The sequence below is a fragment of the Cellvibrio polysaccharolyticus genome, from assembly GCF_015182315.1.
In the GTDB taxonomy this organism is placed as follows: Bacteria; Pseudomonadota; Gammaproteobacteria; order Pseudomonadales; family Cellvibrionaceae; genus Cellvibrio; species Cellvibrio polysaccharolyticus.
Genome location: NZ_PRDL01000001.1, coordinates 1,496,844 through 1,612,186 on the forward strand (window position 1 = coordinate 1,496,844; position 115,343 = coordinate 1,612,186).

Here is a 115,343-nt window from a genome sequence, read left to right on the forward strand (position 1 = left end):
TGCAAGGTAATTTGTTCGCGAATGTAGCGAAACAGTTTGCGCGCATTGTTCGGCGCCTGATGGTTTTCCTGTTCCTGCTGCGCTGCTTTGATCAGGTGGCGCAAATGCTGAACATCCACGTCCTTGTAGCGGGTCACCAGGGTTTGAAAAACCTGCTTGTCGCCGTCAATCAATAAATCCCGGTAGCGCTCAATCTGATGTTGGCGGTGAATGTACTGGTCGCTGACGTTTTGCAGCTTATCGACTGCCGCCTGAATCTCTTCAAAATCTGCCGAGCGCATCAATTTGCCGATGTATTGCAATTGGCGACGACGCGCTTCGCGCAGCGGCATCTTGCGGGCTTCATGAATAGAACTGAGCAAATGTTCATCGAGCGGGACGGTGGCCAGTTGCTTGTCATTCATCTCAACCAGCTTCTCACCCAGCTCCTGCAGCGCCGTCATTTCACGCTTTACCTGGGACTTACTCTTGATGTAATCGTCCGGATTAATGTCGTCGTATTTATAAACCATAAATGTGCCGTAAAAAAATAGTGCTGTAAGAAAATCGCGATAATGCCTGTTGCATTCACCCGTGGGGTGAATCAGGCAAATAGAGAGGGTGTCGGGTTGGCCAACAGTCCCGGGTAAACAACGGATATGCACCGGTGTAATGGGTGCATTATAGCCATGTCGGCGTTATTTCGGGTGGGAGATTAACGGGGGAGACAACGACAATCGGGATTCAGCGCTAAAATCAGTCTTCTTCACCGAAGCGCTGTTCAATCAACTGACAGATAGCATCCATCGCTTTTTGCTCTTCCTTGCCTTCTGTCTGAATATCCAGCAGCGTGCCCTGGCCTGCCGCCAGTAGCATCAACGACATAATACTGGTGGCATCTGACCAGGCGCCGCTGTTGTCGGGTGAGTGAATGCGCACTCGCATAGCAGCATTAAACCGTGTCGCCGTACTGGTAAAACGGGCCGACGCCCGTGCATGCAGTCCGCGCTGGTTCACGATGGTGACAGTTTTATTCAGCATAATTGTCAGGCTTTCTTGTGTTTGAATATATCGCGATGCCTGACCTGAACATCGCTGAAGGTATGATCAAAATGTTTTTGCAGCCGCTCGCTCAAATAGACCGAGCGGTGCTGGCCACCGGTACAACCAATGGCAATGGTGATATAACTGCGGTTATTGGCCTGGTAGCGGGGTAACCAGCGGGTCAGATAGCGCTCGATATCATCGTACATCTCCTGAACCGCCGGTTGTTCTTCCAGAAAATCGATAACCTCGGCGTCTTTACCGGTTTGTGGCCGTAAATGCGCTTTCCAGTGTGGATTGGGCAGGCAGCGCATATCAAATACGATGTCGGCATTGACCGGCAAGCCGTGTTTGAAACCGAAGGATTCAAATAAAATCGCCATGGTAGATTCGTGGCGACCTACCACGCGCTCTTTAACCAGATCGCGCAGCTCATGCAAGTTCAGGTTGCTGGTATCCAGCACCTGATCCGCATTATCTCTCACCGGCTCCAGCAATCGCTGTTCTGTAGCGATGGCTTCGGCCAGATTGGTGTGTTTGTCACTCAGCGGATGTTTGCGCCGGGTTTCACTGAATCTTTGCACCAGCACATGGGGTTGCGCATCGAGAAAGAGCACCTGAAACGTCATGCCGGCGGTTTTCAGCGAGTCGATAACGTCGGGGAATTCCGTCAAATCTTGCCAGGCGTTGCGTACATCAATACCAATAGCAAAGCGCTGCTCATTATTTTGATGGGCCTGAATCTGGGCAATCAAGGGTGGCAGCAGGCTGATCGGTAAATTGTCTATGCAATTAAAGCCAACATCTTCCAGCACGTGCAAGGCAGTACTTTTTCCTGAACCTGACAGTCCGCTGACGATGACGAGATGCATAGTAAAATCCTGCTCGGCGTATTAAGGAAAGATCCGCTGAAATCCTGAAACGGCTCCGGTTATCCAGGGCGTGGCTCAGGATGAATAAAAAAAACGTTCAGGGCAAGCGGCAAATTCCGGTGCCGGTTAAATTATGAAACAGCCGCCTGAAAGAGAGCCTGATCACTGTCCGCCTGGCGCAAGGAATCACGAAAACCCGCGTCATTAAGCGAACGAGCCAGAGAGGATAGGGTATCAAGGTGTTCTGCATTAGCATTTTCCGGTACCAGCATAGCGAATAAAATATCCACTTTCTGGCCGTCAATTGCATCAAACTCAATAGGTTGTTTCAGAGTAATCAGGGCGCCTATCGCTTTACTGCCGCATTCCATGCGGCAATGCGGTAAGGCTATCCCGAAACCGATGCCGGTAGATCCCAGGCGTTCCCTGGCTATCAGCCGACGAAAAACTTCATCGGCATTAATAGAGGGTACGGCGCGTGCAATGGTATTGGCGAGAATTTCCAGGGTGCGTTTCTTGCTAACACCTTCAATAGCACACAGGGTGCGATCGGGCGTAATCAGTTCCGGGATTGTCATGGTTAACGATGGCTACGTAATTTTTCTTTGTGTTTAATCAGTTGGCGATCCAGTTTGTCCGCCAGTTTATCAATGGCCGCATACATATCCGCTTCTACGGCATCAGCAAATAAATCCTTACCGCTGACGTGCACCGTGGCTTCCGCTTTTTGATCGAGGTGATCAACCCCAAGGATGACATGCACAGAAGTAATTTTGTCGTGGTGGTTATCCAGCTTTTCCAGTTTGGTTTCTACGTACTGCTTAAGGGCTTCAGTGACTTCCAGGTGATGGCCATTAATCGTAATCTGCATGGATACTTCCTCTTTGTTGGCGATATCAATGGATTTTTCAATCCGTCTTTTTATCTGATTATTTACTCTTTTATTGGTTCGCATTGAACTTCAAATTTGAGAATAAATAACGTTTCCTGATCGGTGCGATTACATCAACGATTTCCGCTCGTTGGACGGCGGGATGTTTAACGACTCCCGGTATTTTGCAATAGTGCGACGGGCTACCTGAATTCCCTGCTCGGCCAGCAGGTCGGTGATTTTACTGTCGCTCAATGGTTTTTTCGCATTTTCGGCGCTGATCAGTTTTTTAATCAGTGCACGAATCGCGGTTGAAGAACACTCGCCACCACCTTCAGTGCTCACATGGCTGGAGAAAAAATACTTCAGCTCAAAAATGCCTTGCGGCGTGTGCATGAATTTTTGTGTGGTTACGCGTGAAATAGTGGACTCATGCATCTGCACAATTTCTGCGATGTCGTGCAGCACCAGCGGCTTCATGGCCTCGGCGCCGTATTCAAGAAAGCCGCGTTGTTTTTCAACAATACAGCTGGCAACTTTCAGCAGGGTTTCGTTGCGGCTCTGCAGGCTTTTTAAAAACCAGCGCGCCTCCTGAAGGTTGTCTTTCAAAAAAGTGTTGTCGCTACTGGAATCGGCGCGCTTGACCATAGAGGCATAGTTGGCGTTGATTCGCAGGCGAGGTGCGATATCCGGGTTCAGCTCGACGATCCAGCGGCCATCGCGTTTTTCAACAAACACGTCCGGTACTACATATTCGGTATCGCCACTGGCAATAATGTCACCAGGGCGGGGGTTCAACCCCTGGATGAGCAAAACTGCCTGGCCCAGTTCATTTTCCTTGAGCCGGGTTTTGCGCATCAGCTGGCGATAGTCGCGGCTGCCAAGCAGCGGCAAATAATTTTTGCAGATGGTTTTGGCGGCTTCGAGGAAGGGCGTATCCGTCGGGAATTGTTGCAGTTGCACCAGCAGGCATTCGGCAAGGTTCTGGCTGCAAACGCCGCAAGGGTCAAATTGTTGCAGGCGATGTTGAACGGCGACCACTTCGTCCAGTTCCAGCTCTTCCAGTTCGGCAGCCAGGCCTTCAAAAATATCGTCCAGAGAAACCGACAGCATGCCGCCAGGTTCAACGGCGTCGATAATGGCCAGCGCAATCAGATAATCGCGATCGGAAAATGGCGTGAGGTTCAGTTGCCACATCAGGTGGTCGTAGATGGAATCGACCGCAGCCCGACGGCTTTCGAAGTCGTTGTCATCATTTTCAAAGTTGCTGCTACCGGAGCTGGATGTCTGGTAAACGTCATCCCAGCTGGTATCTACCGGCAAGTCGGTAGGGATGGATTCATTCCATTCGCCCACGACATCACTTTCGGAAAAGCCATCGCTTTCATTGAAGCTGTCAGTTTCCCGGAAGTCACTGTCGTGATCAGAGAAGTTTTCGCTGCTGTCAGACGAAGAAGAGTGGGCATCACTCAGCGGGCGGTCACCCGGCAGGTCAGCGGCTATTTCAGCCTGGCGTGTGTAATCAAGGTCGTCTTTTTCGGCGGATTCAGGAGGGTTGTCGAAGCTGTCTTCCATCTCCAGCATCGGGTTGGAGTCGAGGGCTTCCTGTATCTCCTGTTGCAGATCCAGTGTGGAGAGCTGCAGCAGGCGAATGGCCTGTTGCAGCTGCGGAGTCATGGTCAGTTGTTGACCGAGCTTTAACTGGAGAGATTGCTTCATCGTTTAAAAAGCTGATCCTGCTTAGACGAGAACAGTGGTCGATGAAGTAGAGTTTAGACAGCCTTGATCTCGCAAGCAACAAGGCTAAGCAATGTTTGTGCCTTGTTGTGTGTTATTTGCAAAAGTCAAGGCCCTGGCGTCAAATAAATCTTCAATCAAAGGCGGAAATTCTCGCCCAGATACACCTCACGCACTTTGTTATTGGCCAAAACTGTCTCGGCAGTGCCTTCGGCGATAATGTGACCTTCACTGACGATATAGGCCGTTTCGCAGATATCGAGGGTTTCGCGCACATTGTGATCGGTAATCAATACCCCGATACCGCGATCTTTCAGGTGTCTTACGATTTGCTTGATGTCATTGACCGAGATGGGGTCAACCCCGGCAAAAGGTTCATCCAGCAAAATAAAGCGGGGCTCTGTGGCCAGGGCGCGGGCAATTTCCACCCGGCGGCGTTCGCCACCTGACAGTGCCATGCCGAGACTGTCCCGAATGTGAGTGATGTGAAATTCCTGCAGCAATGAGTCCAGTTTGGCCAGACGCTGCTTTCTGTCGAGATCGCTACGGGTTTCCAGAATTGCCATGATGTTGTCGGCTACCGACAGCTTTCGAAATACCGAAGCTTCCTGGGGTAAATAACCGATACCGGCGCGTGCACGACCATGGATGGGCAGGTGGGTTAAATCCTTGTCGTCGAGCAGTACGCGGCCGTTGTCGGCGGTAATCAACCCGGCAATCATATAAAAGCAGGTGGTTTTTCCTGCGCCGTTGGGGCCGAGCAGGCCTACAATCGTGCCGCTGCTGACAGACAGGGAGACATCAATAACGACCTTGCGCTTTTTGTAGCTTTTGGCAAGGTTACGAGCGTAAAGAGTAGCCATAAGTCCTGATCAGTTTTCCTGAATGGTTTGCGGTGGAATGATGATTTCAATGCGCTTGCGGTCTTCGCTCTCGCCGCCTGCAGCCTGCATAACCTCTTTGTTGAGGTCATAAACAATGCGGGTGCCGCTCATTGATGCACCATCCTGCTCCAGTGATGCATGTTCTTCCAGTGCCAGGCTCTGGCTGGACGGGGTGTAGGTAATGCTCTGCGCCCGGGCGCTGATGATGCCTTTGTCCGGTGTGGGCTGCTGTTGGTAGAGCGCCGGTACACCGCGTGCATTGATGGTGGAAATTCGCCGCTGCGGGTTGCCATCAAAGGTAGCGGTCACCTCGGTGGCTTCAATCCGCATCAGACCTTTGTCTTCCGTGGGTTGCAGCTGGTAGAGCACCGGTGAGCCTGTGGCGTGAATTTTGTCAATTTTCTGGGTTTCAGTATTGAAATGAAAAATGACGGTGTCGGCATTGATCGACATGCTGCCCTGGGAAAATTGCACGTCACCGGTATAGGTTGTAATGCCCTGTTTTTGATCCAGAGTGGCGCGCTCGGCCTCAATGCGGATTTCCTGCTCAATATCGGATGGCAGCGCATGAGCATGGGCGCCAATCAGGGCGCAGACCACAGCAAAAATAAAGGGGCCGGATTTACGGTGCATAAGTCCCTCGGACTTTGGATAGGAGTTCGATTCGATCTTCATTCAGCCAGGCTTGCATGCCAATGGTTTCAACGACGCCCTGAGGCGCGCGCATCTTAACAGCTTTGTCGGTTTCGGCGAATTGGTCCAGGGTGCGAATTGTCAGCAGGCTGGTGGTAACCAGAAAACTGCTGCTGTCGGCGTCCTGTTGCTCAATGCGGACATTGTTGGTGAGCGTGATCACACTGCCGTTGGCATCGCTGTGACCTTCCATGGCGCTGAGCCGCCAGGGTGTGGCATCTCTTTCTGAAAAGAAAAACATTTTTGGCTGGGTGAAGATGGTGTGATCGTCGGGGCCCGGTGCCTCGGGATTGATCTGAAAATGTTGTGCCGCGGGTGTGCTCATCCGCGAGATCAGTTTGCCATTCTGGTCAAAATCTTCGGTATCTATATCAATCATATAGGCGTGCGGAAAACGGACAACTTCTTCATTGACGGCTGGAGAAAGTAATTCCGTAGGTGATTTCTCACGCAGCACGAAAAACAGCAGGGTGGCCACTATCAGCGTAAGCCATGGCAGGGGAATGCGTAGCATGAATCAGTAAGTCCTGTTGCAGGTTATTCCGTGCCGGGTGAGTCGGGAAGATAATAGGACAGCGCCCGTTCAAAAGTGTTTTGCGCTTTCATAATCATATCGCAAGCGTCACGTACCGCGCCTTCGCCGCCCCGCAAATGACTTTGCCAGTGGGCGCGCTCGGCCACGCTGTGGTGTGCATTGGCCACGGTTAGCGCCAACCCTACCCGTGACATAACGGTCAGGTCCGGCCAGTCATCACCCATAAAAGCAATATTTTCGGGGGCTACCGGGGTTTCAAACAAGGTTTTGTCGGCAAACAGTTCCTGCAATGCATCCCATTTGTCTTCCCGGCCTTGCAGCAGAATTGTAATGCCCAGGTCACTGGCTCTGCGCCTGACCAGTTCACTTTTCCGGCCAGTGATGATACCAACCCGCACGCCGGATTTTTGCAGCATCTTGATGCCATGGCCATCCAGTGTGCAAAAAGTTTTCATTTCTTCGCCGTTGTTGCCGAAGTAGAGTTTGCCATCTGTCAGTACGCCATCGACATCAAGCATTAGCAGGCGAATCGCTTTGGCGCGTTGCTGAAGTAAATCACTCATTCTTTAATATTGCCGTTTGAAGTTAAATAATGCCGGCGCGCAGTATGTCGTTTATTTTGACCACTCCGATCAGCCGCTTTTGTTCGTTTACTACCAGCAGCACGTTAATTTTCTTCTGCTCCATCACCGCCAGCGCTTCAGCCGCCAGCGCGTTGGCGGCCACGGTGATCGGTTGCCGGTTCATGACATCGCCCACTACCGCGGTGTGGATATCGATACCGCGATCAATGCTGCGGCGCAGGTCGCCGTCGGTATAAACCCCCAGCAAGTCTGTGCTGTCATCGGCAACCGTTGTCATGCCAAAACCTTTTTCACTCATCACCATGAGGGTTTGCAGGAGCGGTGTGGTGGGTGAAACCCGGGGGATGGCGGTTTCGTCATGCATGATGTCGGCAACCCGTAACAGCAGTTTTCGACCCAGGGTGCCGCCCGGGTGGGAAAAGGCAAAATCTTCCGCGGTAAAACCCCGCGCTTCCAGCAAGGCAATAGCCAGTGCATCGCCCATCACCAGCGTTACGGTAGTGCTGGCGGTAGGTGCCAGCGCCAGGGGGCAAGCTTCACGTTCAACGCTGATATCCAGGCAGGCCTCGGCAAATTCACCTAGCGGTGAGCGAGGTTTGGCGGTGAGGGCGATAACCGGAATATTAAGGCGCTTTAATAAAGGTAGCAGAGTAACCAGTTCGTTGGAGTTACCGGAGTAGGAGATGGCGATGACCACGTCGGTTGATGTGATCATTCCCAAGTCGCCGTGGCTGGCTTCGCCGGGGTGTACAAAAAACGCCGGTGAACCGGTGCTGGCCAGGGTAGCTGCTATCTTTTTACCAATATGGCCCGATTTGCCCACGCCCATCACAATGGCGCGGCCCTTACAGTTCATCAGCATGGTGCAGGCTTTGACAAAGTGACTGTCAAAACGCGTGGCCAGTGTGGCCACAGCGGCGCTTTCGATGTTGAGGGTGCGGTGTGCCGAGCTGATGAAGTCAAATGAGGGCATGCGGAAGATCCGTAAAATGTCCGGCAAATCCAGCATTATAGCCCTATCCGGGAAGATCGCCCAAGGGGCTCACTGATTTGCCTGGCAACATCTGCTGCAAACTAATCCTGAAAGTTGCATTGAATTTAACGTTTGGCGCGTTACCGGAATGTTACAATTTGGCGCCCTATGGCTCTGTTTTGGCTCAGGTGCCTTGTTCCGAACGTGGTTGTTTCAAGCCCGGATTCTCTGGCCTTTGGCTCTGCCGGTCGGCGCGGTCATTTCAGGGCCGGGCACTTTATCGGGTGCGGTGTGTCCTAGTACACGCTGTGCAGTGCGTAATTTCACGGCATTGAAAGCCTTCGGCTTTGGGTGCGATTTATTGATAGCGATGGAAGAGGTACACGAATGAATATGGCAATGAAGCGTTTGTTGGGTGTAGTTGGCGGTTTGGCGCTGGTTTTTTCAGTAAGCGGTGCGTCCGCAGCGCCCAAAGATCCTCGTGTGCTGGTAGAGGAAGTAACCACCGAATTGTTCACCGTGGTAAAAGCCCATCCGGCAGACTCTGAAGCTTATTACACCGGTGTAGATAAGGTGCTGGATAAGGTGGTCGATTTTCGTTACATCGCCGCCGTCGTTATGGGGCGTGATGCCTGGGGCAAAGCAACCGCTGAGCAGAAAACCCGCTTTGCGGAAGTCTTCAAAAATGGCCTGGTTCGCTCTTATGCCAAGGGTATTGCCGGTTACGCAAACAGTGCCATTAAAGTAGTGGGTGTTGATCAGAATGCACAAAATGCCAAGCGGGCTGTGGTTCGGCAGGAAGTTGCCCATGAGGGTGCGGTACATCAGTTGTCCTACACCTTGCGTCAAGTGGGTGAAGATTGGCGTCTGATCAACGTGGTATTGAATGGGGTAAATCTCGGCCAGTCGTTCAGCAGCCAATTTACAGCGGCCTTGCGTAAGGAAGGCGGCGATATTGATAAAGTCATCAACAACTGGTTGTCCGAGGTCTGATCGCCAGCTTTTCTTTGCTTGATGCCCGTCTTTCCGGAATTCAGGGGTGCGCCGCAAGGCGCATTCCGGTAAGATTCCCGGCCAGTTTATTTCGTCATTTTCTGCTTTTTCCGAGAGCCATTTATGCAGTCCGAACAGATTCAGGCGCTGATCCAGCGCGCCATTCCCGATAGCCAGGTAGAAGTTGGCGTTCAGGGCAATCATATTAATCTTGTTGTTATCAGCTCCGCGTTTGCCGGTCTGTCTATTGTGAAAAAACAACAGCTGGTTTACGGCGCTCTGGCTGAGCAGTTTGCTGATGGCAGCATTCATGCGGTTGACTACATGAAGACCTTTACTCCGGAAGAGTGGCGGCAACAGCAGCAGTAACCCCGAGCTTCTCCCATTACCCGTATTGGTGGTTTTCGGCCTTAAGCCGCACTGCCGCAATCTCTTGTTATCGGACACTTGATGGACAAATTTATTATTACCGGTGGCGGCCCTTTGCAGGGAGAGCTGCGCATCTCCGGCTCAAAAAATGCCGCTTTGCCAATTCTCGCCGCCACCTTATTGGCCGATGGTATTGTTAGTCTGGGCAATGTTCCCCGTTTGAATGATATCTCGACCATGGTCGCCTTGCTCAAAACGCTGGGGCTGGCCATTGAAGTGGGTGATGAGGGCAAGGTAAGCGTTGATGCCTCTCATGTAACCTCTACCACGGCGCCTTATGATCTGGTGAAAACCATGCGCGCTTCGATTCTGGTGCTGGGACCATTGCTGGCTCGTTTTGGCGAAGCCAATGTTTCCTTTCCCGGTGGTTGTGCTATCGGCAGCCGCCCGGTTGATATTCACCTGCGTGGCCTTGAAGCCATGGGTGCGCACATCGAAATTGATGGCGGTTACATCCGCGCCAAAACCAATGGTCGCCTGAAAGGCGCACATATTTTGATGGATATCGTCACTGTGGGTGGCACCGAGAATTTGCTGATGGCGGCGGTGCTGGCAGAAGGGCGAACCATTCTGGAAAACGCTGCCCGTGAACCGGAAATTGTCGATTTGGCGCATATGCTGGTTGCGATGGGTGCGAAAATCGAAGGTATTGGCACCGCAACCTTGACCGTTGACGGCGTAACCTCGTTACGCGGTTGCGAATATGAAGTGATGCCTGACCGTATTGAAACCGGTACTTACCTGGTGGCCGCAGCAGCTACCCGTGGCAAAGTGCGTTTAACTGCCACCCGCGCTGATATTCTTGAAGCCGTGCTAATCAAGCTTGAAGAGGCTGGTGCTCATCTTGAAGTGGGTGACAACTGGATTGAGCTGGATATGCAGGGGCGTCGTCCGAAAGCGGTCAACATCCGTACCGCGCCTTACCCGGCTTTCCCTACCGACATGCAGTCCCAATTTATGGCGATGAACGCCGTTGCTGAGGGCACTGGTACGGTAACCGAAACCATTTTTGAAAACCGTCTGGTGCAAGTCAGTGAGCTGAACCGGATGGATGCGCACATTTTGCTGGAAGGTAATACCGCTATTGTAAAAGGTGTGGAGCGTTTGAAAGCCGCACCGGTAATGGCCTCCGATTTGCGTGCGTCGGCCAGTCTGGTTATTGCCGCGCTGGTGGCCGATGGCTCTACGCTGATTGACCGCATTTATCATATCGATCGCGGTTACGAGAGTATTGAGGCAAAATTCCATACGCTGGGCGCGGATATTCGTCGGGTTCGGCAATAATTTCGATGCAATGGATCAGACCATGAGTCAAGAGTTGACGATCGCGCTCACCAAAGGGCGCATTCTTGAAGAAACCCTGCCTTTACTGGCGGTAGCGGGTATTGAACCGCTGGAAGACATGAACAAAAGCCGCAAGCTGATTTTTGAAACCAATCAGCCGGATGTGCGTTTGCTGTTATTGCGCGGTGCCGATGTGACTACTTACGTACAATTTGGTGCGGCTGATATGGGGGTGTCCGGCAAGGACATGCTCATGGAGAACGGCGCCGAAGGTTTGTATGAACCGCTGGATTTGAAAATTGCCCGCTGCAAGTTAATGACCGCTGCTATCTGCAATCAACCGCCGGTACAGGGGCGTCTGCGCGTAGCCACCAAATATGTGAATATTGCTCGCCAATATTACGCATCTCGCGGGCAGCAGGCCGACATTATCAAACTCTATGGCGCAATGGAGTTGGCTCCAATCATGGCGCTGGCCGATGAAATTGTTGATATCGTCGATACCGGCAATACCTTGCGTGCCAACGGTCTTGAGCCGCGCGAGTTTATCGCCGATATCAGTTCCCGGCTTATCGTGAACAAAGCCTCCATGAAAATGAAGCACGTACCTATTCAGCGCATCATTGATGCCATTGAATCGGCAGTGAACTGAATCAATCATCCGCATAAGAAGTTTAAATGAGCTTTTTTCCGGGGTCGGCTTCATGATTGGATGAGTCAACCCTGGTTTGTCAGAGGAAATTATGTCGGTAATTACCCGTTTGGATGCAACGCAAAGCGACTTCGATGAGCGACTCGATGCTTTGCTGGCTTGGGAATCGGTCAGTGATGCCAATGTTGCGGGCGTCGTGAGTGATATTCTTCGCGAAGTAAAAGCGCGGGGCGACGATGCATTGGTGGAGTACACCAACCGTTTTGACCGCCGCCAGGTTGCTTCGGTGGATGAGCTGGTTATCAAACCCGAGCAATTGCACGCGGCTTTGCACAGTATTTCTGGCGAACAGCGCGATGCTTTGCAGGTGGCTGCCGAGCGAATTCGTCAATATCACCAGCATCAGCGACAGGAATCCTGGCAGTACACCGAGGCGGATGGCACCGTGTTGGGGCAGCAAATTACCGCCATGGAACGGGTAGGTTTGTATGTTCCGGGTGGCAAAGCTTCTTATCCTTCTTCGGTGTTGATGAATGCCATTCCTGCCAAAGTGGCCGGGGTTGAGCAGTTAACCATGGTAGTGCCGGCGCCGGATGGCGAGCTTAGCCCGATGGTATTGGCCGCTGCAGCCATTGCCGGTGTAGATCGCGTCATTACCATTGGTGGCGCCCAGGCGGTTGCCGCGCTGGCTTACGGCACTAACACTATTACTCGCGTCGACAAGATTGTCGGGCCGGGTAATATTTATGTGGCCACTGCCAAGCGCGCGGTGTTTGGTCAGGTTGCAATTGACATGATTGCCGGGCCGTCAGAAATTCTGGTGGTGTGTGATGGCAAGACTGATCCGGACTGGATCGCGATGGATTTGTTCAGTCAGGCGGAGCATGACGAGCAGGCGCAGGCCATTCTGGTCAGCCCTGATGAAGAATTTCTAAATAAGGTAGAGGCTGCTATCGAGCGACTGCTGCCTGGTTTGGAAAGAACTGCCATCGCTGCGACCTCGTTGAAAAACCGCGGTGCGCTGATCAAGGTTGCCAATATTGAGCAAGCGCTTGAGGTCAGTAACCGTATTGCGCCCGAGCATCTGGAGTTGTCGGTCGAAGACCCGCAAGCCTTGTTGCCAGCTGTTCGTCACGCCGGTGCTATCTTTATGGGGCGTTACACGCCCGAAGCGCTGGGTGATTATTGTGCAGGCCCCAATCACGTGTTGCCGACATCCGGCACCGCACGATTTTCTTCGCCGCTGGGTGTTTATGATTTTCAGAAGCGCAGTTCTATTATTCAGTGTTCGGCGCAAGGCGCATCTACGCTGGGTAAGGTTGCATCTGTGCTGGCACGCAGCGAAAGCCTTGAGGCTCACGCGCGCTCTGCGGAATATCGCATTATCGATTAGGAAAATTGATCCGCAAAATATAAAAAAGCCGCATTCAGTGCGGCTTTTTTTATGGTGAGGGCCCGGCGTGAATCAGGTTCTGGTTTTGCCGGATTCCCGCGTGCCAACAATCACATCGACTTCCAGCATTGTGTTGTAGCGAATCAGTTGTACTTTCAACGTATCGCCTGGTGGTGTATCGGCAATCAGGTTCAGTGCCTGGCGGCCATCGCCCACCGGTTGTTGGTTAAGGTGAGTTATCAAATCGCCCGGGCGAATGCCGGCAAGGTGGGCCGGGCCGCGCGGTTCAATATGTTCAACCCGCAACGCCGTACCGGTATTCAGGTTGTTGCGGGCAACAAATTCACTTTTGAAATACACAATGCTGCCAGTAAAGCCGAGGCTGCCGCGCACCACTTTGCCGTATTGGATAATGGAGTTAAGCGATTTCATGGCCATGTCGATAGGCACGGCAAAGCCAATCCCGATGGATGCACCGGTTTCATCCAGCACGGCGGTGTTGATGCCAATCAGATTGCCGTAAGCGTCAATCAGTGCGCCGCCCGAGTTGCCCGGGTTAATCGCGGCGTCGGTTTGAATAAAGTTTTCATAAAAACTGGTGCCAAGATTGTAGCGGCCGGTGGCGCTGACAATACCCTGGCTCACACTTTGGCCTACGCCATACGGGTTGCCGATGGCCAGCACTACATCGCCTACGCGCGCCCGTGACGGGTCGCCAAATGCAATGGCCGAAACGGCCTCCAGTGATATTTTAAGAACCGCGAGATCGGTTTCGTCGTCAATGCCTACGACTTGCGCATCGGTTTCCCTGCCGTCATTCAGCAATACCTGAATCTCGTCGGCACCTTCAATAATATGGTTGTTGGTAAGAATGTGCCCCTGGTCGTCAACAATAACGCCTGACCCCAGTGTGGATTGCATGCGCACTTGTTGCGGCGTATTGGCGTTGTTAAATAAATGACGATACAGCGGGTTGTCGGCCAGCGACTGGTTGCGGCGCTGCACGATTTTGGAGGTATAAATATTAACCACCGACGGCGCCGCCTTGCTTACCGCCTCGGAGTAGGAGACGGGAGCGCCAGGAATTGTGCGTGGTGAGGTGTTGTCAGTTGTGTCGGGACGTAGCTGCGGAAAAAGCAATAAGGCCAGTGTTGCGATCAATAACCCCGCAACCACCGGCCAACCGATAAACTGCAGCAAACGTTGCAGCGACATGAATTTTCTCCGACCTGTTGCCAGGTATTAGCAGTCAACAAGACGGCGGTGATGATCGTAAGTGCCCGACATTTTTCGTTACAAATGCATCAGGATTTATACTTGGTATCATCCGGATCGTATTCAGCTACACCATCGGCGGCAGGCGCTTTGATCTGATCGATGTCCTTGTCGTCATGATGGTAATCATGCAGGCCGTATTCTTCGCTCAGCGTGCCGCTGGAGCCGGCAGTCTTGGGTGCCCAGTCTCTCGGTGCTTCAAACTGTTGTTCATTGATATAGGATTTTTCGCCACCCAGCAAGTTGCCGTTGGCTGAATCCAGAATTTGTTTGCTGATGGCCGGCGTGGCCAGTTTCAGTGCGCTATTTGCCAGATGTTCGTGTACATCGCGATAGCTTTGCGTGAGGTTGTTAACCAGTTGTGAAGTTTGTGCAAAATGTTCTGCCACATCGCGCTGATAACTTTGCAATGTGCCTTCGGCGTCGTGCAGGCGCTGCTCAAGCTCCTGGCTGTATACCTGCGCTCTGAAAAGATACAGCAAAAATGCACCGAGACCACCCCCGACAATCAGGCTGATCAGGCAAGCAACAATAAGTGTACTGAATGAAACCACAAAACTCTCCTTAAGTGCTCGTTAAGCCTTAACTAAACGGAAAAATTCGAGCGAACCCCGCCATCATACTATAGCTGGTTTATGATGCGTTACGTCGTCTGCAAGTCGACAATTTTGTTCGCATAGCCTGCTGATATTGACGGGCAAGCTTCGGTATTTATAGAGAGAAAGGTTTTCACCTTTCAGATGAGCGCCTATTATACGGGCTTTTTTCGGATAGTAATCGGTGTGATTGGTTATCCTGAATGACTCGCGGGAGTGGGTGCCGGTTATGTTGCCTCTGACAGAGAAAGAACACACCTTTTTAATAGCTGGCCCGGCGGGTCAGATTGAGGTCAAGTGGCTGCGCCCTGACCCGGCGGGTATTTTCGCCAACAAGGCGTGGAGTGCAATTGTTTGTCATCCCAACCCGACCCGGGGCGGTGATATGAACAATAAAGTGGTAACCACTTTGCTGCGAACCTACCGTGATCTGGGTGTCCAGGTAGTCACATTCAATTTTCGCGGTGTTGGTAACAGCAGTGGCGAATTTGATCGTGGTGTTGGAGAGAAGGAAGATTTGCGCGCAGTGATTGCCTGGTGCCGCGCTCAATTGCAGCCTGCGGCTCTTTTGCTGGCCGGATTTTCGTTTGGGTCGTCTATTGCAGCTGCGGTGAGCCATACCTGTGACGATCTTATTCACCTGTTGCTGGTGGCGCCGCCAGTGGATCGCTATGTCTATGAAATAAATCATCGCTTCGCCGTGCCGGTGACTGTGGTTCAAGGGGGGCAGGATGAGCTGATCCCTGCGCAGCAGGTGCATGACTGGGCGGCAGGTTTGCAATCCCCGCTTCGGCTGGTGGCATACGAAAAGGCCGGGCATTTTTTTCATGGTTTTCTGACCGCTTTGAAGCGCGATGTCAGTGACGTGCTGGCCGAAACGCTGGCCTAACAAACAGTTTTCCAACGGGTGGTTTTAGTGAATTCCGGTGAAGTGACATCCCTGTCTCCGTTTGAGAGATATCAACAGGCCTTGCAGAGCCCTGATTTTCGCCATGATCCGGCGCAGGCCGAGGCAGTTGCCCATTTGCAACGGCTCTACGAAGAGCTGGTGGCTGCTTCAGCTGCTCGTGAGCCTTCGTTGCTTGGGCGTCTTTTGCGGCGCCAGATGGCCGTGCCGAATATTAAAGGTTTGTATTTTTGGGGTGGAGTAGGGCGCGGCAAAACCTGGTTGATGGACTGCTTCTACGAAAGTTTGCCGTTTCCGGAAAAAATGCGGGCGCACTTTCATCGCTTTATGCGGCGTATTCATGCTGAATTAAAACAGTTGGCGGGTCAGAAAAATCCTTTGGAGCTGGTGGCCGACACCATCGCCAAAGAGGCGCGGGTTATCTGTTTTGACGAATTTTTTGTCTCTGATATCACGGATGCGATGATTTTGGCAACGCTGCTGGACGCCTTGTTTCGCCGCGGAGTGGTATTGGTCACTACCTCCAATATTGTGCCGGATGGTCTTTACAAGGATGGCTTGCAGCGTGCACGATTCTTACCGGCCATTGAGTTGCTCAAACAGCAGACGGTTATTGTCAATGTGGATGGCGGTGTCGATTACCGGTTGCGCGCGCTGACTCAGGCGGCGCTTTATTATTCGCCTGCCGACGCTCAGGCAGAGGCCAGTTTGTCGCAGTGCTTCCATAATCTGGTGCCCAATGCCGCCAATATCCGCCATGACTGTGTGCTGGAGATTGAGGGCAGGCCCATACGGGCGAAGATGGAAGCTGATGGCGTTGTCTGGTTTGATTTTCCGGCGATTTGCGATGGCCCGCGATCGCAGAACGACTACATTGTGGTGTCCTGCGAATATCACAGCGTGCTGGTCAGTCATGTACCGGCAATGGGCCACAAGAATGAAGATATGGCGCGTCGCTTTATTAATATGGTTGACGAGTTTTATGACCGCCAGGTCAAGCTGATTCTGTCTGCTGACGTGCCTTTGGCAAATATTTACAGCGAAGGGCGGCTCTCTTTTGAGTTCCAGCGTACCGTCAGCCGCTTGCTGGAGATGCAAAGCCACGAGTATCTGGCCAGGCCGCACCGGCCCTGAACCTATATCTTTTTGGGTAGGTGGCTTGAAAGTTTTTTGGTGGTTGTGTAGTATTCGCGCTCTTTTTGGGTGGGTCACACCACATTAACAGGCAGGAATAACATGAAGACTTACGTTGCCAAACCGGAATCCGTCGTTCACGACTGGTTCGTTGTAGATGCGTCGGGTAAAACCCTCGGCCGTATCTCAGCAGAAATTGCTTCGCGCTTGCGTGGCAAACACAAGCCTGAATACACCCCGCACGTTGATACCGGCGATTATATCGTTGTAATCAATGCGGAAAAGGTGCGTGTCACTGGTAAAAAAACCACTGACAAAATTTACTATCACCACACCGGTTTTGTGGGCGGTATTAAATCTATCAGCTTTGAAAAGCTGATTCAGAAAGCACCTGAGCGTACCATCCAGATCGCCGTAAAAGGCATGTTGCCGAAAGGTCCTCTGGGTCGTGCGATGTTCAAGAAATTGAAAGTGTACGCAGGTAATGAGCATCCGCATGCTGCTCAGCAACCTCAAGTATTAGATATTTAAGGGGCTGAACATGTCTGCAACACAATTCTACGGCACAGGTCGCCGCAAGACCTCAACTGCTCGTGTGTTCATCACTGCAGGTACTGGCGTTATCACCGTAAATGATCGTCCTCTGGATGAGTATTTCGGTCGTCCGGTAGCGCGCATGGTTGTTCGCCAGGCGTTGGAAAACGTTGGTCTGGTTGACAAGTTCGACGTTAAAGTCACCGTAAGTGGTGGCGGCAGCTTCGGTCAGGCAGGCGCTATTCGTCACGGTCTGACCCGTGCACTGATGGATTACGACGAGTCTCTGCGTCCGTCTCTGCGTAAAGCCGGCTTTGTTACTCGCGACTCTCGTGAAGTTGAGCGTAAGAAAGTGGGTCTGCGTAAAGCACGTAAGAAGCCGCAGTTCTCCAAGCGTTAATGTCATTTTCCTTTCTGCTGTTGTGCAGGGAGGAATTTGCATGGAAACGCCCATGTTCTTCGAGAGCTTGGGCGTTTTTTTTTACCCGAAGTTTATAATCCATTATCTATTATGTGGATATTCTTGTAAGCGGCGCGTAATTTCTTTAAGATTGGCCGTTTTTCCAGTTAGTGCAAAACAATCAAAATCGTTGAAATTCAATGATTTACTAGCCGTCGGAAGCTGTTAGGGGAGAATCGTCATGAGTAATGACGTAGTAAATATTACACGCCGTCGGGTGCTGACTGCCGCTACCACTCTGGTAGGTGCAGTAGGTGCTGTTGGTGTGGCTGTTCCTTTTGTGGGTTCCTGGAACCCAAGCGCCAAAGCCAGAGCGGCAGGAGCTCCGGTAAAAGCCAATATCGGTAAGATTGAGCCAGGGCAGATGATCACTGTCGAATGGCGCGGAAAGCCGGTGTATATCGTTCGACGCACGCGTGAGGCTCTTGATGGCCTTGCAAAAACTGTTGATCTTGTTCGTGATCCGGAATCAACCACTCCCCAGCAACCCGATTATGCCAAAAACCAGTACCGTTCTATCAAGGACGAGTTTCTGATTCTGGTTGGTTTGTGTACCCACCTCGGTTGTGCGCCTATGTACCGTCCGGATGTGGGTGCTGTTGATCTCGGTGGCTCTGATTGGCAGGGCGGTTTCTTCTGTCCATGTCACGGTTCCAAATTCGATCTTGCCGGACGCGTATTCAAAGGCGTACCAGCTCCGATTAACCTTGAAGTGCCGAAACACATCTATGAAAGCGATAGTGTTGTAGTCATCGGCGAAGATCAGGGGGCGTAAAATGAATTGGTTAACAGGTCTCTGGAATTGGGTTGATGCCCGTCTTCCTGTGCAGCGCGCATGGGATACCCACATGGGTAAATATTACGCACCGAAGAACTTCAACTTCTGGTATTTCTTCGGTGTTCTGTCGCTGTTGGTATTGGTTAACCAGCTGGTTACCGGTATCTGGCTGACCATGAGCTACACTCCGACAGCTGAAGGCGCGTTCGCTTCAGTTGAATACATCATGCGTGATGTCGACTACGGCTGGTTGCTGCGTTACATGCACTCCACCGGTGCCTCTGCTTTCTTCGTCGTTGTTTACCTTCACATGTTCCGCGGCTTGCTGTACGGCTCTTACAAAGCGCCTCGCGAGCTGGTGTGGATTTTCGGTATGACCATTTATCTGGTGCTGATGGCAGAAGCCTTTATGGGCTACGTATTGCCATGGGGACAAATGTCCTATTGGGGCGCCCAGGTGATTGTTTCGCTGTTCGGTGCTATCCCGGTTGTCGGTGATGAACTGGTACAGTGGATTCGCGGTGACTATCTGATCTCCGGTATTACCCTGAACCGTTTCTTTGCTCTGCACGTAGTGGCCATGCCGATCGTGTTGCTGGCGCTGGTTGTGCTGCACTTGCTGGCACTGCACGAAGTGGGTTCCAACAACCCTGACGGTATCGAAATCAAAAAGAACAAAGATGAAAACGGCATCCCGCGTGATGGCGTACCTTTCCATCCGTTCTACACCGTGCATGACCTGGTGGGTATCAGCGTATTCCTGTTCGTATTCTGTTTCGTTATTTTCTTCATGCCGGAAATGGGCGGTTTCTTCCTGGAATACGCCAACTTCGAAGAAGCAAATAACCTGAAGACGCCTGAGCACATTGCGCCGGTATGGTACTTCACACCTTTCTACGCCATTTTGCGTGCTGTTAACTTTGATCTGGGCCCACTGGATTCCAAGTTCCTGGGCTTGATTGCGATGGGTGCTGCGATTGCGATTCTGTTCGTGTTGCCATGGCTCGACAAAAGCCCGGTTAAATCCATGCGTTACAAAGGCAACTTCAGCCGTATTGCGCTGCTGGTGTTTGCTGCTTCCTTCGTGATTCTGGGTTACCTCGGCGTGAAATCACCTACCGATGGCCGTACAATTCTGGCGCAAATCTGTACTGTGATTTACTTTGCCTACTTCATTGGCATGCCTTTCTGGACTGCGCGTGAAAAAACGCTGCCAGAACCAAAACGTGTACAAACCAAAGGCTTGCCGTTGTATATGACGCTGGGCGGGTTGGTGCTCTTCCTGGTGATGGTTATCCTGCCGATCAAAGCAGTAGGTGCAGAAGGTCATTTCAAGTGTGGTGCCATTGAGTGTGATGAAATGGTTCCGGATTTAACCAATCAGGAATCCTTGCAGCGCGGCGCCAAGTACTTTGTTAACTACTGCATGGGCTGTCACTCCGCACGTTTCTCACGTTACGAGCGCGTTGCTGATGACCTGGGTATCCCGCACGAGCTGATGACTGAAAACCTGATCTTTACCGATCAGCGTATCGGTGATCTGATGCAGATCAGTATGCGTCCTGCGCAGGCAAAAATGTGGTTCGGTGCTGCACCGCCTGATTTGAGCCTGGTTGCCCGTTCGCGTTCTCCGGAGTGGTTGTACACTTACCTGCGTAACTTCTACGAAGATCCGACCCGTCCGCTGGGCGTTAACAACCGGGTGTTTGCCAACGTAGGTATGCCGCACGTCATGATCGGTCTGCAAGGTCTGTTGCAGTGCGGTCCTGGTCCAAAACTGGCTCCGGGCGGCGGTGTTCTGCGTGATAACCTGGGTAACCCGGAAATTGACGAGCATTGCGGTGCACTGGTTCAGGGTTCTATCAAAGGCAGCATGAATACGGCGGAATTTGATCGTGCGGTATACGATCTGGTCAACTTCCTGGAGTATGTGGCTGAGCCTTACACGCTGGATCGTCAGCGCATTGGTATCTTCGTGCTGCTCTTCATTGGTATATTGTTCATCTTCACGTACCTGCTTAATCGCGAGTACTGGAAGGGTATTCATTAATCGTTGAATACTCGGAAACGGGCGGTTCTTACCGCCCGTTTTTGTTTGTGGCTTTCAGGGGTTAAAGATTTATGAATAACAAACGCTCTGCAATGACGCTTTATTCCGATAGCAATTCGCACGCCAGCCATCGGGTCCGGATTGTTCTGGCTGAAAAAGGCATTGCGGTCGATGTTATGGCGACATCACCTGAAAAATTGCCTGCCTTCCTGCTGGATTTAAACCCCTATAACACCCTGCCCATCTTGCTCGACCGTGACGATCTGGTTCTTTTTGAGCCGCGGGTGATTATGGAGTATCTTGATGAGCGTTTTCCGCATCCGCCGCTATTGCCGGTGTATCCGGTAGCGCGAGCGAAAAGCCGTTTGTGGATTTACCGTCTCGACAAGGAATGGGCGCCCTGGGTGGATACACTGCTGGGCAAATCGCCGCCTGCTGCGGTAGAAAAAGCGCGCAGTGAATTTAAAAGCAGCCTGGTTGCTGTTGCACCGGTATTTGCTGAAAAGCCGTTTTTTCTCAGCGACGAGTTCTCGTTGATGGATTGTTGTCTGGCGCCGATCTTGTGGCGTTTGCCGCTGATGGGCATAGAGCTGGAAAATAACGCGCACAACCGGCCATTGCTGGAGTATATGCAGCGGGTATTTGCCCGTGATACGTTTCAAGCCGGTTTGTCGGATGAAGAGCGTTTAATGCGCTCATAATGTTTTTTTATGAATTGATTAACCGGGCGCCTTTGGTGGTCCGGCTCGGGGTAATTTTTTATGTCCATGACTTCCAGTCGTCCTTATCTGGTTCGCGCACTTTATGAGTGGATTGTTGATAATGAAGTAACACCGCATATTCTGGTCGATGCGCATTACCCGGAAACCCACGTGCCACAACAGCACGTCAATAAAGATGGCCACATCATCCTGAATATTTCCCCCTCTGCCTTGCGGGATTTTTACATGGGGCCAGACTCCATCGCATTTAATGCCCGCTTTGGTGGTGTTCCCTTTGATCTGTTTATTCCTTACGGCGCGGTGCTGGGCATTTACGCCCGCGAAAATGGCCAGGGAATGATGTTTGAGGCTGAGCCGGCACCGAAGTCGCCATCCCCCAGCCCGGTTTCGCCGGCACCTGCGCCCGCTACGGTAACTGACATTGGCAGTGGCTCCAAACCGCGGAAGGGCGGCCTGCGAGTGATAAAGTAGCGCTGTGTTACCGGAATCAACAGGTGGTTTTCTGTTGATTCCGTAAAATTATTAACAGTGTTTTTTTAATTTCCTGCCTTGGGTTTTCATAACCTCTGCTTATTTGCCTCTTCTGGTCATAACAATACGATCTTTGTGGCACCTGAATAACTGACTGATACTTAAAGCGTTCCCTCATAAAAATCAGTTATCAGGAGCAAGACTATGGCCATGCTGCAACATACCGTGGGTGTGTTTATCAATCCTGACAAAGAATGGCAGCGCATTCGCGACGAGCGCCATTCTTACCTTCAAGTCTATCTGGTGCATACCCCCCTGTTGGCACTGATCCCGGTGATTGCGGCCTGGTTCGGCGTAACCCAGGTTGGCTGGAGTGTTGGCAGCGGCGGGGTGGTCAAGTTAACCTCTGAAAGTGCGCTCTGGTTGTGTATTGGTGCTTACTTTGCCCAGCTGGGTGTTATTTATGCGCTTGGCGAATACATTCACTGGATGTCGCGCAGCTTCGGGGTTTCCGGAGACAGGGCGCAGCGGCATTATGGCAGCATGGCGATGGCGGTTTATTCTGCCGCGCCGCTGATGGTTGCCGGATTGGCACTGGTTTATCCGCACTTATGGCTGGTCGCCAGTGTGTTTCTTATCGCCGGCGCCTACTCGGTTTATCTGGTTTATGAGGGCATCCCCATATTGATGAATATCCCCAAAGAACGGGGTTTTATCTATTCGAGTTCGGTAATCACCGTCGCTCTGGTGCTGGCCGTGGTGGTATTGGCGGGTACGGTTATTGTGTGGGGAATGGGGCTGGGGCCTATCTATACGCACTAATCCCGTTATCTGATACTCTGCAGCTACATGAAAAAAGCAGCCTTTGGGCTGCTTTTTTCATGTCTGTCACCCGGCGACCCTGTGTCCAGTCATGAAATTGTCATATTCTGTTTGTAACATAACCGTAAAAAAACGACACTTCGGGAATCTTTCACCGGCTGCGGTTTATCGAATGCTCCAACAGTTTTTGCGGGTTCTTATTTTATGCGGGTTTGCGGCTGGTTCATTTGCAGGGGCGCAGCCATCAGATTCGTCTGAATATCAGCCCGTGTCCGGGATTGGAGGCACCCTGAATAGCATGGGTTCCGACTCCCTGAATAATTTATTAATTCTCTGGAGCGAAGCCTTTCAGCGCTATTATCCGGCGGTCAATATACAGGTGCAGGGCACCGGTTCATCCATTGCACCCACCGCGTTGCTCGAAGGAACGGCCAATCTGGGGCCGATGAGTCGGGAAATGCGCGCCACTGAAAAAGAGATTTTTGCATCCCGCTATGGCTACTACCCAACGGCAATTCCTGTCGCTTTGGATGTGATTGCCGTTTATGTGCACAGGAACAACCCGCTGACAAAGTTAAGCATGACGCAGCTGGACGCCATTTTTTCGGTATCCCGCCGGTGTGGGCAAGCTGCTGATATTCGCTTCTGGGGTGATCTTGGTCTGGAAGGTTCCTGGGCAAAACGCGATTTTGAGCGTTACAGCCGACATACCGTCTCCGGCACTTACGGATTTTTCAAAAATACTGCACTCTGTGGTGGTGACTTTAAAGCGGATATCAATGAAATGCCGGGGTCTGCCTCGGTAGTGAATGGTGTTGCCGGTTCCATCAATGGCATTGGCTACGCCGGTATTGGATTCAAAAGTGCCGGGGTGAAGTCGCTGGCGATTGATGTAGCCGGGAAGGCACTGCTGCCCAACCGCGAAAACGCCCGGTCCGGCAGTTATCCGCTGGTGCGAACGCTCTATCTTTACGTGAATCGTCATCCCGATCATCCTTTATCGGCGTTGGAAACCGAATTTTTAAAACTGATCTTTTCACAGGAAGGTCAGGATATTATTGCGCAGGATGGTTATATTCCGTTGCCGTCAGAACAGCTGCAACAAGTGCGTCATACGCTTGGCTTTGCTGCGGAACATTAAATTCTCTGATGGATTTTATAGCGCGGTGTGGGTTGATAATTGAAGGTTCAGATCCTTTTATGCGGGTTAAACAAGCAACATCATGATGGACAGCCAATCGGAGCCGGCAGCTGCTTTACCCGATGCATCGCAGCGGGCGCGTTTGCGCCGTACCCGTTTATTGAGGGATATTCTGGCCCGCATCGGGGTTTCCCTCGCCGGGTTTGCGGTGATCGGTTCGCTGGCGCTGATTATTATCTACATGTTTTATCAGGCCGCTCCGGCTTTTCAGGCACCGGCGGTGACCGTTACCGCCCATACGGCAGCTCAGGCGGACGAGCCTGCCAGGTTGGCACTGCTTCAGCCGCGTCAATCAAGCCATGCATTGATCGTCAATGCGGCGGGTGAGGTCGATGTATTTGATCCTGTTTCGGCAAAAAAAATTCAGCAGCTGTCGTTATTGTCTGACGAGGCGCTATTAACCAGTGCGACTATGTCAGTAACAGCGGGTTCCTGGTTGGCGGCAGGGTTTGCAGATGGCTATATCCAATTGCTTCAGGTGATTCCTGCGCTGACCGCGCAACCTGGTACCACGCCGGTAAAAACGTTATTCCCGGACAAAAAAGGTTATTTGTTAGACCTGCAGGGCGCAGCGATTCATTCGCTGGCGGTGCGGGCGACCGGCGATCAACTGTTTGCGGTGGCCGCCACGCAGGACCACCGATTATTGTTGGCCGCGTTTGAACTCACCAAACAGCCCGACGAAAGTTTTACCGTCCAGGCCAGCCAGGTAATATCCCTCCCGACGTTGGAATCCGGCGCTTTGCCGCACAAGCTGCACCTGTCGCGAAACGGTGATTATGCGGTGGTGGCTGACGATCAGGGTTATTTGAATTTGCTGGATTTACGCAATTGGCAGGTACCGCAACAGGCGGCGCGGGTGAGGGCGACCAGCACCAGCATCAATGCCTTGCAAGGTTTGCCGGGGGATATATCGCTCATTACCGGCGATGCGCTCGGGCAGCTTTTGCAGTGGTTTGTGGTAACAACGCCCGAAGGCGAGATGACGCTGCAGCCGGTGCGTGAATTTGAAGCCATGCCGGGCAGCGTTACTGCGATTACTGCTGAATCGGCTCGCCGAGGCTTTCTGGTTGCGGACAACAAAGGTTATTTCGGCATTTACTATGTGTCTTCCGTGGCGGCGTTGTTGCAAAAAAAAATTCCGCTGAGTGGAAGCATCAGCCAGATTTCCATGTCGGCAGACAACCAGCGCGCTTTGTTGGCGACAGATCAGGGCGATCTGGTGCGCTTGCATATCCGCAATACCCACCCGGACGTTTCGCTCTCTTCGCTCTGGCAAAAAACACATCATGAAGGTCGTGCCTCGCCGGATTATGTCTGGCAAGCAACCTCCACCGATGATACCTACGATGCAAAAATGAGTCTGGTGCCGTTAACGGTAGGCACCTTGAAAGCCGCACTTTACGCCATGTTGTTTGCTATTCCGCTCGGTGTGATGGCTGCCATTTACACCGCTTGCTTTATGCATCCACGTCATCGTGAACGCGTAAAACCGGCTATTGAAATGATGGAAGCCTTGCCAACGGTGATTATCGGTTTTCTGGCGGGCATCTGGTTCGCGCCGGTTATTGAGCAGCATCTGGTGCTGTTTTTCACTTTGCTGGTGGTGATGCCGACGGGGTTTATTCTCTTCGGCTTTGTTTTTTCGCTACTGCCAGCCGGTTTGCACGAGCGCTTGTCCCGTGGTCGTGAAGCATTATTACTTTTGCTACCGCTGGTCGTGTTATCGCTGTTTTGTGTCGCCATTGCGCCGCTGATCGAGCAGCTGTTTTTTGCGGGCGACATGCGTATATGGTTATCGGCGCAAGGCATGGATTATCAACAACGCAATGCCCTGGTGATTGGTGTCGCGATGGGTTTCGCGATTATTCCCACCGTATTTACCTTATCCGAAGAAGCTTTGTTCAGTGTGCCCCGGCATTTATCCCAGGGTTCAATGGCGTTGGGCGCAACCGCCTGGCAAACCTTGTATTACGTGGTGCTGCCAACCGCCAGTGCCGGTATTCTTTCTGCCATTATGCTGGGCTTTGGTCGTGCCATCGGTGAAACCATGATTATTTTAATGGCTTCCAGTAACAGTCCGCTGGTCAATTTAAATCTCTTCGAAGGCTTTCGTGGTTTAACCTCAACACTGGCGGTTGAATTGCCGGAAGCGGCTTCCGGGAGCAGTCATTTCCGGGTTTTATTTATAGCGGCGTTGGTTTTATTGGTGCTGACCTTTGCGGTAAACACGATTGCGGAGTTGATTCGTCAGCGTATTCGCAAGCAGTATAAAAATCTTTAACGCAATGCAGGGTATTTTTTGAAAACGAAGATCGGCAAACGATGGTTATCCTGGTATCGCAGCGGTTCACCCTGGGTGTGGTTGAATGCCGGTGCGGTGACCCTGTGCATGCTGATGGTTTTCGGTTTGATTGCGGTCATTGCCGTGCGCGGCTTTGGTCATTTCTGGACGCCCGCATTACTGCAAGTAACCTGGACCGATGAAAGTGGCAGCGCAGAAACACTGCTGGGGCGTGTGCTTGCCAGAGAAAAAATCGCAGATCACCTCCGTACGGGTGATGGCAACAACATAAAAAATAACAAGCCAATCCAGGTGCTTCTCGGTACCGCTAACCGTGACCTCGCCAGCGACACCTATCGCTGGTTGCCGGAAGAACTGTTGCACGCAGCCACTGTACCCGCGGATGCGCTGATTATAGAGCGAAATCGTCGAGGGGATTTTTACGGTTACCCGGTCGCACTTGTGCACCAGGGCGAGGTGGTACTTGCCGCTGCCGATGAAAAATTTTCTGAAGAGCTCACAAATTATTTGCAGCGCTACCGGTTATTGCAAAAACAACTGCATGAGCTGGAAAGAAAACAACTGGCGCCGCTCAGCGAAGCCATGCAAACCTTGGCGCAGCAACAAAATGTGGTTGATAAAAACGGGGCGAATGCGTCGGCCGTTTATCGCCAGCAGGAGAGTGAAGAGCAGCATGCAGTTTTTCAACAGGAATATGATTCGCTCTACCAGCAACGGGCGCATTGGCTCGCTGAACTGTCAAAAGACGGCTTGCAGGTGCGCACCGCCAGTGGCGACGAGTTGGAAATTCCGCTGGCAGATATCCTGCGTGTAACCTGGCCGAATCGCATGTCGTTGGCCGACCGTATTACTGACTACACAGAAAAGTTTGTGCTGTTTGTTTCATCCGCACCGCGCGATGCCAATACCGCTGGCGGAATTTTTCCGGCCATATTCGGCACTGTCGTCATGGTGTTGGTGATGTCGGTACTGGTCACACCTTTTGGTGTGCTGGCCGCAATATTTTTGCACGAGTATGCCCGGCAGGGCTGGTTTGTCCGGCTGGTGCGCATCTCGGTGTATAACCTCGCCGGGGTGCCATCCATTGTGTACGGCATATTCGGTCTGGGATTTTTTGTCTATATCGTCGGTGGCAGTATTGATCGGCTCTTTTACGAATCTTCATTACCGGCGCCGGTATTTGGCACGCCCGGACTTTTTTGGGCGGCATTGACCATGGCGTTGTTAACCTTGCCGGTGGTTATTGTGTCTACCGAAGAAGGGTTGTCGCGTATCCCGGTGAGCATTCGTCACGGCAGTTTTGCACTGGGTGCTACGCGCACCGAAACTATCTGGAAAGTGGTTGTGCCGCTGGCAACACCGGCGATGATGACCGGGTTGATTCTCGCCGTGGCGCGGGCTGCTGGCGAGGTGGCACCGCTGATGCTGGTGGGTGTAGTCAAATTGGCGCCAGCCTTGCCGATTGATGGCAGTTTTCCCTATGTGCACCTGGATCGGAAAATCATGCATCTCGGCTATCATATTTATGACAGCGGTTTTCAAAGTGCCAATAGTGATGGCACTCGCTCACTGGTCTATGCCTCGTGTCTGGTGCTGCTGTTATTGATTGTAATGCTGAATATGACCGCCATTCGTATCCGTAATAATTTGCGGCGAAAATACCGCGACGCCTTGGAATAAAGTACCTTGCGCCTGATTGAATTGAAATCATCATGAAAAATGAAACCATCAAAATAGATGTTCGGGATTTGTCGTTGCACTACGGCGGTCACTGCGCGCTGGATCAGGTAAGCCTGAAAATTCCGGAGAAAAAAGTTACCGCCTTTATCGGGCCGTCCGGTTGTGGAAAATCCACCTTGCTGCGTTGTTTCAACCGCATGAATGATTTGCTGGATGACTGCCGGGTTAGTGGCGAAGTGCAAATGGATGGCGAGAATATTTATGCGGCAGGTACCGATGTTTCGGAGTTGCGTCGCAAGGTAGGGATGGTGTTTCAAAAGCCCAATCCCTTTCCGAAAACCGTGTATGAAAATGTTGCTTATGGTTTGCGTTTGCAAGGCGTAAAAAGCCGCCGTGCACTGGATATGATGATTGAACAATCGCTGCGCAGCGCAGCCTTATGGGATGAGGTGAAAGACCGGTTGCACAAAAGCGCACTGGAATTATCCGGCGGCCAGCAGCAGCGCCTGGTGATTGCCCGAGCCATAGCGATTGAGCCGGAAGTCATTTTACTGGACGAACCCGCTTCATCACTCGACCCTATTTCTACCTTGAAAATTGAAGAACTGATGTACGAATTGAAAAACCGTTACACCATTGTGATTGTTACCCACAACATGCAGCAGGCGGCGAGGGTTTCGGATTACGCTGCTTTTTTGTACATGGGCAAACTGGTGGAATACGGTGATACCGACAAACTCTTTACCAATCCGGCAAAAAAACACACTGAAGATTACATTACGGGTCGCTACGGCTAGGTGCACATTATGGTTATGGATTTATCCGGTCATACACATCATATTTCCCGTCAGTTCAATATGGAACTCGACGATATTCGCACCCATTTATCCGAGATGGGCGGCATGGCGCAGCGTCAGGTTAATGATGCGATTCAGGCACTGATTGATGCCGATCAGCAAAAAGCAGAACAGGTAGTGCAGGCTGACCGCACCGTAAATTCGATGGAAGTTTCCATCGACGAAGAGTGTTTGCGGATTCTCGCTCGCCGCCAGCCGGCGGCCAGCGATTTGCGGCTGGTGATTGCCGTTACCAAAGCGATTACCGACCTTGAGCGCATTGGCGATGAGGCCAGCAAAATTGCCCGCCAGGCGATGGCATTAAACCGTGATGGTATGGCGCCGCGCGGTTATGTTGAGGTGCGTCATATCGGCAACCATGTATCAAAAATGTTGCAGGATGCTCTCGATGCTTTTGCCCGGCTCGACATAGAAATGGCATTGAACGTGGTGCAAACCGATAAAACGGTTGATCTGGAATACAGCACCGCGATGCGCGAGATGGTCACCTTTATGATTGAAGACCCGCGCAGTATTACCCGTGTGCTCAACATCCTCTGGTCGTTGCGTGCGCTTGAACGTATCGGCGACCACGCCCGCAATCTGGCGCAGTACGTCATCTATCTGGTCAACGGTGAAGATGTTCGTCACTTTTCCGAAGACCAGCCCGACGAAGATCCCGCCCGCTGATTCCGCCTCTGCCACCTGTCGGCTGTCCGCCAGGTGGTTCTTTTACTCCTTTTCTCTCTGTGCCTATAATGCCCGGCTGTTTGTCGACTCGTTAACCAGGCCAAACCCTATGCAGGATTCCGGACGTAATCTGACTTACCAACTGGCTCACCAATTGGGTGCGGCTATTGTTCAGGGTGAATACGCCATGGACAAAGCCTTTCCTACCGAAGCCGAGTTGTCCGGTCAATTCAACATCAGCCGCAGCGTTACCCGTGAAGCGGTAAAAATGCTGACGGCCAAAGGCCTCATTGCATCGCGTCCGCGCCAGGGTATTCGGGTGATGCCCGGTTCCCATTGGAATATGTTTGATGCTGATGTGTTGTCCTGGACACTGGACGCCAGACCCTCCTTGCCACTCCTGAAAGAATTCACCCAGCTGCGCATGGCGATTGAGCCGGAAGCGGCATCACTCGCTGCCGCTTACAGCGATGACAGCGTAAAAATGGACGCAATTGCTGCCGCCCTGGCGCGTATGAAAAAAGCCGATGCCGGTGAAGACGATGCACTTGCTGCAGATATTGCTTTCCATTGCGCCATTTTGGCGGCCAGCAATAACCGTTTTTTCTTTCAATTGCGCGAGTTTATTCAGGTAGCCTTGCGGGTCAGCATTGCCAACACCAACCAGCTAAAAGGTGTGTTGAATGCAAGTTACGACGATCACAAAAAAGTTTATGATGCGATCGCCGCCGGTGATGGTGAGCGGGCGGCGGGTTACATGAAATCACTATTGGTTGAAGCACTGGATTTAATAGATCACTCGCTGAGTGAAAAATAACCGAATTAACCAACATCGATGTGTCGATGTGATTCGACGAGCGATAACCGGTTTGGCTGGCAAATGTAATGCTGGCTGACGCGGCGATGGAAAGAGTCATATGTACAATTACTCTTCACACGAAGGTTATACACCCTACCGGAGTTTGCAAAACCGGACGGTGTTTATTACCGGTGGTGCCAGCGGTATTGGTGCCTGCCTGGTAGAAGCATTTGCAAGCCAGGGCGCGCAAGTTGCTTTTGTCGATGTGGATCAGGCAGCGGCAACGGCTTTGTGTGATCAGCTGGTGGCTGACGGCTATAATCGCCCCTGGTTCACGCCGGTGGATGTCAGTTGCGTTACCGAATTGCAACAAAGTGTGTCGGCGGCGCAACAGGCGCTGGGCAATATCACCGTATTAATTAATAATGCGGCCGATGATCAGCGTTACCGCACCGATACCGTCACCGAACAGCAATGGGTGGATGGGCTGGCTGTTAATTTAACGCCGGCATTTTTCGCCGCGCAGACCGTCAAGCCCATGATGGCCGCAGCGGGTGGCGGGGCAATATTAAATATCAGTTCGGTGAATGCCCGTTTTGGCCCACCGGATATGGCCGGTTATATCACCGCCAAAGCCGGTTTGCTGGGGCTGACCAAAGCGCTGGCCACCGAGTACGGCAGCGATAATATTAGAGTCAATGCCATCTTGCCCGGTTGGGTAGCGACGGAAAAACAATTGGCGCGCTGGTTGACGCCGGAGCAGGAGGCCGCCTGGATGGATCGGGTGTGTTTGCGCAAGCGACTCGGCGCTCACGACGTTGCCAAGCTGGCACTATTTCTGGCATCGGACGATGCTGCGATGATCACTTCCCAACAACTGGTGGTTGATGGGGGGCGTTTGTAAGCCGTGCAGGACGCATCGGTGAATTTGCCTCTGGCATTCTACGGTCAGAGTTTCAGAGGTGTATCGGGCAGGACGCTCAGGGTTAAAAACAGTAGCCGGTTGGTAACGGCGTTTGTCTCTCAACGGTGGCCTGACTCCACCGCTTGTTATTGGCAAATCCGGATTATGTTGCTCCGGCTGCTGTTTATTAAGGTTGAAAAATAATAACGGCAAGGGAAATCAGATACGTCTTTGACTTCATTGTGAAATGTAATGGCCCACTTACCGCTTTAAGCGGTGGTGTAACCGATTGCAACTTCTCTGTGTTCGCCAGGCGGTATCGCTAAAAAAATACCAATTAATAACTAACGAGGAACAGATCTGTGAGCTTGAATTCACTCGATTTATCGGTACTTGTCATTTACGCGGTGGTTTTGATGTCTATCGCATGGTGGGTATCGAGAGAAAAAGACGGCCATCAAAAAAATGCCGAAGACTACTTTCTTGCCAGTAAAAGTCTGCCCTGGTGGGCGATTGGTGCGTCGCTGATTTCTGCCAATATTTCCGCCGAGCAAATTATCGGTATGTCCGGCTCCGGCTTCGCCATTGGTATGGCGATTGCGTCTTACGAGTGGATGGCAGCCATTACGCTGATCATCGTCGGTAAATACTTTTTGCCGATCTTCCTCGCCAAAGGCATCTACACCATGCCGCAATTTCTTGAGCAGCGTTACGATGCCCGGGTGCGTACCATCATGGCGGTATTCTGGCTGGGCGTTTACGTTTTCGTAAACCTGACCTCGGTACTGTGGTTGGGCGCGCTGGCAATTCGTTCCATCACCGGCATGGATATGACCCATGCGATGTTGGCGCTGGCGACTTTTGCCATGGTGTATTCGCTGTACGGCGGTATGAAGGCGGTGGCCTTGACTGACATTATCCAGGTGGTTCTGTTGATTGTTGGTGGTTTTCTGGTGTCTTACCTGGCGCTGGATAAAATTGCCGATGGTCAGGGCGCGGTGCAGGGTTTCAAAATGCTGATGGACCACGCGCCGGAAAAATTTGACATGATTCTGGATTCCTCCAATCCGCATTACATCAGCCTGCCGGGTATCTCGGTGCTGGTAGGTGGTTTGTGGGTAATGAATCTTTCTTACTGGGGTTTCAACCAATACATTATCCAGCGCGCTCTGGCTGCGAAAAACCTCAAGGAAGCGCAAAAAGGTATCGCCTTTGCTGCTTACCTCAAGCTGCTGATGCCATTGATCGTGGTGGTTCCAGGTATCGCTGCGTTTATGCTGGTTCCCGAGCTGGACAAGCCGGACCAGGCTTATGGCGAAATGATGAAGCTCTTGCCGCACGGTTTGCTGGGTATTGCCTTTGCGGCATTGGTTGCAGCGATTGCATCATCACTGGGCACCATGGCGAACAGTATTTCTACCATCTTCACCATGGATATTTACAAGCAACTGGTTAACTCCGAAGCCTCCAATCGCCGTCTGGTGAATGTAGGTCGTATCGTAGCGCTGGTTTCCATGGCGATTGCGGTGCTGGTTGCAAGACCGCTGCTGGGTCAATTGGATCAGGCATTCCAGTATATTCAGGAATTCACCGGTTTCTTTACCCCGGGTATCGTGGTCATCTTCCTGCTCGGTTTCTTCTGGAAAAAAGCAACGGCTACTTCAGCACTGGTTGCGGCGATCTCTTCCGCCGTGCTGTCTCTGCTGTTGAAACTGCTGTGGCCGGAACTACCGTTCATTGACCGCGTTGGTCTGGTATTCCTGTTGTGTGCGGCGTTTGCCATTATCGTTACCCTGATGAGCAACGGTCGTGACCAGCCTAACTCGATTGACCTCAAAGACATGAGCTTCAAAACCAGTACCGGTTTCAATATCGCCGGTATCGGTGTGATCCTGATTCTGGCAGCGCTTTACGCCAGCTGGTGGTAAATCCAATCCGGCCGCTTCGATGAAGCGGCCGCTCTGATGATGGATAGCGTGTTATGTCCCGTTTTACCTTGTTGCATGAAGTTGCCTGCCAAAACCGGCTGGGCGAAGGCGTGCAATGGAATGAGCGCGATCAGTCGGTATGGTGGACTGATATACAATCTTCCCTGATTTACCGCTTCACCCCCGCCACTGAGCAACTGACATCCTGGCCCACGCCGGAGCGTATCGGTTGTTTTGCCTTCTCTTCCTCTGATTCCCGCTTGCTGGTCGCTGCTGCTACCGGCATCGCCTGGCTGACGCTGGAAACAGGAGAGTTGGAATGGCTGGCACGTCCCGAGCAGGCTATTCGTGGCAATCGGATGAACGACGGGCGGGTGGATCGCCAGGGGCGATTCTGGGCAGGCGGTATGGTTGAAGAAAATAACGCCGCGCAACAATCGACCGCTTTATACAGTTTTGACGGCAGTGACATTCACTGCCACTTGAGCGGGCTGACAATTTCCAACGCGCTCTGCTGGAGTCGCGATGGTACGCATCTTTACCATGCTGACTCTCCCACCGGGAAAATCATGCAATACCCCTTCGATCCCGTTGCCGGGCGTATTAGCGGAGCAGGGCGGGTTTTTGTCGCGGTAGAGTTCGGGCTGGAGCCGGACGGTGCGTGTATAGACAGTGAAGATTGTCTGTGGAATGCCTTGTGGGGCAGTGGGCAGGTACGCCGCTACAGCCCCGACGGTCAGCAGCTGGCAGCGCTGGATTTACCTTTCTCCCAGCCAACCTGTGTGGCTTTCGGCGGGCCGGATCTCTCCTGGCTTATTGTCACCAGCGCCCGGCAAGGATTGGACGAAGCGGCTTTGGATCGGCAGCCCCGGGCAGGCAACTTGTTGATTTACCAGACAGATATTCGCGGCTTGCCGGAGCCGTGTTTCAAATAGGGCAATATCTATTGGACACAGCAGTCTTGCTCCCGTAGAATTCGCGGTCAGATTGTATACGGCCACAGCCGCGCCCCAAGGTCGCACTCACCAGTATCGGAGCGAGATGAAGCAGCGCGTTTCATCTCGCTTTTTTACAAGTAGCGACCGGGCTTTCACTCAATAATGCCCTCTTTAATCATGTCGGATTCCGCACGTAATTTGTTGTGTGGTTGTGTCTCTCGACCTGGAAAAAGTGAAATTGAATGAAAATTATGCGGCCATCATACCTGAGGAGGTTGACTTGACTACCGGGGATTCCCAACTGGCTTCGTTAAAAAAGCCTGCGCTGCTCGTACTCGAGGACGGCAGTATTTTTCGTGGCACCTCTATTGGTGCTGAAGGCCTATCCGTGGGTGAAGTGGTATTTAATACCGCGATGACCGGGTATCAGGAAATTCTCACTGATCCCTCCTATGCCAAACAGATTGTAACCCTCACTTATCCCCATATCGGCAACACCGGTACCACCACCGAAGACGGTGAGTGTGACAAAGTGTGGGCCGCCGGTCTGGTGATTCGCGATTTGCCGCTGTTGGCGAGCAACTTCCGCAACGAAAAAACGCTCTCTCAATTCCTCATCGACACTAACGTTGTAGGCATCGCCGACATCGATACCCGTCGCCTGACTCGCCTGCTGCGCGACAAAGGTGCTCAGAACGGCTGCATCATGGCCGGTGACATTGATGAAGCCAAAGCGCTGGCTGCGGCCAAAGCATTTGCCGGCCTCAAAGGCATGGACCTCGCTAAAGAAGTCACCACCCCGACTGCCTATCACTGGGATCAGGGCGTGTGGAAGCTGGGTGTTGGCCATACCACCTTTGCCGGTGACAAAAAATTCAAAGTGGTTGCCTACGACTACGGCGTCAAGCGCAACATCCTGCGCCTGCTGGTCGAGCGCGGCTGCGAGCTGGTGGTAGTACCGGCACAAACACCGGCCAGCGAAGTGCTGGCGATGAATCCCGATGGCATCTTCCTGTCCAACGGCCCTGGTGATCCGGAGCCTTGTACCTACGCTATTGAAGCCATCAAAACCTTCCTGGAAACCGACATTCCGGTGTTCGGCATTTGTCTTGGTCACCAATTGCTGGGTCTGGCCTCTGGTGCCAAAACCATCAAGATGAAATTCGGTCACCACGGTGGTAATCACCCGGTGCAGGATCTCGACAGCAAGCGCGTCATGATCACTGCGCAAAACCACGGTTTTGCGGTAGAAGAAAGCAGCTTGCCTGCTAACCTGGTGGCCACGCACAAATCCCTCTTTGATGGATCGCTGCAAGGGATTCATCGCACTGACAAACCAGCCTTCAGCTTCCAGGGTCACCCTGAAGCCAGCCCGGGACCACACGAGGCAGAAGCGCTGTTTGGACATTTTATTGAATTGATGCAGGCCCGTAAGGCTTAAGCGAATTATGCACGACCTTCGCGGGGTTGGCGGGTCGGGCAAGTAAAACCGTGTGCAGCAAGGATGCTGCACTCGAGCCCCCACGGACGGGTTCACGGCGAGTTTAACTTGCCCGACCCGCCAACCCCTGAACAACCGAAGATCGCACACACCGGAGCAGACATGCCAAAACGTACCGACATAAACAGTATCCTGATCCTCGGCGCTGGCCCCATCGTTATCGGCCAGGCGTGCGAGTTCGACTACTCAGGCGCACAAGCTTGTAAAGCCCTGCGTGAAGAGGGTTACCGGGTTATTCTGGTCAACTCCAACCCCGCCACTATCATGACCGATCCGGCGATGGCTGACGCCACCTACATCGAGCCGATCGAATGGCAAACCGTTGCCAAAATTATCGAAAAAGAACGCCCCGACGTTATCCTGCCGACCATGGGCGGGCAAACCGCGCTCAACTGTGCGCTGGCACTGGCAAAACACGGTGTGCTGGAAAAATACAATGTTGAATTGATTGGCGCCAAAGAAGAAGCCATCAACATGGCTGAAGACCGCAACCTCTTCGACAAAGCCATGAAGCGTATCGGCCTTGAATGTGCCCGCGCCAAAATCGTCCACACCATGGAAGAAGCCAAGGAAGTACCGAAAGAATTCGGCTTCCCGTGCATCATCCGCCCGTCTTTCACCATGGGTGGTTCCGGTGGTGGTATCGCTTACAACTGGGAAGAATTTGAAGAGATCTGTACTCGCGGTCTCGACCTCTCGCCCACCAACGAATTGTTGATTGACGAATCCCTGCTCGGCTGGAAAGAGTACGAGATGGAAGTGGTTCGTGACAAAAACGACAACTGCATTATCGTCTGCTCCATCGAAAACTTTGACCCGATGGGCGTGCACACCGGTGACTCCATCACCGTAGCACCGGCACAAACTCTTACCGATAAGGAATACCAGATCATGCGTAATGCATCGATCGCGGTATTGCGTGAAATTGGTGTAGAGACCGGCGGCTCCAACGTACAGTTTGCGGTGAATCCGGAAGACGGCCGTATGGTCGTGATCGAGATGAACCCGCGTGTATCCCGCTCTTCAGCGCTGGCTTCCAAGGCGACCGGTTTCCCGATTGCCAAAATCGCTGCCAAGCTGGCTGTGGGCTACACCCTCGATGAGCTGCAAAACGACATTACCGGCGGTGCAACCCCGGCGTCGTTTGAGCCGTCCATTGACTATGTGGTTACCAAAGTGCCGCGCTTCACCTTCGAAAAATTCGGTGATGCTGATGCCCGCCTGACCACCCAGATGAAATCTGTCGGTGAGGTGATGGCGATTGGTCGTACCTTTCAAGAGTCCTTGCAGAAAGCCTTGCGCGGTCTGGAAGTCGGTTCTGCCGGTTTTGAATCCAAAGTGGATTACACCAGCGAAGAAGGCGCGGCAAAAGTTCGTCGCGAATTGACGACAGCCGGTGCCGAGCGTATCTGGTACCTCGGCGATGCTTTCCGCATGGGGCTGAGCGTGGAAGAGGCGTTCAATTTGTCAAAAATTGATCCCTGGTTCCTGGTGCAAGTTAAAGAGTTGATTGATATCGAACAATCACTGCGCGGAAAATCGCTCAATGATTTGGATGCAGACAAACTTTTCCAGCTCAAGCGCAAAGGTTTCTCTGACAAGCGTCTGGCGTTGTTGCTGGGCACAACAGAAAAAGCTGTTCGCCATCACCGTCAGGGGCTGAACATTCGCCCGGTGTACAAGCGTGTTGATACCTGTGCGGCAGAATTTTCTACCTCGACGGCTTACATGTACTCCACTTACGAGGAAGAGTGTGAAGCCAACCCGAGTGACAAGAAAAAAATTCTGGTTATTGGTGGTGGCCCGAACCGTATCGGCCAAGGTATCGAGTTTGACTACTGCTGTGTGCACGCAGCTCTCGCCATGCGCGAAGACGGCTACGAAACCATCATGGTCAACTGTAATCCGGAAACCGTTTCTACCGATTACGACACCTCCGACCGCCTGTTCTTTGAGCCGGTAACCCTCGAAGACGTGTTGGAAATCGTCAACAAGGAAAAACCGGTCGGCGTGATCGTACAGTTCGGCGGTCAAACGCCGTTGAAACTGTCACGTGCTCTTGAAGCTGAAGGCGTGCCTATCATCGGTACCAGCCCGGACGCGATTGATAAAGCTGAAGACCGTGAGCGTTTCCAGCAAATGATTGAAAAGCTGGGCCTGCTGCAGCCGCCTAACGCCATCGTTCGCTCTTTGGAAGAAGCGCTGGTTGCTGCGGACAAAGTGGGTTATCCGCTGGTGGTTCGCCCGTCTTATGTTCTGGGTGGCCGTGCGATGGAAATCGTTTACAAAGAAGACGAGCTGCGTACCTACATGCGTACTGCGGTGCAAGTTTCTGAAGATGCGCCGGTGTTGCTGGATCACTTCCTGAATGCAGCGATTGAAGTGGATATCGATGCAGTATCGGACGGTAAACAAGTGGTTATCGGCGGTATTATGCAGCACATTGAACAATGTGGTGTGCACTCCGGTGACTCCGCCTGTTCTCTGCCGCCTTACTCCTTGCCTGCCGATGTGCAGGACGAAATGCGCGAGCAGGTCAAGAAAATGGCCATCGAACTGGGCGTTATCGGCTTGATGAACACCCAGCTGGCTTATCAGGATGGCAAGATTTACGTTATTGAAGTGAACCCGCGTGCATCGCGCACGGTGCCGTTTGTTTCCAAGTGTATCGGTGTTTCATTGGCCAAAGTGGCGGCGCGTTGTCAGGCGGGTACGTCGCTGGCAGACCAGGGCTTTACCAAAGAAATCATTCCGGATTACTTCAGCGTGAAGGAAGCGGTATTCCCGTTCAACAAATTCCCGGCAGTTGACCCGATTCTCGGCCCGGAGATGAAATCTACCGGTGAAGTGATGGGCGTGGGCGACACCTTCGGCGAAGCCTTTGGCAAGTCGCAGTTGGGTGCCAGCAACCGTATTCCAACCTCGGGTAATGTCTTTATCAGCGTTCGCGATATGGACAAGCCAGGTATTGTGAATGTGGCCCGCGATCTGATGGAGCTTGGCTTCTCGGTAGTGGCGACTCGCGGTACCGCGTCTGTGCTGCAGGCGGCCGGCCTCAATGTTCGCATTGTGAACAAGGTGCAGGAAGGGCGTCCGCATATTGTTGATATGATCAAAAACGATGAAATCGCGATGATCATCAACACCGTGGAAGGTCGTCAGGCCACTCGCGATTCATCATCCATTCGCCGTAATGCGGAAAATCATCGTGTTTACTACACAACCACGCTGGCAGCCGGTGAAGCGGTTTGTATGGCACTGAAAGGTCATGCAGACATTGAAGTGCGTAGCCTGCAGGATTTGCACAAGAGGATCAGTGCATGAGTACCAAATTTCCGATGACGGTGCTGGGCGCAGAAAAGCTGCAGCATGAACTGGAAGACCTGAAAAAAGTACAGCGTCCGCGTATCGTGCAAGCGATCGCGGAGGCGCGTGAGCACGGCGATCTGAAAGAAAATGCCGAGTATGCCGCAGCGCGTGAGCAGCAAAGTTTCTGTGAAGGCCGTATTCAGGAGATTGAAGGCAAGCTGAGTAATGCCCAGATTATTGATGTGACGAAAATTGCTCCTACCGGCAAAGTGCTGTTTGGTGTCACCGTCGCTATCATCAATATCGAAACTGATCAGGGTGTTACCTATCAGATCGTTGGTGATGACGAAGCTAACGTCAAGGAAAACAAAATCTCCGTTAACTCTCCTATTGCCCGCGCGTTGATTGGCAAGGAAGAGGGTGACGTGGTGGTGGTGAAAGCCCCCGGCGGTGAAATTGAGTATGAGATTGAATCGGTCAGGCATATTTAATTTGCCCAACCTGTTCAGCCACAAAAAAGCCGGCAATTGCCGGCTTTTTTGTGCTCGTCGCAGACTGATTGGATATCAGCCCTGACGTTGAATATTGGACAGTTTCGGGTTGGCTTTCTTGTTTTGACGATACAGGATTACCACCTTGCCAATCTCCTGCACGATTTCCAGGGCTGGCAGCTTTTGCAGCTCGGCAATCAAGGCTTTGCGTTCATCGCGGTCAGTGACAGCCAGTTTCACCTTGATAAGCTCATGGTCATCCAGCGCCCGATTCAGCTCCTGGCGAACACCTTCGCTCAATCCATTGCCGGCAATTGTCACAATAGGATTTAACTGGTGGCCAATAGTACGAAACTGTTTTTTGCGATCAGCGCTGAGGGGCATAGGGTTACCTTCAATAACAGGGAAATAGCGAATTTGCCTGCTATTGTATCCTGAAGGCCCGATGCAAGTTAATCATTTAGCGGTAATGCAGCGTCAGGCGGGTAAAAATAAGGAAGTTTCGGAACATTTCTTGCCTTGCTGTGGTCTGAATGCTGAATAAGGTGGAGAATTGTTAGTGAATTTCCTTTTTACATACCTTGTTTTATCAGGTTTTGTCCCCATTACCTTCCGTTGTGAGTAGAAAAACCTTTTTTGTGCGGCCAGCGAAGTTGGCGCAATGCCGGAAAGTTTTCAGTATTAGCTGATTTTTTAAGCCTGTATGAGTAAACTTCAAGGTGTTCTGTCTTAAATAAATGTTTGCTATCAGGCTGTTTTCAGGGTCTGAAATTGTCTTAGGTGTACCAATGAGGAAGTCTTCTTGAACGATATGACCAAGAATTTAATCCTGTGGCTAATTATTGCCGTCGTTCTTTTCAGTGTTTTCGAGGGCTTTAATCGCTCGCCTGCCAACGAAGGTCTTACTTATTCCGAGTTCGTACTCGCGGTAAAAAGCGACCGGGTAAAGAAAGTGACCTTTGACGGGTACACCAAAATAGACGGTGTCTACCAGGACAACACGCCTTTCAAATCGGTTCGTCCTTTTGTGGAAGACCCAAAATTAATGGATGACCTGCTCAACCACGGTGTGGAAGTGGTAGGTAAAGAGCAGCAAACTCCCAGCTTGTGGCATCAGCTACTGGTTGCCAGTTTCCCTATTCTTATTATTATCGCGGTCTTCCTGTTCTTCATGCGACAGATGCAGGGGGGCGCCGGTGGCCGTGGTGGCCCGATGAGCTTTGGTAAAAGCAAAGCGCGCTTGCTCGGCGAAGACCAGATCAAAACCACCTTTTCTGACGTTGCCGGTGTTGATGAGGCAAAAGAAGAAGTACAGGAACTGGTTGAGTTTCTCCGTGATCCTTCCAAATTCCAGCGTCTGGGCGGCATGATTCCCCGCGGTGTTTTGATGGTAGGTCCTCCGGGTACCGGTAAAACCTTGCTGGCAAAAGCCATTGCCGGTGAAGCCAAGGTGCCATTCTTTTCTATCTCCGGTTCCGACTTCGTAGAAATGTTCGTTGGTGTTGGTGCGTCACGTGTGCGTGACATGTTTGATCAGGCCAAAAAGCAGTCTCCCTGCATTATCTTTATCGATGAGATTGATGCGGTGGGCCGTCATCGCGGCGGCGGTCATGGCGGTGGTCATGACGAGCGCGAACAAACCCTGAACCAGTTGCTGGTTGAAATGGACGGTTTTGAAGGCAACGATGGCGTTATCATCATTGCAGCTACCAACCGTGCCGATGTTCTCGATAAAGCTTTGCTGCGCCCGGGTCGTTTTGACCGTCAGGTATATGTGGGTCTACCGGATATTCGCGGTCGTGAACAAATTCTGAAAGTACACATGCGCAAGGTTCCATTGGATGAGCGTGTGGAAGCATCCGTAATCGCCAGAGGTACACCCGGTTTCTCCGGTGCTGACCTGGCTAACCTGGTGAACGAAGCGGCACTGATGGCGGCGCGCGGTAACAAGCGTCTGGTCACCATGGATAACTTTGAGCAGGCGCGCGACAAAATCATGATGGGCGCAGAGCGCAAGAGCATGGTTATGTCGGAGAAAGAAAAGGAAATGACTGCTTACCACGAAGCGGGTCATGCCATCGTCGGTTGCGTCATGCCCGAGCATGATCCGGTGCACAAGGTCACGATCATTCCTCGCGGTCGTGCATTGGGTGTTACCCATTATTTGCCGGAAGACGACAAGCACAGCCAGAGCAAGCGCTATTTGTTAGGTCGTATTGCCTCTGTATACGGTGGCCGTATCGCCGAAGAAATGATTGCCGGCCCGGATGGTGTTTCTACCGGTGCTTCCAGCGATATCGAGTACGGTACCCGTATGGCTCGCGCCATGGTTACCCGTTGGGGCTTGTCCGACAAGTTGGGCCCCTTGTTGTACGCGGAAGATGAAAGTGGTTACCCGGGTGTGAGTTCTCCCAATTATTCCCCGGAAACCTCGCGCATTATCGATCAGGAAGTGCGTCGTATTATTGATGAGTGTTATGCCCTGGCAGAAAAAACCCTCGCTGACTACCGCGATGTGTTGGAATCCATGAAAGATGCGCTGATGGAATATGAAACCATTGATGCTGATCAGGTTTCCGATTTGATGGCTCGTCGTAAAGTGCGTCCACCGCGTGAGTGGGAAGATGACGATAATGACACCGGCAAGGCGGAGAGCATCGACAAGGAGGCTGAAAACAAACCGGCTCCTGACTCGGGTGCCAACCCTATTGGTGGTCCTGCTAACGAACACTAATCTTTAGCAAAAACGATAACCCCGGCTTGTTCCGGGGTTGTTTTTTTCAGGGTGATCATTTACAAAGCCCATCTCTTTTGCTGCCAAACAAAGTGCCCCTATCCATGCAACTCCAAGCAGGATCCCATCTGATTGATCTCTCCCGTCCGGTTGTGATGGGAATTCTGAATCTCACCCCCGACTCATTTTCCGATGGCGGTCGCTACTACCAGCAAACCGCTTTATCTATGGATCTGGTATTGCAGCGTGCGCAGCAAATGCTTGACGAAGGCGCTGTGATTATTGATGTGGGTGGCGAGTCAACGCGCCCTGGCGCTATTCAGGTGTCCGAAGCAGAAGAGCTGGATAGGGTGGTGCCGGTTGTTGAGCAGCTGGTTTCCCGTCTTGGGGCGATTGTTTCTGTTGATACCAGTTCTGCAGCGGTGATTCGTGAGTCTGCCGCTGTGGGTGCATCCATCATTAATGATGTCCGCTCATTGCAACGGCCGGGCGCACTTGAAGCTGCGGTAGCGAGTCAACTGCCGGTTTGCCTTATGCACATGAATGGTGAACCGGCTGTTATGCAAAAAGCACCGCACTACGAAAATGTCATCGAAGAGGTGCTTTCTTTTTTGCAGCAGCGGGCGGCGGTTTGCATTGCTGCGGGCATTGCCAAAGAAAAACTGATTTTTGATCCGGGCTACGGCTTCGGAAAAAATCTCGAACACAATTTAACGCTGCTGCGTTACCAGCAGCGCATTGCCGAATCGGGTTTTGCCATTCTTGCCGGCTTATCCAGAAAGTCCCTGTTAGGGCATTTACTGGGGCGGGAAGTGAGCGAGCGCCTGCCGGGCAGTCTGGCGCTAGCCGCGATTGCCGCACAAAAAGGCGCACACATTATTCGAGTTCATGATGTTGCCGCGACAGTCGATGTGCTGGCGGTTTATCATGCGGTCGATCAACAACTTTTCCATTTACATTGATGAAACGAGGGGAGTAGGGAATCTATGTCGCGAAAATATTTTGGTACCGATGGTATTCGCGGCCTCGTCGGTGAAGCGCCTATTACGCCCGATTTCATGCTGAAACTCGGCTGGGCTGCCGGCAGGGTTTTGATGGATCGCTTCGGTGGTTCCAACCTGATTCTGATTGGTAAAGATACCCGTATTTCCGGTTACATGTTTGAATCTGCCTTGCAGGCCGGTTTGATTAATGCCGGTGTTGACGTGGGGCTGTTGGGGCCTATGCCAACGCCCGGTGTGGCTTACCTTACGCGTACTTTTCAGGCGCAGGCCGGTATCGTCATCAGTGCTTCTCACAACAGCTACGTTGATAACGGTATCAAATTCTTCAGTGGCACTGGCACCAAGCTGCCGGACGAACTTGAATTGCTGATTGAAGCCGAACTTGAAAAGCCCATGATCACCGCTGAGCGTCTCGGTAAAGCGCGTCGCATTGCTGATGCCTCCGGTCGTTATATTGAATTCTGTAAAGGCACCATGCCCTGGGGTTTCAGTCTGCAAGGGCTGACCATTGTGCTGGATTGCGCCAATGGTGCTACTTACAATATGGCGCCCAGCGTATTCACCGAGCTGGGCGCACGCGTTGTGCCGATGTTTGTTGAGCCGAACGGTACCAACATCAATCGTAGTTGTGGCTCCACCAAGCCCGAAGCTTTACAGGAAAAAGTGGTCGAAGTCGGCGCTGACCTGGGTATTGCTTTTGATGGCGACGGCGACCGCGTTGTATTTGTTGACCATAAAGGCGAACTGGTGGATGGCGATGAGATTCTCTATATCATTGCGGCCTATCAAAAAGAATTTGGCGGTGGTTGCGAGGGCGTGGTCGGCACGCTGATGAGCAACTTCGGTTTCGAGCTGGGATTGAAAAATCTCGGCGTTCCTTTCTCCCGTGCCAATGTGGGTGACCGTTACGTTATCGAGCGGATGATCGAAAACGGCTGGACACTGGGCGGCGAAAATTCCGGCCATATCGTTTGCAGCAATGTGACGACAACCGGTGACGGCATTATTGCCGCACTGCAAGTGTTGCTGGCGATGACAACCATCGGCAACAAGCTGCACAAAATCAAGAAAGGTATGACCAAGCTGCCGCAGACCATGATCAACGTGCGTATGTCTCGCCGTTTGAATGTCGCGACTGACGAAACCATTCAGGCGGCAGTGGCAGAGGTGGAAGCAAAACTGGCAGGAACCGGTCGTGTATTATTGCGGCCTTCCGGTACTGAGCCGGTAGTGCGGGTGATGATCGAAGGACAGGATCGTCAACAAGTAAAAGAATTGGCACAAGAACTGGCAGCTGTTGTTGAGCGGGTTTTGAACTGATCAAAACCTGTTGCAAATTCAAGCGAAGCCGGCAGATATCAGCCCAATCAACCGAAAAACACAAAAAGTTGGGTGCCAGGCTCAAGTTGGGATTGTATGTTAATCCCAACTTGGCTATCATCAGCGCCCGCTTTGGGGGAGGTTTTGCTCTTGATTAAGGCAACAAACACAAAGCGTAAGAAGTTGGTCATCGGTAACTGGAAGATGCATGGGGATCGGCAATTTAACGCCACCTTGCTCTCCGATATCCTGACCCGATGGAATTCTGAAAATCAGGTAGAGACGGTAATTTGCCCTCCTTATCCTTATTTTCAACAAGTGATCGAACTGATCGGTGCCAGTCCGTTAGTCATGGGCGCGCAAACTATTAGCGAACATGACAGTGGTGCATTTACCGGAGAAATATCCGGACAAATGTTGTCAGACTGGCAGTGCCGCTATGTGATTGTCGGCCACAACGAACGTCGCCGTATGCAACATGAAAGCGACGCCGATGTTGCTCTGAAGTTTCTTGCGGTACAGCGCGCCGGATTAATCCCGGTGCTCTGTATCGGTGAATCACTGGAGCAGCGTGAAAGTGGTAATGCGCTGGAAGTTATCGGCGCGCAGTTAGGGCACGTTATCAATGCAGCAGGTATTGCGGCATTCGAAAATGCGGTAGTCGCTTACGAACCGGTTTGGGCAGTTGGAACCGGCAAGACGGCCACACCGGAGCAAGCCCAGGAAGTACATGCATTCATTCGTAGTCGATTGGGTTCTGTATCGCCAAGAATTTTGTACGGTGGCAGTGTAAAAGCACACAATGCCGCCCAACTGTTTCAAATGCCTGATATCGATGGCGCACTGTTAGGTGGTGCCTCGCTGGTTGCAGAAGAATTTGTGGCAATATGTAATGCAGCAAATTAATCGCAACCTGATGATTTTCAAAAGAAGTTCAGGTAACATACGCGCACTCTGAGAGAAGCGGAAAAATGGAAAAATTAGTACTCGTTATTCATGTGTTGTCAGCCTTGGCTATTATCGTGTTGATTCTTCTTCAGCAAGGTAAAGGCGCAGCTGCAGGTGCCTCTTTTGGTGCCGGTGCATCGCAAACAGTATTCGGCAGTGAAGGCAGTGGCAGTTTCTTTACTCGCGCCACCGCTATTTTTGCTGTAGTTTTTTTCTGCACCAGTTTCGGCCTGGCAATCATTGCCAAAAACAGCTCGCCACTGGCTGAAGGTATTCCTTCAGTACTGGATATTCAGAATACGCAACAAACCGATGTTCCAGTCATTGAAACACCGGCGTCCAACAGCGATGTTCCTGCTGTACAGGATGAGCAATAAGTTTTAAAGAAATGCCCAAGTGGTGGAATTGGTAGACACGCTACCTTGAGGTGGTAGTGGCGCAAGCTGTGCCGGTTCGAGTCCGGCCTTGGGTACCATAAGTAAACAAAATAGCCCGCTGATGCGGGCTTTTTTGTGCCTGTTTGTCGGCGATGGCAAACAGATCCTCGTGTGTTTTCTGCAGTCAGGCCATCATGTCATTTGAAAATCAGTATCTGCAATTACGTGATGAACGTTTGCGCACATCTACGCGGCAGTTTCTTGCGCGTGGCAAGTCGGTGGCTCGGTGTGAGCGTTGTCAGTTAGCGGCATTTGCTTGTCTTTGTCGTTGGCGGCCGCGGTTGCAGAGCCGGTTTGAATTTATTGTGTTGATGCACCGTGACGAGGTTTTCAAGCCGACCAATACCGGTCGCCTGATTGCGGATGTGTTGCCCGACCAAACACATGTTTTTTGCTGGAGCAGAACAGAGCCTGATCCGCGTTTGCTGGCGTTGTTGGCAGAGCCGGATCGTGAGTGTTTTGTGGTGTATCCGCTCGATGAAAACAGTGAGCGGCCAGTAACCGATAAAATTTCACCGTCTGAAAAGAAACAGACTTTCATTTTGCTGGATGGTACCTGGAAGCAGGGTGGTCGTATGTTCCATCTCAGTCAGTGGATGAAGCATTTGCCTTGTCTGGCGTTACCTCAGGCGTTGTTGCGGGGTTATGCGGTGCGCAAATCTCATCAGGATAATTATGTGTCTACCTTTGAGGCGGCTGCATTGAGCCTTGAGATGGCGGGCGATCAACAGAATAGTGATTTCTTTCTGGATTATTTTTCGGTGTTCAATGCGCATTATGTGGCAACACGCCAATGTGTTCCGCCGGTTCCCGGCGACGCACACCACCGTCTGGCGGCTATTGCCAGAGCATGATAAAAAAATCCCGCCATTTTTGTGGCGGGATTTTTTTATGCTATCAATGCAATTTAAGGCGAGGGCGTAGCCAGCGATTGATTTTACCGGCAAACATAATCAGCCCGGTTTTTATCACGCCGTGAATGGCGACCTGATGCATGCGATACAGCGAGATATAAACAAAGCGTGCCAGACGGCCTTCAATAAACAAACTTCCTTCACGCAAGTTCCCCATCAGGTTACCGACGGTTGAGTAGTTAGCGAGGGAGATCAGCGAGCCGTGATCCTTGTATTGATAGGTTTTCAGCGGTTTGTTATTCAGCAGAGCAACAATGTTTTGATAGCAAACGGTCGCCATTTGGTGGGCTGCCTGGGCGCGCGGAGGAACACGTTTGCCGTTCAGCTGCGTGTATTCGGCGCAGTCGCCAATTGCAAAAATGTGCGGGTCGCGGGTGGTTTGCAAAAACGGATTAACCACCAATTGATTGATGCGATTGGTTTCCAGCCCGCCAATGTCTTTCATAAAATCGGGCACCTTGATGCCGGCAGCCCACACCATCAAATCGGCTTCAATAATTTCGCCGCTTTTGGTGATAAAGCGCCCGGCCTCGGCAGACACTACGGATGTTTCGAGTTTGACGCTTACGCCCAATGTTGCGAGTTCTTTGTGTGCGGCGGCGGAGATGCGCTCGGGCAACGCCGGTAATATGCGCGGGCCGGCCTCAATCAGTGTTACGTGCAAATGCTCGGTGTTTACCACATTAAAACCGTAATTATGAAATTCGGTTACCGCGTGGTAAAGCTCGGCAGAAAGTTCTACGCCGGTAGCGCCGCCACCGACAATGGCAATACGCGCGGCATCATTAACTTCCGGCAGGCGTTGAATGCGCAGGAACAAGCTCATCAGTTTATTGCGGAAGCGATAGGCTTGCTTGGGGCTGTCGAGAAAAATACAATTTTCTTTTACGCCTGGCGTGTTGAAATCATTGGAGACTGATCCGAGTGCCATCACCAGATAATCGTATTCGAGATAAGTAGCGGGGAGAAATTCAACGCCTTCTTCGTCTTTCATCGGCGCCAGAATGATGTGTTTTTTATCGCGATCTATATTGATAACGGTACCGACGCGAAAGTGGAAGCCATGCGCGATAGCGTGGCCCCGGTAGCTGACGGCGTCCACACCTTCGTCCATGGTGCCCACGGCAATTTCATGCAGCAGGGGTTTCCATAAGTGGGTTGCATCCCGGTCAACCAGAATAATTTCGGCCTTTTCTTTTTTCCCCAGCTTTTTCCCCAGCTTTGTGGCCAGTTCCATGCCGCCTGCGCCGCCGCCGACTATCACAATTTTTTTCAATGCGTTTTGAGTACTCACGATACACCTCTTGCCAATAGTAAATGAGGCGGTAAGAACGTCGAGATGCTGAGGCTGAAAGCCCTGTGCAACAGCTTGGTGTCTTCGTGTTATCTGCTGCTATTGATTGCAGTTTCAGATTGTGCCCGTTGAGCAGGGCGGTGATGGCACCACATCTTTTGCGGCTTTCAGAGCGAGCCGGGTATTGATTGACCGACAATACCTGCTGTTCTGACGTTGCCCGTAAATCCGTTGTCTTGTGTGGGAAAACCGGCGTTGCTCGCCCGGTGCAAGTACGGGGTGCAAGGCACAATCGTACAAAGAGGGAGCTATAAAAAACGCCGCTAATAAGTCATTTTACCAGACAAATTCAGCGGCGCTCAGTTTAGGAGCTTTAATCTTTTCTGCAAGCAATATTGGCCGCTTGCTTATATAAATGCGTTATTTCGGTGCAGAAATAAGCGCCATTATTGTGTTAATGGCTGCCACTGTTGCGAGCGGGCACTTTCAAACAAGGCATCAATAATGCGCATATTTTGCATAGCATCGGTCAAGGGGGTTGGTGCCGGTTGATTGGCAAACACCGCGCTGGCGAGCGCATCCGCCATCTCGCGGTAATGGTCAGCCGGCGGGATAGCGATTTCCTCGCTGAGATGATCTCTGGTCAGAATAATGTGGGTGGCTGTGTCGGCTTCCGGGCTGAAAGGAACCGGAATACGAATTTTCCCCCGCTCGCCAACGGCTTCTACAAACTGGGAGCCCTCAATTTTGGTGGCGGCGGTAAAGGTGGCGGTTCCAGCCGGGAATTGCAGCAAGCCGGAAATCAGGCAATCCACTTCGTAATCTTCAAAGGGCGTGATATGGGCGAGCACTTTTTCCGGTTCCTCGCCGAATAACCAGCGCGACAGGGAGATGCAGTAGCAACCAATATCCATCAGCGCACCGCCGCCCATATCAATCTTGTTGCGAATATTATCGGGTTCATGATTGTTGTAGGAAAATTGCGAATGCACACTTTTTACTTTGCCTATAACGCCTTGTTGCACCAGCTCAAGGGCTTTTCGCCATTGGGGATGGAAGCGATACATAAACGCTTCCATGGCGATCAGATGAGGGTGGTCTTCGGCTTCATCCAGCAAGCGTTTGGCGTCATCCGTATTCAACCCGACCGGTTTTTCGCAGAGTACATGTTTACCGGCGCGTAGTGCTTTGATGGACCAGGGCACATGCAGATGGTTGGGCAGCGGGTTGTAGATTGCGTCGATATCCGGATCGGCGAGCAGGGCTTCATAGGAGGCGTAGGCTTTTTCAATGCCCAGTTCGCGGGCAGCGTTATCGGCAGATTCCTGGCTGCGCGAAGCAATGGCGGTGACTGTGCCAAAAGCAGAGGTTTGAATGGCCGGAATCACTTTGGTGCGTCCAATTATGGCGGTGCTCAGCACACCCCAGCGTAATTTTTTCATCATCGACTCCTTGTAACAATCGGGGGCGGGTTTGCCGACGGGTCGGCTATTGATTCGTTGTTAGGTTAACCGGGTCTACTGACCCTTGCGGGATTCCTGAATGTAGAAACGGGCATCCCGCGCTTGTTGATAGCAGCGGTCGAAGTTTTCCACGGTTTGCATGGTTTTGGCGGCGGTTAGCAGGCCAAAGGCTTTGGTATAGCTGACGGTGCCAGCAAAACCATCGGCTTCGGCAATACTCAGTTCATCCCAGGCGATGCCCAGTTCCTGTGCGCAATGGGAGCGCTGGAAAGTTTTTCCCGTACAGGCTGTTATAGCGGTACAACAGGCAACAATAGTCAGCAGGCGCAACATAGCGGGCATAACGATAATCTCCGTAGGGGCTTAAATAAAAACAGATCATATCGCCAAGCCTGTTCTGCTGGCCATAAGCCGCATCACGATACCGGTAATTATTTTGCAGCCTGCCAAATGGCATCAATTTGCCGGGTAATGTCGCTCAGCAGTTGCTCGCGGGGGGCATCAATATCGATATGCAGCATATCCGTCTCGTCGCGCGGAAATTCGAGGCTGTCGAATTGGCTGTCGAGCAGGTTGGGGTCCATAAAATGGTTGGTGCGATTGACCAGCCGTTGGTAGATCACGGTTTTTTCGCCGTGTAAAAACACAAACAGGGTTTGCAGGCCGGCTTCTCGCAAGGCATCCCGGTGTCTTCGTTTCAGCCCGGAAAATGCCAGTACGCAGGCACTGCCGGCGTCGCCCTGTGCTCGCAGGTGCAGTTTCAGTGCTTCTACCCAGGGCGCGCGCATATCGTCGGTCAGCGGTTTACCGCTGTTCATGTGCGCACGGGCAGCGTCGCTGTGGAAATGGTCCGCATCGAAAAACTGAAAGCCGTAATGGTCGGCAAGCAGCTCGGCAATGGTGGTCTTTCCGCTACCGGAAACCCCCATTACGATGAGCAGCGGGGTAGTTGATTGGGGATTGGAAACAGATGTCATGGTGGGGTGTTATTCATTAATAAACTGTTCCTTACATTAGCACTCACGCAAATGATAGTGCAATCATTTTGCTTGTGCTAAGGTGCTGCGTGTTTTATTCGCGAGCTGTAAAATCGCGAATTTAACTGAAAAATCGGCGAAAAAACGACTGGTAACGGTTAACAATAACAAAGAACAGAGGAGCGAACCTGTGGCTCAAACATCTGCCCCGGCGGGCAATGGCAAGATCAAACTGCGGGAAAAAATCGGGTATGGCATTGGTGATATGGGCTTCAATTTTTATTGGGCCAACATCTCTGCCTTTTTGCTGATTTTCTATACCGATGTCATGGGGTTATCGGCAGCCGCCGTGGGTACCATGATCCTGATTACTAAAATTATCGACGCATTTACCGACCCTTTGATGGGGGCAATTGCTGACCGCACCAAAACCCGCTTTGGTAAATTTCGCCCTTATTTATTATTTGCTGCGCTGCCGATGGCCGGTGCCGGCATTCTTACCTACAGTACGCCGGACCTTGATGATACCGGCAAACTGATCTGGGCTTACGCAACCTACTCGTTGATGATGCTGGTTTATACCGTGCTCAGCACTCCCTATTCGGCCTTGTCGGGGGTTATCACTGCCGACAGTCAGGAACGTACCACGCTGATCAGTTTCCGTTTTATCGCTGCCTTTACCGGTACCACCATCGTTAACTATTTCACCCTCGATATGGTGCAGTGGTTCGGCCAAGGTAATGATGAGCTGGGCTGGCAATTGACCATGGGTGTTTACGGTATCGCAGCGGCGGTGATGTTTATGATCGTGTTCTTTACTACCAAAGAACGCGTCGAACCCCCGGCGGCGCAGCAAACACCGGTTATGCAGGATATTCGCGACCTGCTGGGCAACGGCCCCTGGCTGGTGTTATTCGCACTGGCGCTGATCATTATGATCACTATTGTGATGCGCGCAGGCTCGATTGTTTATTACCTTAAATATTACGTAGAGCGACCTGAGTTAACCGGCACCTTCCTCGGCGTTTACTCCATCGCCCTGGCGCTGGGGGCAGCCTGTACACCCATTATGACGCGCTACATGGACAAGAAAAATTTGATGATCTTGCTCATGGCGGTGGCGGGCAGCCTGAGTTGCCTGATGTTCTTTGTGCCCAAAGATGCCCTCTGGATGATGTTTGTATTAAATACCCTGATCGGTTTTGCGCTGGGGCCAAAATCACCGCTGGCATTTTCCATGTACGCTGATTCTGCCGATTACACCGAATGGAAAACCGGCCGCCGCGCTACTGCGATGACCTTCTCGGCAGCGACCTTTTCGCAAAAACTGGGCGGTGCCATGGCCTCGGCGGCGATTGCCTGGACGCTGGCACTGATGGGTTACGTGGCCAATGAAGCGCAGTCGGATGCATCACAGCTGGGTATCGTTTTGCTGGTGACCATTGTGCCTGGCGTGATTGCTTTTATTGCCGCCTTCGTGATGCGCTTTTATACGTTGGACAGTGCCACGCTGGTAAAAGTGCAGCAGGAGTTGCTGGCACGAAAACTGACATCCTGATCAATTATTAAAAAAGTCTGAAGATAAGTGGCACCTTTCAAGGTGCCATTTTCTGTTTTATTGATTACCAAACGTGGAGTTGGAAACATGTTATTTCCCACTGAAGATGGTGAGCGTTACCAATTAACCAGCCCGGTGGCCATGCCCCGCGCAGCAGGGTTTTTATGGAACCGCCGCATGATGATGCAGATCACCTGCCGTGGTTATGCCGTTGCACAATTTATGCAGCCTGAGCCGGCCAAATATGCCTATGCGCCCAATCTTGAAGCCAAAACGTTTATGCAACCGGAGCAGCCGTATTACGCGCATCATCCGGGTCGCTTTTTCTATTTGAAAGACGAAGAAACCGGCGAGATTTTTTCAGCGCCCTATGAGCCTGTGCGTAAAAAACCGGAATCCTTTTTGTTTTCGGTCGGTAAAAGCGATATCGCCTGGGAAATTGTCTGGCAGGATATTCGCCTTGAAATTCGCCTCTCGTTGCCGGTTGATGATGTGGTTGAGCTCTGGCAATTCCGTATCGTCAATCAGTCTGGCCGGGCGCGTAAAATTTCGCTCTACCCTTATTTTCCCATTGGTTATATGTCATGGATGAACCAGTCAGCGGAATACCGCGCTGATGTGGGCGGGGTGGTTGCCAGTTGCGTAACGCCTTACCAGAAAGTGGCTGATTATTTCAAAAACAAAGACTTCAAAGATAAAACCTTTTTCCTGCATGACCGTCAGCCGGATGCCTGGGAAGTGCGGCAAAATGTTTTTGAAGGCGAGGGCGGTTTGCATGCGCCTGATGGCGTACAAGCGGAGCAGCTGTCTTGCGGTGAGGCGCGCTATGAAACCCCGGCAGCTATTTTGCAATACCGGCTTGAGCTGGCGGATGGCGCAGCCAATGATTACCGGTTTTTATTCGGGCCAGCATTTGACGATGGTGAAATCAAAGCGCTGTCTGCCCGTTATTTAAGCGAGCAAGGTTTTACCGCAACGCAGCAGGCTTATGCCGAGTATGTGCGTCAGGGTAAAGGTTGTTTGGGAATCAGTACGCCGGATGCCGGCTTGAATAATTTTGTTAATCACTGGTTGCCACGTCAGGTTTTTTACCATGGTGATGTTAATCGACTGACCACCGATCCGCAGACGCGCAACTATCTGCAAGACAATATGGGGATGGGCTATATTAAGCCCGAGGTTACCCGTCATGCATTTTTACTGGCGCTCAGCCAGCAGGAAGCTTCCGGCGCTATGCCGGACGGGATTCTGCTTGCCGAAGGTGCCGAGCTGAAATACATCAATCAAATTCCTCATACTGATCACTGCGTGTGGTTGCCGGTTTGCCTTAAGGCTTACCTGGATGAAACCGATGATTATGCGCTGCTGGATGAACAGGTTATTGCGGCAGAAAGCGGTGAATCTGCCAGTGTGTTTGAGCGTATATCGCAAGCCATGCAATGGTTGTTGTCCGAGCGGGATGCGCGCGGCCTTAACTACATCGCCCAGGGCGACTGGTGTGACCCGATGAATATGGTGGGTTACAAAGGGCGCGGGGTTTCCGGCTGGTTGTCGGTAGCTTCTGCCTATGCGCTTAACTTGTGGGCCGACATTTGCGAAGAAACGGGCCACAGCGATGCCGCCGAAAAATTCCGCAGCGGTGCGCAGTCACTGAATCAATCCGTGAACCGTTATCTGTGGGATGGCAACTGGTTTGCCCGTGGCATTACCGACGACGATGTGGTGTTTGGGATTGCCTGTGACAAGGAAGGCAGTATTTTCCTTAATCCGCAAAGCTGGGCGATTCTCGGCGGTGCTGCCAGTGATGAGCAGCGCGGTAAAATGCTGCAAGCGATCGAACAGCGCCTTGAAACGCCTTACGGTGTAACCATGCTGGCGCCGGCCTATACCGCCATGCGCGACGATGTGGGTCGGGTTACCCAGAAGCATCCTGGCTCGGCAGAAAACGGTTCGGTTTATAACCATGCCGCGATCTTCTACATTTACAGCCTGTACACGGTTGCTGAATCGGATAAGGCGTTTGAATTGCTGCGCAAGATGTTGCCTGGTGAGCAGGCGGATGATTATTTGCGTCGCGGTCAGCTGCCGGTCTTCATCCCCAATTATTATCGCGGTGCTTATCATCAGTACCCGGATACGGCAGGTCGTTCCAGTCAGTTGTTTAATACCGGAACCGTTTCATGGGTGTATCGCTGCCTGGTAGAAGGATTGTTCGGTTTGAAAGGCAGCCGTCGTGGTTTGGAGATTAACCCGCAATTGCCATCACATTGGCCAGAAGCACAAGTAACACGCAGTTTCCGCGGTGCCAATATCCAGGTGAATTATCGGCGCGATGCCGGTGTTAGCGAGGTGAAGGTATTGTTGGATGGCGTAGCATTGCCAGCACGCTGCATTGACAATGTTCGGCCGGGCAATGTTTATAAGGTGGAAGTTTTGTTACCGCTTTAATTGTTGCGGTGATGATGCGCTGCTTTGTAATGGAAAAAGTAGCGTTATGATGTGAAAAAGCCGATCCGGAATAACCCGGATCGGCTTTTTTATTGCGGTGTTACTGGTCGGAAGATTTGGATTCGTCGCGACGATTTTTCAGCAGCGACAGTACCACCGAGCCACCAATCAACAGGCCAACCACCGCCAGCGAAACGGCGATAGGGATCTTGTAAATATCCAGCAACAACATTTTGGTACCAATAAAAATAAGCACCAGCGCCAGGCCATATTGCAGCAAGGAGAAGCGGTCAGCCATGTTGGCGACCAGGAAATACATAGCCCGCAAACCAAGGATGGCGAAAATGTTGGAGGTCAGCAAAATAAACGGGTCGGTGGTGATGGCAAAAATCGCCGGGATGGAATCCACCGCAAAAATAATGTCTGAAAATTCTACCAGCACCAGCACAAAGAACAGCGGTGTTGCATAGCGTAAACCTTCTTTAACCACAAAAAAGCGTTCGCCATCCAGTGAAGAGGTTACGCGCATTTTGCTGCGCAGCCAGCGGATCATGCGATTGTTATCGAGGTCCGGTTCTTCGTCATTACCGCGCAACATTTTAACGCCGGTAAACAGCAGGAAGGCGCCGAATAAATAAAGAATCCAGTGGAATTGGCTGATCAGCCATACGCCGGCGAAAATCATAATGGTGCGCATGATGATTGCGCCGAACACGCCATAAATCAGTACGCGTTTTTGCAGTTCCAGGGGAATGGCAAAGTAGGAAAAAATCATCAGCCAGACAAACACGTTATCAATAGCGAGTGATTTTTCTATCAGGTAGCCGGTGATAAATTCCAGCGTTTTGGTGTTGGCGAGCTCGCGGGTAAAGGCGCTGTCGAGATACCACCAGAGACCGGCAGCAAACAGAAAAGAAACGCTGACCCAGACAATAGACCAGCTGGCGGCCTCTTTAAAAGAAACCCGGTGGCGCTTGCCGCCGCCGACCAAAAAGAGGTCGATAAACAGCATAACAATAACGATGGCGAAGAAGCTCAGCCACATCCACCAGGTGCCAATAGATTGCAGATTTGTTTCCATGATGATCAGCCTTTGCAAAAAAAGAAGTTAACCGGCAGCTGCTGGTCAGACGGGGAGTGAACAGAGGAAAAGACATGCGGGGAAAACAACGGCATAACAGATAAGTCTCCAGTGCTTGAATGATTAATAACACGCAATGCACGGACGTACCTCGGCCTTTGTCATTGCGACAAAGGTCTCGTTCACAGATGAAGGTCATCTGCCTGCGGTGCCGGAGTGTTAACTCGTGTTGACGACAATCGCAGCGGGAACTACTCCCCTTCGGTAGGTGGCAGTTTAAGTGTTTGTATTAAATAGTCAATCGTTGCTTGAGCGGTTTTTGAGGTGCGGTAATCCAGTGTGATCGGGTTACCGCGCCGGGTGTCAGGACGCTTCTTTCTTTGTGCCTTTGCTGCTTTTGGCGGCTTTGGCCGGTTGGCTCTGTTGTTTGCTTTTTACAATACTGATGTATTTGATCCATGCCTGCTCAACGGGGTTTTTCGGGGCCACCTGATTGGCTATCACCTTCAGCAGGTGTAAATCGTCGGCAGAGGGGTCGGATACGTTTTCGTCAATTAAAGCTGATATTAACATTCCATGTTTTTTAACCAGTCTTGCCTGAATGCTTGAAAGGCCTCCGGCTTCGAATCCATCGGGAAAGTTGGCAGGATCCTGAAACATTTGTTTCAGATAGTGTTCGCGCGGCAGCATAACGAAGTCTCCATTATTGATATGTGCACGAGAGTCCGGGAAGAGGCGCTCCGGTGAGGCCTGGTTTCACGGCGCATGGCGAATTTAATCTGTTTTTATTGCAGTGTATAGAGTGATGCAGAAGATGATGTGAGCTGATTGAGGTCTGTGCCGCTATTTTTGTTATTTACGGGCATAAAAAAACCGGCAGAAGCCGGTTTTTTCGAAATCGATCAAGGGATCAGGCAGCAGCCAGAGCCTTGATACGATTGTTCAGACGGCTCTTATGACGAGCTGCCTTATTTTTGTGGATCAGGCCTTTATCGGCGATACGATCAATAACGGGTACCGCTGCTGCATAGGCTGCTTTTGCAGCTTCCAGATCACCTGCTGCAATGGCGTTCACCACTTTTTTCAGGTAGGTACGCCCCATTGAGCGCAGGCTGGCGTTATGCTTGCGAGCTTTTTCGTTTTGACGCGCGCGTTTTTTAGCTTGGGGTGAGTTTGCCACCGTGGTGCTCCTATTAAAAATCTGTTCTGAAACGAGTCTGAATTCAAGGACGCGACATTATGCCGTTTCAAAGACAATTGTCAACACCGGGGTATTGTTAATTGCAGGTAAAACGACGTTCGCGATCGGGTTCGAAAGGTTGCGGGGTCTGGCGACAGCTTGGTAGAGCCTGAAACAGAAAATATCCACTACCTGGTTCGGATGCGCGCAATAATATCACGAACCCTTGCCGTCCAACCAGTCATGATCCACTTAAGGTTGATAAAACTGCCATGTTTGCAGAGGGGCGGGTGGTCCCAATCCGGTAAGAACCGCCCCGGTGTGCCTTACTGAAAGCCTCCGGGGCGTCTCACTGCGTTAAGCCAGATAACGCTGTTGCAGGTGTTGCTTGAAGTAATGGCTGTTCAGCGCTTCACCGGTTGCCTGGCGCATCAGCTCATCGGTAGACAGGGTGCTGGCCTTGCTCCATATGGCTTTGTTCAGCCACTCAAACAAGCCGCCAAGGTCGCCATTGCCAATCTTCTCTTCCAGCCCCGGCAGGTGTTGCTGCGCGGCATTGAAAAGCTGGGCGGCGTACATGGCACCTAGGGTGTAGGAGGGGAAGTAACCAAAAGCACCGCCCGCCCAGTGGATGTCCTGCATGCAGCCGATATCGTTTTTGCCAGCGGTAGACAAGCCGAGCAGGCTTTCCATTTTTTCGTTCCACAAGTCGGGAATATGCTCGGTATCAATCCCGCCTTCAATCAACTCGCGCTCGATTTCATAGCGCAAAATGACATGTGCAGGGTAGGTCACTTCGTCGGCATCGACCCGGATAAAGCCGCGTTTAACACGGGTATTCAGTTGGTATAGATTGTCGGCGCTGAACGCGGGGTCTTGCTGCCGTTGAAACGCCTCGGCTATGCGCGGTGCTATCAGACGGGTAAACGGCAGGCTGCGAGCCAGCTGCATTTCAAAAAAGAGGCTCTGCGATTCGTGAACGCCCATGGAGCGCGCTTGTCCGACCGGTAACCCCGCCAGAGTGCGGGGTAAATTTTGCTCATAGCGGGCATGGCCGGTTTCATGAATCACGCCCAACAGCGCACTCATAAAATTTTGTTCATCGTAGCGGGTGGTAATGCGCACATCTTCCGGTACGCCGCCGCAAAAGGGGTGGGTACTGGTATCAAGCCGGCCATGCTGGAAATCGAAACCCAGCAAACCCATGATGTTGAGCCCCAACTGACGTTGTTGTTCGGTCGGGAAAGGGCCTTGCGGGGTAATCACCTGCCGGGTTTTTTGTATCTCTTCGGCTTCGTCTATCAGCCCGGGTAGCCAGGTTTTTATTTCACCGAAGAGGTTATCGACTTTATGGCTGGACATACCCGGTTCATAGATATCCATCAGCGCATCGTAGCGATTCAGCCCGGCGTGTTCGGCAAAATAGCCGGCTTGTTCCCGTGCGAGACGCACCACCTCTTTCAGGTTGGTGTTGTAGCCCTGCCAATCGTTATTTTTCCGCTGTTGGCGCCAGGCGTGTTCGCAGCGGCTATTGGCAATGGAGGTTGCCTCAACCAGGTCTTGCGGCAGCAAAGTAGCATGCTGCCAGGCGCGTTTCATGGTTGCCAGGTTGGCGATATCCAGCGCATCGGTAATTTCTTCGTGGGCTTCTTCAAACCAGTCGTCCAGCTCCGGAGCGGTCAGCAGTTGGTGGCTGATGACCGACAGTTCGGCGAGCGCTTCGCCCCGTGCATTGTTACCGCCTTCCGGCATCATCGCGGCCTGATCCCAGCCACAAATAGCCGCTGCGTGTTGAATGCGTGACAAGCGTTTGAATTGTTGTTGCAGTTTAGTAAAAGCGCTCATGGGTGTTGCTCCGGTTTACCAGGGTTTTCCGCGGGTGCGTTTAACGTAGGGCAAATGAATATGCAGCGCAGCCTTGGCGACCATGTGGGCGCTGATCGGCGCTGTGATAAAAAGAAATAGCGTAATGAGCAGTTCGTGCAAGCTGAAGCCTTCGCTGTGGGTGCTGAAAAAAATCATCGAGCCAATCAAAACGCCACCAACGCCCAGCGTGGTCGCTTTGGCGGGGCCGTGCAGGCGCATGTAAAAATCCGGCAGCCGCGCCAGACCAATCGAGCCGAGCAAGGCAAACAAGCCACCGATTAAAAGAAATATAGCAGTGATAATTTCAACGATGCTGTTATCTGTCATGAGGAGATCCTATCTGTAATCAGGTTATCGTTATTCAATGATGTCGCCGCGCAAAATATATTTTGACAGCGCAACGGTACCGGCAAAGCCCATCACGGCAATCAGCAGGGCAGCTTCAAAATAAAGTGCCGACCCCTGGTATACACCGTAAATAATTAACAGGGCGATGGTGTTGATGTACATGGTGTCGAGCGCGATGATGCGGTCCGGTAGTGATGGGCCAATCACCAGTCGCCAGAGGTTTAACACGATGGCGAGACTGACCATAAACATGGCAATCGGGATAGCGGTTACGAGCATTCGAAAATCTCCTTCAAGGGGGCTTCGTAGCGGCGTTTAATATCGGTGATCGCCATTTCCACATCGCTGACATTCAGCACATGAATCAGCAGGGATTTGCGGTCATTACTGAGGTTGGCCGACACGGTGCCAGGGGCAAGGCAAATGGTGCTGGCCAGAATGGTGATCGTAAAATCATTTTGCACGTCCAGCGGCAAGGTTAAAAACGCCGGATGCAAATTCCGGGTGGGCCCGATGATGCGCAGCATCAGCACGTAATTCGCTACCAGAATGTCCACCACTACCCGTGACAGGAAGCGCATCACCACCAGCGGTTTGCGCACCGGTGTGGATTCGGGCCAGAAGGGATAGGTAATCCAGGGGATAAACCAGCCAAGAAACGCCCCCAGCACCACATGCCCGGCACTGATGTCGTTAATCAGTAATAGCCACAGGCCCCACATAAAAACGCTGAGCGCGGGGTGAGGTAATAACTTGCGCCAGCCAATGTGCACTTTTTTGGTTGCAACGCGAACTTTGGGATTCATAGTCAGTTTCCTTTCACCGGAATATGGCCGAGCACTGCCTGAATATAAGGCTGTGGATGTAACACTTGCTCTGCCAGGGCGTTGGTGTAAGCGATCACCTGGTTACCAAAAATCATCAAACCGAAGCTGAACAGAATCAGGCCAAGGATGGCGATAACCGACCAGATATCAGCTGCCGGGGCGGTGACCACATGATTTTCCATGCGCCAGAAAATGGTGCTGCCACTGCGGCTGAGTGCGGTCAGCACGGCGAGGCCGCCAAGCAGAATACCGGCCCAGATCCACGGCGTTTGCGGCCCGGTAGCAGCTTGCAAAATCAGCGCCTTGCCGACAAAGCCGCTGAGCGGCGGCATACCGATTACGCTAATGGCAGCAACAAAAAATAATCCGCCCAGTAACAGGGATTGGCGCATTTCCGGTGCACTGGTGATGCGGTCTTCAGCATCGCCGCGCTGGCGAATAATCAAATCGGTCAGCAGGAAAAGTGCCGCGCAAATCCAGGTGGAATGCAGCAGGTAGAAGATAGTTGCACTCAGTGCGGTTTCACTGTTAAGCGCAACCCCGGTGAGCAGGGTGCCTACCGAAACGATAACCAGCCAGGAAATTTGTACACGCAATTCCCGCGCGCCAAGCGCACCTATCGCACCGAGTATCAGTGTGATAAAGGCCAGTGGCCATAACCAGGGCAAAAGTATATTACTCAGCTCTCCGGCATCATTGCCAAAAATCAGCGTGTAGACCCGAATAATCGCGTAAACGCCCACCTTGGTCATGATGGCGAACAGCGCCGCCACCGGGCCGTGTGCCGATGAATAAGCCGCAGGCAACCAGAAGTAGAGGGGAAATATCGCCGCCTTCAAACCAAACACAATAAACAACAACAAGGCGGCAATGCCAATGAACGGTGCTGTATCTGCATCGGCGGCCGCTACTTTTACCGCGAGGTCGGCCATATTGAGGGTGCCGGTCAAACCATACAGGGTTGCTATCGCAATCAAAAAGATGGCAGAACCGGTGACGTTGAGTATGACGTAATGCAAACCGGCTTTGGCGCGGCGGGCGCTGCCGGCTTGCATCAGCAGGGCATAGGAAGATAACAGCAAAATTTCAAAAAAGACGAACAGATTGAACAGGTCGCCGGTCAGAAATGCGCCGTTAACACCGGTCAGCAAAAAGTGCGCGAGGCTGTGGAAATGCGGGCTGACCTGCGGCGCCTTTTCGTCGGTGGTGTAAAGCAAACTGAAGAACGCCAGGGTGCTCGATAGCAACATCATGATGGCACTCAGGCGATCCAGCACCAGCACAATACCAAAGGGCGGTGCCCAATTGCCCAGCGCATAAACAACGAATTCACCGCGGCCGGCTTTGATAATCAGCAGAACCGAAATCACCATCAGCGCGAATACGCTGAACATGCTGAGAAGGTGCGTGCGCATCCGATGCCGCTCCGGCATCAACAGCAGAATCAAACCGGTAATCAGCGGCAGTAAAATGGGAGCAATAACCAGATGACTCATCGTGGCGTTTCCTCCCGGGTGTTCTTGCCATCAATGTGGTCATTGCCCAGTTCCGAGCGCGCACGCAAGGCGAGTACCAGCATAAAGGCGGTCATGGCAAAACCGATCACAATCGCGGTTAACACCAGCGCCTGGGGAATCGGGTCGGTGTATTGGTCGCGGCTGCTGATAACGGCAGGCACGCCGGACTGCAATCGGCCCATAACAAAGATAAATAAATTGACCGCGTAAGAGAGCAGCGTCAGCCCCAGAATGACCGGGAAAGTTCTGCCCCTGAGTGCCAGATAAATACCGCAGCCGGTGAGAACTGCAATGACGATAGAGATTAAAGCTTCCATCAGTTATCTCCGGAGGAAAGTGATTTGATATGAGCGTGGCGGTTGAAGTGCGACAAACGGCCGAGGTAAGAAAGAATCACCAGCGTTGATCCCACTACCGTAACGTACACACCGATGTCAAAAATCAGCGCTGTCGCCAGCTCGAATTTGCCCACGATTGGCCAGGTGACATAGGTAAAGGCGGTGGTCAGGAAGGGATAACCAAACAACCAGCTACCAGCACCGGTGGCCGCTGCGATCAGTACGCCGATGGCGGCAACATTGCGATAACGCCAGTTGATACGCTCCTGCACCCAGTCATTGCCGGAGGCAACGTATTGCAGAATCAGCGCCACACTGGTGATAAGACCGGCGATAAAACCGCCGCCGGGCAAGTTATGGCCGCGCAGGAAAATATAGGTAGATACCATCAGTGCCAGCGGTAACAGCAGGCGCGCCAGTACCATCAACACCGGTGGTGATGGTTCTTTCGCCCACACGTGCTCGGTGCCATCCGGGTTGGGCGGTGGCGGCAAGCGGAGTTTGCGCAGCATGGCGTAAATACCCATGGCGGCGACGGTGAGTACCGTAATTTCACCCAGCGTATCGAAACCGCGGAAATCCACCAGGATGACGTTAACCACGTTGGTACCGCCACCGCCAGAAACTGCATTTGCCAGGTAATAATCAGCAATGGTTTCGTAAGGGCGGGTAAGAATGGCCCAGCAGAGCAAGCCGATGCCGGTACCAATACTGCCGGCAATCACAATGTCGCGGCTGACTTTAAGCGGGCCGGATTCATTGGGGGTGACTTGCGGTAAAAAGTAGAGCGCCAGCATCATCAGCACCACGGTGACCACTTCCACCGAAATTTGCGTCAGTGCCAGGTCGGGCGCTGAGAAGCGGATAAAGATCAGCGATACCACCAGGCCTACCACGCTGAGTAACAGCAGGGCGGCAAAGCGGTTGTGATGAATAAGCACCGTGCCCACGGCGCCGACCATCATCACGATGGCCATCACCACGCTGACGGCATCTACCGGAGCTGCTGCAACAGAGCCGGTCAGTTTGTCGATAAACAGCAGCTGGGATGCGCCCAGCACAATTACCATACCGAAAAACCATACCAGATAGCTTTGCAGCGAGCCGTTTTCAAACTTCTCGGTCAGCTGTTGCGCCAGTTGTTCGCTGCGCTGGATACGCGCCTCGAACATCACTTTTTCATCGCGTCGGTATTGTCGCTCATAGAAGGCGAACAAGCCTTTACGCTGGTAGTACAACAGCAGGCCACCGGCGAGAGCGATACAGCTCATCAACAGCGGCAGGTTGAAACCATGCCAGATGGCAATTTTATAATCGGGCATGTCGCTACCCAATACCGCAAGGCCGGCAGCATGGAGGAATGGCGCAATGGTCAGGTTGGGGAACATTCCGATCACCACGCACAGCACTACCAGAATCGCCATGGGCGCAATCATGTAGTGCGGCGGTTCATGGGGCGGGTACTTCGGCAAATCGACCGGTTTACCACCAAAAAATACTTCGTAAACAAATCGGTAAGAGTAAGCCACGGCAAAGATACCGGCAAAGGTTGCCAGCAAGGGCACCAGCCAGGTGAGGTAGCCGGAGGTGTTGAGGTTGAGTGTCTCGGAGAAGAACATCTCCTTGCTGAGAAAGCCGTTCAACAGGGGAACACCGGCCATCGCCGAGGCTGCTACCATCGCCAGCGTCGTGGTTAAGGGCATAAATTGCCACATGCCATTCAGGCGGCGCATGTCGCGAGTGCCGGTCTCGTGGTCGATAATCCCGGCCGTCATAAACAGACTGGCTTTGAAGGTGGCATGGTTAATGATGTGGAAAAGTGCCGCGATGGCCGCCAGTTGGCTATTAAGGCCAAACAACAGGGTAATCAGCCCGAGATGGCTGATGGTGGAAAAGGCCAGCAAGCCTTTGAGGTCATGTTTGAACAGTGCGGTATAAGCGCCGAACACCAGCGTAAACAGCCCCACCGACGAAACGATATAAAACCACAGGTCGGTGCCTGCCAGTGCCGGATACATCCGCGCCAGCAAAAATACCCCGGCTTTTACCATGGTAGCCGAGTGCAAATAGGCGGATACCGGAGTGGGGGCATGCATGGCGTGTGGCAGCCAGAAGTGGAACGGAAACTGCGCGGATTTGGTAAAAGCACCGATCAAAATCAGGATGAGTGCGACCGGATAGAGCTCGTGATTTTTGATCAGCTCGCCGGAGGCAAGAATCTCGGTCAGGTTAAAACTGCCAACAATTTTGCCCAGCAGCAATGCGCCACCCAGCAGCGCCAGCCCGCCGGCACCGGTAATGGTGAGCGCCATGCGAGCGCCTTTACGGGCATCTGACTGTACCGACCAATAACTGATTAACAGGAATGAGGCGAGACTGGTTAACTCCCAGAACACAATCAGCAGCAGGATATTGTTGGAGATGACAATGCCCAGCATCGCCATCATAAAAATCTGCAGCAGGGCATAGAGTTTGCCCAGTGAATCCCGGGGGGATAGGTAATAGCGGGTATAAAGAATGACCAGCAAACCGATGCCGGTAATCATCAGCCCGAACATCATGCCCAGGCCATCAAGACGTAAGCTTAAGTCCAACCCCAGCAGCGGCAGCCAGCTGTGGTCATAAATAAAAGAGCCACCTGCCAATACGGTTGGCAGATGCCAAAGTAGCAGGGCAAGTGAAATCGCCGGACCGAGGGCCGCCGAAAAGGCACATAAGGTTCTTCCGAATTTCTCGGTTGCAAGAGGCAGACAAGCACCGAGGAGAGGCAACAGGATGATCAGTATTAAGGTCATGAAGGCCACACCTGGATTGACACGGTTTTAAGTAAGACTGTTTTTAAAATGGATCGAAAATGCCAGGCCCAAACCGCAGGCCAGCAGCGCCGACATCAACAGCGAGGTTGTTCAGGTACCAGTGTGCGAAAAGAACAGCGCAATATCGGTTCGTTGTTGGTTTGCCGTGAAATGCGTGTTTTCACAGGAACAACGGATACAGAAGGCGGGTGGTGCAAGCTGGTTGATAACATGGCACTCCTTAAGCAGGCTATGGGTTTCTCTCTATTTTTCGGAGAGAAAATAACACACCCGCGGCGTAAAAAAAGTGTTTTGATTAATAATTGATCAAATAAAAACTATAGAAATATCAATACCCTGGTTAAATACCCGCACAAAAAAGCAGCACGCCCGGCAGGTCGGGTTATGGATATTTAATATAGTCCAGGAACGGAGTGGCTGAGGCGGGATTCAGGAATCGGGAGCTATGTTGCAAGCAGGGCCGCCCGAAGGCAGCCCTGTTTTGTAGCGGTCAGTACAAAAATAACCTGGAAACTAGAAGAGGTCGGTGAAGATAACGCCCAAACCGATGGTTTGTGTATGGTCGTTGTAATCAATCAGGCTTTCGCCGTAACCATTAAAGTATTTAAGGTAGCCGCGGATAGTTTGCGAGCGGCTGGAAATCGGAAAGCTCCAGCCCAGTTCTACCGCACCTTTGTTCTCACCGCGCAGGTTATTGCGCAGCATCATGCTGTAAATATTCGAGCGATGACGGTAGGCGGTGCTGAATTCAAAGTGGCCGAGAAATTTCTCGATATCCGGGTTATCGTCGCCTTTGGGGTCGCCAGGGTATTTGGCCTTGCTCTCGGGCAGGCGATACCATGGGGTTAAAGCGAACACCAGGTTGTCCTTTTCAAACACCGTATTGAACATGATCCGGTTCCAGCTGCGCGACAAGGTGCCGCTCTGGCCGTTTGACTGGTGATTAAGCACCGCTTCATTCAACACGTTGCGAAAGCCGAAAATCTCCCAGTCATTGGTGAAGCTGAGGATCAGTTCCGGCTCATGATTGGTTTCCCGGAAGGGTCTGGAAATATCGCCGTTATACACCTGCCAAAACGCGTGGTTGGTGTAGCCGAGATATAAATGACCGTTATCGCCAAAAATCCCTTCGCGTAGCAATATCTTGATGCTGAACTGGAACTCGGCCTCGGTATGTTTGAGATCTTGCAGTTGATCACCCGCTGCTGCGTAGGGCTCGCTATTGGGGTCACTTTTATAGGTGGCGGGGAGAATATAGTTGCGTTGATGTGGCGTCAGCATAAAACGGTTGCTGCGGTTGAGCGCTTCTATCGTCATGCGCTCCCGCGTTGCCTGGTTTTCAGCTCCACCATTGATGGCGTAGGGCGCGTTTTCCGGCTGCACCACTTCTTCAGTAACCTGCGCGGCAATTTTTTTCTCCAACAGTAGCGAGCAAGCTTCTTTCAGCTCGCGAACGCTCATGCTGTCCGCCGCACCAATAATGCTGGAACGAAGGCAGGCATCCAGCTCTTCGGGAGGAATGGTAACTTCAGTCGGGGTGGTTTGGGCCTGAATACAGCTGGCCACCAGTAGCAGGCCAGCGCCTGCCAGAGAATGTTTCATCATGAATGCACCGCGACATCAAAAGTATAAGTATTACCGGTATTGTAGGTATTGTGCCAGCTATGGCAAGTCGCACGACCCGACGCTGTTTGCAAAAAAACGATTCGACACCCGAGCCGGCCAGGGTGAATAATGGTGGGAATTGGCAACTTGAGGGTTTGTTCTGCAAGCCCGTGCTGTTTCTTTCGTTGTGGTTCATCGCACCGGCGTTGTTCGGCAACTGTTTCATCCAATCTGGAGGTGTGTACATGAAAATTGTTGCAATCAGTGGAAGTCTTCGCAAAGCATCGCTCAATAGCGCATTGCTGGAGGCCGCAAAAGCGTATTTTCCGGCGGATGCAGAGGTGACGATTTATCCCATTGATGACTTGCCGCTCTATAACCAGGATCTGGACGGTGATACCAAACCTGAGGCGGTAGTGCGCCTTAAGAACGCGGTTACCGAGGCTGATGCCTTGCTGATCGCCACGCCGGAATACAATTACAGCATTCCCGGCGGCCTGAAAAATGCCATCGACTGGGCATCGCGTCCCGGTTTTCAATCACCTCTGGCGCACAAGCCGGTGGCGGTAATGTCGGCTTCCATGTCATTGGTGGGCGGCGCCCGTGTGCAAGCGCAACTCAAGCAGGTTTTGCTGGGGGTGTTATCCGAGGTTTATAATGCACCGGAATTTCTGGTGCCGGCAGCCCATCAAGCTTTCTCCGAGTCCGGAGAGTTGACCGATGCAGAAGTAGCTCGCAAGCTGGAGCGTTTTATCGGTGATTTCGCCCGCTCGGTTGCTGCGCGCTCAACCGTGTAAGCCGCACAGGTTATTCCCTTCTTTTATTTCAGCGTCCGGATTGTGTGAACAATCCGGCTCGTCTTTTTTGGCTCTGCTTCCTTTCGCCCGGTTTATATTCCATTTTCTGTTGCCGTTTGTTGGTTCTTGCGCGGCAGCGGAGCGCGTTGCTATAACCAATGTTAAATAGTGTTAATGGTCGTTGTGCTTGCTCAAGTCTTAAGTAAAGTACTAGTCGACAAGACTATGAGGCAGTGTTTATGACTATTTCCCGTCGTCGATTTGTTCTGGGGGCTGCCGCAATGGCAGCGGCAGCTGCGGTAAATGTTCGTGCATTTGCGGCAGCGGCTCAGGCAACCGGACTGAAAGACTATTATAAAAATGATTTCCTGATCGGCACGGCGATGAATGCCGCCACCTTTACCGACAACGATGTAGCTTTGCAGCAGTTAATTGCACGTGAGTTCAATGCAATTACCGCTGAAAATGCCATGAAGTGGGAAGTTCTACGCCCCGAACTGAACAAGTGGGACTGGGATATTTCTGACAAAATTGTCGAATTCGGCACAGAGCATGACATGCACGTTATTGGTCATACGCTGGTATGGCACAGCCAGGTTCCTGATGCGGTATTTCAGGATGACGCGGGCAAACCACTGACTCGCGAAGCCTTGCTGGCGCGTATGGAAGAACACATCAATATTGTGGTGGGGCGTTACAAAGGCCGTATTCCTACCTGGGATGTGGTGAACGAAGCGATTGAAGATGATGGTCAATGGCGAAAGAGTCACTGGTTGAATATTATCGGCCGCGACTATATTGCAAAGGCTTTCGAACTTGCGCACAAGGCAGACCCTTCGGCACATTTGATGTACAACGACTACAGCATGTTTCTGGAAAAGAAACGCCAGGGCGTGGTCGATATGGTGCGCGAACTTAAAAAACAGAAGGTGCCCATTCACGGTGTGGGTATGCAAGGGCATCTGGGAATTTCCGGGCCGGATCTGGCCGAGGTGGAAAAAAGTATTATCGCTTTTGCCAACGAAGGGGTGCGTGTGCACATCACCGAGCTGGATGTGGATGTATTGCCTTCGGTATGGGAAATAACCGGGGCAGACATTGCTACCCGTTTTGACTACAAGCCGGAGATGGACCCTTATCGCGATGGCTTGCCGGCTGAAAAAGAAGAGCAGTTGGCTGAACGTTATGAAGCGCTGTTCAAACTCTTTATTCGTCACCGCGATAAAATTGATCGCGTCAGCACCTGGGGCACCAGTGATGATGCCAGTTGGAAAAATGATTTTCCCATCAAGGGTCGCGTTAATTACCCCTTATTGTTTGACCGCAATCGTGAGCCCAAGCTGGCGTGGCATAAGGTTGCCGCTGTGCCTGCAGCGGTTAACCGCTAATCCTTATTACTCTCCGGTACGCCCGTGCCGGAGGGTTATCGCACAACCATCATGGTTTTAATGCCAGGCTGTTAATCGGCAAGGCTATAATGCTCTCTCCGTTCATTCCTCTCCACAGTTTGTCTTTCTCCTGCCTTTATCGCGCTTTGCTCGCGCAATTTTTTGTCTATCAGTCGCGGCATTTGTGTAATCATAGGTAAGAAATATTGCACAGGTGAAATTTTTCACTTAGTATCAAATGGTCTTTGATACTATATATAAGATAAATTCCAGATTTTACCTTTGACTGATTAATAAAACTCATAAAGTAAGAGGTCGATAACATGCGGGAAGGCTCTACGCGCCTCAGTCGCCAGTTCAACACGCGCCGACATTTTAAAGCATTCACTTTTCTCCTTTGTAGTATCTGGATCACACCTTACGCCATCGCAGAAGATAACCAGGCTTTGACGATTCGCTTTGATGCGCCGGCCAGTGATTGGGAGCGGGAAGGGCTGCCCATTGGGAATGGTGCAATGGGAGCTGTGGTTATTGGCGAGTTGCAACGGGATATTCTGCAATTTAATGAAAAAACCTTATGGACCGGCGGCCCCGGAGCTAAAGGGGGTTACGACTTTGGTTTGCCAGATAAGCCGCAGGTTAAAGCGCTGAAAAAAGTGCAGCAGCACTTTGAAAAAGAATCCGCCTTATCACCGGATGACGCGGCCGCTGCGCTGGGTAGAAAAATTACCGGTTACGGCGATTACCAGAGTTTTGGTCATCTGGAGTTCGATTTTAAAGCACCAAAGGACGCTACCGATTATCGTCGCGAGCTGGATTTGAATAACGCCATGGTTCGTGTCAGTTACAGCGATGAAGGTGTGCGTTATACCCGTGAATATTTTGCCAGTTACCCTGATCAGCTTATCGCGGTTCGCCTGAGTGCCGACCAGCCAGGAAAAATTACCGTCAGTACCGGTGTGGGGGTGCATGATAACCGCACCATCAAACAAACATTTGATCAATACGGGCTGGTGATTAACGGTGAGCTGAACGATAACGGCTTGCAATACCAAACCCGCGTGGCGGTTCGACATCAGGGTGGCGACATTCGCCGCGATGAAAGCGACCACCGCATTCATATCAGTAATGCCGATGAAGTGGTGCTAATGCTGACCGCCGGAACCAATTACCGTCAGGCCTATCCGCAATACCGGGGTGAACATCCGGATGCCGTGTTGGCGAGCAGAATAAAAGCCGTTGCCACTCTGGATTGGCAGAAGTTGCTGGCTCGTCATCAACAGGATTATCACGGTTTATTTAATCGCGTTGCGTTAAATATTGGCCAGCAGATGCCCGATGTCGCCACACCGGTATTGCTGGCCAATTACCCTGCAAACAATTCCGCCGCTGCCAACCGCGCGTTGGAAGCCTTGTATTTTCAATTCGGTCGCTACCTGTTAATTGCCTCGTCCCGCGCTGGTTCACTGCCCGCCAATTTGCAGGGGGTGTGGAACCATTCTGCCACGCCGCCCTGGAATGCCGATTACCATGTGAATATCAATTTGCAAATGAATTATTGGCTGGCCGATGTGACCAACTTGTCGGAAACCAATGTACCGCTCTTCGATTTTATTGATTCATTGATCGAGCCGGGTCAAGTGTCAGCGAAAAAACTGGTCGGTGCCAAAGGCTGGACGCTGTTTTTAAACACCAATATTTGGGGCTTTACCGGCGTTATTCAGTGGCCAACCGCTTTTTGGCAACCCGAAGCGGGTGCCTGGCTGGCGCAACATTATTGGGATCATTACCGGTTTACCGGTGACGAAGCTTTTTTGAAAAATCGTGCCTGGCCTGCGATAAAAGGCGCTGCAGAATTTTGGCTGGATGCGCTGGTAAAAGACAAACGCGATGGCTTGCTGGTGGTATCGCCCAGCTATTCCCCAGAGCATGGCGATTTCACTGTGGCGAGCGCCATGTCACAGCAAATTGTTTTCGATGTATTACGCAACGCGCGTGATGCAGCGAGCATTGTTGGTGACAAATCTTTTGCCAACAAGGCAAACAGCACGCTTGAAAAACTGGACCCCGGTTTGCGTATTGGCTCCTGGGGGCAATTACAGGAGTGGAAAGAAGATCTGGATGATCCGGAAAATAAACACCGTCACATCTCCCACCTGTTTGCGTTGCACCCTGGCAATCAAATCAATATTGCCACTGAGCCGCAATATCTCGAAGCGGCTAAAGTTTCCCTGAATGCACGCGGCGATGGTGGTACCGGTTGGGCGCAAGCCTGGAAAATAAATATGTGGGCGCGTTTGCATGACGGCAACCGTGCGCACAAGGTGCTTTCTGAACAGTTGCAACAGAGCACCTTGCCCAATCTCTGGGACAACCATCCGCCCTTTCAAATTGACGGTAACTTTGGTGCTACGGCGGGCATTGCCGAAATGCTGTTGCAAAGTCATAACCAGGAGTTGCACATACTGCCCGCGCTTCCCGCCAGCTGGCCGCAAGGTTCAGTACAAGGGCTTAAAGCACGAGGTAATTTAACCATTGACCTCGCCTGGCAAGAAAACCGTTTGCAACACATGACAATGGTTGCCGGGTCGTCCGGCAAGCTGCAATTACGTCTTGCATCGCCGGGTGATTACACCTTGAGTGAAGTGGAAGGCGGCAAGAAAATCACGCTGAATAACCATAATAATGTATTGGAATTCAACGCAGAACAGGGGAAATCCTACCGGTTAACTGCCAATAAAGATTGATGGGCCAGGCTGACTGACAAGCCCGAATTTTTTAGCGTTATTTATTATTAGCGACAAGGCTCTTTATTTAAAGAGCCTTCGGTTAACTATTGCTCCGATTTCAGGATTACGCATGATGCGGTCAAACATCATGAAAGGTATGGATGCCAGAGGTTTTTAAATAATAAACTGGAGAGTAACAATGAGTTCTACCCACAAAACCTTCTTTAAGAAAAAACTGACACTTGCCGTTAAGGCCGCATCCGGTTTTACCCTGATGATGGGTGCGGCGGGGCTGGCCATGCCTGCGGTTGCCCAGTCTCAAGGTGCCAATGATCAGGTTGAGGAAATTCTGGTGTCAGGTTATCGCGCCAGTGCTGCCTCGGCACTTAACATTAAAAAAGAATCTGGCCAGCTGGTAGATTCGATCGTCTCGACCGATATTGGCAAACTGCCGGATATGAACGTCGCGGAAGCCCTGCAACGTATTTCCGGTATTCAAATTACCCGGCACATGGGTGAGGGGAGCAGCGTTGCTATTCGTGGTTTAACCCACGTGCGCACCGAGTTGAATGGCCGTTCAAGTTTCACCGCCAGCAATGGGCGCGGGTTGTCATTTGAAGACGTACCCGCCGAGTTGATGGCCGGGGTAGACGTGTATAAAAACCCCAGCGCTGAATTGATTGAGGGCGGTATTGGCGGCACAGTTAATTTGCGCACCTTCAAGCCTTTCGATTTCGACGGCATGAAACTCTCTGCCAGCGTCGGCATGAATCATTACGATTTTATTGATAAGGAAAAACCGCAAATCTCCGGCCTGTTCAGTAATCGCTGGGATACCGGCATTGGTGAAATCGGTGTGCTGGTCAACCTTTCCTATCAGGAAAGTGCTTTCCGTCAGGACACGGTAGTAACAGAACCCTTCTGGTTGCGCGACGCCGGTGAGTTTGGTGGCACTGCCGGTGAAGGTATTTATTTGCCGGCGGGCAGCGGTATCAACAGCAGTTTTGGTGACCGTGAGCGTATGGGCACTGCGGTGTCCGTGCAGTGGGCGCCCAATGAGGACCTGGAATTTTACGCGCAACATATTCGTTCCGATTACGAAATGACCTTGTTCGATTATTCCTATTTCGCGTTTCTGCCTGCAGAAGACGAAGACTCACCAATGTCACCCTATGATGTAAATGATTTTACCTTCAGCAATTCCGGTGATTTTCTTACCGGTTCATTTGTTGATGTAAACATTGATTCCAATACCGGTTTGAATCGTCGTAACTCGGTTACTTCCGACACATCATTCGGTTTTAAATTTCGCCCCAACGACCAGCTGACGCTGAGCGGTGACTTGCAATATGTTGATGCAAAAACCAAAGGTGAAAATTTCATTATTTCGGTGAATGCGCTTGCCCCGGTGTTGCACATGGATTTGCGCGGTGATTATCCCGGCATGTCGGTAGCGCATAAAGCCGGTGAAGATCCTTCTACGGCTGATTTGACCAACCCTGCCAATTACAATTGGAGCTGGGTGCTTCCGCATCACGACAAAAACCGTGGCACTGAGCTGGCGGTTCGCTTTGATGGTGAATGGGAATTTCTCGATGCCGGCCCGCTGCAAGCTTTTTCGGCGGGCGTGCGTTTTACCGATCGTGAGGCGCGCAACCAGTCAATGCAGTGGTCAACCTGGACGCCGATTCGCGTGCACAGCTGGCAGTGTACCGACGGTGAAACTGGCGGCCCGTTGATGCCGGAGTGTAACCCCAATAATCTGCAGCCTGAAGACAGCACCAATGAAGGAAACTGGGGTGTGGTTTTCCCACTGGATGACCCGCGTTTCGGCGGCAATTGGAGTTCCAACCAGTTCACCGATTTTATGCGCGGCAAAAGTGATTCCTATGGTGTGACTTTGGCAGCCAGTTCGCAATTGGCCGGCAGCTTTTCTGATGAAGTGGTTCGCTACATGACGCAAAACCATTTGGACGCCGGTTCACGTCTGGATGGCATTCCCGGTTTTGGCCCTTTGCAAACCAATAATCAGGAAGAAAAAACCTCGGCTATTTACGGTATGTTGCGTTTTGCTACCGAAGTTGGCCGTTTCCCGGTCGATGGTAACCTCGGTGTTCGTATTGTAGAGACCAAAGTCAATTCATCCGGCTCGGCAGAATCCTGTGATCAGGACGGTAATAACTGTACTTACAGCCCGATCAGTTACGACAATGATTATGTGAATACCTTGCCCAGTTTGAATGTGCGTGTAACGCTGGCGGATGACATATTCTGGCGTTTCGCGGCATCCAAAGGTGTTAGTCGCCCGGGCTTTGACCTGATGGATCCGAACGTAAATTTATCAGTTTCCATTGATAGCAACACCAGTCAAATTACCGGACTTAACGCTTCTGGCGGTAACCCGGAATTGAAGCCGATGGAAGTATCACAATTTGATACCTCGCTGGAGTGGTATTTCTCTGAAAGCGGTATGGCTTACACGACCCTGTTTTATAAAGATGTGAAGAACTTTATTGCTGAAGGAACTCTGTATCAGGAAATGGTTTACACCAATCCGTTAACCAACCAGGTTGAAACCGGGCGGTTTGAATCCCAGGTACCGCTCAATGGCGATAAAGGTGAAATTCTTGGTGTGGAAGTTGGTGTTTCGGCATTCCTCGACTTCCTGCCAGGTGCCTGGTCCGGTTTGGGTTTCCAGGCGAACTACACCTATGTGGATAGCGAAGCGCCCAGTCCTTTCTCTACCGACCTTGAAGGCAATGCGATGATGGTGCCGTTGGAAGGTCTGTCAGAAAACAGTTACAACCTGGTGGGTATGTACGAATGGGGCGATTGGTCTTTCCGTTTGGCGTACAACTGGCGTGATGATTATTTGAGAACTACCTCAGGTAATGGTACGCAAAATCTGCCCATTTATAACAAGGATTTCGGCCAGTTGGATGCTTCTGTTAATTGGCACATTAACGAAAACTTCAGTTTGCGTGTTGATGGCGTTAATTTAACTGATAGCCGCACCGATACCTATCAGGGCTTTAAAAATCGCCACCGTGACAGCTTTCTCGGTGATCGTCGCTACGGTGTGACCTTGCGCATGGATTTTTAATCTTAATAGCAGTAGGTAATTTTTAAATTGCAGCCCCTGACCTTCAGGGGCTTTTTTTTAATTATTTTTTGTTTATTTCTGTAAGTGCCTGGTTTGATGAAACTTCACAAATGTAAGTGATGTAATCGGTTTCTGTTAATTGCACTTATAAATATGAAGTTGTGTAAAGCTGTATCTATTTTCGGATCATATTGGAATTCCTGTAATAGGATTCCTGTGCTGAACTCCGGCTGCGAATTGTTAGCGCAAACATTGCGTGCTTTTTTTAATGATAACTCGCATCAGCGGTCGGACAGTGGCAGGTCTCACCACATTGTCGAGTTGTTTTAAAACATAGCGACAAAAATAACGATAACCGTGGTGGGTATTTAATGGTCTGGAGGTTGTTATGCATGCTAAAAATAATTATCCGTTTGTGAAGAAAAAATTAGCAGTTGGTATTCGTATCGCCTCAGGGATTGGTTTATTGATGGGCGCGGCAGGTGTTGCACTGCCCACCATGGCACAGCAGGAAGCAGGTGTAGTAGAAGAGGTACTGGTGTCCGGGCAGCGGGGCAGTATTCAGTCGGCGCAGATGTTGAAACAAAATGCTGAGCAAATTGTGGATTCGATTGTTTCCGATGACATCGGCAAACTACCTGACCGCAGTATTACAGAAGCGATTCAGCGTATTCCCGGTGTAACCATCGAACGTTTCATGTCTATCAACGACCCGGAGCATTTCTCTGCTGAAGGTAGCGGTGTTGCCATTCGTGGTATGAAACACGTGCGCAGTGAACTGAACGGTCGCGATACTTTTTCGGCCAGTGGTGGTCGCAGTTTATCGTTTGAAGATGTGCCGGCGGAATTGATGGCGGGCGTTGATGTGTATAAAAACCCATCAGCGGATATGATTGAGGGCGGTTTGGGCGGTACAGTGAATTTGCGTACCAAAATGCCTTTTGACAATGATGACCGTACCATCGCTTTCTCGGCAAGCGCCAACTACGGAGATTTCGCGGAAGAGGTCAAACCTTCATGGTCGGCCTTGTACAGTAACCGCTGGGACACAGAAGCCGGTGAGTTCGGTTTGTTGCTGGATGTCGCTTCTTCAAAAATTACCACGCGCACCGACGGTATTTTTGTGCGTCCCTTTTTTGCACGTGATGATATTTTACCGGACGGCCAGCGCGCCTGGATTCCCAAGGGCGCCGACTGGCGTACCATGATGTTTGATCGCGAACGTCTGGGTTCTTATGCGGCTTTCCAGTGGCGGCCAAATGAAACGACGGAAACCTGGTTTACCATCTTCCGTAGCGAATACGATATGTCGTGGAAGGAAGACGCTATTTTTGTACAAAATAGCCCATGGACCACCAACCCGTCTGCCGACTCTGTGTTTGACAGCAACGGCGTTTACCAGTCAGGTACTTTCACCAACTCGGCGCCACCGGAATGGGCTCCCCAGGTTCCGGGCATTCCTTTCGGTGCTGACGTTCGTGTTTCCAATCGTGAGTCAGTCACTACCGATTATTCGGCTGGTATCAAATGGCAATCCGGTGATAATTGGGAATTCAATGCTGATATTCAGTACACCGATTCCACTACCGACTCATTGGATAATACCGTAGCGACCGGTATCAATCTCGACTCTATTGATATCGACTTGCGCGGCAGCCTGCCTTCAATTACTACCGATGCCAACCATCTGGCAGACCCGACCAATTATTACTGGGCGTTTGCCATGCCTCATATCGAGGATGCAAAAGCCGAGCAGTTTGCTTTTAAAGCGGATGCGCAATACAACGTTGATGATTCTTTTATCAAGTCCGTGAAATTCGGTGCGCGTTTTACTGATCGTGAAGCCGACAATATCAATACCGGTTATCACTGGGATGCGATTTTCCAACCGTGGATGACCACCGACTCGCAAAGCGAGCGAGATGCTGATGGCAACATCATCGTGCTCAAAGGGCTGGATGTGAATAATCTTGGCATGCCGTACATGCAGGATGGTTCGCAGATGACACTGAATCAGTTTAAAAACTTCTTCCGTGGCGATGCCAATTTGCAAGGCGTGGTGTGGGCGCCGAATGTTTCCATCGCGCGGGATTACCCGAACGGTCTGGTTAACCTTTACCGCGATGCGGCGGAATATGCCGACTCATTAGGTCATCCTTATTCGCTGTATAAAGGCGAATACAATTTGCGCAACAAACACGACCCGCAGTGGCGGAATATTCAAACCGAAAAAACCTGGTCGGCTTACGGTCTGGTGCGTTTCGGCTTTGACGATCTGGCCAAACCGATTGACGGTAACATCGGTGTGCGAGTGGTGCAGACCGATGCCAGCTCTGATGGCTTCCTGATTTATCCGGACGAAGCGCCTTTTGGTAATGGCCAGTCAGAAGCTATTTCAGCCGGCAATAAATACACCAATGTATTGCCGAGTTTGAATTTGCGGATGATGCTGACCGATCAGGTGGTTACCCGTCTGGCGTTATCCCAGGCGATTGCCCGTCCGGATTTCAGCCAGATGCAAGCCTACAAGCAATTGAATGCGACCCAGGATCAGGTGCTCAATACCTGGCGTTTAACGTCCAGTTCAAACAGCAACCCGAACTTGCGTCCGCTCAAGGCCGATCAGGTAGATGTGTCCTTTGAATGGTATTTCAACGACTCGGGCGGTATGGCCAACCTGAACTTCTTCTATAAGGATATCAGCGGCATTATTCGTAACCAGAGCGTGGAAGAGCAGTACGCAGACTTGTCCGGCGCGCAGCAAACCTATCTGGTAACCCAGCCGGTGAACGTAGGTTCGGCAAAAATCCAGGGCTTTGAAATTGGTTACAGCCAGTTCTTCGATACCTTGCCAGAGCCGTTTGATGGTCTGGGTATTCAGGCCAACTACACCTACATTGATAGCACCACCAAAATTCCGTTATCGGTAGATTCTTCCAACCCGGATCAGTTGATCGCGCCGATTGATACCGATGGTCGTATGTATGTAGGTGAGCTGCCTTATGAGGGGCTCTCCAAACATGCTTACAACCTGGTAGGTATGTTTGAAAAAGGGCCGTTGTCTATCCGTTTGGCGTGGAGCTGGCGCGATGAGTACCTGATGTCCATTGGCCCTAACGGTTTCAACGGTACCGATGGCGGCGTTGGCGTAAGTCAGGATATGGCCTGGCGACTGCCGGTTTACAGTGATGACACCGGTCAGCTGGATGGTTCGATTTTCTACCGCTTTAGCGACAGCCTGTCGCTGGGGCTTGAGATGAACAACCTGACCAACTCCGAGACACGTACCATCATGAAACAGAACAAGGATGGCGCCGGTGATCACTACGCGTCTTACTTCACCAATGATACGCGGTACGCATTAACGCTGAGAGCCAGTTTTTAACCTGGCAAATCTGCCCTGAGAGGGTTGCAGGGCAGGCGAACTTTTACCTTGTAAGGAGCACAAAGGATGGTGCTCAATGCCCGCCCGCTGTTGTTAGCACATTGGCAACAGGGGCGAATTGACTTTTTCATGTGTAGCTTTGTTAGTGTCCTTGCGCCCTGCAGATTCGCTCTGTTCGGGCGCTTTTTTTTGCCCGGACTTTTCAGGGATAGCGCAGCGGCAGGCCGCTAACAGGGCGAAAAGAGGCTTTTCAAATTTTTACCACAAGCTCAGAACCATTACCCTGTTCGTTTGTCTCAAGCAGGCAATAATTCAAACCCCATAAAAACTGATCACAGCGGATGAACCCATGATGCGATATGAGGCCGATTTTACACTGATAGAACTTCGCAACCGTCTTGGCCAGCAGGTTTCAGTGAGCGTAACTCATATGTCGACTGACACCAGAGACTATGTTTTTTTAACGGCGGCCGGTAATGCCGCTTCCAGCCTGGTGGCAAAAAATGCGGATCATTTTGCGTTTCAACTGCGTGATCACTTTTCTATTGAACCGACGCGTTTTGAATTGATTGAATTGCGTGTGGCCGGAGATGATCACTGTTTGTGGCGCTGGCGTTTTGAGTGGGTAGGTTTTACACCGCTCGCGCCGAAAGGCGAGGCGATATCGTCGGTTCAGCAGCAGCATAAATTTTTTGCCATGCTCGCTGCCCCGGAACAGCAACCGCTAGCGGCGGTGACCGGTTAAGCTGTTTAAACTGCTGTTGCTACAATGCGAAAACCCTGCCGTTGTGAGACGGCAGGGTTTTTTTATTTCCGGTAGCCCAGCAAGGCCAGCCCGAACACCGACAGAATCACCAGCGGCCAATGGCCGAAACGCATAAAGGGTGTTTGCCCGTTGGCGGCGTAAATGCTGCCGCTTAAGGTTTGGCGGGTGAAGGGTTCGCTTTCCAACTCTATTTGGCCCTTGTGATTGATCAGGGCGCTGCTGCCATTATTGGTGCTGTAAATCAGGTAACGACCGGTTTCCAGCGCTCGCATTTGGCCCATTTGCATAAACTGGTGAGGGCCAATGGATTGGCCGAACCAGCCGAGATTGCTGATGCTCAGCAGCACCTGGGTTTTTTGTGCGCTTTTTGCCAGCAGCTCCGGATAGGCCAGTTCGTAACAAATAGCCGGGGTGATGTCCGTCTGGTTAATGCGTAAATTGTGCTGCTCCCAGGGGCCGGCACTGATGATGGAGGTGGGCAAATTAAAAAAGCTGATCAAGCCGCGCAACCACTGCTCCAGCGGCACATACTCACCGAAGGGCACCAGGCGGCGTTTGTGATAAATACCCATCGCCTCGCCGAAGCCGGCAATCGAGTTGTAATAGCGCTGCTGATCGCGATCATCAAAAATAATACCGGTTACCAGCCCGGTGCCGGTTTCTGCCGCTTTGTTGTTGATCTCATTTAAAAAAGGCAACGCTTGCTGGTAAGTGAGCGGCACCGCCGCTTCCGGCCAGATGATCCAGTCATTCTCCCAGAGTTCATCGGTCATTTCGGTGAGCATATCCAGCGTTGGCTGAACATAGCTCAGCTCCCATTTAATGTCTTGTGCAATATCCGGCTGCACCATGCCCACGCGGATCGGTTCCTTATCGAGTTGCGTCCAGGAAACCTGTTGCAGCAAAGCACCGCCAGCCCACAGCAGTAACGCGGCTGTGGTGGTGAGAAAAGCACTGCGCGAACGCGCCGGTGTGTAGCTCAAATGCACCAGCACCGCGGCGGTAAATACACTCAGCAAACTCACCCCGGATACACCGAGCACCGGTGCCCAGCCTGCCAGGGGTGTATTCAAATGACCGTAACCGACATACAGCCAGGGAAAGCCGGTTAACAACCAGGAGCGGGTCCACTCTCCCAAAAACCAAAGTAATGGGAAGGCCAGTAATAACCCCTGTGGGTGACGGCTGAAAAAGCGGCCATGCAGCCAAAAGGGCAGGGCAAACACCAGCGCGACGAAGCTGACAAAGATCAGCGTCATAACCATAGCCAGCAGCGGTGGTGCGCCGCCAAATACATTAATGCTTACATACACCCAGGAAACGCCACTGCCGAACATGCCGAGGCCAAAGGTGAAACTGTATAAAAGCGCTTGCCGGGCATTGCGGTTGCGCAATACCAGCATGAGTACTGCCAGCGCCGGAATCAGAATGGGCCAGATAAAAAACGGAGCAAAACCAAGCGGAATCAGCGCACCGCCCAACAGTGTTAATAGCACCAGCTGCCAGCGCGGCGCGCTTTCAAAATAACGAATAAACCTTGAGCTCATGCGGAGAATCAATTCCATAACCGGGAGTAAAAGGCAGCAGAAGTGGTTCAGGAGCGATATTAATTGCCGGTCAGCGGGCCGACGGGCGCAAGCGCTTGAACCCGTGCATTCTGCCTGGGTGGGCATACTATAGAATAAAACCGGCAAAAAGATGGAAGCATTTCAGCAAAGCGAAACCGCTGCGTTGCTTTTATAAAACCGTCGGGGCAGGGGACGTGCAGGGATGGGCGGGTGATAGCAACACGGCGCACCCCGCCGAAGCAAGGTGCGCCGTGTAAGCCTCAGGGGTTAACCGTAAGGCGCAGCAGGTGTAACTGCCGGTTGTCCGCGTAGAGTACCCGGAACTGGAAGTGATCCAGCAGGGTGACATCGTTACGCTTTGGCAAATGGCCGAAAGACTGCATTAGCAAACCGCCGATGGTATCGAACTCGGCATCGCTGAATTCCGCTTCAAAGAACTCGTTGAATTCTTCAATCGGGGTCAGCGCCTTGACGATATAGTCAGTTTCGCTAACTTGCTTGATGTATTCGTCGCTGATGTCTTCATCGGTTTCATCTTCGATGTCACCGACAATTTCTTCGAGAATATCTTCAATGGTCAGCAGGCCGGAAATAGCACCGTACTCGTCAATCACCAACGCCATGTGGTAACGCTTTTCACGGAACTCGCGCAGCAGAATATTAACGCGCTTGCTCTCGGGAATGATGTTGGCCGGGCGCAGGATGGAGTCGAGGCAGAGGTGTTCATTCTCCTCCAGCATCAGACGCAATAAATCCTTGGCCAGCAAAATGCCGCGAATATCGTCCATCGAGTCGCCATACACCGGAAAGCGTGAGTGGCCTGACTCAATGATGCGCGGCAAATATTCCCGGGGCGAATCATCAATATGAACGGCCACAATTTGCGAGCGTGGCACCATGATTTCTCGCGCAAACAATGAAGAAACGTCCAGCGCCCCTTCAATGATGCTTAACGCTTCCTGATCCAGCAGTTGTTTGTCTGCGGCATCCTTGATGATTTCCAGTAATTCCTCGCGGGATTTGGGTTCAGCGCTGAAGGCGTGGAGCAATCTGTCCAGCCAGGATCGATCCTGTTTTTCGGGGCGATCGGAGTGGCGCTGAACGCTACTACTCGTGGGGTCTTCCGACATGGTATTTTCCTGTTAACTACGGGTCATAAAGTTTAAATATTTTCCGACGAGTAGGGCGCATCAAAGCCCAAACTCGTCAGAATGCGGGTTTCCAGTGCTTCCATTGCTTCTGCTTCATCATCATCAATATGATCAAAGCCGAGCAAGTGCAAGGTGCCGTGTACCAGCATATGTGCCCAATGGGCAGCCAGTGGCTTGTTCTGCTCAACTGCTTCGCGCTCAACAACCGGTGCACAAACCACCAGGTCGCCCAGCAGTGGCAGGTTCAGTTCTTCCGGTAAATCCGCCGGAAAAGACAATACATTGGTGGGATAGTTCTTCTCCCGGTATTGCTGATTCAGTTCCTGGCCTTCGCTTTCATCAACAATGTACAAACTGACTTCGGCATCGTCGCGGTTGAAGTCTTCAACCTGCGCCAGCGCGGCGCCAATCCACTGTTCTATCAGTGCGCTGTCGGGAATCTGCCGGCTGGTGCTGGCAACTTCGATATCCACCTGCACGTGCATCAGTCTTTCGACTCCGCGGTTTTTTCAAAGTGTTCATAGGCTTCAACAATACGTTGCACCAGCGGGTGGCGTACCACATCGCGCGAGGTGAAATGGGTAAAGCTGATGCCTTTTACCTGATCCAGCACCTCAATGGCGTGGCGCAACCCGGAGGCCTGGCCGCGTGGCAGGTCGATCTGGGTGGGGTCGCCGGTAATTACCGCGGTGGTGCCAAAACCGATACGGGTGAGGAACATTTTCATTTGTTCGCGGGTGGTATTCTGGCTCTCATCGAGAATCACGAACGAGTTGTTCAGGGTACGACCACGCATAAAAGCGAGCGGGGCAATTTCGATAATACCGCGTTCAATCAGCTTGCCGACCGGCTCAAAGCCGAGCATCTCGTAGAGTGCGTCATACAGCGGGCGCAGATAAGGGTCGACTTTCTGGGTTAAATCGCCTGGCAGAAAGCCCAGCTTTTCACCGGCTTCCACCGCCGGGCGCACCAGCAAGATACGCTCGATCTCATCTTTCAATAAGGCTTCAACCGCACAGGCTACCGCCAGATAGGTTTTACCGGTACCGGCCGGGCCAATACCGAAGTTGATATCGTTGTTGCGCACCGAGCGCACATAACGCTGCTGATTAAGGCCGCGGGGCTTGATGGTGACTTTTTTGGTCTTGATGATGACCGAGCCGCCTTCGCTGCTCTGGTCAGCATCTTCGGAGATTTCTGTGTCGCTATGATTAACCTGATCCATTAATTCCTCTATACCGGATGTTTGCAGGGCGAGATGGACTTCATCCGGCGTCAGTTCGGTTTCTGCGGTGCCTTTATACAGTTGCCTGAGCAACTGGGCTGCGGTTTCGATAACGTGACGGGCACCACTGAGGGTAAATTGATTACCGCGGTGTTGAATCACAATATTCAGGCGTTGTTCAATCTGGCGGAGATGCTGACCGAATTGCCCGCACAGGTTGGCGAGGCGTTTGCTATCGTCAGGTTCGAGCATCAAAGGTAAGGATGAAGCGTCAGAGATGGAAACGGCAGGGATATTCATTAAAAGGGTTTCAAGGCTCGTTTGGCTAAACAGGATTCAAGACTAAACCATTCCGAATGCAGGGGAAAGACTCACAACCGGTTAATTGGTTTACCGCAACCGGCGTTCAGCAACCAAAACGCTATAACAGTCAGGTTGCTGAACGGATAATTTCATCCGGTGACAAAGGCTTGCGTGGGTTTATTAAATTTTTTATCAGGATCCATTTTTTCGCATGGATTTCCAGCGCTGCAACCATTGGGCATGTTCAAAAATCACCACAATGACCAGCGAAATGGCAAAGGGGATCAACAGGTAAAAGAGGCGAAACACCAGCAGGGCGGCAATAACGTCGGCGGCATTCACTTCCGGCAGTGCCAGCAGGAACACCACTTCCAGTACGCCCAAGCCGCCCGGTGCGTGAGATACCAGCGCCGCTGAAAACGACGCCAGAAAGATACCGAGGATCAGCAAAAAGCCGGGGTTACTGGCTTCCGGCAGGGCGAAGTAGATAATTGATGCCGCCGCCACCAGCTCCAGCGGGCCGATGATCAGCTGGCGGAACACAATATAAAGGCGGGGATACTGCAACCGGAAATTGCGGATGCGAATGGATTTGAAGCGCAGGCTGCTGCCAACCACATAGAGTGCGATCAACCCCAGCATGAAGATGCCCAGCGCGTAAGACATCCACGGCGTGGCATCTTCAAAAAAGCGATTGAGCAAATGAGGTTGAAGAATCAGCACCAGACCGCCGAGCAATACCGCACCCAGAGCGAAGGTAAAAGAACAGAAGGCCACCAGCACACCCACTTCAGGGCCGCTCAGGCCTTTGGCGGAGTAAGCGCGATAACGCACCACGCCGCCGGAAAACACCGAAGCGCCAATGTTGTGTCCGATAGCGTAGGCGGTAAATGAAGCGGCGGTAATAAAGTGCCACGGCATACGTTTGCGCAAATGCATCAGCGCAACGCGGTCATAACCGGCCAGGGCAGCATAGGCCGCGAGGGTAGCCAGCGCTGCCAGCAACCAATTGGTAAGAGGAATGGCGTGCAGGCTTTCGATAATATCGTCAAAAGAGATATCGCGTAGCTGGTGATACAGCAACCAACCGGAGAAGGCGACAGCCAGCAAGCCGATAACGGGCCAGAGAAAATCCTTATTCAACTTCATCCGTGACATCCAGCCTGTCCGGATATAACCGGCGCACGACCCGCAAGGTCGGCCATAAAACGTGCAGTGAATACATGCATAACCCGAAATACCACGGTGTTTCCTTTTAGGTTGACCTGGTCAGGCGCCCGATGGAGCTGCCTGCTTGATTCCTATTCAGTGTAGCGGCGTCTGCTATCCAATGATGAACAATGTTTGTGATTGATTGCACTAAATGGCGCGCGGACAGTGCCTTAGCACCAGTCCGCGTCCAGCTCGGAAGCAATCAGAATGCCACGCAGGGAGTTGGGCAGGGCGTCTTCGATCAGTACATCGGCAAACTTGCCAATTAATGCCGGATCATCGGCGCGGAAATTTACAACGCGGTTGTTCTCGGTACGACCACAGAGTTGCCCCGGGTCTTTTCGGGAGTAACCACTGACCAGAATACGTTCAGTGTTGCCCACCATGCGACGGCTGATACCCATGGCTTGCTGGATCAGACGATCCTGCAAAATTTTAAGACGCTGTTTTTTCAACTCTTCCGGCGTGTCATCCGGCAGGTCGGCAGCGGGTGTGCCGGGGCGGGCAGAATAAACAAAGCTGAATGAGGTATCGAAGTCCATGTCGTGGATCAGTTTCATGGTCGCTTCAAAATCCGCTTCAGTTTCACCGGGGAAACCAATAATAAAGTCGGAGGAAAAACTGATATTGGGCCGGATTTTTTTCAGGCGACGTAGCTTGGATTTGTACTCCAACGCCGTATGGCCGCGCTTCATCGCCATCAAAATACGGTCTGAGCCGCTCTGCACCGGCAGGTGCAAATGACTGACCAGTTCCGGTACTTCGTTATAAACATCAATCAATGCATCGGTAAATTCCACCGGATGCGAGGTGGTGAAGCGAATGCGGTCAATGCCTTCAATGGCGGCAACGTAGGTAATCAGCTCTGCCAGATCAACACTGGTGCCATCGCTGCTTTCGCCGCGATACGCATTCACATTTTGCCCCAGCATGTTTACTTCGCGCACACCCTGGCCGGCAAGGTGAACAATTTCTGCCAGTACATCAGCAACCGGTCGGCTCACTTCAGCACCGCGGGTGTAGGGCACTACGCAGAAGGTACAGTACTTGGAGCAGCCTTCCATAATGGATACGAAAGCGCTGACACCGTCTGCATCCGGCTGTGGCAGACGGTCGAATTTTTCAATTTCCGGGAAGCTGATATCGACCACAACCACACCATTGTCGCGGCGGGTTTCCATCATCTCCGGCAGGCGGTGCATGGTTTGCGGGCCAAAAATCAGGTCAACGTAGGGCGCCCGCTCGGCAATGGCGGCACCTTCCTGGCTGGCCACACAGCCGCCAACGCCAATCACCAGATCGGGGTTTTTCTTTTTCAGGCGCTTCCAGCGGCCCAGCTCATGGAAGAGCTTTTCCTGGGCTTTTTCGCGGATTGAACAGGTATTGATCAGGATAACATCGGCATCTTCCGGGTTCTCGGTCGCCACCATGTTGTGCGATTCACCCAGCAAGTCGCGCATGCGCGAGGAGTCATACTCGTTCATCTGACAGCCGTGTGTCTTGATATAGAGTTTTTTGGCGGGTGCTTCGGTAGCGGTCATACGGGAATTACCTGATCAAAAAGCATGCAGAAACAAAAGGGGCGCATTATAACGGTCTAACGTCCTAAAACCTATAGTTTCAGCACCAGGGTTGCCAGCCGACGTCCACTCTTGCCACACTCATGGCACCAGGATCGGGGATTTTGTACAGAATCATTTGTGCCATCCAGTGGCCGAATTATTGGAAAGGATTCTCATTTGAATCTTCCCGTTTCAGGCCGCACTTTAAATAGCTGCTCACGACGATAATCTTCTGAAGATGAATCCATTATTTTTCCACGAAAAAATAACGAATCCGGGAGTTTTACACCCTCGAAGGGGGTAAAAATTGTCATCACAAGCGCCCACACGGATACACCAATTTACACCGGTAGCATCTTATGGCATTGTTGACCATAAGTCCGACAATAACCTATAACAGTCTTGCAGGTGCTTATATTATGAATAGACGTCAGGTGCTCGAATACACAGCCTGGATCACAGGTATCGCTGTTTCCGCCCCTCTGGCCAGCGCCATTCTTACCGGTTGCTCGAAACACTCCCCCGACAAAACCACAGCGGGTGATAGCTCTTCTCTTTCCGGCTTGCCGATTTTGCATTTTTTTACACCAGAGCAATTTTTGCTCGTGGCGCAACTGGCTGACATCATTTTACCGCGCACCGATAGCCCCTCTGGAACCGAGGCCAACATCCACACGCGCCTGGATGCCATGCTGGGCCAGGTATTTGATGCCGCCTATAAAACGCGTTTTAAAACACAATGGCAGGATTTGCAAAATTACCTGAATCGTAAAAAATTCGACAGCCTTAACACCGATGCACAGGTGGACTTGTTGCAATCATTGGAAACAAGCAGTCACGCTGACTTGGCCCCGGTCAAACAAGCATTCATAGAGCTTAAACAACATTTTATTGCCTATTATCTGACGGATGAAAATGTGGCCAAACAATTTCTGAATTACCTGCCCATTCCGGTGACCTACCAGCCTTGCATTTCTGTTCAAGATACTAATAACAAAGCCTGGGCACTCTAATTATGACTATCGCAACCGAATATGACGCTATTGTAATTGGCTCTGGAATTAGCGGCGGTTACGCTGCGATGGAGCTATGTACTAAAGGTTACAAAACCCTGGTGCTGGAACGTGGACGCAATATTACCCACGGAGAATATCCGACCGCACACCTGGACCCCTGGGACATGCCTTTGGAAGAACGTGTCTCGCAAGAAGAGATCGACAAACATTACTTTAAACAAAATCGCTTGAGCTGGTGGGTGCGCCAGCCGAACAAGCACTGGATCAATAAAGACGACGAATATTCTTACGATGAAGATGAGCGTTTTGACTGGATTCGTGGTCACCACGTGGGCGGCCGCTCGCTGATGTGGGGCCGTCATTGTTATCGTTTAAGTGACATTGACTTTGAGGCAAACAAAAAAGAAGGCGTTGCTATTGATTGGCCCATTCGTTACGCCGATCTTGAAGCCTGGTATGATCAGGTAGAAACCTTTGTGGGCGTCTCAGGCCAGGCTGAAGGTTTAAAACAGGTTCCGGATGGCAAGTTTATTAAGCCTTTTCCGCTAAACTGCGCCGAAGAGGTGATGCGGGAAACTATTGCCAAACAATACCCCGGCCGCGTTGTAACACCTGGCCGCGTTGCCAACTTGAGCGAGTACAAACCTGAGGTCCACAAAGGTAGGCGTGGCCAGTGTATGGCGCGTGACCGCTGTGTGCGTGGTTGTCCTTTCGGCGGTTATTTCAGCAGCGTAACCGCCACCTTGCCGGTTGCTGAGGAAACCGGCTTGCTGACACTTCGTCCTCACAGTATTGCTCAGGAAATTACGTACAACCCCGAAACAGGTAAAGCTTCCGGCGTGCGCATTATTGATGCCGAAACGGGCGAACACATTGATTTTAAAGCGCGCATTATTTTTTGTAATGCGAGTACCGTTGGTACTACCGCCATTTTGTTAAACAGCCGCTCTGAACGTTTCCCCAATGGTTTGGGTAACGACAGTGGTGAGCTTGGCCACAACCTGATGGATCACCATTATGGTATGGGTGCCAGTGGCACATTGCCTGGTCTTGAGGATAAATACTATTCGGGCCGTCGCCCCGGTGGTTTTTACATCCCCCGTTTTACAAATATCGATGATGAAACCAGGCAAAAAGATTACATTCGCGGCTTTGGTTATCAGGGGGGCGCGGTTCGTCGCAATAATATTCCAGCCGGTGTGGTGGGTAAAAATTTAAAAGATTCGATTTTTCAACCAGGTCCCTGGGCAATTTCCATGACCTGTTTTGGTGAAATGCTGCCTTACCATGAAAACCGTATGTATTTAAATTTTGACAAGCGCGATAAGCACGGTATGCCAACGATTACCTTTGATGCAAAGCTGCGTGATAACGAGCACAAACTGCGCGCTCATGGTGTGCAATGTGCCGAGGAAATGCTAAAAGCCGCTGGCTGTATTGATGTCCGTTCGTACAACAATGCGACAGCGCCTGGGGCTTGTATTCACGAAATGGGTACAGCTCGTATGGGGCATGATCCTGAAACCAGCGTGTTGAATAAGTGGAATCAAATCCACAACGTGCCAAACGTATTTATTACCGATGGTTCCTGTATGACCAGCTCTGCAACACAAAACCCGAGTATTACTTACATGGCGTTAACCGCTCGCGCCGTGGATTATGCTCACGAGCAAATACAACAAGGTAAGCTCTAAAACATATCCCCTCTGCGCCTATAAAGGGGTGGTGAGTGAAATCACCACCCCTTTCTTCAAGGCATTTATTCCAGCGATACTACAACCACAGATTTTGCTGGCAGTTGCAATGTCAGTTTGCCGTTTTGGGCATTGGCACTGTAATCAGCCGGCTTGATGGTTTCCGGTGCATCAAAGGTATTGTGGGTATCCATACGCTCGGCGGTCAGCACGCGGCCGGTCGCTTTGTTTACGGAAGTACCCTTAACCGATACATCTACCGTTTTTGCCTCACGCGGGTTGGTGTTCACCAGCGCTAACCAGGTTTTACCGTCTTTACCTTTCGCCGAGGTCACGCTAAGTGATGGCACACTTTTGCCATCGAAGGTGTAGGGCGCGGCATGGTTGATATTGACCGGCAAATAGGTTGCATCCTGGAAAGGCTTGTACAAGTGGAATGCATGGTAAGTCGGTGTCAGCAGCATTTTTTCCTTATCGGTAAGGATCATCGCCTGCAGTACGTTGATCATCTGGGCAATGTTGCTCATATGAACACGGTCAGCATGGTCATGGAAAATGTTGAAGTTCACCGCCGCCACCAGCGCATCGCGCAGGGAGTTTTGCTGATACAGGAAGCCCGGGTTGGTGCCTTCCTCAACGTCGTACCATGTGCCCCATTCATCAACATAGAAACCGATTTTTTTCTCGGGATCGTTTTTGTCCATCACCGCTTTGTTGTTGCGAATGAACTCGTCCATTTTCCAGGTGCTGACGAAGGTGGAAATCCACTGGCCTTCATCAAAGTTGAGTGCTGCACCTTTTACTTTCCAGTCTTCGGTGGGCAGGGTGTAATAGTGGAAGCTGACCGCCGCCAGTTTTTCAATCGGGTTTACGTGGGCGGTCAGGTGTTCTGCCCATGAGGTGTCAGTGGTATGCCCGCCGCTGGCAATCAGCTTCGGCATGTTATGCGAGGGTGCTTTCAGGAAAGTCGCGTAGTGGTTGTAAAGGTTGGTGTAGTACTCCGGCGTCATGTGGCCGCCGCAACCCCAGGCTTCGTTACCAATGGTGAAGTAATCAATTTTCCATGGCTTGTCGCGGCCGTTTTTACGGCGCAGTTCGGCCAGTGTAGATTTGCCTTCGCCGGTCATATATTCCAGCCACTCCGCCATTTCGCGTGGTGTGCCGGTGCCAAGGTTGCCGTTGATATACACTTCCGAGCCGAGCATTTCGGCCAATGCCATAAACTCATGGGTACCAAACGCGTTATCTTCTTCCACGCCGCCCCAGTTGGTATTCACTTTTACCGGGCGCTTGTTGCGCGGGCCAATACCGTCGCGCCAGTTATATTCATCGGCAAAACAGCCGCCTGGCCAGCGCATCAGCGGTACCTGCAAATCCTGCAGCGCTGCCAGTACGTCTTTGCGGTAGCCTTGGGTGTTTGGAATTTTTGATTTTTCCCCGACCCAGATACCTTCATAGATACCGCGCCCCAGGTGTTCAACAAACTGGCTGTAGATATTTTTGTTGATGACCGGGCCGGGCTGGTCGGCATTAATAATAATTTCGGCGTTTTGTTGGGCGGCCGCGCCGGAAGCCATGGCGGCCAGCGCCAAAGACGCCAGCGTACGCTTAACGTGCTTTTTTAGTGTCTGCATTCTAGTGATCTCGTTCCTGATTATTGTTGTGCCTGAATCAAGCGCCTGAAGGATAATATGCTTACATATAGTATTGTAAGATAAATTAACACTTGTTTACCTGAGGTAAGCCCGGGTAAACAACGAATGCTCAGGGCAAGCATTTGCAAGGGAGAAAAACGCCGCCCGGCGGTTAGTGTTGGCCGGGCGGGTTAACGCGAAATGTTTATTGCGCCAGACTGGTTTTCAGGGAATAAACCCCTTCAATATCCCGGTTGAAGCGGGTGAATTCATCGGCGTAAAAGGCCTTGAAATCTTCCAGCGTACCGTTATCAATATTTTCCTGGCGGTTGGTCGGTACCCAGTAATGAGGAACCGGCTCGCCGTCCGGCCCGGGAACACCCTCGGGCGCATTGCGCCATACCAGCAAAAAGGCAATCTGACGCGCAACCGGGTCGGCTTTCAGGTTGTTGATCATCTTCTGGTACCACTGGTTATCGTACAGCCCGGCTTCAATCTCCGGGGCGCGAATGCCCACTTCAGAAATCACCGGTATCTTGCCGCGTGACTCGGCCATGTTCACCATCAACGCCGCATTGGCGACCAGCTTGTCAAACCACGCCTGATTATCGGCAGACGGACCATAAGTATCGAAACCGATCACATCTACCCAGGCATCGCCAGGGTAGCGTTCCAGATAGTTTTCTTCGGTAGCGTCATCGAAAGCGTTGGGGGAATAGGCGTACAAAAAGTTGTGTACGCCTTTGGTGTCGCGCAGGTATTCCACGGTGTAGCGATAAAGCGCTTTGTATTCCTCCGGGGTAGATTGCTCTTCGCCCCACCAGAACCAGGAGCCGGTATTTTCGTGCAGGATGCGGAAGATAACCGGGATCAATTTTCCCTCATTATCTTTTAACTGCAGCGCCCATTCGGCAACCTCGTCGAGGTAACCGCGATACACATCATGTGCTTCGCCTCCCGGTAAAGAAGCAACCACAGCGGGGGTGCGATCCCACGAGGTGCCTACATCGGAGCCTTCCGTTTTTTGGGTGTCGGTTAACGGGTTATCCGGGTGGGTGCTGACGGTAATAATGCCGCCGCGCGCATGGGCTTTTTTTACTTGCTCAACAATATCGCCTTCTTTTTTCGGAGAAATAATCGACAAGGTATCCCAGCCATACACCGCTGCAAAATCACCCACCGCATTAAAGGTATCTGACTGGGTGCCATCGGTTGAGGTGATGGTTAAACCCTGGGTCGTTTCATGTTGATGGCCAAACAAAATGCCCTCACCGCGCTGGGCGCGCAGCCAGGCAAATAAAGAGCGGGTTTCGGCGGTTGCTTTGGTATCGCTGATTTGAATCGTCACGGCGGCCGTTTCATGGGGCGCAGCCGATGCCTGTTGATGTTCGGTAGATGACGGCGTTACAGATTCGGAGCACCCGGTTAATAGCAGGCATGAACCTGCCAGCAAACCGGTGAGACGGCGAAAGAGAATTGTCATGAAGTCCTCGTAGACCCGATAGAGCAGCAAACTGCTGATAAAAAAGAGCGTCGTTGGCCGTGGTTGTGCGGTTGCTGAAATAGCAGACGTGCCAACCCTCTTATAGCGCCATGGGAGCGAGCGGTGTTAAGCCGGTTTAAGCCAGCAAGGCCCTGGTCAGCGGTTATTTGCCAACGACATGAAATACCCGGCCAGCAGTGCTTGGCCGGGTGCAGGATTGTAACCGGTTACTTGCCGCTTTGACGATAGCGCATGCGAGTTCCGAGGGTGAGCGACAGGTGAATTTCTTCCGCAGAGAGGGGTTCGGGGAAGTAGCAGCCGGAGATTTGCGCATCGGCAATGCTGGCGCCATCCAGTTGGGTATTTCGAAAATCAATACCGCGTAAATCGGCATTGCGAAAATAAGCATCACTGAGGTCCAGACCGCTGGCCTCCAGCCCGCGCAAATCCAATCCGCGGTAATCGCCAGCGGCTAAAGCGGCGCTTTCGCCGGCCTTGATGCGTTGGTTGAATTCAGCAATATTTTCATCGCGTAATAGATGATAAAGCGCATTGTTATGTATGACGGGTCCGGACATGGCGGCCTCCGACAGAAATTCCGGTTGGGCAGGGCGGGTGGCTCGGTAACGCCCTGAAACACCGTTGCTGTATTTATGAACGGTTCGCCTGAATTGTAGACAGGCAACAACGGGCTGTCGCTTCATTTTGCAACTTTTTCTGCCAACGGAGCCTTGGGCAGCATTCGCCGCTCTGTTCATCCGATACACACCGAGGTAGACTGATACACCAGCTGCAATATAGCAGTTGCCGGTGTAATTAAGGATCTGTGCCTGTAAGGAAAGCTGGTATTACCAGCGCCCGGCGCAGCTCCGCAATGGCCGGTTTTATAATCATCAACCACGGAATCGCTGCTTGCCTCCGCTTGTCCTGACATCGTTTTGCCAGGGCTATGGCTTTAGTGGTAGAGCTTTTTCCGGTAAATAAACTTATACCGTCCTCCTGCAACCAAGCGTTGTCAGGCGGTAGCGTATATTGTGAGGAATTGAGAGAATGAGCTTTATCCATGACGATTTCCTGCTTGATACCGAGCAGGCTCGTGTGTTGTTCCATGAGTACGCCAAAGACCTTCCTATTATTGACTACCACTGTCACTTGCCGCCCGAGCAAGTCGGTAGCAACAAGCAATTCAAAAATCTCTACGAAGTCTGGTTGGCTGGCGATCACTACAAGTGGCGCGCCATGCGTTCCAACGGTGTTGATGAGCGTTATTGCACCGGTGATGCCAGCGATTGGGAAAAATTCGAGCAGTGGTCAAAAAGTGTTCCTTACACCCTGCGTAACCCGCTGTTTCATTGGACGCATCTGGAATTGCGCAAGCCGTTCGGTATTACCGACCGTCTGCTGGATGGCAACACGGCCAAAGGCATTTGGGATCAGTGTAATGAACTGCTGGCTACCCCGGAGTTTTCTGCTCGCGGTTTGATGAACCAGGCCAACGTAAAACTGGTTTGTACCACCGATGACCCGATTCATGATCTGGAGCACCACAAAGCAGTTGCCGCCGACAAAACGTTCAAAGCTGCGATGCTGCCAACCTGGCGTCCTGACCGCGCTATGGCGGTTGAAAGTGCCGAGGCTTACAACAAGTATCTGGATCGTCTGGCCGCTGTTGCCGATGTTCAGATCAGCACCTTCGATGATTTGATCAAAGCCCTGGATGTTCGTCACGATTACTTCCACGCCAATGGCTGCCGTTTGTCAGACCATGGTCTGGAAACCGTGTACGCAGCGGATTACACCGACGAAGAAATTCGCACCATCTTCAAAAAAATCCGTGGCGGCAGCGAGCTGGACGCGGTAGAAACCGAGAAATTCCAGTCTGCCATGCTGGTGCAATTTGCCCTGCAAGACCACGCCAAAGGCTGGGTGCAGCAATTCCATATTGGTGCTATTCGCAACAACAACCCGCGTCTGTTCCGCACCCTGGGCCCGGACACCGGTTTTGACTCCATTGGCGATCACAACTATGCCAAGGCACTGGCCAAATTCCTCGGCCGTCTGGATAGCGAAAACCGTCTGACCAAAACCATTATTTATAACCTGAACCCGCGCGACAACGAAATGATCGGCACCATGATCGGAAACTTCCAGGACGGCTCTGCCGCTGGCAAGATTCAGTTCGGTAGCGGTTGGTGGTTCCTCGACCAGATGGACGGCATGACCCGTCAGATCGAAGCATTGAGCCAGTTGGGTCTGTTGAGCCGCTTTGTTGGTATGCTGACTGACAGCCGCAGCTTCCTCAGCTACTCACGTCACGAATACTTCCGTCGTATTCTGTGTGCGATGCTGGGCCGTGATATGGCCAAAGGTCTGGTGCCTAACGATACCAAAATGGTGGGTAAACTGATCAGCGATGTCAGCTTCAACAATGCCAAAGAATACTTCCCGTTTGTTGTGCCTGAATAAGTTTTTCTGTTTTGCAGTTTGAATAAAAAACCCGGCAATCGCCGGGTTTTTTATTGTCATCGTTTAATAAAAGTTTTCAGTATTATTTTGCCAGGTATTTTTCCAGCTTTTGCGCAACCGATTTGGCATTTTCAAAATTTTCAATGCGCTCAACATCTTTGCCCGCTTTAACAACCAGCAATGTCGGATACTGACTTACCTTGTAACGTTGAAATTGCTGATTGTTGTTATCCAGTGTTACCGGGTAGGGGATTTTTGTCGTCTCTGCAAATTGCTTCACGTCCGATTCTGCTGTCCATAAATGCGTCACGTAAACCTTTACTGCAACAGAAGGGTTTTGCTGGTGCAGTTGCTGCATAAAATCCAGCGCCTGCTGGCAATGTTCCGACAGTTCCGGTTGCACATCTTTCATGTAATCCACGCACCAGGTGGTGGTGAAGAAAAAGATGCCGTCTTCGCGGCTGCTCTTTTGTGAGGGGCTGGCCAGTGACTCGGTCAGGCTGCTGGCAACCGGTTTGACATTTTCTCCGGCGGCCAGTTTATCCATCAGATTTACCAGCGTTTCATCATGATGATAACTGGTGTAAACCACCTCGCCCCGGGCATTGATCAGCACGTGAAAGGGCGTGCCCTGAAATGAAAAGTGACTGGCAATATTGCCGTTATTATCAAACAGCACCGGTATGCTCATGTTGTGCTGCTTTACCAGTCGGTCAACGTTGGACAATTCTTCGTTAAGGTTCAGGTTAACGGCAAACATGGCCAGTTTGCCCGGGTTGTCGCCTTGCGTCAGGCGCCGGTAATCTTCTTCCAGTTCGGGAAACTCGCGACGGCAATCAAGGCACCAGCTGGCCCAGAATTTTAAATAGACCGGCTGCTTGCCAATCACCTGGTTCAGATCGACAGGATCGCCTTTGAATGTCTCAAAGGGCGCGGCAAATTTCCAGTCAACCGTCTGGGCGGAAGCGCCCAGACAGGTAACCATCAGTACAGCCAGCGTGATAATTTTTTTCATAGCTTTTAATTTTCCGTTGATGGGAGTCAATTCGTCGCTGAGGGAAGAAAGTTAAAACCGACACCGATACGATTCCATGCATTGATCACACTAATGGTAGCAGTCAGGTTGACGATTTCCTGCTGATCAAACACCGTTTGTAAAAGACCCCATGCCGCTTCGATATCCGGCTGCTGAGGCAAGTTGGTGAGTGCTTCGGTCCAGGCCAGCGCAGCGCGTTCCCGCTCGGAGAAAAACGGCATTTCCTGCCAGGCGGGCAGTAAGTCCAGTCGCTGTTGTTTTTCACCGTCGGTGCGGGCTTCATGGGCGTGCATGCTTTGACAAAACCCGCAGCCATTCAATTGTGAGGCGCGCAGCTTCACCAAATGTACCAGCAAAGGTTCCAGGTCTTTGGCAGCATCCTGTCCTAACGCAATAAGGTGGCGGGGCAGGGCCGGTATGGATTTGTAAATGGTCGCTTGAGCAATACGTTCTTTCATAACACTGTCCTCGTGATTGAAATGCTGTGAGGCCAGTTTGCCTTGCTGTCAGGTAGCTGGATTGTATATTTGCGACAGTTTGCGCTGCTGGTATTGTCCGGGCGTCTGACCGGTAATTTTTTGAAACTGGCGGGTGAAATGTGCCTGGTCAAAAAAGCCCGCATCAAGGGCGAGGTCGGTCAAGGGTAGCGTCGGGGTTATGGTCAACCGATGGCGCGCCAGGGCGATACGTTGCAGTTCGCGCAGCTGACGAGGGGAAAAACCGGTTTCGGTGCGATAGCGGCGCTCAAAGGCGCGGCGGTTAATGCCATGGTCCAGACAGAAGTTTTCAACAGAACCTTCATAGCGGGAAAAGCCGGGCATGGTCTGTTGAATTAATCCGGTATCCGCCTGCTGTTGCCCGGCAAGTATCAGCAGCTGTGTTTCAACCTCGGCGATGCGACGCTGAAAGTGAGCCTGCGGCGAGGTAATCATCGGATAATTTTTATTATCCGGGGCAAACAGGCGATGCCACGCGGCGGGTAAATCGGGGCTGTGCGGGTCGGCATTCCCCTGTTTGCCGAGCAATTGCCAGGCTCCGCCCGGTTTGAAGCGGATGCCCATAATATCCATGGTGGAGGTGTTTTCCAGCGACCAGCGCTGGCTGTGCTGGACGAAACGAAATTCGGGTAAGGCACTGTACGAAAAACGGATATTCAGGCTGGCACCGCCATCGGCATAGAGATTAAACCCGCTGAAGCCGGAAAGTTTGTCGGCGGTAATCAGCCAGAAACACTGAATCCAGGGCGACAAGCGCGGGTGGGGTTGCGCCAGCAAAAAGCCTTTGCTCCGGAACAAACGAAATGCCGGGTTGGGCAAGGAATCTTTAGCGGGGAACACAAGGCGTGACATACAAAACCCCGGGAGCAGGTTAACCGGTCCGGACGAAGGATATTTTTCGGAGGAACCGTTTCTATGGCTTTATCATAGGCGCTTTCGGCGAAGAGCAACAGGATCGGTTACAATACCGTTTTGTCGATTATCAGGTGTACCCAACGTGTGTGCACCGGGAGAACCTCCTTGTCCATTGATATCGCTCTGGAAACCTTCCGCTTTGCTTTTTCTGTTACTGCTCCGATTTTTTTAATGATTGTGCTGGGTGTATTTCTTAAACGCCGGGCGATTATTAATGAAGGTTTTGTGCAAACCGCTTCCCGTCTGGTTTTTAATCCCGGTTTGCCCGCGCTGCTGTTTGTAAGCTGCGCAACCGCCGATCTGGAGCAGTTGGCCGATACCCGATTAACCGTCGCGATGCTGGTCAGTACCCTGATGGTATTTATTTGCAGCAGCCTGGCGGCGCCCTGGCATATTAAAAACCCGCAAGAGCGCGGCGTATTTGTACAAGGGGCATTTCGCGGCAACCTTGTCATTCTCGGCCTGGCCTTTTGTGCCAACGCGTTTGGCGAAAAAGGTGTTGCCCTGGCCTCATTGCCTGTCGCCCTGACGGTAATTATTTATAACGTGCTGTCGGTTTATACGCTGAATGCCAGTCTCAATCCGGATGCGGCAGGCTCCTGGTGGAAAACTTGCAAGGATGTGCTTCGCAATCCCTTGATTGTGGCCACCATGGCCGGTTTTGCAGTGAATATTTCCGGTATGCCCCTGCCGGTTTTTCTGCTGGACACCGCTCGTTATCTCGGCAATATGGTATTACCGCTGGCGCTGATTTGTATTGGCGGCGCATTGGATTTGCGACAGATGCGCAGGCTGGATGGTCAGGCGTTGATGGCGTCTTTCTGGAAGTTGGTGCTTACCCCGTTAATTGCCATAGCCACGGCAATGGCAGTGGGGGTAAAAGGTGATGCTATGACCGTATTATTTTTACTGGCCGCGTCACCCACTGCCACGGTCAGCTTTGTCATGGTGCAAGCCATGGGCGGAAATGCCCGCATGGCCGCCAATATTATCGTGCAAACCACCTTGTTCTCATTACTCACAGTGACGCTGGGTTTATGGCTGATTCAATGGTTTCATCTGGCGTAACCGGACGTAAAATCCGGCAGGGGTTGCCGGCAGCCACATAACCGGCAGGAATAGAGCGAGTAACCACACTGCCGGCCCCAATCACACAGGCTTCGCCTATCGTAACGCCCGGCATAATGACGCTGTTACCGCCGATCCAGCAATGGTCGCCCAGGCTCACTGGTGCGGCCAGCATAACGCCTTGCTGGCGTTGCGCAGCATCAAGCGGGTGGCTGGTAGAATAAATATGCACATTGGGGCCGAGCATAACCTCGTTGCCAATGGTGATGCCGCCACCGTCCAGTAACACGCAGTGATGGTTGGCATAAAAGTTATTGCCGAGAATAATCCGGTCGCCGTAGTCACAGAAAAAATCCGGCTCAATATAGGCCCGCGAAACCTGTTGGAATAGTTGTTGATATAACAGGTTGCGTGCTTTGGTCTGGTCGGCGCGCAGTGTATTAATTTGCTGGCATAGATGTTTGGCCCGTTTGCGAGCCTGAAACAACGAGCTTTCAAAGGCATTAAAAGACGTTAATACCGGCTTGTCGGAAACGTGCATGCTTTTTCCCGTATCGGATCGTGATGAGCATTGGACAGAAAATTGGATAGTGATAAAAGATGATGGTAACCCATTCTGTAGCAGAAATAGAAAAGCAAACCTGGCAATGGTTGAACCGCGTGGTTATCGGCCTGAATCTTTGCCCGTTTTCGGCAAAACCCACCCGGGAAAATCGGGTGCGTTTGCGTGTCTGTGAGGCGACAGCAGAGGAAGATATTCTCGTGGCGCTGGAAGAGGAAATGCATTACCTGGATGAGCATCCGGCGCAGCACGTTGAAACAACCCTGCTGGTGCTATCGCAGGGCCTTTCGGATTTCTACGACTACAATGCTTTTCTCGGTTGGGCAGAACAATTGATCAAACGCAATGGCTGGCGCGGCGTATATCAGGTAGCCAGCTTTCACCCGGATTACTGTTTTTCCGGGGCAGATGCAGACGATGTGGAAAATCTCACCAACCGCTCGCCCTGGCCAATTTTGCACCTTATTCGCGAAGCCAGTCTGGAAAAAGCGGTGGCTTTTTTTGAGAAGGTTGACGAGGTGCCTGAAGTAAACCGCAAAACCGTTGGCGATTTATCCGTTGAACAAAAACAAAATTTATTTCCGTGGCTATTCAATAAACCCTGATTCGGGTGCGGTCAGGGTTTCAGGGCAATAAACGGTTTTTTTCGGTTGGGGTAGCAGTGTTGGCAAATCATACAGCGTGTGCCATCACAGCCCCGCGCCGAACAATGTTCGCGCGCATAATAGATGATTTGCAAATGCAGCTTGTTCCAGCAGTGTTGCGGAAATAACCGCTTTAAATCTTTTTCTGTTTGCTCAACGTTTTTTCCGTTGGTTAAACCCCAGCGTTGTGCCAGGCGGTGAATATGGGTATCTACCGCAAACGCCGGTTGGTCAAATGCCTGGCTCATTACCACACTGGCGGTTTTATGCCCCACCCCGGGTAGCGACTCCAAAGCAGCAAAATCAGCCGGTACCTCGCCGTTATATTTTTCAATCAGAATTTGCGACAGCCGCGAAATCGCTTTGGATTTCTGCGGTGACAATCCGCAGGGGCGAATCACCTGCTGAATATCTTCTACCGGCACTTTCGCCATATCAAACGGGTTGTCTGCCAGTTGCCACAAGCCAGGTGTAACCTGATTCACGCGCTCATCGGTACATTGCGCTGACAATAAAACCGCAACCAGTAACGTATAGGCATCTTTGTGATCAAGCGGTATAGGCGGTTCCGGGTAAAGCGCTTGCAGGGTTTCCAGTACAAACGCTACCCGTTCTTTCTTTTTTAAATTGAGGGTTGTGGTCATAAGCTCTGAACAAAAGCGCGAATACGATGAGCCGCTTCAATGCACTCTTCCAGCGGTGCTACCAGCGCCATGCGCACTTGTTGCGCGCCCGGGTTAACGCCCTGGTGCTCGCGGGATAAAAAGCTGCCTGGCAACACCGTCACATTTTGTGCCGCAAATAATTGCCGGGCAAAATCTTCGCCGCTAATGGGTGTGCGTGGCCATAAGTAAAAACCGGCGTCAGGCCGTTCTACCTCAAGTACATCACCCAATATCGCCAGTACCGCATCAAATTTTTTACGGTAAATATCGCGGTTTTCCAGGACATGTTGCTCATCGTTCCAGGCGGCGATGCTGGCCAGCTGTACCGGTACCGACATGGCACAACCGTGGTAAGTGCGGTACAACAAAAAGGATTTCAGAATGCTGGCATCACCCGCGACAAAGCCGGAGCGCAGCCCTGGCAGATTGGAGCGTTTGGAGAGGCTGTGAAACACTACGCAGCGACTGAAGTCATCGCGACCCAGTTCGGCACAAGCTTGCAGCAAGCCGGGTGGCGGCAATTGTTCGTCGAAATAAAGTTCTGAATAACATTCATCAGATGCAATAACAAAGTCGTATTGATCGGCCAGGGCAATCAGTTTTTTGAAAACACCGGTATCTGCCACGGCACCGGTGGGATTGCCCGGTGAACAAATAAAAATAACCTGGCAGCGCTGCCAGATTTCCGGTGCCACCGCGTCAAGATCCGGCAAGTAACCGTTTTCGGCGGTGCAATTGAGAAACCAGGGTTCGGCACCGGCGAGCAGCGCAGCACCTTCGTAAATCTGGTAAAACGGGTTTGGGCTAATGACCAGCGGGTCCGGTTTTGTGCGATCAACAATGGCTTGCACAAAAGCAAACAGGGCTTCGCGCGTGCCGTTCACCGGTAAAATATGCTTGTCGGCAGATAGACTTTCGGCGTTGAGTTTAAAACGTTGCTGCGCCCATCGAGCGATGGCTTCGCGCAACTCCGGCAAACCTTTGGTCGCCGGGTACTGCGAAAATGCCGCTTGTTGATCGGTGAGTGTTTGCAGCACAAAGGCTGGTGGTTGATGCTTGGGTTCACCCACCGATAAGGCAATATGCGCAAGATGGGCGGGCGGCGTAATGCCGCTTTTCAGCTCGGCCAGTTTTTCAAAAGGGTAAGGATGAAGTTTTGCTAAATCGTTATTCATAACAGCGGCGGATTCCAACTGCAAAAAAATTAATGATTGGCTCGTTTGTCGAGTTGCTTGCAAATTTCATTTTGCAAGGACTCACAAACCGCCGGATCACTCAGCGCATCGCCTTTGTGATCGGTAATAAAAAAGACGTCTTCTACCCGCTCACCGAGGGTGGCAATACGGGCATTTTTAAGTTGCACACCAAACTGCATAAAAACCCGGCCAATGCTGGCTAATAATCCCGGGCGGTCCGGGCTGATCACTTCAAGCACGGTGTGACCGGTCATGCGATCATTACTGATGGCGGTTCGGGTTGGCATGGCGAAATATTTCAAACGGCGCGGGGTGCGGCGGGTAATGACTTCCGAGTAGTTGTCGGTCAATCGTAATTCTGCCAGCACAGCCGCCTGAATGGTTTTTAACTGCGCCGGGTTTTCTTTCAACGGCTTGCCGTTCTGATCCAGCACATAGAAGGTGTCCAGGGTATAACCGGCGCTGGAGTTGTAAATGCGCGCATCCTGAATGCTGAGATTTTGCTGGTCCAGTGCCGACGCTACCGCAGCAAACACGTTGCTGCGTTCAAGCGTGCGCACGAAAATTTGCGTAGCACCGGTTTGTTCCGACACAGACGCTTTGCGAATCAGTACCAGGTCGCTGTCATCCGGTTGGTTGACGGCAGCGGCGGTGTGCCAGGCAATATCCTGCGCGCTCTCGCGGAGAAAATATTCATCGCCCATGTCGCCCCATATTTTCCAGGTGCGTTCAGCGTTGATGCCTTTGCGCTGTAATTTGCGCAGCGCGGCCTGCTGGGTTTCTTCAATCAAATCCTGGCGGTCGATATCGTTCTCAAGGCCGCGGCGCAATGCACGGCGTGAATCGAGATACAGCTGACGCAACAAACTGGCGCGCCAGGTGTTCCACAGTTCTTTGTTGGTGCCGTTAATGTCGGCTACGGTCAAACAGTAGAGGTAATTCAAATGCGTTTGATCGCCGACCATGAGCGCGAAATCATGAATGACATCCGGGTCGGAAATATCCTGCTTTTGAGCAACCGCTGACATGTGCAGATGCTGTTCTACCAGCCAGCAGATCAGACGGGTTTCCCGTGGGGAAATGCCATGGCGGGTGCAAAATTCTTCTGCGTCCACCGCGCCGAGGATCGAGTGATCACCACCGCGACCTTTGGCAATATCGTGATAAAGCCCGGCAATGTACAGCAGCTCGATTTTCGGTAAACGGTGAAACGCGTAAGCGGCGATTGGAAAGTCCTCGCGCGCCGACGGCAGACGAAAGTTACACATGTTCTGAATAACTTTCAGGGTGTGTGCATCCACGGTGTAAATATGAAACAGGTCGTGCTGCATCTGCCCGGTAACGCGTCCGAACTCCGGCAGGTACAAGCCCAGGATGCCGTAGCGGCTCATGCGTTTAAGTTGATCAACCAGCCCGGCGGACTGTTGCATCAGCTTCATAAACAGTTGGGTATTTTGCGGGTTGCTGCGAAAGTCGGCGTCAATGAGGTTGCGGTTTTCCCGCAGGCTGCGAATGGTAACAGCGCGTACACCTTCAATATCCTGGCGTTGCGCCATCAGCACAAAAATTTCCAGCATTGCCGACGGCTGTTTTTCAAATAGCTGCGGGTCAATCGCTTCAATGTAGTTGTTGCGAATCTGAAAACGCTCATTGATAGCGACAATGCGCGCATCCGCCGGGTTGCTGAGAATTTCCTCGTGCAAATATTGCAGCAATACATCGTTAAGTTCGCGCAGTGCCATTACCGTGCGGTAATACTTGTGCATGAACTGTTCAACGGCAAGGTTTTCGCTGTTGTCGGTATAACCGAAAAATTGTGCGAGCTCGCGTTGATGGTCAAACAGCAAACGCTCTTCAGCGCGGCCGGCGACCATGTGCAGGCCGTAACGAACCCGCCATAAATATTCCTCGCCGCTGTAGAGCATGGAAAATTCTTCTTCGGTGAAGAATCCTTTACCGTGCAATTGTTTCAGCGTGCGGGTTTGGTAATAGCGTTTGGCTACCCAGGCAATAACCTGAATATCCCGCAATCCGCCCGGTGCATTTTTAATGTTGGGTTCGAGGTTGTATTCGGTATCGTTGTATTTCTGATGGCGTTGCAGCTGTTCTTCCCATTTCGCCTGGAAAAACGCTGCCGCTGACCAGATATGTTCCGGTGAGGTTTGTTGTTGCAGGGCTTCACGCAAGCTTTCATCCCCGATCAGCGTGCGTGACTCCATAATATTGGTGGCCACGGTAATATCGCTGCGGGCAATGGCTACGCATTGTTCTATGGTGCGCACGCTGTGGCCAATTTCCAGGCCGATATCCCACAGTAATGTTAAAAATTGGCCAATGGTTTCCTGGCTACTTTCCGGAAAGTCCGGCTGGTGCAGAATCAGCAAATCAATATCTGAATGGGGATGAAGCTCGCCACGCCCGTAACCGCCCACGGCTTCCAGGCTGATGCCCTCCGGCCACTCAAATTGCAGCCAGGCGTAATGCAGCATGCAATCAATAAACAGGGCGCGCTCGTAAACCAGCGTGCGAATATCTTCGCCTTCGCGAAAGCGAAGATCAAATTGGGCGCTGGCGGCGTTAATGGCATCCTTGAAGACGGTAATAACCGGTTGTTCTGTCAAAGCCCGCCGAAAACGGCTCTGATCAAAGAAAAAAAGTGGTCGTTCGAAATAGGGTACCGTCTTCCCGGTCATCATTAAAAAGACTCATCCTTACGTGCAGTTAATACTTCCACACCGGTAGCGGTAACTACCATGGTGTGTTCCCACTGGGCAGAAAGACGACCGTCTTTGGTTTCTACGGTCCAGCCATCGCTTTTCAGCTTGGTTTGAGGCTTGCCGGCGTTGATCATCGGCTCAATGGTAAAGCACATGCCTTCTTTCAATACCAGGCCGGTGCCCGGGCGGCCGTAGTGCAATATCTGCGGTTCTTCGTGGAAAACCCGGCCAATACCATGACCGCAATATTCACGTACTACCGAGTAGTAGTTGCTTTCGGCATATTGTTGAATCACATGACCGATATCACCCAGCGTGCAGCCGGGTTTGACCAGTTCAATACCTTTGTACAGGCATTCCTGGGTGACCTTGATCAGTCGTTCGGCGTGAGCCGGAGCCGTACCGACAATGAACATGGCACTGGTATCACCGTAGTATTCATCTTTGATGACGGTAACGTCGATATTGATAATGTCGCCGTTTTTCAGCACACGCTTTTCCGAAGGAATGCCGTGGCAGATCACCTGATTGATGGACGTACAAATCGACTTGGGGAAACCGTTGTAATTCAGGCAGGCAGGAATGGCTTTTTGCACATTGACGATATGCTCGTGGCAGATGCGATCCAACTCGGCGGTAGTCACACCCGGCTGAACATAAGGGCCAATTAATTCCAGCACTTCAGCGGCCAGACGGCCCGCAACGCGCATTTTCTCGATTTCTTCGGGGGTTTTGATAGAAACAGTCATGAAAAAACTCATATCCCGGTCAATGGCTATAAACGGATCATTCTAAACGATACCGGCGAATGCCGACAGGGGAAGATCCAGACAGGTTCGTCCAGGAGATTTTTTTGAGATCAATTATCAATAGTTTGTTCTGCTGCCGCTGAGGCCGGGCGGGATTAACGGTTGCGTTGCTGATATTTCATGGCGCGGGAAAGCTTGCGGGAGAGAGGGGATCACTGCGTTGAGGGCGATTTGGAGAATTGACGGTTTGTTAAAACTTGCCGGCCTTGTAAGCGAAGCCTTCAGGCCGGCAAGTTCAGGGTAAATCATCAGAATGCGTTGAGGCGTTCCAGGGTATGCACCACGCCACGCAGTTCTGCCAGGCCTTTCAGGCGTCCGCCGTAAGAATAGCCCGGGTTGATGCCGGTGCGGCCAATCTCTTCGGCAATCAGGTGGCCATGATCCGGGCGGAAGGGGATTTCCACTGCCGGCAAGCCAGCCGCCTTGCGACGCTGTTCTTCTTTTAATAGCACCTGAATCAGCGCCACCATATCGGTACCTCCGGTGAGGTGAGCGGCTTCGTAAAAAGAACCATCCGGCTCGCAGGTCACGTTACGCAAGTGGGCAAAATAAATGCGGTCGGCAAATTCACTGGCGATGGCGACCGGATCGTTATCGATACGGGAACCGTAAGAGCCGGCGCACAGGGTAATGCCGTTGGCGGGCGAGGGCACGGCGCTTATCAGGCGGCGAATGTCCTCTGCGGTGGACACCACACGGGGCAAGCCAAACAGAGAGAAGGGTGGGTCATCCGGGTGGATGCACAGGCGAATGCCCAGCTCTTCGGCGACCGGGGTGATGTCGCACAGGAACCCGATCAGGTTCTCGCGCATGGTGTCTTCACCAAGGTCGATAAACAACTGGATGGTTTGCAGGATGCTATCGCGGGTGTAAGAGCCATCGCCACCGGGCAGCCCGGCAATAATGTTGCTTTCCAGTTGTTGCTTGCGTTCGGCAGGCATGGCGGCAAAACGCTGCTCCGCCTGTTGCAGTTGTGCTTCTGTGTAGCTGAGGCGGGCATTGGGGCGTTGCAATATCAATACATCGTAAGCAATAAAATCAATCAGGTCGAAACGCAACGCCTGGCTGCCATCCGGCAGCAGGTAATTGAGATCGGTGCGAGTCCAATCCACTACCGGCATAAAGTTATAGCAAACATCGGTCAGGCCGGCAGCGGCCACATTACGCAGCGATTGTTGATAGTTGCTGATGTAATGGGCGTAGTTGCCGCTACGGGTTTTGATGTCATTGTGCAGCGGGATGCTCTCAATAACAGACCATTGCAGCCCTTGTGCTTCAATTATTTGCTTGCGCTCAATAATGCGCGGCAGGGGCCAGATGTCACCGGTGGCAATGTCATGCAGCGAGGTAACGATACCGGTCGCGCCAGCCTGAGCAATGTGCGCCAGAGGGATAGGGTCTGCCGGACCAAACCAGCGCCAGGTTTCTTTCATGTTTGTCGCCTTGAATGAGGGTGTTTGATACTAGTATACAAGATTTTGCCGCTTGCAACGACAAGCTGGAAGGATTGTTTGTGAGGCTGGGTGGTTTCTTTGTCTGGAAATCTATGGTATAAAGCGCGCCTCTTTTTAAAGGCAGTGCAGTTGTGCCTCCGTTAATAAAGAAAAAGCACAGGTAAAAACAAGGGTTTTTACCCGGTATGCCCGCATACCGTTCATTTTAATGTCACACATATACCGACACATGTAACCTGGGTGCCCTCGGGTTGGTTCATGGGGTATATGGAGGCTTAACCCGATAAAGGAAAAGATTATGGCTTCTGTAAGCATGCGCGATATGTTGTCCGCCGGTGTTCACTTCGGTCACCAGACCCGTTACTGGAACCCGAAAATGAACCGTTACATTTTCGGCGCGCGTAACAAGATTCATATTATTAACCTGGAGCACACTGTTCCTGCCTTCAATGAAGCGTTGGCGCTGGTTCAGCAAATGGCTTCCCAGAAGAAAAAAATTCTGTTTGTGGGCACCAAGCGTGCAGCACAAAAAACTATCAAAGAGCAGGCCGAGCGCGCTGGTCAGCCTTTCGTAAGTCACCGTTGGTTGGGTGGTATGTTGACCAACTACAAAACCATTCGTGCGTCTATTCGTCGCCTGAGTGACCTGACTGCACAAAGCCAGGACGGTACTTTCACCAAGCTGACCAAAAAAGAAGCGCTGATGCGCACCCGTGACATGGAGAAGCTTGAGCGCTCCATCGGTGGTATCAAGCACATGAGCGGTTTGCCGGATGCTATGTTTGTTATCGACGTAGATCACGAGCGCATTGCTATTCAGGAAGCTAACAAGCTGGGTATTCCGGTTATTGGTGTAGTAGATACCAACAGCAACCCGGACGGCGTTGATTACGTTATTCCAGGTAACGATGACGCCATTCGCGCTATCAAGCTGTACGTAAGTGCTGTGGCTGACGCTTGTCTGGAAGGTGGTCGTTCAACGGCTGCAGTACCAAACAAAGATGAGTACGTTGCTGCTGAAGGTTCTGCTGAATAAGTCAGCATAACTTCTGCCTGAGCACGTTGAAAAGGGGGCCAAAGCCCCCTTTTTCTAATCGGAATTTGACCTTAATAGGAGAAAACCATGACAGCTGTTTCTGCAACACTGGTAAAAGAACTGCGTGATCGTACCGGTCTTGGCATGATGGAGTGCAAAAAAGCACTGACCGAAGCTGGTGGCGACATTGAGTTGGCTATCGAAAACCTGCGTAAGGTTTCCGGTCTGAAAGCGGCTAAAAAAGAAGGCCGTACTGCAGCTGACGGCGTTGTAGCGGTTAAAGTGGCTAGCGACAACAGCTACGCTATCGCGGTAGAAATCAACTCTGAAACTGACTTCGTTGCTCGCGATGCCGGCTTCCTGGCATTTGTTGACACTGTTGTTGCCAAGGCTTTTGCTGACAAGCAAACCGACGTTGCTGCTTTGATGGCTGGCGAGTTGGAAGCTGCGCGTGAAGCGTTGGTGCAAAAAATTGGTGAAAAAATCAGCGTTCGTCGCATTAGCCTGATTGAAGGCGGCGTGGTTGGTGGTTATGTTCACCTGAATAGCCGTATCGCGGTACTGGTTCAGCTGGAAGGCGGTAGCGACGAAACTGCAAAAGACATCGCTATGCATGTTGCTGCAGTTAACCCGCAAGTGGTCAGCTCTGACCAGATGCCGGCTGAAGTGGTTGAGAAAGAAAAAGACATCATTCGTGCCCAGCCTGATATGGCCGGCAAGCCTGCTGAAATCGTTGAGAAGATGATTGTTGGTCGTATCAACAAGTTCCTCAAAGAAGCAAGCCTGGTTGATCAGCCGTTTGTGAAAAACCCGGAGCAAACCGTTGCTCAATTCGCCAAAGCTGCCGGTGCTACCGTGAAGAATTTTGTGCGTCTTGAAGTGGGTGAGGGCATCGAGAAAGAAGTAGTGGATTTCGCTGCTGAAGTTGCTGCCCAGGTTGCTGCGTCCAAGTCATAATTGACGGGTGCAAGCCAACCCATAAAAAAACCCCGTACCGAAAGGTGCGGGGTTTTTTTATGGGTTGCGTTTGAGGTTGGTGTTTCCTGGTGGTATTACTGGTGTTGGGCGGGTATGTGCTGCAGGTTTCAATCCGGGTGAAGGGAGGGGCTTAATGTGAGTTTTTCCCGGTAGGGGCGTCCAAAGACGGGAAATTGTGCCCTGCTTTGCAGGTGTGCATTTAACCTGGGGCGGGTGCCTACCGCCCTGATTTTTCTGGTATACTGCGCCGATTTTGTCTTGCCAGAAACCTGTCATTTAAGGAATGTTCCATGTCGAATCCTCGCGATAAAAAGTACAAGCGTATCCTGCTAAAGCTGAGTGGCGAGGAGCTGATGGGAAGTGAAGGCTTCGGTATTGACCCCAAAGTGCTGGATAAAATGGCACTGGAAATTGGTCAGCTGGTGGGTATTGGCGTCCAGGTGGGTCTGGTGATTGGCGGCGGAAACCTTTTCCGCGGTGCTGCGTTAAGCGCAGCAGGGCTGGATCGCGTAACCGGCGACCACATGGGCATGCTGGCAACGGTAATGAACGCACTGGCGATGCGCGATGCGCTGGAGCGCTCCAATATCTCTTCCCGTGTTATGTCAGCCATCCCGATGAGCGGCATTGTTGAGCATTACGACCGTCGCCGTGCGATACGATTCCTGAATTCCGGTGAAGTGGTTATTTTTGCTGCTGGCACGGGCAATCCTTTTTTTACCACCGACTCTGCAGCCTGTTTGCGCGGCATTGAAGTAGAGGCGGAAATTGTTTTGAAAGCTACCAAGGTCGACGGTGTTTACACCGCCGATCCGAAAAAAGATCCGACAGCTACCCGATACGATCGTTTGTCTTACGACGAAGTACTGGACAAAAAACTCGGTGTTATGGATTTGACGGCCATCTGCCTTTGCCGTGAGCATGATATGCCAGTGCGTGTGTTCCGCATGAACAAAGCTGGCGCATTGTTGAATATTGTGGTCGGCAGTAATGAAGGCACATTGATTGAAGAGGAAAAAATTGCATGATTAATGACATTAAAAAAGACGCAGAAAGCCGTATGAAAAAAGCGGTTGATGCGCTGGTAAACAACTTCAATAAAATTCGTACCGGACGCGCCCACCCGAGCCTGCTCGATGGCATCAATGTTTCCTATTACGGTGTAGACACGCCCTTGTCCCAGTTGGCCAACATCAACGTGGAAGATGCCCGTACGCTGGCAGTAAACCCGTGGGAGCGCAATCTGGTTCCGGAAATTGAAAAAGCCATCATGAAGGCCGACCTGGGTTTGAACCCTTCCACCAACAATGGCCTGATTCGTATTCCGCTGCCGATGTTGACCGAAGAAACCCGTAAAAACTTCATTAAGCAAGCGCGCGCAGAAGCGGAAAATGGCCGTGTAGCGGTGCGTAATGTGCGTCGCGATGTGCTCGCTGCTATCAAAACGTTGTTGAAAGACAAGGAAATTGGTGAAGACGATGATCGTCGTGGACAAGACGATATTCAGAAAATTACTGATAAATATATTGCCGAGGTGGACAAGGCGTTGGCCACCAAAGAAACCGATCTGATGGCAATCTGATCATTTATCTCCAAGTATTTGCCGGTGCCTGCCACCGGCAGATCCACTCCGCGATGTCACCGCACGTCACTTTACAATAACAGGGTTTCGGGAGTTTTGAGTGTCTATCAATAGCCTGCGTCATGTCGCTATTATCATGGACGGCAACAACCGCTGGGCGAAGCAACAGGGCTTGAGTGGTATCAGTGGTCACAAAGCGGGTGTAGAGCGCATTCGTGATGTTATGTCTGCCTGTCAGGAACTGAATGTCAGCGTACTGACCGTGTTTGCTTTCAGCAGCGAAAACTGGAAGCGGCCGGGTAAGGAAGTTGAAGCGCTGATGTCCCTGTTTTTGTTGTATCTCAAACAGGAAGCCAAAGAGCTTCGTAAAAAAAACGTGCGTTTGCGGGTTATTGGCAATCGCTCGCGCTTCAGTGCCTCCTTGCAAAAAGCCATTGCTGCAGCTGAAGAAACCACCCGTGATGGCGACACCACGCTGGTAATTGCTGCCGACTATGGTGGTCGTTGGGATATTGCCGAAGCTGCTCGCTCGCTCGCGCAGCAGGTTGCTGATGGTGAGCTTGATCCTGCATCGATTGACGAAACCTTGTTGCATTCTCAAACCCAGCTGGCAGATTTGCCACCGCTGGATCTGCTGATCAGAACCGGTGGTGAACTGCGCATCAGTAATTTTCTGTTGTGGCAGTGCGCCTACGCCGAGCTGTACTTTACTGAAAAATTCTGGCCGGATTTCAATGCGGTTGAGCTGCATAAAGCGGCTGACAGTTTTTACGATCGCCAGCGTCGTTTCGGGATGACCGGTGAGCAAGTTGAAAAGGGAATAACTCATGCTTAAACAGCGTGTCATAACGGCATTGGTGCTGGTTGCTGTTTTTCTTGCCGCCTTGTTTTTTCTGCCTGCGGTCTGGTTTGCCGGTTTCGTGGCAGCCATTATTCTGGTGGCATCCTGGGAATGGGCCAATCTTTCCGGGTTTGAATCACCGCTTTCCCGTCTGTTTTATATTCTTCTTACTGCAGCTGGTGTTGCTGCGGCTGCCGTCTATATAAATTTGTTGCCCTCGCTGGATGCTTCCGCCGTGGATAGTGGCGCGGTGTTTAATCTGCTGTTAGCGGGTTGTCTCTGGTGGGCTGTGGCTCTTTTGCTGGTTCAGGGGTATCCCTCAAGTCAGATCCTCTGGGGAAGCCGGTCGCTGCGTGCGGTGATGGGCTTGCTGGTGTTGTTGCCTGCGTGGGTCGGCTTTTCCTGGGTGCGTTTGCACCCGCAGGGCGAGTGGTTGATTCTGCTGATTGTTGCTGTGGTGGCCTGCGCTGATATCGGCGGTTATTTTACCGGTCGTCGCTGGGGGCGCAGAAAACTCAAGCCAGCAGTCAGCCCGGGTAAAACCTGGGAAGGTTTTTTTGGCGGCTTGTTTGCCAATATTATTTTTGCTGTTGCTCTGTGGTTTATCGTCGGCGGTAATTTATGGCTTTGGCTGGCCATTATTATCCCTACCAGCCTGATCTCGGTACTGGGCGATTTGCTCGAAAGTATGGTCAAGCGTCATCGCGGCATCAAAGATAGCAGCCAGCTGTTGCCCGGTCATGGTGGTGTGCTGGATCGGGCAGATAGCCTTACCGCTGCTGCCCCGGTGTTTGCTCTGGCGCTCTATGCCAGTGGAATGGGTGTTTGACGTTAATGCAGCAAGTTACAATTCTTGGTTCTACCGGTTCTATTGGGGTCAGCACGCTGGATGTGTTGTCTCGCCATCCGGAGCGCTATCAGGTATTTGCTTTAACGGCAGATCGTCAGTGGCAAGCACTGGCTGACCAGTGTCTGCGCTTTAAGCCGCGTTATGCCGTTATTAACGCCGATGATGCCTATGCACCCCTGGTAGAGCGTCTGAAGGCATCGGGCTGTACCACCGACGTGCTTTGTGGAACCGAAGCGATTGCCGCCGTTGCATCTCACGCTGATGTGCATACCGTGATGGCAGCCATTGTGGGCGCAGCGGGGCTGATGCCGACACTGGCAGCGGTCAGGACCGGCAAAAAAGTGCTGTTGGCGAATAAAGAAGCTCTGGTGATGGCGGGTGGTCTGTTTACCCGCGCGGTATTGGAGAGCGGTGCCTGTCTGTTGCCTATCGACAGTGAACACAATGCCATTTTCCAATGTCTGCCCAACCAGCAGAACAATTTCTTGCGAGACGGTGTAACCACCAGCGGTGTGCGTAAAATTTTGCTGACTGCATCCGGCGGTCCGTTTTTACATACGCCGGTTGATGCTCTGGGTGCGGTAACGCCGGAGCAGGCCTGCGCCCATCCCAATTGGCGAATGGGGCAGAAAATTTCGGTTGATTCCGCAACTATGTTGAATAAAGGGCTGGAGCTTATTGAGGCTTGCTGGTTATTTAATGTGCCTCCACAGCAGGTGGAAGTGGTTATTCACCCGCAAAGCGTCATTCATTCAATGGTTGAATATATTGATGGTTCGGTGCTGGCCCAGCTGGGTAATCCGGATATGCGCACACCGATTGCCCACGCGCTGGCGTGGCCGGAGCGTATTGATTCCGGTGTTTCCAGTCTTGACCTGATTGCTACGGCGAGGCTGGATTTCGCGGCGCCGGATACTGAGCGTTTTCCGTGTTTACGACTTGCCCAGCAGGCGGCAGCGCAAGGCGCTACGGCCCCTGCGATTCTCAATGCCGCCAACGAAGTTGCCGTAGCGGCATTTCTTGATCGTCGCCTTGGTTTTCGACAAATCCCTCAGGTAATCGAGCAGGTGATGGCACAGGTTGCGGTAACGGCGGCAGACAGTCTTGACGCTGTACAATGGGCTGATACTCAAGCCAGAAGTTGTGCCGGGACATTCATCGGCACATTGCAGAGGTAGTTATTGTGGCCGTCATTGAAACGATTTTATGGTTTTTGGTAGCGCTGATTGTATTGGTAGCGGTGCATGAATTTGGCCATTTTTATGTGGCGCGACTTTGCGGTGTTAAAGTGCTGCGCTTTTCCATCGGTTTTGGCAAGGTTTTGTTAAAACGGGTGGATCGCCACGGAACCGAGTTTGCATTTGCCGCCATCCCGCTGGGCGGTTATGTGCGCATGCTGGATGAGCGCGATGGCAATGTAGCGCCTGAAGATCTTCCGCACACCTTTAATCGTAAAAATTTATGGCAGCGTTCAGCAGTTATTATTGCCGGTCCGCTGGCCAATTTTATTTTGGCGTTACTACTGTTCTGGGGCTTGTTTCTGGGTGGTCAGCGAGATGCTGCGCCGGTTATTGGTTCCATCGCTCCCGGCTCTCCTGCAGCTTACGCAGGGTTGGATGTAGGGCAGGAAATCATTGAGATTGATGGTGAAGCGACGCCGACCCGTCAGGCGGTATATCAGCAATTACTGCGCCGTCTCGGTGAATCGGGTGTGATGCGGTTTACTTCACGCTACCCCGAGTCGGAGTTTCTTTATCATTCCGAAGCGCGTCTGGATGGATGGTTGCGTGGCGAGACAGATCCTGATCCGCTGGAAGGCATCGGTTTGTCGTTTTATATCCCTGAAGTCGAGGCAGTAGCGGTTGAGGTATTGCCCGATAGCGCTGCCGAGCGTGCCGGTATCAAGGCGGGTGACCGTATCCTGCATGCGGACGGTGAGCGGGTCAACAATGGCCAGGCATGGATTGATCTGGTAAAAGAGCGTGCCGGAAAAACCTTCCCGGTGGAGGTTGAGCGTAACGGGCAAGTCAGTATTCTTGCAATTACTCCGGAATCTATTGAAGACGGCGGTGTCAGTTATGGTCGGGTTGGCATGACGCTGAAACAGGCATCCTGGCCCGAAGAAATGTTAAGAGATTACCATTACTCGATTCCGGGCGCGCTGGTTGCCAGCGCTGAAAAAACCTGGGATACCACCGGTTTTGTATTTTTATCGATCAAAAAATTGCTGGTTGGGGAAATTTCTGCCAAAAACTTGAGTGGGCCTGTCAGCATTGCTAAGGTGGCGGGCTCATCGGCACAGAGCGGTTGGAAAAACTTTATCGCCTTTCTGGCGCTCCTCAGCATTTTCCTGGGGGTTTTCAATCTTTTGCCGATACCTATGCTGGACGGCGGGCACTTGTTGTTTTTTTTGATCGAGGCGATAAAAGGCAGCCCGGTATCAGAAAAGACACAGTTGGCCGGTTATCAGGTAGGTTTGTTTTTGGTGATCGGGCTGAGTTTAGTGGCACTCTATAACGATATTATGCGGCTGTAGCGTTTCATCTTCGGCTACCGACATTAATCATTACTTTCAGAACAGATAAATATGAAGCGAGTTTCGAAGCGTTTTTTCTGCGGTCTTGGCCTGTTGATGGTTACCCTGACCGGACAGGCTCAATCTGACAGTTTTCGGGTCAGTGACATTCGGGTTGAGGGGCTTCAGCGGGTTTCTGCCGGTAGCGTATTCAGTGCTTTACCTATTCGTGTTGGCGATGTGCTGACGCAAGCTGACATTCAGTCAGCAACCCGCGAACTGTTTAAAGTCGGGTATTTTGCTGATGTTTCTATCGGTCGTGATGGCGATGTGCTGGTGCTGGTGATTAAAGAGCGCCCGGCGATTAACGCGATTGAACTGAAAGGTAACAAGGTTATCAAGTCGGAAAGTCTGCTCGACAGCTTGAAGCAGAACGACCTCGCCGAAGGGCAAATTTTCCAGCGTGCTACCCTCGAAGGTATCACCCAGGCGCTGCAACGCGAATATATTGGGCAGGGTCGCTATGGCGCCAGCGTCAAAATTGACGTTGAAGACCTGCCGCGTAACCAGGTCAAGGTAAAAATTGACATTACCGAAGGCACGGTTGCCCGCATCAAAAAAATCAACGTGGTTGGTAATCAGGCGTTTAACGATGCCGAGCTGACCGACCTGTTCGAATTGAAATCTTCCGGCTGGTTGTCATGGATCAGCGGTAATGACAAATACTCCCGCGAAAAACTGAAAGGTGATCTGGAGCGTCTGGAGTCCTGGTACCTTGACCGTGGTTACCTTAATTTCAAAGTTAACTCCACTCAGGTTTCGCTGAGCCCGGATAAATCGCAGATTTTTATTACCGCCAACGTTAGCGAAGGCGAGATCTATAAAGTCAGCGAAGTGGAGTTGGCTGGGGATCCGGCGATTGACGAGGAAATTGTTCGTCGTTTGATTATGGTTCGCCCGGAGCAAAACTTCTCCCAGATTTTGATGACAACGTCATCCGAGTACATTACCCAGCGCCTGGGCAATGAAGGTTATACCTTCGCTAAAGTAGAAGGTATTCCGGAGCGGAATGATGAAGACAAAACGGTAAAAATTACTTTCTTCATCGATCCGGGCAAGCGTGCTTACGTTAACCGTATCAATTTCCGCGGCAACACCAAAACCATCGACGAAGTATTACGCCGTGAAATGCGTCAGATGGAAGGTGGTTCTGCGTCTACAGCACAAATTGAGCACTCCAAGGTTCGTCTGGAGCGTCTTGGCTTCTTCAAAGACGTTAAGGTTGATACCGTAGAAGTGCCGGGCACCACCGATCAGGTGGATGTTGATTTTACCGTTGAAGAGCAGCCTTCAGGCAGCATGAACCTGCAAATCGGTTATGCGCAATATTCCGGTATGTTGTTTTCTGCGGGTATTACTCAGAATAACTGGTTCGGTACCGGTAAGCAGGTGGGCTTTAACTTGAGCCACAGCCGCTTCCAGACCGGTTACAACTTTACCTACAACGACCCCTATTTCACCGTTGATGGTGTAAGCCGCGGCTTTAACCTCTATTACCAGAGCAGTGACTACTACTACGCCAACATCTCTGGCTATAGCACCGATGTATACGGCGGCAAGATGACATTTGGTTATCCGATCTCTGATATCGAGCGGATTGGTTTTGATATCGGTTTGCGTAGCCTTGAAGTTAAACCTAACCAAAATGCTTCTCAGGAAATTCAGCGTTCGCCAGCTTTCATTGATGGTGCCCGTTACATCGACCAGGATCAATTTGCTTACATAAATGAGTCGTTAAATTCTGGAATCGACTTTCCTGCGGGAAGCATAGAGCTTGGAACAGTAACCGAGGATATGTTCGGCGAGCCAGGCTTCCTTGATGTTTATGGTAAAACTTTCAATGATGTGCAGGCTGGTATTTACTGGGCCAAATCGACCCTCAATCGCGGTATTCTGGCAAACCGTGGTGCGTCCCAGCGCTTGTCATTTGAGGTCTCGTTACCGGGGGGGGATCTTGAGTATTACAAGTTTGATTACACTGCCCAAATGTTCCAGCCGCTAACTCGCTCTCTGACCTTGCGTTTGCACACCCGTCTTGGTTATGCAGACGCTTACGGTGATATGGACGAGTTGCCGTTCTTTGAAAATTTCTATGCCGGTGGATTTGGGTCGGTGCGTGGTTTTGAGCGTAATACCTTGGGGCCTCGTATCTCCCCATTGAGATCTGCATCTCCAGTGCAAGCTTCATGGGATGATGTTAACGGGGACGGTATTGTCCAGAGTAATGAGCGCGGCACCCAGGTTTTCCTGTTGTGTAACGATCCGAGTGCGCCACTGCCCGCCGGTGCTATTTGTGATCCGGGGCAAATCGTAGCGGTCGAGAACCAGCAAGTCTACACCGGCAGAACGCGTGGCGCCTTCGGTGGTAACGTATTGATTCAAGGTGGCGCCGAAGTGTTATTCCCGCTGCCATTCATCAAAGATCAGCGTATGCTGCAAACCACTTTCTTTGTCGATGCTGGTAATGTTTTTGATACAAACTGTGGCGCTCGCCAGCCGAATTGCTA

General features: G+C 51.7%; 103 protein-coding genes and 1 tRNA gene (2 of these 104 cut by a window edge). 56 read left to right on the plus strand and 48 right to left on the minus strand.

Annotated elements, in window-relative coordinates; translation table 11 throughout:
* From yjgA to C4F51_RS06440, 11 genes are all read right to left on the minus strand, one after another.
* Window positions 1-512, minus strand: partial view of a ribosome biogenesis factor YjgA gene (gene yjgA, locus C4F51_RS06390; protein ID WP_193908216.1) — the 5' portion only. 16 nt of this gene lie to the left of the window's left edge; the window shows 512 of its 528 coding nt (coding positions 1-512); the start codon lies at window positions 510-512; its stop codon lies off the left edge, out of view.
* Window positions 513-735: 223 nt separating this feature from the next.
* Window positions 736-1,020, minus strand: a complete 285-nt coding sequence (locus C4F51_RS06395) for an HPr family phosphocarrier protein (RefSeq protein WP_193908218.1) — start codon at window positions 1,018-1,020, stop codon at window positions 736-738.
* A gap of 5 nt (window positions 1,021-1,025) precedes the next feature.
* Complete coding sequence (gene rapZ / locus C4F51_RS06400; RefSeq protein WP_193908220.1) at window positions 1,026-1,895, minus strand: RNase adapter RapZ; 870 nt, start codon at window positions 1,893-1,895, stop codon at window positions 1,026-1,028.
* 131 nt (window positions 1,896-2,026) lie between these two features.
* Complete coding sequence (ptsN, locus tag C4F51_RS06405; RefSeq protein WP_193908222.1) at window positions 2,027-2,473, minus strand: PTS IIA-like nitrogen regulatory protein PtsN; 447 nt, start codon at window positions 2,471-2,473, stop codon at window positions 2,027-2,029.
* A gap of 2 nt (window positions 2,474-2,475) precedes the next feature.
* Window positions 2,476-2,766 (minus strand): ribosome hibernation-promoting factor, HPF/YfiA family, encoded by a 291-nt coding sequence (hpf, locus tag C4F51_RS06410; RefSeq protein ID WP_193908224.1) that lies wholly within the window; start codon window positions 2,764-2,766, stop codon window positions 2,476-2,478.
* A gap of 129 nt (window positions 2,767-2,895) precedes the next feature.
* Window positions 2,896-4,485 carry an RNA polymerase factor sigma-54 gene (locus tag C4F51_RS06415; RefSeq protein ID WP_193908226.1) on the minus strand — a complete coding sequence of 530 codons (1,590 nt, stop codon included), beginning with the start codon at window positions 4,483-4,485 and terminating at the stop codon, window positions 2,896-2,898.
* A 155-nt stretch (window positions 4,486-4,640) separates the two neighbouring features.
* Complete coding sequence (lptB, locus tag C4F51_RS06420; protein WP_193908228.1) at window positions 4,641-5,366, minus strand: LPS export ABC transporter ATP-binding protein; 726 nt, start codon at window positions 5,364-5,366, stop codon at window positions 4,641-4,643.
* A gap of 9 nt (window positions 5,367-5,375) precedes the next feature.
* Complete coding sequence (lptA, locus tag C4F51_RS06425) at window positions 5,376-6,020, minus strand: lipopolysaccharide transport periplasmic protein LptA (protein WP_193908230.1); 645 nt, start codon at window positions 6,018-6,020, stop codon at window positions 5,376-5,378.
* Complete coding sequence (gene lptC / locus C4F51_RS06430; RefSeq protein ID WP_193908232.1) at window positions 6,010-6,594, minus strand: LPS export ABC transporter periplasmic protein LptC; 585 nt, start codon at window positions 6,592-6,594, stop codon at window positions 6,010-6,012. The genes lptA and lptC overlap by 11 nt, the downstream gene beginning before the upstream one ends.
* Before the next feature lie 23 nt (window positions 6,595-6,617).
* Entirely contained in the window at window positions 6,618-7,178 is a 561-nt protein-coding gene (locus tag C4F51_RS06435) for a KdsC family phosphatase (RefSeq protein ID WP_193908233.1), read from the minus strand.
* Between the two features lie 22 nt (window positions 7,179-7,200).
* The gene (locus C4F51_RS06440; protein WP_193908235.1) at window positions 7,201-8,172 is read right to left on the minus strand and encodes a KpsF/GutQ family sugar-phosphate isomerase; all 972 of its coding nucleotides are present in this window, start codon (window positions 8,170-8,172) and stop codon (window positions 7,201-7,203) included.
* Window positions 8,173-8,559: 387 nt separating this feature from the next.
* On the opposite strand from C4F51_RS06440, the gene C4F51_RS06445 reads away from it, so the two are divergent.
* The 5 genes from C4F51_RS06445 to hisD all read left to right on the plus strand — a co-directional run bounded on the left by C4F51_RS06445 (window position 8,560) and on the right by hisD (window position 12,923).
* Window positions 8,560-9,165, plus strand: coding sequence for an MlaC/ttg2D family ABC transporter substrate-binding protein (locus C4F51_RS06445; RefSeq protein ID WP_193908237.1), 606 nt, complete (start codon window positions 8,560-8,562; stop codon window positions 9,163-9,165).
* Between the two features lie 123 nt (window positions 9,166-9,288).
* On the plus strand, window positions 9,289-9,534 hold the full coding sequence (locus C4F51_RS06450) for a BolA family protein (RefSeq protein ID WP_193908239.1): 246 nt from the start codon (window positions 9,289-9,291) through the stop codon (window positions 9,532-9,534).
* Between the two features lie 81 nt (window positions 9,535-9,615).
* Window positions 9,616-10,878: a UDP-N-acetylglucosamine 1-carboxyvinyltransferase gene (gene murA / locus C4F51_RS06455; RefSeq protein WP_193908241.1), complete on the plus strand. Its 1,263-nt coding sequence runs from the start codon at window positions 9,616-9,618 to the stop codon at window positions 10,876-10,878.
* A gap of 22 nt (window positions 10,879-10,900) precedes the next feature.
* Window positions 10,901-11,530: an ATP phosphoribosyltransferase gene (hisG, locus tag C4F51_RS06460; RefSeq protein WP_193908244.1), complete on the plus strand. Its 630-nt coding sequence runs from the start codon at window positions 10,901-10,903 to the stop codon at window positions 11,528-11,530.
* Window positions 11,531-11,621: 91 nt separating this feature from the next.
* Complete coding sequence (gene hisD / locus C4F51_RS06465) at window positions 11,622-12,923, plus strand: histidinol dehydrogenase (RefSeq protein ID WP_193908246.1); 1,302 nt, start codon at window positions 11,622-11,624, stop codon at window positions 12,921-12,923.
* Window positions 12,924-12,995: 72 nt separating this feature from the next.
* Here hisD and C4F51_RS06470 read toward each other — a convergent pair whose 3' ends face one another.
* Window positions 12,996-14,138 (minus strand): trypsin-like peptidase domain-containing protein, encoded by a 1,143-nt coding sequence (locus tag C4F51_RS06470; RefSeq protein ID WP_193908247.1) that lies wholly within the window; start codon window positions 14,136-14,138, stop codon window positions 12,996-12,998.
* An 89-nt stretch (window positions 14,139-14,227) separates the two neighbouring features.
* Window positions 14,228-14,752 carry a YhcB family protein gene (locus C4F51_RS06475; RefSeq protein ID WP_193908249.1) on the minus strand — a complete coding sequence of 175 codons (525 nt, stop codon included), beginning with the start codon at window positions 14,750-14,752 and terminating at the stop codon, window positions 14,228-14,230.
* Window positions 14,753-15,023: 271 nt separating this feature from the next.
* Between C4F51_RS06475 and C4F51_RS06480 the strand changes: the two genes are divergently transcribed.
* The 21 genes from C4F51_RS06480 (at window position 15,024) to greA (ending at window position 39,254) form a co-directional block, all read left to right on the plus strand.
* Window positions 15,024-15,683, plus strand: a complete 660-nt coding sequence (locus C4F51_RS06480) for an alpha/beta hydrolase (protein ID WP_193908251.1) — start codon at window positions 15,024-15,026, stop codon at window positions 15,681-15,683.
* A gap of 42 nt (window positions 15,684-15,725) precedes the next feature.
* Window positions 15,726-16,835: a cell division protein ZapE gene (gene zapE / locus C4F51_RS06485; RefSeq protein ID WP_193912408.1), complete on the plus strand. Its 1,110-nt coding sequence runs from the start codon at window positions 15,726-15,728 to the stop codon at window positions 16,833-16,835.
* A 102-nt stretch (window positions 16,836-16,937) separates the two neighbouring features.
* Entirely contained in the window at window positions 16,938-17,366 is a 429-nt protein-coding gene (rplM, locus tag C4F51_RS06490) for a 50S ribosomal protein L13 (protein ID WP_193908253.1), read from the plus strand.
* 10 nt (window positions 17,367-17,376) lie between these two features.
* Complete coding sequence (gene rpsI / locus C4F51_RS06495) at window positions 17,377-17,769, plus strand: 30S ribosomal protein S9 (protein WP_193908255.1); 393 nt, start codon at window positions 17,377-17,379, stop codon at window positions 17,767-17,769.
* 241 nt (window positions 17,770-18,010) lie between these two features.
* Entirely contained in the window at window positions 18,011-18,604 is a 594-nt protein-coding gene (gene petA / locus C4F51_RS06500; protein ID WP_193908257.1) for a ubiquinol-cytochrome c reductase iron-sulfur subunit, read from the plus strand.
* A 1-nt stretch (window position 18,605) separates the two neighbouring features.
* Complete coding sequence (locus tag C4F51_RS06505; protein ID WP_193908259.1) at window positions 18,606-20,657, plus strand: ubiquinol-cytochrome c reductase; 2,052 nt, start codon at window positions 18,606-18,608, stop codon at window positions 20,655-20,657.
* A 71-nt stretch (window positions 20,658-20,728) separates the two neighbouring features.
* Window positions 20,729-21,358: a glutathione S-transferase N-terminal domain-containing protein gene (locus C4F51_RS06510; RefSeq protein ID WP_193908261.1), complete on the plus strand. Its 630-nt coding sequence runs from the start codon at window positions 20,729-20,731 to the stop codon at window positions 21,356-21,358.
* A gap of 60 nt (window positions 21,359-21,418) precedes the next feature.
* Window positions 21,419-21,850 carry a ClpXP protease specificity-enhancing factor gene (locus C4F51_RS06515; protein ID WP_193908263.1) on the plus strand — a complete coding sequence of 144 codons (432 nt, stop codon included), beginning with the start codon at window positions 21,419-21,421 and terminating at the stop codon, window positions 21,848-21,850.
* 204 nt (window positions 21,851-22,054) lie between these two features.
* The gene (locus C4F51_RS06520; RefSeq protein WP_193908265.1) at window positions 22,055-22,672 is read left to right on the plus strand and encodes a Yip1 family protein; all 618 of its coding nucleotides are present in this window, start codon (window positions 22,055-22,057) and stop codon (window positions 22,670-22,672) included.
* A 172-nt stretch (window positions 22,673-22,844) separates the two neighbouring features.
* Window positions 22,845-23,813: a PstS family phosphate ABC transporter substrate-binding protein gene (locus tag C4F51_RS06525; protein ID WP_193908267.1), complete on the plus strand. Its 969-nt coding sequence runs from the start codon at window positions 22,845-22,847 to the stop codon at window positions 23,811-23,813.
* An 82-nt stretch (window positions 23,814-23,895) separates the two neighbouring features.
* Entirely contained in the window at window positions 23,896-26,157 is a 2,262-nt protein-coding gene (locus tag C4F51_RS06530) for an ABC transporter permease subunit (protein WP_193908269.1), read from the plus strand.
* A gap of 18 nt (window positions 26,158-26,175) precedes the next feature.
* Entirely contained in the window at window positions 26,176-27,858 is a 1,683-nt protein-coding gene (gene pstA, locus C4F51_RS06535) for a phosphate ABC transporter permease PstA (RefSeq protein ID WP_235992289.1), read from the plus strand.
* Between the two features lie 32 nt (window positions 27,859-27,890).
* On the plus strand, window positions 27,891-28,655 hold the full coding sequence (pstB, locus tag C4F51_RS06540; RefSeq protein ID WP_193908271.1) for a phosphate ABC transporter ATP-binding protein PstB: 765 nt from the start codon (window positions 27,891-27,893) through the stop codon (window positions 28,653-28,655).
* A 15-nt stretch (window positions 28,656-28,670) separates the two neighbouring features.
* Complete coding sequence (gene phoU / locus C4F51_RS06545) at window positions 28,671-29,384, plus strand: phosphate signaling complex protein PhoU (protein WP_193912412.1); 714 nt, start codon at window positions 28,671-28,673, stop codon at window positions 29,382-29,384.
* Between the two features lie 109 nt (window positions 29,385-29,493).
* On the plus strand, window positions 29,494-30,201 hold the full coding sequence (locus tag C4F51_RS06550; protein WP_193908273.1) for a FadR/GntR family transcriptional regulator: 708 nt from the start codon (window positions 29,494-29,496) through the stop codon (window positions 30,199-30,201).
* A gap of 100 nt (window positions 30,202-30,301) precedes the next feature.
* Window positions 30,302-31,087: an SDR family NAD(P)-dependent oxidoreductase gene (locus C4F51_RS06555; protein WP_193908275.1), complete on the plus strand. Its 786-nt coding sequence runs from the start codon at window positions 30,302-30,304 to the stop codon at window positions 31,085-31,087.
* Window positions 31,088-31,449: 362 nt separating this feature from the next.
* Entirely contained in the window at window positions 31,450-33,015 is a 1,566-nt protein-coding gene (locus C4F51_RS06560; RefSeq protein ID WP_193908277.1) for a sodium/sugar symporter, read from the plus strand.
* A gap of 53 nt (window positions 33,016-33,068) precedes the next feature.
* Window positions 33,069-33,950 (plus strand): SMP-30/gluconolactonase/LRE family protein, encoded by an 882-nt coding sequence (locus C4F51_RS06565; protein ID WP_193908279.1) that lies wholly within the window; start codon window positions 33,069-33,071, stop codon window positions 33,948-33,950.
* Window positions 33,951-34,233: 283 nt separating this feature from the next.
* Entirely contained in the window at window positions 34,234-35,394 is a 1,161-nt protein-coding gene (gene carA / locus C4F51_RS06570; protein WP_235992290.1) for a glutamine-hydrolyzing carbamoyl-phosphate synthase small subunit, read from the plus strand.
* A gap of 162 nt (window positions 35,395-35,556) precedes the next feature.
* On the plus strand, window positions 35,557-38,778 hold the full coding sequence (gene carB / locus C4F51_RS06575; RefSeq protein WP_193908289.1) for a carbamoyl-phosphate synthase large subunit: 3,222 nt from the start codon (window positions 35,557-35,559) through the stop codon (window positions 38,776-38,778).
* Window positions 38,775-39,254: a transcription elongation factor GreA gene (greA, locus tag C4F51_RS06580; protein ID WP_193908291.1), complete on the plus strand. Its 480-nt coding sequence runs from the start codon at window positions 38,775-38,777 to the stop codon at window positions 39,252-39,254. The genes carB and greA overlap by 4 nt, the downstream gene beginning before the upstream one ends.
* A 75-nt stretch (window positions 39,255-39,329) precedes the next feature.
* Here the strand turns inward: greA and C4F51_RS06585 are convergent, their stop codons facing one another.
* On the minus strand, window positions 39,330-39,638 hold the full coding sequence (locus tag C4F51_RS06585; protein WP_193908293.1) for a YhbY family RNA-binding protein: 309 nt from the start codon (window positions 39,636-39,638) through the stop codon (window positions 39,330-39,332).
* A gap of 427 nt (window positions 39,639-40,065) precedes the next feature.
* On the opposite strand from C4F51_RS06585, the gene ftsH reads away from it, so the two are divergent.
* From ftsH to C4F51_RS06620, 7 genes are all read left to right on the plus strand, one after another.
* Window positions 40,066-41,988 (plus strand): ATP-dependent zinc metalloprotease FtsH, encoded by a 1,923-nt coding sequence (gene ftsH / locus C4F51_RS06590; RefSeq protein WP_193908294.1) that lies wholly within the window; start codon window positions 40,066-40,068, stop codon window positions 41,986-41,988.
* A 104-nt stretch (window positions 41,989-42,092) separates the two neighbouring features.
* Window positions 42,093-42,950, plus strand: coding sequence for a dihydropteroate synthase (gene folP, locus C4F51_RS06595; RefSeq protein WP_193908296.1), 858 nt, complete (start codon window positions 42,093-42,095; stop codon window positions 42,948-42,950).
* 24 nt (window positions 42,951-42,974) lie between these two features.
* Entirely contained in the window at window positions 42,975-44,312 is a 1,338-nt protein-coding gene (gene glmM / locus C4F51_RS06600; RefSeq protein WP_193908298.1) for a phosphoglucosamine mutase, read from the plus strand.
* Window positions 44,313-44,462: 150 nt separating this feature from the next.
* The gene (tpiA, locus tag C4F51_RS06605; RefSeq protein ID WP_268905025.1) at window positions 44,463-45,218 is read left to right on the plus strand and encodes a triose-phosphate isomerase; all 756 of its coding nucleotides are present in this window, start codon (window positions 44,463-44,465) and stop codon (window positions 45,216-45,218) included.
* Between the two features lie 65 nt (window positions 45,219-45,283).
* Window positions 45,284-45,637, plus strand: coding sequence for a preprotein translocase subunit SecG (secG, locus tag C4F51_RS06610; protein ID WP_193908302.1), 354 nt, complete (start codon window positions 45,284-45,286; stop codon window positions 45,635-45,637).
* A gap of 13 nt (window positions 45,638-45,650) precedes the next feature.
* Window positions 45,651-45,735, plus strand: a tRNA-Leu gene (locus C4F51_RS06615).
* 96 nt (window positions 45,736-45,831) lie between these two features.
* Window positions 45,832-46,551, plus strand: coding sequence for a tRNA-uridine aminocarboxypropyltransferase (locus C4F51_RS06620; RefSeq protein ID WP_193908304.1), 720 nt, complete (start codon window positions 45,832-45,834; stop codon window positions 46,549-46,551).
* Window positions 46,552-46,594: 43 nt separating this feature from the next.
* Here C4F51_RS06620 and C4F51_RS06625 read toward each other — a convergent pair whose 3' ends face one another.
* The 4 genes from C4F51_RS06625 to C4F51_RS06640 form a co-directional block, all read right to left on the minus strand.
* Complete coding sequence (locus tag C4F51_RS06625) at window positions 46,595-47,905, minus strand: NAD(P)/FAD-dependent oxidoreductase (RefSeq protein WP_328701317.1); 1,311 nt, start codon at window positions 47,903-47,905, stop codon at window positions 46,595-46,597.
* A 446-nt stretch (window positions 47,906-48,351) separates the two neighbouring features.
* Window positions 48,352-49,347, minus strand: a complete 996-nt coding sequence (locus C4F51_RS06630) for a Gfo/Idh/MocA family protein (RefSeq protein WP_193908306.1) — start codon at window positions 49,345-49,347, stop codon at window positions 48,352-48,354.
* A gap of 75 nt (window positions 49,348-49,422) precedes the next feature.
* Window positions 49,423-49,710: a hypothetical protein gene (locus C4F51_RS06635; protein ID WP_235992291.1), complete on the minus strand. Its 288-nt coding sequence runs from the start codon at window positions 49,708-49,710 to the stop codon at window positions 49,423-49,425.
* An 89-nt stretch (window positions 49,711-49,799) separates the two neighbouring features.
* The gene (locus tag C4F51_RS06640) at window positions 49,800-50,345 is read right to left on the minus strand and encodes a gluconokinase (protein ID WP_193908308.1); all 546 of its coding nucleotides are present in this window, start codon (window positions 50,343-50,345) and stop codon (window positions 49,800-49,802) included.
* A gap of 190 nt (window positions 50,346-50,535) precedes the next feature.
* Here C4F51_RS06640 and C4F51_RS06645 point away from each other — a divergent pair, with 190 nt between their 5' ends.
* Entirely contained in the window at window positions 50,536-51,903 is a 1,368-nt protein-coding gene (locus C4F51_RS06645; RefSeq protein WP_193908310.1) for an MFS transporter, read from the plus strand.
* Between the two features lie 87 nt (window positions 51,904-51,990).
* Window positions 51,991-54,351: a GH36-type glycosyl hydrolase domain-containing protein gene (locus tag C4F51_RS06650; protein ID WP_193908312.1), complete on the plus strand. Its 2,361-nt coding sequence runs from the start codon at window positions 51,991-51,993 to the stop codon at window positions 54,349-54,351.
* A gap of 100 nt (window positions 54,352-54,451) precedes the next feature.
* Here C4F51_RS06650 and C4F51_RS06655 read toward each other — a convergent pair whose 3' ends face one another.
* The 10 genes from C4F51_RS06655 to C4F51_RS06700 form a co-directional block, all read right to left on the minus strand.
* The gene (locus C4F51_RS06655) at window positions 54,452-55,432 is read right to left on the minus strand and encodes a TerC family protein (protein WP_328701318.1); all 981 of its coding nucleotides are present in this window, start codon (window positions 55,430-55,432) and stop codon (window positions 54,452-54,454) included.
* Between the two features lie 363 nt (window positions 55,433-55,795).
* Window positions 55,796-56,122: a DUF413 domain-containing protein gene (maoP, locus tag C4F51_RS06660; RefSeq protein ID WP_193908314.1), complete on the minus strand. Its 327-nt coding sequence runs from the start codon at window positions 56,120-56,122 to the stop codon at window positions 55,796-55,798.
* Between the two features lie 220 nt (window positions 56,123-56,342).
* Window positions 56,343-56,612 carry a 30S ribosomal protein S20 gene (gene rpsT / locus C4F51_RS06665; RefSeq protein ID WP_193908316.1) on the minus strand — a complete coding sequence of 90 codons (270 nt, stop codon included), beginning with the start codon at window positions 56,610-56,612 and terminating at the stop codon, window positions 56,343-56,345.
* Between the two features lie 357 nt (window positions 56,613-56,969).
* Window positions 56,970-58,457, minus strand: a complete 1,488-nt coding sequence (locus C4F51_RS06670) for a carboxypeptidase M32 (protein WP_193908317.1) — start codon at window positions 58,455-58,457, stop codon at window positions 56,970-56,972.
* 15 nt (window positions 58,458-58,472) lie between these two features.
* Window positions 58,473-58,805 carry a Na+/H+ antiporter subunit G gene (locus C4F51_RS06675; protein ID WP_193908318.1) on the minus strand — a complete coding sequence of 111 codons (333 nt, stop codon included), beginning with the start codon at window positions 58,803-58,805 and terminating at the stop codon, window positions 58,473-58,475.
* 30 nt (window positions 58,806-58,835) lie between these two features.
* Complete coding sequence (locus C4F51_RS06680; RefSeq protein ID WP_193908319.1) at window positions 58,836-59,105, minus strand: K+/H+ antiporter subunit F; 270 nt, start codon at window positions 59,103-59,105, stop codon at window positions 58,836-58,838.
* The gene (locus tag C4F51_RS06685) at window positions 59,096-59,632 is read right to left on the minus strand and encodes a Na+/H+ antiporter subunit E (RefSeq protein ID WP_193908320.1); all 537 of its coding nucleotides are present in this window, start codon (window positions 59,630-59,632) and stop codon (window positions 59,096-59,098) included. The genes C4F51_RS06680 and C4F51_RS06685 overlap by 10 nt, the downstream gene beginning before the upstream one ends.
* 2 nt (window positions 59,633-59,634) lie before the next feature.
* Window positions 59,635-61,149 carry a monovalent cation/H+ antiporter subunit D gene (locus C4F51_RS06690; RefSeq protein ID WP_193908321.1) on the minus strand — a complete coding sequence of 505 codons (1,515 nt, stop codon included), beginning with the start codon at window positions 61,147-61,149 and terminating at the stop codon, window positions 59,635-59,637.
* Window positions 61,146-61,487, minus strand: a complete 342-nt coding sequence (locus C4F51_RS06695) for a Na+/H+ antiporter subunit C (RefSeq protein ID WP_193908322.1) — start codon at window positions 61,485-61,487, stop codon at window positions 61,146-61,148. Before C4F51_RS06695 ends, C4F51_RS06690 begins: the two co-directional genes overlap by 4 nt.
* Window positions 61,487-64,303, minus strand: a complete 2,817-nt coding sequence (locus C4F51_RS06700; RefSeq protein ID WP_193908323.1) for a monovalent cation/H+ antiporter subunit A — start codon at window positions 64,301-64,303, stop codon at window positions 61,487-61,489. Before C4F51_RS06700 ends, C4F51_RS06695 begins: the two co-directional genes overlap by 1 nt.
* Window positions 64,304-64,426: 123 nt before the next feature.
* Between C4F51_RS06700 and C4F51_RS06705 the strand changes: the two genes are divergently transcribed.
* Window positions 64,427-64,630 carry a hypothetical protein gene (locus C4F51_RS06705; RefSeq protein ID WP_193908325.1) on the plus strand — a complete coding sequence of 68 codons (204 nt, stop codon included), beginning with the start codon at window positions 64,427-64,429 and terminating at the stop codon, window positions 64,628-64,630.
* 207 nt (window positions 64,631-64,837) lie between these two features.
* Here the strand turns inward: C4F51_RS06705 and C4F51_RS06710 are convergent, their stop codons facing one another.
* A complete protein-coding gene (locus C4F51_RS06710) occupies window positions 64,838-65,929 on the minus strand; it encodes a phospholipase A (RefSeq protein WP_193908327.1) in 1,092 nt (363 codons plus the stop codon).
* Between the two features lie 245 nt (window positions 65,930-66,174).
* Between C4F51_RS06710 and C4F51_RS06715 the strand changes: the two genes are divergently transcribed.
* The 6 genes from C4F51_RS06715 to C4F51_RS06740 all read left to right on the plus strand — a co-directional run bounded on the left by C4F51_RS06715 (window position 66,175) and on the right by C4F51_RS06740 (window position 78,076).
* A complete protein-coding gene (locus C4F51_RS06715; RefSeq protein ID WP_193908329.1) occupies window positions 66,175-66,726 on the plus strand; it encodes an NADPH-dependent FMN reductase in 552 nt (183 codons plus the stop codon).
* Between the two features lie 239 nt (window positions 66,727-66,965).
* Window positions 66,966-68,114, plus strand: coding sequence for an endo-1,4-beta-xylanase (locus C4F51_RS06720; RefSeq protein ID WP_193908331.1), 1,149 nt, complete (start codon window positions 66,966-66,968; stop codon window positions 68,112-68,114).
* Between the two features lie 323 nt (window positions 68,115-68,437).
* Complete coding sequence (locus tag C4F51_RS06725) at window positions 68,438-70,861, plus strand: glycoside hydrolase family 95 protein (RefSeq protein WP_193908333.1); 2,424 nt, start codon at window positions 68,438-68,440, stop codon at window positions 70,859-70,861.
* Window positions 70,862-71,042: 181 nt separating this feature from the next.
* A complete protein-coding gene (locus C4F51_RS06730) occupies window positions 71,043-73,946 on the plus strand; it encodes a TonB-dependent receptor (RefSeq protein WP_193908335.1) in 2,904 nt (967 codons plus the stop codon).
* Window positions 73,947-74,334: 388 nt separating this feature from the next.
* Window positions 74,335-77,331 (plus strand): TonB-dependent receptor, encoded by a 2,997-nt coding sequence (locus C4F51_RS06735; protein ID WP_193908337.1) that lies wholly within the window; start codon window positions 74,335-74,337, stop codon window positions 77,329-77,331.
* A 349-nt stretch (window positions 77,332-77,680) separates the two neighbouring features.
* Window positions 77,681-78,076: a hypothetical protein gene (locus C4F51_RS06740; protein ID WP_193908339.1), complete on the plus strand. Its 396-nt coding sequence runs from the start codon at window positions 77,681-77,683 to the stop codon at window positions 78,074-78,076.
* Window positions 78,077-78,138: 62 nt separating this feature from the next.
* On the opposite strand, the gene lnt is transcribed toward C4F51_RS06740, so the two are convergent.
* The 6 genes from lnt to miaB all read right to left on the minus strand — a co-directional run bounded on the left by lnt (window position 78,139) and on the right by miaB (window position 85,097).
* Window positions 78,139-79,644, minus strand: coding sequence for an apolipoprotein N-acyltransferase (gene lnt / locus C4F51_RS06745; protein ID WP_193908341.1), 1,506 nt, complete (start codon window positions 79,642-79,644; stop codon window positions 78,139-78,141).
* 281 nt (window positions 79,645-79,925) lie between these two features.
* Window positions 79,926-80,795, minus strand: coding sequence for an HlyC/CorC family transporter (locus C4F51_RS06750; protein ID WP_193908343.1), 870 nt, complete (start codon window positions 80,793-80,795; stop codon window positions 79,926-79,928).
* A gap of 32 nt (window positions 80,796-80,827) precedes the next feature.
* Window positions 80,828-81,301 (minus strand): rRNA maturation RNase YbeY, encoded by a 474-nt coding sequence (gene ybeY, locus C4F51_RS06755; RefSeq protein WP_193908345.1) that lies wholly within the window; start codon window positions 81,299-81,301, stop codon window positions 80,828-80,830.
* Window positions 81,301-82,341 (minus strand): PhoH family protein, encoded by a 1,041-nt coding sequence (locus C4F51_RS06760; protein ID WP_193908347.1) that lies wholly within the window; start codon window positions 82,339-82,341, stop codon window positions 81,301-81,303. The genes ybeY and C4F51_RS06760 overlap by 1 nt, the downstream gene beginning before the upstream one ends.
* Before the next feature lie 195 nt (window positions 82,342-82,536).
* Entirely contained in the window at window positions 82,537-83,493 is a 957-nt protein-coding gene (locus C4F51_RS06765; protein WP_193908349.1) for a lysylphosphatidylglycerol synthase domain-containing protein, read from the minus strand.
* 233 nt (window positions 83,494-83,726) lie between these two features.
* Window positions 83,727-85,097 carry a tRNA (N6-isopentenyl adenosine(37)-C2)-methylthiotransferase MiaB gene (miaB, locus tag C4F51_RS06770; protein WP_193908351.1) on the minus strand — a complete coding sequence of 457 codons (1,371 nt, stop codon included), beginning with the start codon at window positions 85,095-85,097 and terminating at the stop codon, window positions 83,727-83,729.
* Window positions 85,098-85,477: 380 nt separating this feature from the next.
* Here miaB and C4F51_RS06775 point away from each other — a divergent pair, with 380 nt between their 5' ends.
* The gene (locus C4F51_RS06775) at window positions 85,478-86,131 is read left to right on the plus strand and encodes a gluconate 2-dehydrogenase subunit 3 family protein (RefSeq protein ID WP_193908353.1); all 654 of its coding nucleotides are present in this window, start codon (window positions 85,478-85,480) and stop codon (window positions 86,129-86,131) included.
* 2 nt (window positions 86,132-86,133) lie between these two features.
* Entirely contained in the window at window positions 86,134-87,828 is a 1,695-nt protein-coding gene (locus tag C4F51_RS06780; protein WP_193908355.1) for a GMC oxidoreductase, read from the plus strand.
* Between the two features lie 65 nt (window positions 87,829-87,893).
* On the opposite strand, the gene C4F51_RS06785 is transcribed toward C4F51_RS06780, so the two are convergent.
* The 4 genes from C4F51_RS06785 to C4F51_RS06800 form a co-directional block, all read right to left on the minus strand.
* The gene (locus tag C4F51_RS06785; RefSeq protein ID WP_193908357.1) at window positions 87,894-89,462 is read right to left on the minus strand and encodes an alpha-N-arabinofuranosidase; all 1,569 of its coding nucleotides are present in this window, start codon (window positions 89,460-89,462) and stop codon (window positions 87,894-87,896) included.
* Between the two features lie 205 nt (window positions 89,463-89,667).
* Window positions 89,668-90,945 carry a glycosyl hydrolase gene (locus C4F51_RS06790; protein WP_193908359.1) on the minus strand — a complete coding sequence of 426 codons (1,278 nt, stop codon included), beginning with the start codon at window positions 90,943-90,945 and terminating at the stop codon, window positions 89,668-89,670.
* Window positions 90,946-91,172: 227 nt separating this feature from the next.
* Complete coding sequence (locus C4F51_RS06795) at window positions 91,173-91,523, minus strand: pentapeptide repeat-containing protein (protein WP_193908361.1); 351 nt, start codon at window positions 91,521-91,523, stop codon at window positions 91,173-91,175.
* Window positions 91,524-91,761: 238 nt separating this feature from the next.
* A complete protein-coding gene (locus C4F51_RS06800) occupies window positions 91,762-92,010 on the minus strand; it encodes a hypothetical protein (protein WP_193908363.1) in 249 nt (82 codons plus the stop codon).
* On the opposite strand from C4F51_RS06800, the gene uxaC reads away from it, so the two are divergent.
* Entirely contained in the window at window positions 91,996-93,411 is a 1,416-nt protein-coding gene (gene uxaC / locus C4F51_RS06805) for a glucuronate isomerase (RefSeq protein ID WP_193908365.1), read from the plus strand. The two genes, C4F51_RS06800 and uxaC, sit on opposite strands and share 15 nt — an antisense overlap.
* A gap of 82 nt (window positions 93,412-93,493) precedes the next feature.
* On the opposite strand, the gene C4F51_RS06810 is transcribed toward uxaC, so the two are convergent.
* From C4F51_RS06810 to C4F51_RS06820, 3 genes are read right to left on the minus strand one after another with little or no spacing between them, the layout of a single operon-like run.
* Window positions 93,494-94,426, minus strand: a complete 933-nt coding sequence (locus C4F51_RS06810) for a TlpA family protein disulfide reductase (protein ID WP_193908367.1) — start codon at window positions 94,424-94,426, stop codon at window positions 93,494-93,496.
* Between the two features lie 26 nt (window positions 94,427-94,452).
* Window positions 94,453-94,905 (minus strand): carboxymuconolactone decarboxylase family protein, encoded by a 453-nt coding sequence (locus C4F51_RS06815; protein WP_193908369.1) that lies wholly within the window; start codon window positions 94,903-94,905, stop codon window positions 94,453-94,455.
* A gap of 48 nt (window positions 94,906-94,953) precedes the next feature.
* A complete protein-coding gene (locus tag C4F51_RS06820) occupies window positions 94,954-95,796 on the minus strand; it encodes an AraC family transcriptional regulator (RefSeq protein WP_193908371.1) in 843 nt (280 codons plus the stop codon).
* Window positions 95,797-95,964: 168 nt separating this feature from the next.
* Here C4F51_RS06820 and C4F51_RS06825 point away from each other — a divergent pair, with 168 nt between their 5' ends.
* The gene (locus C4F51_RS06825) at window positions 95,965-96,927 is read left to right on the plus strand and encodes an AEC family transporter (RefSeq protein ID WP_235992292.1); all 963 of its coding nucleotides are present in this window, start codon (window positions 95,965-95,967) and stop codon (window positions 96,925-96,927) included.
* Here C4F51_RS06825 and C4F51_RS06830 read toward each other — a convergent pair.
* Window positions 96,878-97,468, minus strand: a complete 591-nt coding sequence (locus C4F51_RS06830) for a sugar O-acetyltransferase (RefSeq protein WP_193908373.1) — start codon at window positions 97,466-97,468, stop codon at window positions 96,878-96,880. The two genes, C4F51_RS06825 and C4F51_RS06830, sit on opposite strands and share 50 nt — an antisense overlap.
* Before the next feature lie 59 nt (window positions 97,469-97,527).
* Between C4F51_RS06830 and C4F51_RS06835 the strand changes: the two genes are divergently transcribed.
* Window positions 97,528-98,094 carry a DUF1415 domain-containing protein gene (locus C4F51_RS06835; RefSeq protein WP_193908375.1) on the plus strand — a complete coding sequence of 189 codons (567 nt, stop codon included), beginning with the start codon at window positions 97,528-97,530 and terminating at the stop codon, window positions 98,092-98,094.
* An 11-nt stretch (window positions 98,095-98,105) separates the two neighbouring features.
* On the opposite strand, the gene nth is transcribed toward C4F51_RS06835, so the two are convergent.
* From nth to uxuA, 5 genes are all read right to left on the minus strand, one after another.
* Entirely contained in the window at window positions 98,106-98,777 is a 672-nt protein-coding gene (nth, locus tag C4F51_RS06840) for an endonuclease III (RefSeq protein WP_193908377.1), read from the minus strand.
* The gene (gene dapC / locus C4F51_RS06845) at window positions 98,774-99,973 is read right to left on the minus strand and encodes a succinyldiaminopimelate transaminase (RefSeq protein WP_193908378.1); all 1,200 of its coding nucleotides are present in this window, start codon (window positions 99,971-99,973) and stop codon (window positions 98,774-98,776) included. Before dapC ends, nth begins: the two co-directional genes overlap by 4 nt.
* 29 nt (window positions 99,974-100,002) lie before the next feature.
* A complete protein-coding gene (locus C4F51_RS06850; protein ID WP_193912424.1) occupies window positions 100,003-102,687 on the minus strand; it encodes a [protein-PII] uridylyltransferase in 2,685 nt (894 codons plus the stop codon).
* 2 nt (window positions 102,688-102,689) lie between these two features.
* Window positions 102,690-103,460, minus strand: a complete 771-nt coding sequence (gene map / locus C4F51_RS06855) for a type I methionyl aminopeptidase (protein ID WP_193908380.1) — start codon at window positions 103,458-103,460, stop codon at window positions 102,690-102,692.
* Window positions 103,461-103,768: 308 nt separating this feature from the next.
* Window positions 103,769-104,953, minus strand: a complete 1,185-nt coding sequence (gene uxuA, locus C4F51_RS06860) for a mannonate dehydratase (RefSeq protein WP_193908382.1) — start codon at window positions 104,951-104,953, stop codon at window positions 103,769-103,771.
* 319 nt (window positions 104,954-105,272) lie between these two features.
* Between uxuA and rpsB the strand changes: the two genes are divergently transcribed.
* The 9 genes from rpsB to bamA form a co-directional block, all read left to right on the plus strand.
* Complete coding sequence (gene rpsB, locus C4F51_RS06865; protein ID WP_193908384.1) at window positions 105,273-106,010, plus strand: 30S ribosomal protein S2; 738 nt, start codon at window positions 105,273-105,275, stop codon at window positions 106,008-106,010.
* Window positions 106,011-106,097: 87 nt separating this feature from the next.
* Window positions 106,098-106,967: a translation elongation factor Ts gene (gene tsf, locus C4F51_RS06870; RefSeq protein WP_193908386.1), complete on the plus strand. Its 870-nt coding sequence runs from the start codon at window positions 106,098-106,100 to the stop codon at window positions 106,965-106,967.
* Window positions 106,968-107,278: 311 nt separating this feature from the next.
* Entirely contained in the window at window positions 107,279-108,016 is a 738-nt protein-coding gene (gene pyrH / locus C4F51_RS06875; RefSeq protein ID WP_193908388.1) for a UMP kinase, read from the plus strand.
* Window positions 108,013-108,570, plus strand: coding sequence for a ribosome recycling factor (gene frr, locus C4F51_RS06880; RefSeq protein WP_193908390.1), 558 nt, complete (start codon window positions 108,013-108,015; stop codon window positions 108,568-108,570). Before pyrH ends, frr begins: the two co-directional genes overlap by 4 nt.
* A 100-nt stretch (window positions 108,571-108,670) precedes the next feature.
* A complete protein-coding gene (gene uppS, locus C4F51_RS06885) occupies window positions 108,671-109,405 on the plus strand; it encodes a polyprenyl diphosphate synthase (protein ID WP_193908392.1) in 735 nt (244 codons plus the stop codon).
* Window positions 109,398-110,240 (plus strand): phosphatidate cytidylyltransferase, encoded by an 843-nt coding sequence (locus C4F51_RS06890; protein ID WP_193908394.1) that lies wholly within the window; start codon window positions 109,398-109,400, stop codon window positions 110,238-110,240. The genes uppS and C4F51_RS06890 overlap by 8 nt, the downstream gene beginning before the upstream one ends.
* A 5-nt stretch (window positions 110,241-110,245) precedes the next feature.
* Window positions 110,246-111,439, plus strand: coding sequence for a 1-deoxy-D-xylulose-5-phosphate reductoisomerase (ispC, locus tag C4F51_RS06895; protein ID WP_202987636.1), 1,194 nt, complete (start codon window positions 110,246-110,248; stop codon window positions 111,437-111,439).
* A 5-nt stretch (window positions 111,440-111,444) separates the two neighbouring features.
* Complete coding sequence (gene rseP / locus C4F51_RS06900) at window positions 111,445-112,797, plus strand: RIP metalloprotease RseP (protein ID WP_193908398.1); 1,353 nt, start codon at window positions 111,445-111,447, stop codon at window positions 112,795-112,797.
* A 51-nt stretch (window positions 112,798-112,848) separates the two neighbouring features.
* Window positions 112,849-115,343 carry the 5' portion of an outer membrane protein assembly factor BamA gene (gene bamA, locus C4F51_RS06905; RefSeq protein ID WP_193908400.1) on the plus strand. It continues 157 nt past the right edge of the window, so only the first 2,495 of its 2,652 coding nucleotides appear in the window; its start codon is at window positions 112,849-112,851; its stop codon lies off the right edge, out of view.

What these genes read in the sequence shown, in the direction of transcription:
- C4F51_RS06395 (WP_193908218.1), bottom strand. Translation starts at nt 1,020, where the DNA reads ATGCTGAATAAAACTGTCACCATCGTGAACCAGCGCGGACTGCATGCA.
- rapZ (WP_193908220.1), bottom strand. Translation starts at nt 1,895, where the DNA reads ATGCATCTCGTCATCGTCAGCGGACTGTCAGGTTCAGGAAAAAGTACT.
- ptsN (WP_193908222.1), bottom strand. Translation starts at nt 2,473, where the DNA reads ATGACAATCCCGGAACTGATTACGCCCGATCGCACCCTGTGTGCTATT.
- hpf (WP_193908224.1), bottom strand. Translation starts at nt 2,766, where the DNA reads ATGCAGATTACGATTAATGGCCATCACCTGGAAGTCACTGAAGCCCTT.
- C4F51_RS06415 (WP_193908226.1), bottom strand. Translation starts at nt 4,485, where the DNA reads ATGAAGCAATCTCTCCAGTTAAAGCTCGGTCAACAACTGACCATGACT.
- lptB (WP_193908228.1), bottom strand. Translation starts at nt 5,366, where the DNA reads ATGGCTACTCTTTACGCTCGTAACCTTGCCAAAAGCTACAAAAAGCGC.
- lptA (WP_193908230.1), bottom strand. Translation starts at nt 6,020, where the DNA reads ATGCACCGTAAATCCGGCCCCTTTATTTTTGCTGTGGTCTGCGCCCTG.
- lptC (WP_193908232.1), bottom strand. Translation starts at nt 6,594, where the DNA reads ATGCTACGCATTCCCCTGCCATGGCTTACGCTGATAGTGGCCACCCTG.
- C4F51_RS06435 (WP_193908233.1), bottom strand. Translation starts at nt 7,178, where the DNA reads ATGAGTGATTTACTTCAGCAACGCGCCAAAGCGATTCGCCTGCTAATG.
- C4F51_RS06440 (WP_193908235.1), bottom strand. Translation starts at nt 8,172, where the DNA reads ATGCCCTCATTTGACTTCATCAGCTCGGCACACCGCACCCTCAACATC.
- C4F51_RS06445 (WP_193908237.1), top strand. Translation starts at nt 8,560, where the DNA reads ATGAATATGGCAATGAAGCGTTTGTTGGGTGTAGTTGGCGGTTTGGCG.
- C4F51_RS06450 (WP_193908239.1), top strand. Translation starts at nt 9,289, where the DNA reads ATGCAGTCCGAACAGATTCAGGCGCTGATCCAGCGCGCCATTCCCGAT.
- murA (WP_193908241.1), top strand. Translation starts at nt 9,616, where the DNA reads ATGGACAAATTTATTATTACCGGTGGCGGCCCTTTGCAGGGAGAGCTG.
- hisG (WP_193908244.1), top strand. Translation starts at nt 10,901, where the DNA reads ATGAGTCAAGAGTTGACGATCGCGCTCACCAAAGGGCGCATTCTTGAA.
- hisD (WP_193908246.1), top strand. Translation starts at nt 11,622, where the DNA reads ATGTCGGTAATTACCCGTTTGGATGCAACGCAAAGCGACTTCGATGAG.
- C4F51_RS06470 (WP_193908247.1), bottom strand. Translation starts at nt 14,138, where the DNA reads ATGTCGCTGCAACGTTTGCTGCAGTTTATCGGTTGGCCGGTGGTTGCG.
- C4F51_RS06480 (WP_193908251.1), top strand. Translation starts at nt 15,024, where the DNA reads ATGTTGCCTCTGACAGAGAAAGAACACACCTTTTTAATAGCTGGCCCG.
- rplM (WP_193908253.1), top strand. Translation starts at nt 16,938, where the DNA reads ATGAAGACTTACGTTGCCAAACCGGAATCCGTCGTTCACGACTGGTTC.
- rpsI (WP_193908255.1), top strand. Translation starts at nt 17,377, where the DNA reads ATGTCTGCAACACAATTCTACGGCACAGGTCGCCGCAAGACCTCAACT.
- petA (WP_193908257.1), top strand. Translation starts at nt 18,011, where the DNA reads ATGAGTAATGACGTAGTAAATATTACACGCCGTCGGGTGCTGACTGCC.
- C4F51_RS06505 (WP_193908259.1), top strand. Translation starts at nt 18,606, where the DNA reads ATGAATTGGTTAACAGGTCTCTGGAATTGGGTTGATGCCCGTCTTCCT.
- C4F51_RS06510 (WP_193908261.1), top strand. Translation starts at nt 20,729, where the DNA reads ATGAATAACAAACGCTCTGCAATGACGCTTTATTCCGATAGCAATTCG.
- C4F51_RS06515 (WP_193908263.1), top strand. Translation starts at nt 21,419, where the DNA reads ATGTCCATGACTTCCAGTCGTCCTTATCTGGTTCGCGCACTTTATGAG.
- C4F51_RS06520 (WP_193908265.1), top strand. Translation starts at nt 22,055, where the DNA reads ATGGCCATGCTGCAACATACCGTGGGTGTGTTTATCAATCCTGACAAA.
- C4F51_RS06525 (WP_193908267.1), top strand. Translation starts at nt 22,845, where the DNA reads ATGCTCCAACAGTTTTTGCGGGTTCTTATTTTATGCGGGTTTGCGGCT.
- C4F51_RS06530 (WP_193908269.1), top strand. Translation starts at nt 23,896, where the DNA reads ATGATGGACAGCCAATCGGAGCCGGCAGCTGCTTTACCCGATGCATCG.
- pstB (WP_193908271.1), top strand. Translation starts at nt 27,891, where the DNA reads ATGAAAAATGAAACCATCAAAATAGATGTTCGGGATTTGTCGTTGCAC.
- phoU (WP_193912412.1), top strand. Translation starts at nt 28,671, where the DNA reads ATGGATTTATCCGGTCATACACATCATATTTCCCGTCAGTTCAATATG.
- C4F51_RS06550 (WP_193908273.1), top strand. Translation starts at nt 29,494, where the DNA reads ATGCAGGATTCCGGACGTAATCTGACTTACCAACTGGCTCACCAATTG.
- C4F51_RS06555 (WP_193908275.1), top strand. Translation starts at nt 30,302, where the DNA reads ATGTACAATTACTCTTCACACGAAGGTTATACACCCTACCGGAGTTTG.
- C4F51_RS06565 (WP_193908279.1), top strand. Translation starts at nt 33,069, where the DNA reads ATGTCCCGTTTTACCTTGTTGCATGAAGTTGCCTGCCAAAACCGGCTG.
- carB (WP_193908289.1), top strand. Translation starts at nt 35,557, where the DNA reads ATGCCAAAACGTACCGACATAAACAGTATCCTGATCCTCGGCGCTGGC.
- greA (WP_193908291.1), top strand. Translation starts at nt 38,775, where the DNA reads ATGAGTACCAAATTTCCGATGACGGTGCTGGGCGCAGAAAAGCTGCAG.
- C4F51_RS06585 (WP_193908293.1), bottom strand. Translation starts at nt 39,638, where the DNA reads ATGCCCCTCAGCGCTGATCGCAAAAAACAGTTTCGTACTATTGGCCAC.
- ftsH (WP_193908294.1), top strand. Translation starts at nt 40,066, where the DNA reads ATGACCAAGAATTTAATCCTGTGGCTAATTATTGCCGTCGTTCTTTTC.
- folP (WP_193908296.1), top strand. Translation starts at nt 42,093, where the DNA reads ATGCAACTCCAAGCAGGATCCCATCTGATTGATCTCTCCCGTCCGGTT.
- glmM (WP_193908298.1), top strand. Translation starts at nt 42,975, where the DNA reads ATGTCGCGAAAATATTTTGGTACCGATGGTATTCGCGGCCTCGTCGGT.
- secG (WP_193908302.1), top strand. Translation starts at nt 45,284, where the DNA reads ATGGAAAAATTAGTACTCGTTATTCATGTGTTGTCAGCCTTGGCTATT.
- C4F51_RS06620 (WP_193908304.1), top strand. Translation starts at nt 45,832, where the DNA reads ATGTCATTTGAAAATCAGTATCTGCAATTACGTGATGAACGTTTGCGC.
- C4F51_RS06630 (WP_193908306.1), bottom strand. Translation starts at nt 49,347, where the DNA reads ATGAAAAAATTACGCTGGGGTGTGCTGAGCACCGCCATAATTGGACGC.
- C4F51_RS06635 (WP_235992291.1), bottom strand. Translation starts at nt 49,710, where the DNA reads ATGCCCGCTATGTTGCGCCTGCTGACTATTGTTGCCTGTTGTACCGCT.
- C4F51_RS06640 (WP_193908308.1), bottom strand. Translation starts at nt 50,345, where the DNA reads ATGACATCTGTTTCCAATCCCCAATCAACTACCCCGCTGCTCATCGTA.
- C4F51_RS06650 (WP_193908312.1), top strand. Translation starts at nt 51,991, where the DNA reads ATGTTATTTCCCACTGAAGATGGTGAGCGTTACCAATTAACCAGCCCG.
- C4F51_RS06655 (WP_328701318.1), bottom strand. Translation starts at nt 55,432, where the DNA reads ATGGAAACAAATCTGCAATCTATTGGCACCTGGTGGATGTGGCTGAGC.
- maoP (WP_193908314.1), bottom strand. Translation starts at nt 56,122, where the DNA reads ATGCTGCCGCGCGAACACTATCTGAAACAAATGTTTCAGGATCCTGCC.
- C4F51_RS06670 (WP_193908317.1), bottom strand. Translation starts at nt 58,457, where the DNA reads ATGAGCGCTTTTACTAAACTGCAACAACAATTCAAACGCTTGTCACGC.
- C4F51_RS06675 (WP_193908318.1), bottom strand. Translation starts at nt 58,805, where the DNA reads ATGACAGATAACAGCATCGTTGAAATTATCACTGCTATATTTCTTTTA.
- C4F51_RS06680 (WP_193908319.1), bottom strand. Translation starts at nt 59,105, where the DNA reads ATGCTCGTAACCGCTATCCCGATTGCCATGTTTATGGTCAGTCTCGCC.
- C4F51_RS06685 (WP_193908320.1), bottom strand. Translation starts at nt 59,632, where the DNA reads ATGAATCCCAAAGTTCGCGTTGCAACCAAAAAAGTGCACATTGGCTGG.
- C4F51_RS06690 (WP_193908321.1), bottom strand. Translation starts at nt 61,149, where the DNA reads ATGAGTCATCTGGTTATTGCTCCCATTTTACTGCCGCTGATTACCGGT.
- C4F51_RS06695 (WP_193908322.1), bottom strand. Translation starts at nt 61,487, where the DNA reads ATGGAAGCTTTAATCTCTATCGTCATTGCAGTTCTCACCGGCTGCGGT.
- C4F51_RS06700 (WP_193908323.1), bottom strand. Translation starts at nt 64,303, where the DNA reads ATGACCTTAATACTGATCATCCTGTTGCCTCTCCTCGGTGCTTGTCTG.
- C4F51_RS06710 (WP_193908327.1), bottom strand. Translation starts at nt 65,929, where the DNA reads ATGATGAAACATTCTCTGGCAGGCGCTGGCCTGCTACTGGTGGCCAGC.
- C4F51_RS06715 (WP_193908329.1), top strand. Translation starts at nt 66,175, where the DNA reads ATGAAAATTGTTGCAATCAGTGGAAGTCTTCGCAAAGCATCGCTCAAT.
- C4F51_RS06720 (WP_193908331.1), top strand. Translation starts at nt 66,966, where the DNA reads ATGACTATTTCCCGTCGTCGATTTGTTCTGGGGGCTGCCGCAATGGCA.
- C4F51_RS06725 (WP_193908333.1), top strand. Translation starts at nt 68,438, where the DNA reads ATGCGGGAAGGCTCTACGCGCCTCAGTCGCCAGTTCAACACGCGCCGA.
- C4F51_RS06730 (WP_193908335.1), top strand. Translation starts at nt 71,043, where the DNA reads ATGAGTTCTACCCACAAAACCTTCTTTAAGAAAAAACTGACACTTGCC.
- C4F51_RS06735 (WP_193908337.1), top strand. Translation starts at nt 74,335, where the DNA reads ATGCATGCTAAAAATAATTATCCGTTTGTGAAGAAAAAATTAGCAGTT.
- C4F51_RS06740 (WP_193908339.1), top strand. Translation starts at nt 77,681, where the DNA reads ATGATGCGATATGAGGCCGATTTTACACTGATAGAACTTCGCAACCGT.
- lnt (WP_193908341.1), bottom strand. Translation starts at nt 79,644, where the DNA reads ATGAGCTCAAGGTTTATTCGTTATTTTGAAAGCGCGCCGCGCTGGCAG.
- C4F51_RS06750 (WP_193908343.1), bottom strand. Translation starts at nt 80,795, where the DNA reads ATGTCGGAAGACCCCACGAGTAGTAGCGTTCAGCGCCACTCCGATCGC.
- ybeY (WP_193908345.1), bottom strand. Translation starts at nt 81,301, where the DNA reads ATGCACGTGCAGGTGGATATCGAAGTTGCCAGCACCAGCCGGCAGATT.
- C4F51_RS06760 (WP_193908347.1), bottom strand. Translation starts at nt 82,341, where the DNA reads ATGAATATCCCTGCCGTTTCCATCTCTGACGCTTCATCCTTACCTTTG.
- C4F51_RS06765 (WP_193908349.1), bottom strand. Translation starts at nt 83,493, where the DNA reads ATGAAGTTGAATAAGGATTTTCTCTGGCCCGTTATCGGCTTGCTGGCT.
- miaB (WP_193908351.1), bottom strand. Translation starts at nt 85,097, where the DNA reads ATGACCGCTACCGAAGCACCCGCCAAAAAACTCTATATCAAGACACAC.
- C4F51_RS06775 (WP_193908353.1), top strand. Translation starts at nt 85,478, where the DNA reads ATGGCATTGTTGACCATAAGTCCGACAATAACCTATAACAGTCTTGCA.
- C4F51_RS06780 (WP_193908355.1), top strand. Translation starts at nt 86,134, where the DNA reads ATGACTATCGCAACCGAATATGACGCTATTGTAATTGGCTCTGGAATT.
- C4F51_RS06785 (WP_193908357.1), bottom strand. Translation starts at nt 89,462, where the DNA reads ATGCAGACACTAAAAAAGCACGTTAAGCGTACGCTGGCGTCTTTGGCG.
- C4F51_RS06790 (WP_193908359.1), bottom strand. Translation starts at nt 90,945, where the DNA reads ATGACAATTCTCTTTCGCCGTCTCACCGGTTTGCTGGCAGGTTCATGC.
- C4F51_RS06795 (WP_193908361.1), bottom strand. Translation starts at nt 91,523, where the DNA reads ATGTCCGGACCCGTCATACATAACAATGCGCTTTATCATCTATTACGC.
- uxaC (WP_193908365.1), top strand. Translation starts at nt 91,996, where the DNA reads ATGAGCTTTATCCATGACGATTTCCTGCTTGATACCGAGCAGGCTCGT.
- C4F51_RS06800 (WP_193908363.1), bottom strand. Translation starts at nt 92,010, where the DNA reads ATGGATAAAGCTCATTCTCTCAATTCCTCACAATATACGCTACCGCCT.
- C4F51_RS06810 (WP_193908367.1), bottom strand. Translation starts at nt 94,426, where the DNA reads ATGAAAAAAATTATCACGCTGGCTGTACTGATGGTTACCTGTCTGGGC.
- C4F51_RS06815 (WP_193908369.1), bottom strand. Translation starts at nt 94,905, where the DNA reads ATGAAAGAACGTATTGCTCAAGCGACCATTTACAAATCCATACCGGCC.
- C4F51_RS06820 (WP_193908371.1), bottom strand. Translation starts at nt 95,796, where the DNA reads ATGTCACGCCTTGTGTTCCCCGCTAAAGATTCCTTGCCCAACCCGGCA.
- C4F51_RS06830 (WP_193908373.1), bottom strand. Translation starts at nt 97,468, where the DNA reads ATGCACGTTTCCGACAAGCCGGTATTAACGTCTTTTAATGCCTTTGAA.
- C4F51_RS06835 (WP_193908375.1), top strand. Translation starts at nt 97,528, where the DNA reads ATGATGGTAACCCATTCTGTAGCAGAAATAGAAAAGCAAACCTGGCAA.
- nth (WP_193908377.1), bottom strand. Translation starts at nt 98,777, where the DNA reads ATGACCACAACCCTCAATTTAAAAAAGAAAGAACGGGTAGCGTTTGTA.
- dapC (WP_193908378.1), bottom strand. Translation starts at nt 99,973, where the DNA reads ATGAATAACGATTTAGCAAAACTTCATCCTTACCCTTTTGAAAAACTG.
- C4F51_RS06850 (WP_193912424.1), bottom strand. Translation starts at nt 102,687, where the DNA reads ATGACCGGGAAGACGGTACCCTATTTCGAACGACCACTTTTTTTCTTT.
- map (WP_193908380.1), bottom strand. Translation starts at nt 103,460, where the DNA reads ATGACTGTTTCTATCAAAACCCCCGAAGAAATCGAGAAAATGCGCGTT.
- uxuA (WP_193908382.1), bottom strand. Translation starts at nt 104,953, where the DNA reads ATGAAAGAAACCTGGCGCTGGTTTGGTCCGGCAGACCCTATCCCTCTG.
- rpsB (WP_193908384.1), top strand. Translation starts at nt 105,273, where the DNA reads ATGGCTTCTGTAAGCATGCGCGATATGTTGTCCGCCGGTGTTCACTTC.
- tsf (WP_193908386.1), top strand. Translation starts at nt 106,098, where the DNA reads ATGACAGCTGTTTCTGCAACACTGGTAAAAGAACTGCGTGATCGTACC.
- pyrH (WP_193908388.1), top strand. Translation starts at nt 107,279, where the DNA reads ATGTCGAATCCTCGCGATAAAAAGTACAAGCGTATCCTGCTAAAGCTG.
- frr (WP_193908390.1), top strand. Translation starts at nt 108,013, where the DNA reads ATGATTAATGACATTAAAAAAGACGCAGAAAGCCGTATGAAAAAAGCG.
- C4F51_RS06890 (WP_193908394.1), top strand. Translation starts at nt 109,398, where the DNA reads ATGCTTAAACAGCGTGTCATAACGGCATTGGTGCTGGTTGCTGTTTTT.
- ispC (WP_202987636.1), top strand. Translation starts at nt 110,246, where the DNA reads ATGCAGCAAGTTACAATTCTTGGTTCTACCGGTTCTATTGGGGTCAGC.